We start from the raw sequence: 112,173 nt of genomic DNA, 5'->3' as shown, positions 1-112,173 counted from the left end.
GAGCTGACCTATGGCCTGCCGCCCGGCCTCACCGCCGCGACCGGCATGGATGCGATCAGCCACTGTGTCGAGACCTTCCTGTCGCCGAAGTTCAACCCGCCTGCCGACGCCATCGCGCTCGACGGTCTGGGACGCGCCGTCCGCCATCTGCGCCGCGCCGTCGCAGACGGCTCGGACAAGGAGGCGCGGCGCGAGATGATGATCGCTGCCCTGCATGGCGGCCTCACCTTCCAGAAGGGGCTTGGCGCGATTCACGCGATTTCCCATCCGCTCGGCGGGCTTGAGGAGCCCTCGCTCCACCATGGCACGCTGAACGCGGTGCTGCTGCCGCACGTGCTGCGCTTCAACGAGGCGGCTGCGGGCGCCAAGTACGAGGCGATGCGCGCGGCGATGGGGCTGGCCGCAGGCACCGATCTCGCCGCCTGGTTCGATGGCCTCAACCGCGAGATCGGCATGCCTCGATCGCTGTCGCAGATGGGGCTTCCGCGCCAGGCGATCCCGCCGGTGATCGATGGCGCGCTCGCCGACCATTCGGGGCCGACCAATCCGCGCCCGCTCGACCGGGCCGCTGTCACCGCGCTGATCGAGGCGGCCTACTGAGCCGGGCGAGCCGGCGGCGCGCTTCGGGCATTCCGGCATGGCAGCCTGCAGCGTCGGCTGCTAAACAGGCGCGGCTATGCACGGGCGGCGCACGCCGCACAGGCCGCGCCTGCTGCGGTCGGGCTCGGGGACGGACGGTCGAAATGACGGATGGTCGGGATGACGGGGATCGACACGGCAGGCGATCGGAGGGCGGACGGCCTTGCGCCATCGGTCGCGCGCCTGCTGGCACTGTTCGCCGAACAGGGGCTGGTGCGGGCCGAGCCGGCGATCCTGCAGCCGGCATCGATCTTCCTCGATTTGTCGGGCGAGGATATCCGGCGCCGGCTCTATCTGGTCCAGGATCCCGGCGGACGCGAGTTGTGCCTCAGGCCCGACTACACGATTCCGGTCAGTCTTGACCATCTGGCCGGTCCGCGGGCCGGCAGCCGGGCAGGCTACTGCTATTTCGGGCCGGTCTTCCGCCATCGTCCCCAGCAGCAGGCGCCCGGCGAATTCCTCCAGGCGGGAATCGAACTCTACGGCGATGCGGACAGGGACGCAGCCGACGCCGACATCGTCGCGTTGTCGCTGCGCAGCCTTGCCTGCTTCGGGCTCGCCGCGCCAGAGGTCCGGCTCGGTGATCCGGGCCTGTTCATGGCCTTCGTCGCTGCACTCGGTTTGCCCGAACCTTGGCCGCGCCGGCTGCGCGGATCATTCGGGCGTCCGGGCGGCCCGGCCGAGATGCTGCGTGGCCGTCCGCCGGCGGCGACCGCCGACCGTGGCTTCCTGACCGCGCTTGCGAAAGCGGATCCCGGGGCCGCCCGCGCCGCGGTCGAGGAGATGGTCGCGGTCGCCGGGATCGCGTCGATCGGCGGCCGCAGCGCCGCGGAGATCGCCGAGCGTCTGATGGAGCAGGCGCAGCTCGCCAGTGATGGCGGTCTGGAGCCTGCCGCGCGCGACCTGCTGCTCCAGGTTGCCTCCGTCCGGGGTGGCCCGGAAGAGGCGCTCAAGCGCTTCACCGAGATCGCCGACAGCGCCGGGTTGGATGTCGAGCAGGATCTCGTTGCCTTCGCCCGCCGCCTGCTGACCATGGCCGAGCGTGGCGTGCCGCTCGAATCGATCACCTTTGCAGCCGATTTCGGCCGGCGCCTCGACTACTATACCGGCTTCGTCTTCGAGGTGTTCGATCCGGCCCGCCGGTCAGCCGGTCAGCTCGTCGGCGGCGGCCGCTACGACCGGCTGCTGTCGCTGCTCGGAGCACCGGAGCCGGTGCCTGCCGTCGGCTGCGCCATCTGGATCGACCGCCTGACCGGGGGAGGGCGGGCATGAGCGCACCGTTGCTGATCGCCGTCCCCTCGAAGGGGCGGCTGCAGGAAAATGCCGATCGCTTCTTCGCCCGCGCCGGCCTCGATCTGGTGCGCAGCCGTGGCGCGCGCGACTACCGGGGCACCATCGCCGGGATCGACGGGGTCGAGGTGCTGTTCCTTTCCGCGTCCGAGATTACCCGTGAACTGGCGGCCGGCAATGTTCATCTCGGCATCACCGGCGAGGATCTGGTGCGCGAGATGATCGCCGATGCGGACAGTCGCGTCGAACTCGTCACGCCGCTCGGCTTCGGCGCGGCAAACGTCGTCGTCGCGGTGCCGCAGATGTGGATCGACGTGCGCAGCATGGCCGATCTCGACGATGTTGCGCAGGGCTTCCACGCCCGCCACGGCCGTCGGCTGCGGGTCGCGACGAAGTACGTCAATCTTACCCGCCGCTTCTTTGCGGAGCATTCGGTCGGCGACTACCTGATCGTCGAGAGCGCCGGCGCCACCGAGGGTGCCCCCGCCTCCGGCACCGCCGACCTGATCGTCGACATCACCACGACCGGCGCGACGCTCGCGGCGAATGCCCTCAAGGTGCTCGACGACGGCGTGATCCTGGAGAGCCAGGCCAATCTCGTCGCTGCGCTGGGCGCCGCCTGGCACGACTCCACGCTGGTCGCACTGCGCACGCTGCTCGACCGGATTGCTGCCGAGGAACGGGCACGGACCATGCGCGAGGTGCGGGCGGCGGTCGAAGGCGATGCACGCAAGGTGTTCGAGGAGCTGCGCAGCCGCTTCGACTGCGTCGCGCCGTTCGGGGTTGAGAAGTCCGCGCCGCTGGTGCTGCATGTGTCGGTCGACCGTCTCTATGGACTTGTCGACCGGTTGCGCGACAGCGGCGCCCGAACCGTGACCGTCTCAGTCCTCGACTACGTGTTTCTGGCCGACAATCCCCTCTACGATCGGGTCATCGGGCGGCTGCGAGCCGCGTCGGGCAGTCGCCGCGCCCGAACCGAGTGATCCTGCATGGTCGCAAGACGGGTGGATCACCGCCAGATCTTCATCTCCACGGTGGCGTACGAGCCGTCCTCGTCGGAATCGGTGCGCCAGCCGCCGCCGGCGCGCAGTCGCCAGCGCTCGGAGAGACGAAATTCGACGATCAGTCCGGCCCGCCGGGCGTCATGGCCGGGTTCGCCGAAGGCGGCGACTTCCGGCTCCAGTGCCCAGCGCGCGGCGATCTCCAAGGTCGGCGCGAAGCGGATGGCATAGGTTTGCGCCGCGCTGGCATACTGACCGGACAGGTTGAAATAGACGCCGTCCGCCGGCCGGTACCATCCTTCGAGCTTCAGTTTGGCGCCGAAACGGGTTCCCTGCCGGGGTCTGTCCGGATCGCGCGGATCGGAGCTGGCGTCCTGCACGACTGGCCCTGCATAGACGGCGAAGCCGGAAACGGGGGTGAGCCACTGAAATCCGCCAAGCAGTTCGAGCGTGTAGAGCTCGCCCGTGAATCGGCGGCCTGCCGACCGGTAGGTGTGAACGCCGGCGCTGCTGCCTGCCCTGAGCCGCCAGCCCGTCTCGTGCAGGTGTCCGGCTGGTGCCCACACCAGTCCGTCGTGGCCGAACAGCGATTCCTCAGCGCCGTCGAAGCCGAAGAACAGGTGCCAGCGAGGAGGTTTGGCCAGCAGCGGCGCAGCCGGGTCGGCAGAATCGACCTGGATCGGAACCATCGCCGCGACGACCGCTCCGGCCGCAACGTTCATGCATCGACGCGGCCTCGCCGACGCCACAAGCCATCCCCATGCCGAGCATGCCCCAACGGCATACAACCAGTGTTGGCGATCGCGCGCAAGTGGCAGCGGGCGGCGGCTACACGGCGACGACCGGATCGGTTCCCGCCAGCCGGGAGTTGCGTAGCCCATCGAACGTCGGGGTGCCACCGATGATGCCGGCCGGATGCAGGCGAGGAGGCTGGAGCGGCTGCCGGGCGCGCCTCCCATGGTCAGGAAGACAAGGGGATCGGGTGGCATCGGACGGCAGTTGCCGTCAGCGAAACGAAAGAGGCCCGGGATTGCTCCCGGGCCTCGAACATGACGTCGGGTCGGACGTTCTCAGAAGTCCATGCCGCCCATGCCGCCGCCGCCCGGCATCGCGTGACCGTGCTCCTTCTTCGGCAGCTCGGCCACCATCGCCTCGGTGGTGATCAGCAGGCCGGCCACCGACGAGGCATCCTGCAGCGCGGTGCGCACGACCTTGGTCGGGTCGATGATGCCCTGCTGGACAAGATCGCCGTACTCCTCGGTCTGGGCGTTGAAGCCGAAGGTGTCCGACTTGCTCTCGCTGACCTTGCCGACCACGATCGAACCCTCGACGCCGGCATTCTCGGCGATCTGACGGATCGGAGCCTCGAGCGCCTTGAGGATGATGTTGATGCCGGCCTGAACGTCGGGGTTGTCCGACTTCAGCTTGGCGACAGCGTTCTTGGCCCGCAGCAGCGCGGTGCCGCCGCCGGGAACGATGCCTTCCTCGACCGCCGCACGGGTGGCGTTGAGGGCATCGTCGACGCGGTCCTTCTTCTCCTTCACCTCGACCTCGGTGGCGCCTCCGACGCGGATCACCGCGACGCCGCCGGCGAGCTTCGCCAGCCGCTCCTGCAGCTTCTCGCGATCATAGTCGGAGGTGGTCTCCTCGATCTGCATCTTGATCTGGGCGACGCGGCCCTCGATGTCCTTCTTCTTGCCGGCGCCGTCGACGATGGTGGTCTCTTCCTTGGTGATCGAGACCTTCTTCGCCTTGCCGAGCATGTCGAGGGTGACGTTCTCGAGCTTGATGCCGAGATCCTCGGAGATCACCTGGCCACCGGTCAGGGTAGCGATGTCCTCGAGCATGGCCTTGCGGCGATCACCGAAGCCCGGCGCCTTGACCGCCGCGACCTTGAGGCCGCCGCGCAGCTTGTTGACCACCAGGGTGGCCAGCGCCTCGCCCTCGACGTCCTCGGCGATGATCAGCAGCGGACGGCCCGACTGCACGACCGCCTCGAGCACCGGCAGCATCGACTGCAGGTTCGAGAGCTTCTTCTCGTGCAGGAGGATGTAGGGCTCCTCGAGCTCGGCGACCATCTTCTCGGCGTTGGTGATGAAGTAGGGCGAGAGGTAGCCGCGATCGAACTGCATGCCCTCGACGACCTCGAGTTCGGTCTCGAGCGACTTGGCTTCCTCGACCGTGATGACGCCCTCGTTGCCGACGCGCTGCATGGCCTCGGCAATCATGTTGCCGATCTCGCGATCACCGTTCGAGGAGATGGTGCCGACCTGGGCGACTTCCTCGGACGACTTGATCTTCTTCGAGCGCTTCTGCAGGTCCTTCACCGCCTCGGCGACGGCCAGATCGACGCCGCGCTTCAGATCCATCGGATTCATGCCGGCGGCAACATACTTGGCGCCCTCGCGCACGATCGCCTGAGCCAGAACGGTCGCGGTGGTGGTGCCGTCACCGGCGACGTCGTTGGTCTTCGAGGCCACCTCGCGCACCATCTGGGCGCCCATGTTCTCGAACTTGTCCTCGAGCTCGATCTCCTTGGCGACGGTGACGCCGTCCTTGGTGATCCGCGGAGCGCCGAACGACTTGTCGAGCACCACGTTGCGGCCCTTCGGGCCAAGGGTGACCTTTACCGCATTGGCGAGGATGTCGACGCCGCGCAGCATCCGCTCGCGCGCATCGGCGGAAAACTTCACGTCTTTTGCTGCCATGGAATTCTATCCTTCGTTTGGGGCCAGAAAAGAAAAACCGCGCCGATCCGAAAGGATCACGCAGCCTTCTTCTTGGTCTCCTTCTGGTCGATCACACCCATGATGTCGGATTCCTTCATGATCAGGTACTCCTGACCATCGATCTTCACCTCGGTGCCCGACCACTTGCCGAACAGGATGCGGTCGCCGACCTTGATGTCCATCTCGATCCGCTTGCCGTCTTCGTCACGGGCACCGGGGCCCACGGCGATGACTTCGCCCTGGCTCGGCTTCTCCTTGGCGGTGTCCGGGATGATGATCCCGCCCGCGGTCTTCTCTTCCTCATCGAGGCGCTTCACGAGCACGCGGTCGTGCAGGGGACGGAAGTGCATGGAACTAGGCTCCTCCAGTTGAAGGCCCATCGCGGGGCTTTATCGGTTCAGAGGGAACTCCGGGGTCTGTTAGCACTCTCATGCGATGAGTGCTAACAGTCGCGGACGAGATAGGGACCCGCTCGGGCCTTGTCAAGAAGCCGGAATGTGACGGCCGACGGTCGGGTTGGCTGCGAACCGGCTATGGCGATGCATCGGTCAGCCGTCGCGGCAGGCGGTTGCGCCGGCTCGCCGTGAAGCAGGCGATTACGATCAGCGCGGCCCCGGCATAGGTCGTCAGCGCCGGGGTCTCGTGGAAGAAGACGAGCCCGAACAGGCTCGCCCACAGGAGATTGGTGTATTCGATCGGTGCCAGTTCGCCGGCCGGCGCCCGCGAGAAGCCCCACGCCATCAGCAGGTGACCGACCGTCCCGAGGAAGCCGATGACGACATATTTCATCCAGTCGTCGAGCGGCACCGGCGTCCAGGTGGCGATGCCGACCGGCGTCATGACGAGGACCGACAGCGCCGCCTGGAGGAACACCAGAACGGGAATCGCGTCGTGGGCGGAATGCTTGCGCAGCAGGATGATGCCGAAGGCATAGGCCAGCGCCGAGAGAAGTGCCGCAGCCGTACCGTCCGGTGTCAGGCCGCTGTCGGTGCTGCCGCCGCCCCAGACCACGACGATGACGCCGGCAAAGCCGATCGCGACCGCCAGGAGTGCGCGTCGCGTGATCGGCTCGCCGAGCACGAGACGGGCAATCAGCACCATGAAGATCGGCGCGGTGAAGCTCAGCGTCACCGCCTCGACCAGCGGCATCCGGGTGATGGCGTAGAAGAACGAGCCTGCCGCCACCAGCATCACCAGCGCCCGCAGTCCGTTCGCCGTCAGCGACCGCCGGGTGATCCGGTGCGGGCCGGTGGCGAGATAGATGACGAGTCCGAACGCCGCGCCGGCCGCATAGCGCAGCCAGACCAGCTGCAGGATCGCGACCTGCGGCCCGAAGCTCTTGATCAGCGCGTCCATCGACGACAGCACGGCGATGGACAGCGCCACGACCAGCGCCGGGCGCGCGAACGTCTCCACTACGGCGCTGCGTCCCGCCGCGTCGGCCATGGGCATGTCCTCACATCGTCGGACGGCCATAGCACGCCCGCCGATGCGCTCCTATGGCGGCGGCGCATGGGTGCCCGCGGCCGCCTGCGGACGTGGGGAGTCGATCATCAGTCGATCGGGAACTCGCGGACCGTGCCGGCCTCGTTGTCGATCAGCATGAAGACGTCGAAATAGCTGAAGCTCGGCACGGTGCCCGTGCGCGCCTGGAATCGGGCGATCCAGTCGGCATCATGCGCGCGCTGCGCCGCCTCGCGGGACGGCCAGATATAGATGCCGGCATGCGAGCCGTCCTCGGCGCGCGCGAAGTGCTTGCGGATCAGATCCGGGTCGGACTGCCACTGCGCCACGACCGCACGGGCATCGGCGAGCACATCCTCCTGAGTCGTTCCCTCCGGCAGGCGGAAGCTGACGATTTCGATGATCATGAACACATCGCGTCCTCTGCGGCCCGCATTGCGGAAGGTGTGTCATCGGACTCTCCGGCTGCCGATCCGGGCCGCAGCGGCAGCCATGCTTGCCGATTGCACGATCGGCGGTGCCGGCGTATCGCGGGTCCGCACGACACCACGGCCAGAATCGCCGACAACCAGCTGCCATGCAACCCGCCCGATCCGCACCGGTCACGGAGCTTCGCCATCTCGATCTCGCCGCGGTGCTGGCGGTGATCGGCGCCTTCGCGCTGTCGATGGGTTATGCCTATCCCGCCATCGCGCTGACCATGCAGGCGCGTGGGCTGTCGGAGACCGTAATCGGCGTGCTCGCGGCGGTACAGGGGTTCGGCGTGCTGGCCAGCGCGCTGCTGCTGCCGGCGATGACACACCGGTTCGGTGCCTGGCGGCTGGTCACGGTCTCGCTCACTGCGACCGCCGCGACGATCGCGCTGCTTGGCGTCACTGACCGGCTGGAGGCCTGGTTCGTGCTGCGCTTCCTGCTCGGGTGCGGCGCCAACGTGCTGTTCGTCACCTGCGAGGTCTGGATCAACGTGCTCGCCCCCGATGCGGTGCGCGGCCGCATCATCGGAATCTACACGACGGTGATCTCCGCGATGTTCGCGATCGGCCCGCTGCTGGTGCCGCTCATCGGCTACGAAGGTCTGCGCGGCTTCGGCACGGTAGCGGTCCTGTTCCTGCTGCTCGGTCTGCCGGTCCTGCGCCTGAAGGCGGCGCAGGCGCCGACGGAGAAGGCGCCGTTCTCCGAATATCCCCGCGTCGTGGCGGCAATCCCGGTGCTGCTGATGGCGGTCGCCACCTTCTCCTTCTTCGATGGGGCGGTCTTGGCGCTTTGGGTGGTGTACGGAGTCGGGCGCGAGCTGACCGGCTCGGGCGCGGCGCTGTCGCTTGCCGTGCTGGTGGCCGGCAACATCGTCCTTCAGTTTCCGATCGGCTGGCTCGCCGACCGCATGAGCCGACGGCTGCTGCTGGGGCTGCTGTCGGCGCTCGCCTGCGCCGGCGCTCTGCTGCTGCCGCAGTTCAGCCTGTCGCACCCGCTCACCCACGTGTTCCTGTTCTTCTGGGGCGCGATCGGCTTCGGCGTCTACACCATCGCCGTCACCCTGATCGGCCAGTACCTGACTGGCAGCCGCCTGGTTGCCGCCAATTCCGCCTTCGGCATCATGTGGGGGATCGGCTCGATGCTCGGACCGGTCGCTGCCGGCGCGGCGATGGAGCGTTTCGGCGGTACCGGCCTGCCGCTGTCCATCGCGGTCGCGTACGCCCTGCTGACCCTGCTCGCGGCAGCGATGCCGCCGATCCGCGACTCGCTGCGCCGGCTTGAGCGGCAACGCCCCTGAAACCGCCACTTGCGGGATTTGTGCGGCGCACGGCGCGCCTGTATCCTCTGGATCCTCTGGCGCTGTCGGGCTGTCGCCGCAACCGGGCAGGGGGTCTCGAACGACAGGGAGGCCACGCAACGTGCATATCCCCGATCGCAACCATCCGATCACGATTGCGCCGGCCGGTATCCGCGTCACCGTCGTCCTCGCCGGCGAGGCGGTTGCCAGTTCCGATCGAGCCCTGGTGCTGGACGAGGCCGGTTGCGTGCCGGTCTATTATCTGCCGCGCGAGGACGTCGCGATGCATCTGCTGGAGGCGTCGGGCCGGACCACCAGCTGCCCATACAAGGGCCTGGCCAGCCACTATTCGATACCGCTGGTCGGCGAACTTGGGGCGGATGCTGCGTGGAGCTATGTCGAGCCCCAGCCGGTCGTCGCGGTCATCGCCGGACATCTCGCCTTCGATCCCGACCGCGCCACGATCATGCTGGGCGAGGTCTGATCAGCCGGTGGTATCAGCGGATGCCGATCGACGTCGGGAAGGCGACCGCATCGCCCTTGATACGGTCGTGCAACGTGGTCGTGACGACGTAGTCGCCCGGTCCGAGCCCTCCGAACACATAGGTCATGGCGAGGAACACCTCGCGCGTCGGCTGCGGCGATGCGATCCGGAACTCGGCGAACGACTTGTGCGCGGCGATGATCCGGCCGCTGGTGTCGGCGATGCGCACGTCTGCGACGAAATCGGTTTCCCAGCCCTGCGCCGTCTGCTTCCAGCCGAAGGCGACCGGCTCGACATAGAGATGGATCTCCTCGTCCATCCTGAAGAGATTGTCGGAGCGCGGGGTGTCCGCGCCAAAGGCCGCTGGTTCGCTGTCGACGAGAACCGCCTTGCGCACCGCCAGCGGGCTTGCATCCCATACCGCTGCGGCGAAGCGATCGCCCAGCGCGACCGCGTCGAGGGTCCGGCCCTCGGCAACCGCCGCTTCGGCCGCCGCGGCGATGTCCGACAGACTGTCGGCGCGAAGCTCGGACGTCATCAGTACGGCCGTCATCAGTGATGATGCCGCCAGTCCGGCAGCAAGGCTCCGCGCAACACCCGCCATTCAGTTGTCCCCCAGGGCGCACCGGCCGCACGTGCGCCGCATCCGCTCGTCATATTGGAGCATCGGCGCCCGCCGCGGCAAGCATCGCAGCGCGCGGTCCGGTGCAGTCACCCCCGGCCTCAGGCGGCCGCGCCGGCGGTCGGCCAGCTCTGCTTCTTGCGGTAGATCGTCGACGGGCTGATGCCGAGTGCAGCCGCAGCCTGGCCGACATTGCCCTGGAAGGCCTCGAGCGCCGCCTCGATGATGCGCCGCTCCTGGACCCACAGCGGCTCGATCGTCGCCGGCCGATGAGCCGTTGCAGCCGCAGTGGCCGCGGAATGCGCGCCAGCCCGAGCCTGGTGGCCACCATGCGTGGCGAGTGCCAGGGCCAGCATTGCCGCCGTGATTTTCTCGCCATCGTTCATGACGACCACACGACGAATCACGTTTTCGAGCTGGCGGACATTGCCGGGCCAGTCATAGCTCATCAGCAATGCCCGTGCGGCTGGCTCGTAGCCGGTGAATGCCCGACCTTCCTCGGCCGAGAACATGGCCAGGAAGGCGTCCGCGAGCGGCAGCACATCCTCGCTGCGCTCGCGCAGCGGCGGCAGCGTCACCGGAAGGACATTGAGCCGGTAATACAGATCGGCCCGGAACCGGCCCGCCTCCACCTCCCGTGCCGGGTCTCGGTTCGTGGCGCAGACAAATCGGACATCGACGTGGCGGGTGCGCGTATCGCCGATGCGACGGATCGTTCCGGTCTGGATGAAGCGTAGCAGCTTCGTCTGCAGGCCGGGATCCATCTCGCAGATCTCGTCGAGGAACAGCGTCCCGCCATGGGCCAGTTCCGCCGCGCCGGCGCGGTCGTCCTGCGCTCCGGTGAAGGCGCCACGCACATGGCCGAAGATTTCGCTTTCGATCAGATCGCGCGGGATCGCTGCACAGTTGATCGCGACGAAGGCGCCGGTCCGGCCAGATCGGGCATGGATCGCCTCTGCGGTGAGCTCCTTGCCGGTGCCGCTCTCCCCGGTAATGAACACCGGCGCGCGCGACGGCGCCATGCGGCTGATCAGCTCGAAGACATCGCGCATCACCGCCGAGCGGCCGATGAAGCGGTCGAAATCGGGGGCGATTGCACTCTTGCGCGCGCGGGCTTTCACGTTGCGGCGGCGGACGCGGGCAATCGCATCGCGCAGATTGTCCCAGCGGACCGGCTTCAGGAGGAAGTCGCTCGCGCCTCCCCGCATCGCGGCGACGGCGAGGTTGAGCGAACCGGCCGCGCTGACCGCGATCACCGGAGCGACAGCGGCTGCCTCGGCGATGTCGGGCAGGCCCGATCCGTCCGCATCGATCGCCAGCAGGATGGCATCCGGCGCCTCTGATGCGTCGTGTCGCCGCACATCCCGCCAAGTCTCGGCCTCGACGACCTCGGCGTCGAGGCCGGCATGGCCGTTCGCCTGCGCGCGGACGAAGCGTCGGAAGGCCCCGTCCCGGTCGACCACGAGTATCCTGGCACTGCAATGAGCGACATCGGCCGACGCCATTCCAGCTCGAACCCCCTTCTCTGCCCGCTGTCCGGGATGCCTTCGTCTGGCCACATTCATGATCGGGTAGGGTAAAGAAACGGTTGCGCGCGCCGCTCCCCCGGGTGGTTCCGCCGGCTGTCCGCCTCTGCTAGCATCCGCGCGCCGGCCGCCCGGACACCAAGCACCAGAAGGAGACCAATCATGTCCGTCGCGCACCAGATCGATCCTGTGGACGAACTGTCGCCGAACGATCTCGCGGCATTCTGGCTGCCCTTCACGCCCAACCGGGCCTTCAAGAAGCGCCCGCGGATGATCGCCCGGGCGAAGGACCTCCACTATTTCACGCCGGATGGCCGCGCCGTGCTGGACGCGACCGCCGGACTGTGGTGCTGCAACGCCGGCCATGCACGCAAGCCGATCGTCGAGGCGATCCAGAAGCAGGCGGCCGAGCTTGACTACGCTCCCTCCTTCCAGTTCGCCCACCCCAAGGCGTTCAAGCTGTCGAACCGGCTGGCAATGATGGCCCCGGCCGACCTCGACCATGTGTTCTTCGCCAATTCGGGGTCCGAAGCGGTCGATTCGGCGCTCAAGATCGCGCTTGCCTACTGGAACGTGAAGGGCAAGGGCTCCAAGACTCGGCTGATCGGCCGCGAGCGCGGCTATCACGGCGTCGGCTTCGGCGGCATTTCGGTCGGCGGCATCGTCAACAACCGCAAGTTCTTCGGCGGCCTGCTGACCGGTGTCGATCATCTGCCCCATACCTACAATCGCGCCGAGCAGGCGTTCAGCCGCGGCGAGCCGGAGTGGGGCGGCCATCTTGCCGACGAGCTCGAACGGATCGTCGCCCTGCACGACGCCTCGACCATCGCCGCCGTCATCGTCGAGCCGATGGCCGGCTCGACCGGCGTGCTGCCGCCGCCGAAGGGCTATCTGAAGAGGCTGCGCGAAATCTGCGACAAGCACGACATCCTTCTGGTCTTCGACGAGGTGATCACCGCCTTCGGCCGGCTCGGCTTCGGTACGGCGGCCGAGCGTTACGGCGTCGTGCCGGACATGATCACCTTTGCCAAGGGCGTCACCAGCGGCACCGTGCCGATGGGCGGCGTCATCGTCCGCAAGCATATCTATGACGCCTTCATGAACGGGCCCGAGCACGTCATCGAGCTGTTCCACGGCTACACCTATTCGGCCCACCCGATCGCCGTCGCCGCCGGGCTGGCAACGCTCGACCTCTACCGCGACGAGGGCCTGTTCGAACGGGCGAGGGCGATGGAGGGGGAATGGGCGGATGCTGCGATGAGCCTGAAGGGCCGGCGCAACGTTGCCGATATCCGCACCATCGGACTGGTGGCGGCGATCGACCTCGATCCCCGTCCCGGCTCCCCCGGTGCGCGCGCCTACGACGCGATGGACCGGGCTTTCCACGACCATGACGTGATGATCCGCATCACCGGCGACACCATTGCACTGTCGCCGCCCTTGACCATCGGAACGGCCGAGATCGGCAGTCTGTTCGACAGGCTCGGCAAGCTCCTCGACGGGCTCGACTGATGCAGGCTCTGGTCGAGGCCGTGAGCCGCCGTCGATGAGGCGCGCGTTGACGGTGCTGCTGGCCGTCGCCTTCGCGGCGTCGGTCGCCTATCTCTGGGTGATGCCGGAGACGCTCGAGGAGCTCGAGATCGAGATGCCTCAGGTGCTGGCGCCAGCCGACCCGCAGCCGGTTAAGGACACCTCCCGCGTCGGCGGTGAGCCGCCGGCGCCTGCGGTGGGGGCAGCGCCCGCCGCGACCGGCCAGGCCGGCGAACATCCGACGGTGGGCATCCTCGATCCGGATGCCCTGCCGTTTCCGACCGGCTGCGGCATGTGGCTGTCGCGCGAGGGCGAATATGGTGCCGTGTTCATCGACGCCGGACCCGAAGGCGGCGGGACCATGGCCGCAGCGATGGTCATCGACGGGGCGCTTGTCGAGTTCGACCGCAGTCAGGCCGATGGCGATCCCATGGAATTCGGGCAGTATCCGCGCCAGGTATTCGTCTCGACGGATCAGACGGTGACGGTCGCTGTCGAGGCGAGCTACGGCGAGCAGGTCTCGCCCGGCGAGATTCCGGTTCGTTCGAGTACCATCACCGTCATGAAGGCAGGTCGGCTCACCCTCCAGTTCCGGGCGACCGGCCGGGCCGGCTGCTGATGCGAAACTCCCTTTCGGTTGCGAGAATCACCTAGTATCGCCCGCATGGCTACTCCATCCGCAGCAGATTCGAGGCCCGTTCGCGGGGTGACGGCGGTGAGGTCGGTGCTTCCCTCCGCCTCGCCATGGTTCGTCGCCGCCTGCATGGTACTGATCTCGGTGTCGCTCGCCGGCCTGCTCTATCTGCGGGCCGGACTGACGATTGCCGAGGCTGGCTGGCTCGGCTTCGGCGCGCTGCTGCTCATGGTGCTCGCCGAGTTCTTCTCCGCACGGGCGCGCGAGCGCAGCGCGGTCGAGGCAGAGCTTCAGGAAATGGCACGCCTCGCCCTCTCGCTCGAGCGCGAGGTGATTCGCCTGCGCGAGCGGGTCGGTGCGTTCGAGGCCGACGTCCAGCAGCGTGTCGAGGAGGCGGTGGATGTCCGCCTGACGGGGCTGTCGGCCGATGTCGTCGTGCTCGAGTCGCTGGTTCGCGACCTGGGCGATACCGTCGCCGCGCTGGAACGGCCGGCGCCCCCCGTCCGCGCCCCGGTTCACGAGGCGGCACCGCAGTCAGCGACGGAGATGGCTGCGCGAGTCGCAGCGGAGCCGCCCCTGGTGGCGCCAGACGGCCCGTTCGCAGGCATGTCCGAGACCGATGCCATGGCGCTCGTCCGAAAGGCGGTGGACCAGGACGGCGTCGAGGTATTCCTGCAGCCCATCGTCACCCTTCCGCAGCGCCGTATCGCCTTCTATGAGGCGCTGGGTCGCCTGCGTTTGGAAACCGGCGGCCTGGCCGACGGCGCCGACTTCGTTCCGCTTGCCAGACAGGCCGGCGTGATGCCGGTGGTCGACAGCATCATGCTGTTCCGTTGCGTCCGGATCATCCGGCGCATGGCGCTGAAGAGCAAGGATGTCGGGATCTTCTGCAACATCTCGGCGCAGACGCTCGCCGATGCCGAGTTCTTCCAGCAATTCGTCGACTTCATCGGCGACAATCGCGGTCTCGCCGAATCGGTCATCTTCGAATTGTCTCAGGCCGAGTTCGACGGGCTCGGTCCGATCGAGCAGGCCAATCTGGAGGCCCTGGTCGATCTCGGCTTCCGGCTGTCGGTGGACAATGTGCGGCGGCTCGACCTCGACTGCGCCCGGCTTGCCGACCGCAAGGTCAGTTTCGTCAAGGTCGACGCCGATCTCCTGATCAACCCGCCGCCGGCTTCCGGCGCCAACATCCATGCTGCCGATCTGGCCCGGCTGTTGCAGCGCTATGGCATCCAGCTGATCGTCACCCGGGTCGAATCGGAGGCGCAGGTCGTGGACCTGCTCGACTACGATGCCGCCTACGGCCAGGGGCGCCTGTTCTCGCCGCCGCGCCCGATCAGGTCGGACGTCATCCGCGCCGATGCGCCCGAACAGGCGCGTCCTGCGCGCGAGCCGCGCGAGGCGGCTGTCAGGTCGGCGCAGACGGGGACCGCGGCGCTCGCCGTCCGCCGCGACGCAACCGTCAGGCCCGCCCCGCGTCCGGCCCCCATCGAATGACCGGAATCGCTGTCCCTGACGGAGCGGCAGCGCGGCCGCTGCTTCTCGCACGATTCGGCGACATTGCCGGCGACTATGATGGCGTGCTGTGCGACATCTGGGGCGTTGTCCACAACGGAGTCCGTGCCACGCCCGAGGCCTGCGACGCGCTGGTGCGGTTCCGGCGGAACGGCGGCCGCGTGGTGCTGATCACCAATGCTCCGCGGCCCGGCCGGTCGGTGGTACCGATGCTCGATGCGCTGGGGGTGTCGCGCGAGGCCTATGACGGCATCCTGTCCTCCGGCGACCTTACCCGGGACATTCTGGTGAGGCATGCTGCGCGACTGGTGTTCCATCTCGGGCCGGACCGCGACCGGGCGATCTTCGACGGCCTCGACGTGGCGCTGGTCGGACCCGATCAGGCAGACATCCTCGTCAACACTGGTCTCTTGGACGACGAGGTCGAGACACCGGAGGATTATGCCGGGCTGCTCGCAGAGCTCGCCGCGCGCGACATCGAGATGATCTGCGCCAATCCGGACATCGTCGTCGAACGCGGCGATCGCCTGCTCTACTGCGCCGGCGCCCTCGGCGAGGCCTACAGCCGGATCGGCGGACGGGTGACATGGGCCGGCAAACCGCATCCGCCGATCTACGAGAGCTCGATCGCCATGCTGGAAACGGCGGCGGGACGGCCCGTCGACCGGCGCCGGATCCTTGCCATCGGCGACAGTCTGCGAACCGATCTGGCCGGCGCCGCCGCGATGGGACTCGATGCGCTGTTCATCGCCTCCGGCATCCACGCTGGCGAGTATGGCGGCGGTGAGGCGCCCGATATGGATCGGCTCGGCGCCTCTCTGCGCGCAGCCGGTCTGGCGCCGCGCGCGGTGATGTCCAGGCTGGCCTGGTGAGGCGCCTCACGAGAACAGCGAGTCGACCTCGTCCTGGTTGATGCCCTCGCCGGGGGCCGACGGCCCGTCCAGCAACAGGCGCTTCTTGCGCTCGGCGCGGCTGGCTTCCTCTTCCGTCAGCGGACCCTCCAGGTCCTCGATCCGCATCTTCTGCGCGAACCGGCTGACCCGCTCGTCGATCATGTTCAGCGTCTCGACGACCTTGCTGATCCGCTGGCCGGTGATGTCCTGGAAGGAGCAGGCCTCGAAGATCTTCAGCACCTGCTCGTTGACGAAATCCCGGTAGGCGGCCGGATCGCTGCTGTCGGCGTTCATGATCGCCTCGGCGCATTCCATGATCGTGTTGGTCGCCTCCTCGGTCGCCGTGACCACCGCGTCGAGCTCGCGGCCGGCGGTCGGAAGGTGCAGCTGCTTGAGATCGTTGGCCTGCAGGCCCGCAATGTCGTTCTTCATCGTCTCGATGTAGGAGGCGATCTCGGTGAATTCCCTGTAGACCGTCTTGTCGATTGCCCGGTAGACGCTCGACAGCGAGCGCGACATCACCTGCGCCAGCGACAGGATCTCGCGGAACGAGAGGTCGCCATCGGCGCCCGTACGCACTTCCTCCAGGACGCGCGAGATCTGGTTCGCGCGCGATGGTTTCCTGGGCATCGGATTTTCCCCCGTTGGCAGGCAGCGCATTGGCGGGACCGCAAGTCCCGTCGTCGTCTGGCCGATATCGGTCCTACTGACCAAAGACCGCGTCGATCTTGCTCTTCAGCGTGGCCGCGTTGAACGGCTTGACGATGTAGTTGTTCACGCCCGCCTTCTTGGCCGCGATCACGTTCTCGGTCTTCGATTCGGCGGTGACCATGATGAACGGCGTCTGGCACAGACGCTCGTCGCTGCGCACGTGCCGCAACAGCTCGTAGCCGGTCATCGGCTCCATGTTCCAGTCGGAGATGATGAGACCGTATTTCTTTGCGCGCAGCTTCTGCAGCGCCTCGGTGCCGTCCGTCGCCTCGTCCACCTCGTTGAAGCCGAGCTGCTTGAGCAGGTTCCGGATGATCCGGATCATCGTCTTGTAGTCGTCGACGACGAGGATCGGCATGCTCGTATCGATCGCCATTCTAGCGCTCCAATCTTCTCGACCTGACCTGTCAGGCGGGTTCGATCCCCCGGATTCGCCGCAGGTCTTCCCGTCCATTGATGCTGTGGCACGCTACCCTTGCCGGCTGAAGAGACGGTTAAACCGGAGGCGGAGTCGGCCGCGTGGTTAACCGATCGTCGCTCTGGCGGGGTCGAGCGACATCGGATAGGCAATCGGCCAGGCGCGGATGTCTGACAGGGGAAGGTGCATGCGGCCACCGCAGACCGGCTTCGGCTACCATTTCGAGGATCTGTCCGTCGGCATGAGCGAGACACTCATGCGGACCGTGATGGCCGACGATGTCGTCGGCTTCGCCAAGCTGTCGGGCGACAACAATCCGGTCCATCTCAGCGACCACTTTGCCGCGCGCACGCCGTTTCGCGAGCGCATCGCGCATGGGCTCTATACGGCAAGCCTGATCTCCGCGGTGCTCGGCACCCGGCTGCCCGGACCCGGCGCCATCTACGTCTCGCAGACCATCAATTTCCGCGCGCCGGTGCGCATCGGCGACGTCGTCGTCGCCCGCGTCGAGGTCGCCGAACTCGACCCGCAGAAGCGGCGCGCGCGCCTCAATTGTGAATGCAGCGTCGATGCCAAGACCGTCCTTGACGGCGAGGCGGTGGTGCTGGTTCCCTCACGCGCCGGCTGAACCCGGCGCCGCGACGAAATCGGCAGCAGATGACCGAGAGCCAGTTCGCCCACATCACCGACGCCCAGGAGTTTCCTGAAAGGCTGCGCCGCGGGGTCGTGGCGATCGGCAATTTCGACGGCGTCCACCGCGGCCACCGCGCCGTTCTCGGCCAGGCGCTGCAAATCGCCCGCGCGCGCGGTGCGCCAGCACTGGCCGTGACGTTCGAGCCGCATCCGCGCAGCTTCTTCCGCCCGGACGAGCCGCTGTTCCGCCTGACGCCCGCCGATGCCAAGGCCGAGCTGATCGCGGCGCTCGGTCTCGATGCGATGGTGGAGATCACCTTCGACGCGGCGCTCGCCGCCACCTCGCCGGAGGCGTTCGTCGACGATATCCTGGTCGCCCGGCTCGATGCGGCGGTGGTCGTGGTCGGCTTCGACTTCCACTTCGGCAAGGGCCGCGCGGGCTCGCCGCAGATGCTGGTCGCGCTCGGCCGCAAGCGCGGGTTCGACGTGGTGGTCGTCGAGAAGGCCGGCGATGGTGAGGCCGGGTTCTCGTCCAGCGCCGCGCGAGCGGCGCTGGCGGAGGGCCGGGTCGAGGAGGCGGCGGCAATCCTGGGCTATCGCTGGTTCGTGCGCGGCGAGATCGTGCACGGCGAGAAGCGCGGCCGCGAGCTCGGCTTCCCGACGGCGAACATGCGCCTGCCGGCCGACTGCGGCCTTCGGCACGGCATCTACGCGGTCCGCATGCGTGTCGGCGGCGCCACCCATGACGGCGTCGCGAGCTATGGCCGGCGGCCGCAGTTCGACAACGGCGCGGCACTGCTCGAGACCTTCCTGTTCGATGTTGCGACCGATCTCTACGGGAAGACGGTCGAGGTCGAGTTCGTCGGCTTCATCCGACCGGAGGCCCGCTTCGCCAGCGTCGAAGACCTGATCGCGCGGATGCACGAGGATGCCCGTATCGCGCGGCGGATGCTGGCCGAAGCCGACGCCGCCGCTGGCGAGGTAGCGGTTTCCGCGGCGGCCCGGGTCTCCGGCTGAGCGATGGCATTGCGCTCGGCCACGGCTGCGGCAGCCAGCGAACGCGACATCGTCTCCGGCATGCTGATCATGGCCTCGGCGACCATGCTGCTGCCGGTGATGGATGCCTTCTCGAAGGAGCTCGGCGCAAGCCTCAACCCGCTCCAGATCGCCTGGGGACGATTCGCCTTCCAGGCTCTCTACACGCTGCCGGTCGTCGTCTTCTGGCTCGGCGCCGCGCATGTCCTGCCGCGGCCGCTCGGACTGCATGTCCTGCGCGGCATCCTGATCGGCGGCTCCAACGTCGCCTACGTGGCGGCGATCATCCGGATGCCGCTGGCGACGGCGCTCGCCACCGTCTTCGTCTGGCCGCTGATCGTCACCGCCATCTCGGCGCTCGTGCTCGGCGAGCATGTCGGTCCGCGCCGCTGGGTGGCGGTTGTCGTCGGGCTCATCGGCGCGCTCATCGTCATCCGCCCGGGCAGCGCGGAGTTCTCGCCGGCGGCGCTGTTGCCGGTGCTCTGCGCCATCATGTTCTCGGGCTATTTCATCGTCACCCGTCGCCTGGTCGGCAGCGCGCCGGCGATGTCGATGCACTTCTTCACCGGCCTGTCCGCCTCGCTGTTCCTCGGGCTGCTGATGGCGCTCGCCGCCTGGTTCGACGTGGCGCTGTTCGCGCCGGCCATGCCGGACGGCCGGCAATGGCTGTTCCTTGCCATCGTCGGCTTGATCTCGACGGCCGGACACCTGCTGATCATTCTCGCCTGCACGCGGGCACCGGCCTCGGTGCTGGCGCCGATCGGCTATCTGGAGATCGTCGGCTCGGCGACGATCGGCTATCTGGTGTTTGACGAGGTGCCCGGTGTCTGGACCTGGGTCGGCGTGGCGGTGATCATCGGCTCCGGCCTCTATCTGTGGATGCGCGAACGCCGCGTCGGCACGGTCGGCGCGATTTCCGGACGCACGACGCTGAAGCCGTGAGGCGCCGCCGCGCTTTATCGAACCCGCCATGCCTGCTAGAAGGCGCCCCATGCGACGCGTCCTCGACAGCCGTCCCGCTCGCGCGGGAGTGCCGCGGCGAATTACCGGCCCGGTTCCGGCCTGAGGCGGAACTGCGGTTCCGCGAAGGCCCGGGGCCGGGACTGCCGATCCTTGCCGCCAGCATGCTCAAACCGCCTGGAAGCCCATGACACACGGTTCCGATTCCGCTCAGAAGCGCGACTATTCCGAGACGCTTTTCCTGCCGAAGACCGATTTCCCGATGCGCGCCGGCCTGCCGCAGCGGGAGCCGGAGCTCATCGCCCGCTGGGACCGGCTCGGCATGTATGCCCGGCTGCGCGAGGCGGCGAAGGGGCGCGAGAAGTTCGTCCTGCATGACGGCCCGCCCTATGCCAACGGCAACATCCACATCGGCACCGGGCTGAACAAGATCCTGAAGGATGTCGTCACCCGCTCGATGCAGATGCTCGGCTACGATTCCAACTACGTGCCCGGCTGGGACTGCCACGGCCTGCCGATCGAATGGAAGATCGAGGAGCAGTACCGCGCCCGCGGCAAGAACAAGGACGACGTGCCGATCATCGAATTCCGCAAGGAATGCCGGCAGTTCGCCGAGCACTGGATCAACGTGCAGCGCGAGGAGTTCCGCCGGCTCGGGGTCGAGGGTGACTGGCAGAACCCCTATACCACGATGAACTTCGCCGCCGAGGCGCAGATCGCCCGCGAGCTGATGAAGTTCGCGATGAACGGCTCGCTCTACCGCGGCTCCAAGCCGGTGATGTGGTCGGTCGTCGAGAAGACCGCGCTGGCCGAGGCCGAGGTCGAGTATCAGGACCACACCTCCGACATGATCTGGGTGAAGTTCCCGATCGCCGCCGGCCCCGAAGCCGGGAAGGCGTTCGTGGTGATCTGGACCACCACACCTTGGACCATCCCCGGCAACCGCGCGATCTCGTTCCATCCGCGCGTCGAGTACGGACTCTACCGGATCACCGAGGCCCCCGCCGGCAACTGGGCCGCGGTCGGCGAATGCTACATCCTGGCCGATCGCCTGGCGGCCGAGGTGTTCGCGGCCGCCAAGGTCGAGCGCTACGAGCGTGTCCGCGACCTCGATTACGGTGAACTGCCGGAAATCGTCTGTGCCCACCCGCTGAAAGGGCTGGCGGGCGGCTACGGGTTTGATGTGCCGCTGTTGCCCGGCGAGCACGTCACCGACGAGACCGGCACCGGCTTCGTCCACACCGCGCCCGGCCATGGCGTCGAGGACTTCGAGGTCTGGACGGCACACAAGGCGCTGCTCGAGAGCCGCGGCATCGACCCGGCGATCCCCTACACCGTCGATGCCGACGGCTACTTTACCCGGGACGCGCCCGGTCTGGAGGGACGCCGCGTCATCACCGACAAGGGCGACAAGGGCGATGCCAATCAGGCCGTGATCGACGCGCTGGCAGCGGCCGGGATGATGGTGGCGCGCGGACGGCTGAAGCACCAGTACCCGCATTCCTGGCGCTCCAAGAAGCCGGTGATCTTCCGCAACACGCCGCAATGGTTCATCTCGATGGAGGACGACAGGGGCGAGGACGGCCTGCGCGCCAAGGCGCTGAGGGCCATCGCTGCGACCCGCTTCGTTCCGGAATCCGGCAAGAACCGCCTCAGCGGCATGATCGAGCAGCGCCCGGACTGGGTGATTTCGCGCCAGCGCGCGTGGGGTGTGCCGATCACCGTCTTCGTGCATCGTGACACGGGCGAGGTGATCCCGGGCGCCGGCTTCGCCCAGTCCGAGGCGCTGATCGAGCGCATCGGGGCGGCGTTCGAGGCGGAGGGCGCCGACGCCTGGTTCGCCGAGGGCGCCCGCGAGCGCTTCCTGTCCGGCCTGGTCGAGGATCCGGCCGAGTGGGAGCAGGTCGGCGACATCCTCGACGTGTGGTTCGATTCCGGCTCGACCCATGCCTTCGTGCTGGAGGTGCGTCCCGACCTGAAATGGCCGGCCGACGTCTATCTCGAGGGCTCCGACCAGCACCGCGGCTGGTTCCACTCCTCGCTGCTCGAATCCTGCGGCACCCGCGGCCGCGCCCCCTATGACGCCGTCATCACCCATGGCTTCGTCATGGACGAGGAGGGGCGCAAGATGTCGAAGTCGCTCGGCAACGTCGTCACGCCCCAGGACGTCATCAAGCAGTCGGGCGCCGACATCCTGAGGCTGTGGGTGGTCTCCTCCGACTATGCCGAGGACCTCCGGATCGGGCCCGAGATCCTCAAGACCAACGTCGAATCCTACCGCAAGCTCCGCAACACCATCCGCTGGCTGCTCGGCTCGCTCGCCCACTATGACGGCGTTGACGTCGCGGAGGCCGAGATGCCGGAGCTGGAACGCTACATCCTGCACCGGCTCGCCGAGCTTGACCGGCTGGTCAGGCGCGCCTATCGCGACTACGACTACAAGCGCATCACCCACGCGCTGCTGAACTTCGCGGCGGTTGACCTGTCCGCCTTCTATTTCGACATCCGCAAGGATGCGCTCTACTGCGATCCGGCTTCCAGCGTCCGGCGACGGGCCTGCCTGACCGTTCTCGACCGCGTGTTCCGGCGGCTGATCGTCTGGTTCGCGCCGATGCTGCCCTTCACAATGGAGGAGGCGTGGCTGTCGCGCTTCCCTTCGGAGACGGGTTCGGTTCACTTCGAGACCGCGCCGGACACGCCTGATGGCTGGTATGATGAGGCCCTCGCCGACAAGTGGCGCCGGATCCGGCGGGTCCGCCGTGTCATCACCGGCGCACTCGAGGTGGAACGGGCGGCAAAGCGGATCGGCGCGAGCCTGGAGGCTGCGCCCGACGTGTACGTCGATGACGACGCGCTGTTCACGGCGGTCGCCGACGTGGATCTGGCGGAGATCTCGATCACCAGCCAGGCGACGTTGAGGCGAGGAGCCGGACCCGTCGAGGCCTACCGGCTCGACGAGGTGCCCGGGGTCGCCGTGGTGCCGCGACGCGCCGAGGGCCGCAAGTGTGCCCGGTCCTGGCGCATCCTGCCCGAGGTCGGTACCGATCCTGACTGGCCCGATCTCTCGCTGCGCGATGCCGCTGCCATGCGCGAGTTCGAGGCCGCCCGTGCCGCGGCGGAGTAGGGCGGTGACGGTTGCCGTCCGGCGCACGGGCGGGGCGTCCGTGTCGGTCCGGCAACGCCGATGACGGTCGCTTCGCACCTTTGGGGGCGGTTCAGCCTGTTCGGCGGCCTCATCGCGCTTGCCGTCTTCCTCGTCGATCGGGCGAGCAAGTGGTATCTGCTCGATGTTTTCGCCATCGGCTTGCGTGGCCGCGTCGAGGTGACGCCGTTCTTCGACCTCGTGATGGTGTGGAACCGGGGGGTGAGCTACGGCCTGTTCCAGCAGGACACCGCGTTCGGTCTCGTCCTGCTCGCCGGGATCAACTTCGTCGCGGCGATCCTGCTGTGGCTATGGCTCGCCCGCGTGCACTACCGTCTGACCGCTGTGTCGATCGCGCTGGTGATCGGTGGCGCGATCGGCAACGGCGTCGATCGCGTGATCTACGGAGCGGTCGCGGATTTCTTCCACCTGCATGCGTTCGGCTGGTCATGGTACGTCTTCAACATCGCCGACATGGCGATTGTTGCGGGAGTCGTCGGGCTTCTGTATGACTCCCTCACCAACAGCCACAAAAGAGCCCCAAAGCCCGACTAGCGGCTGAGTGGAAGCTGGGTTGGGATCTTTGTGGAAGCGCTAGAGGACGTGTCGTTATTGCGCTGGCGTCGGGCCGCCAGTCGGGACACGGGGACAGGACGCTGATGCGTTACGAGCGGGGGATGGTTGCGACGGTGCGGACCGCGGTTGCGGCCTGTGCCCTGGGCGGTCTGGTCGCTGCCTGTTCGAGCGGCAACAGCGGCTTCTCCGATCCTGTCGAGGACATGCTCGGCGATCCGATGGTGATGCTCGGCTTGCGCACCGACCCCAACGAAGAGGAAATCGAGTATGGCCCGCGCTCGCCGCTGGTGATGCCGCCGAGCGCCGAGGCGCAATTCCTGCCGACGCCACAGGAGCCGTCAGCCGATTTCGGTGCGGACTGGCCCGACGATCCGGACGTCCGCGCACGGCGCGAGATGGCCGAGCTCCGCCGGGCAGCGCAGAAGGAGAAGCCATCCGACGTGCAGTGGGCCTCCAAGCCAATGTCGCCCGAGGATCTGGATGCCTGGGGCCGCCAGTATGGTCGGCAGAACGGCGCGGGCCTGGGCACGCCCGAGCGGGTACGGCGCGAGGAAGACAAGGTGGTGAGCTCGCGCGAGCTTCTGGACCGTCGCAGCGATCCCACCGCGCTGCGTTCCGAGCCGCCCCGTACCTCGCTGACCGAGCCGCCGCCGGGGTACCGGACGCCGGCGCCGCCAGTCGAAGGTGCCGCACCGGTCGAGGAGAAGAAGGGCTTCTTCTCGCGCCTGTTCGGTAGGAGTTGACGACGTACGGGTCGAGTGTCGAGCTGGTGATCACGTCCCGGACAGGGGTGTGGCACCGGGCGGGGCGCCCATCTATATCGTGACTCATGCCGCCGGTGCGGCCGCACCAGGGCTGCGCCACGAGTGCCGACTGCCAAGAGGGACCCCATGCAACTGTCAGCGCCCCGGCGCCTCGTTCTGCCGGTTCTGGTCGCCGGCCTGCTTCATCTTCCCGCACTCACCCCGGCCGCAGCGGGCAGCGAGGATGCCGTGACGACGTTTACCCTCGACAACGGACTGGAAGTCGTGGTGATCGAGGATCATCGCGTACCCGTCGTGACCCACATGGTCTGGTACAAGGTCGGGTCCGCCGACGAGCCGCCTGGCAAGTCCGGGATCGCCCATTTCCTCGAGCATCTGATGTTCAAGGGCACAGAGGCGCATCCGGCTGGCGAGTTCTCCAGGGTCGTTGCCGATATCGGCGGTCAGGAGAACGCCTTCACCGCGTCCGACTATACCGCCTATTTCCAGCGTGTCGCCCGAGAGCATCTGGGCACCGTGATGCGCTACGAGGCGGACCGCATGACGGGCCTCGTGCTTGCCCCGGAGGACGTCGAGTCCGAGCGTCTGGTGATTCTCGAGGAGCGCAGCAGCCGCGTCGAGAACAGCCCGTCGGCACAGCTTGGCGAGGCGATGGACGCGGCGCTCTTCACCAACAGCCCCTATGGCCGGCCGATCATCGGATGGCGCCACGAGGTCGAGGGGCTGACGCGTGAGGATGCGCTGGCCCATTACGCGCGATTCTACACCCCCAACAACGCGGTGCTGATCGTGGCCGGCGACGTCTCCCCTCAGGAGGTCCGCGCTCTGGCCGAGGAGACCTACGGGACGATCGCCCCGCGCGCCGAGGTCGGCGAGCGGGTGCGGCCGCGCGAGCCGGAACCGCTCGCCCCGCGCGAGGTCAGCCTGTCGAGCCCCCGCGTCGACCAGGAGCAGTTTCGGCGCGCCTGGCTGGTCCCCAGCTACAACACCGCCGCGCCCGGCGAGGCCGAGGCACTCGACGTGCTGTCCGCCATCCTCGGCAACGGCGCCAACAGCCGCCTCTACCGTGCGCTGGTCGTCGCCAACGGCGCTGCCGCCTCGGCCGGGGGCTGGTATCAGGGCTCGGCGCTCGACGATACCCGGCTGATGGTCTACGCCGTGCCCAATCCCGACACCTCGCTTGAGGATCTGGGACGGGCGGTCGACGCCACCATTGCTGAACTGGTCGCCGGCACGATCCCCGACTCCGAACTGACCCGCGTCAAGAACGCACTGATCGCCGAAGCGGTCTACGCTCAGGACAGCCAGTCGACGCTGGCGCGCATCTACGGCACGGCGCTGACCACCGGTGGCACCGTGGAGGATGTTGCCGGATGGCCGGACCGCATACGCGCCGTCACCGCCGACGACGTTCTGGCGGTGGCCCGCAAGTACCTGGTCCCGGAGCGTTCGGTCACGGGCTATCTGCGCGCCGCGCCGCGCGAGGAGGCAAAGGCTCCCGCCGACCGGTCCTGATCACCGGCCCGCCAGAGGAGATCGACAGATGACCCTGTTCACCGGACACCTGTCCGCAACCCCGGTACTCGCCGCACTTGCCATGGCCGTCTCCCTGAACACAGCAGCCCTTGCCCCTGCCGGCGCCGTCGACATCCAGCGGGTCGTCTCGCCCGGTGGCATCGAGGCCTGGCTCGTCTCCGAGCCGGCAGTACCGCTGGTCAGCATGCAGTTTGCCTTCGACGGGGGCGCCGCCCAGGATCCCGCCGACAAGCCCGGTCTCGCCAACCTGCTGAGCAGCCTGCTCGACGAGGGCGCCGGCGAGATCCGTGCCGCCGAATTCCAGGAGCGGCTGGAGACCCTGGCGATCGAGATGTCCTTCGATGCGGACCGCGACGCCTTCTATGGGGAGTTGCGCACTCTCACCGAGAATCTCGACGCGGCGGTGGATCTGCTCAGGCTGGCCATCAACGAGCCGCGTTTCGACGAGGATGCCGTGACCCGCATGCGCGCCCAGGTGCTGGCGAGCCTGCGCCGCGAGTTGCAGGATCCCGATGCGGTTGCCGGGCGGCGCTGGTCGCAGCTGGTGTTCGGGGAGTATCATCCCTACGGCCGGCCGGTCAAGGGGACGCTCGACTCGGTGGCGCGTATTACCGCCGACGACCTGCGCGCCTATCGCGAGCGGGTGTTCGCGCGCGACACGCTGAAGATCGCCGTGGTCGGCGACATCGACGCCGAGCGACTGGCGCCGCTGCTCGACGAGGTGTTCGGCGCGCTGACGCAACAGGCACGCCTCGATCCGGTACCGGAGGCGGCGCTGCCCGATGGCGATCTCACCGAGATCGTCGAGATGGAGATCCCGCAGACCATTATCCGTTTCGGCGGGCCGGGCCTGAAGCGGGACGATGCGGACTTCATGGCGGCCTTCGTCGTCAACCACATCCTCGGCGGCGGCGCCTTCTCCTCGCGCCTCTACCAGGAGGTGCGCGAGAAGCGCGGCCTGTCCTATTCGGTCTACAGCTATCTCTACCCGCTGAAGCATTCCGCCCTGTTCGTTGGCGGCGCAGCGACCCGCAACGACCGCGCCGCCGAATCGCTCGACATCATTCGTGCCGAGCTCGCGCGGATGGCGACGGAGGGACCGAGCGAGGAGGAGCTCGACAAGGCCAAGCGCTATCTGAAGGGCTCCTATCCGCTGCGCTTCGACACTTCCTCGAAGATCGCGCGCCAGCTCGTCGAGATCCAGCGCGACGGTCTCGGCATCGACTACATCAACATCCGCAACGATCTGATCGACGCGGTCGGTATTGAGGATGCCCGCCGGGCGGCACGCCGTCTGCTCGGCGAGGGCGGCCTGTATGTCACCCTGGTCGGGCGCCCGGACGGTCTGGCGGCGCCGGCCGGCGGCGGCTGAACCAGGCAGGCCCGTCTGCCCCCGGGGAGCCTAGCCGCGGTGCCGCCCATGCCCTAAAGGTGATCTGCGCCGCAACGGCATCGGCGCGTCGCGATCGGTCCAGAGGATGGGGACATGCCGCTGAAACAGATCATCGACACCTGCTTCGATACCGAGGTCGGCGCCAACGGCCTGGATCGGGCCGAGTTCGACACTGTTCTCAAACGCACCGAGCCGGGCCTCGTCTGGTTGCGTGAGGCGTATGATACCGGCGCCCTGCCGCTGCTGGCGCTGCCGGGCCGCGACGACGATCTGCCGGAAATCACCGAGGCGGCCGCGTGGCTGGCCGACGGCGCGACCGACGTGCTGGTGCTCGGCACCGGCGGATCGAGTCTCGGCGGCCAGGCGCTGGCCCAGGTTGCCGGCTGGCGGCTGCCGGTGCTCGGTGACCTGTCCGGCCGGCCGCGCCTGCATTTCCTCGACAATCTCGACCCGCTCAGCCTGCAGTCCGGTCTCGCCGCGCTGCCGCTGGAGACGACCCGGGTGATCGCCATCTCCAAGTCGGGCAGCACCGGCGAGACGCTGATGCAGGCAATGGCGGTGATCTCGGCATTCGAGGAGCGCGGGCTAGCCGACCGGATCGGCGCCCATATGCTCGGGCTCAGCGAGCCGCTGGTCTCCGGCCGCCTCAACAAGCTGCGCAAGCTGCTCGAACCCTATGGCATCCGCTTCCTCGATCACGACCCGGGCGTCGGCGGCCGCTTCGCCGCGCTGACCAATGTCGGGCTGATCCCCGCGGCGATCCGCGGCCTCGACATCGCCGCGGTGCGCCGCGGCGCGCAGCGGGTGCTGCAGCCGGTTCTCGACCACGCGGCAGCCGCCGAGGTACCCGCTGCCGTCGGTGCGGCACTGTCGGTCGCCTTTGCCGAACGCCGCCTGCCGATCGACGTGATGTTCGCCTATGGCGACCGGCTCGAGCGGTTTACCCGCTGGTGGGTGCAGCTTTGGTCGGAGAGCCTCGGCAAGCAGGGGCGCGGCATGACCCCGGTCGCCGCGATCGGTCCGGTCGATCAGCACAGCCAGCTGCAGCTCTATCTCGACGGTCCGGTCGACAAGCTGTTCACGGTGATCACCACCGAGTGCGCCGATGCCGGCCCGCGCATCGACGCGGCGCTCGCCGCCGAGGCTGGTCAGCCCGAATTCGCTGGCCGCACCGTCGGCGATCTGGTGGCGAGCCAGCAGCGCGCTACCGTCGAGACGCTCGCCCGCAATGGCCGCCCTGTTCGGGTGATCAACGCCGGCACCATTGATGCCGAGACGATCGGCGCGCTGATGATGCAGTTCATGCTCGAGACGATCATCGCGGCCCATCTGCTCGGGGTTGACGCCTTCGACCAGCCTGCCGTCGAGGAAGGCAAGGTGCTGGCCAGGACCTATCTCGAGGAGATGTGACGCAGCGCCATTCCCCGCGCGTCATCCCGGCCCGAGCGCCGGGAACGGGATGTGTGGTCCGGCAAGGTCCGGCCCGTCCGAGGCTGTAGCGGCCTTGCGGCCGTCCGGGGTGACGCGGCGGGGCAGATGCGGGACACTATGGACCTGCCGAGCCGGCCGAATCGCCAGACGAAATCGCTCCGCCCATGCCCGTCCGCCGCCTTCCCGATGCCATCGTCGACCGCATTGCCGCCGGCGAGGTGGTGGAGCGGCCGGCGAGCGTGGTCAAGGAGCTGGTCGAGAACGCCATCGATGCCGGCGCATCGCGCATCGACGTGGTTGTCGAGGGCGGCGGCCGCCGGCTGATCCGGGTGGTGGACGACGGCTGCGGCATGTCGCCCGAGGATCTGATGCTGGCGGTCGAGCGCCATGCAACCTCGAAACTGCCCGACGGCGATCTCGTCGACATCCGTACGCTCGGCTTTCGCGGCGAGGCCCTGCCCTCGATCGGCGCGGTGGCGCGCCTGTCGATCGTCAGCCGTTCGGCTGCCGATCCCCATGCGAGCCGCGTGGCGGTTGAGGGCGGGGTCCGCAGCGGGCCGATGCCCGCCGCGCTTGGGCGCGGCACCCGGGTCGAGGTCGCCGACCTGTTCTACGCGACGCCGGCCCGGCTGCGTTTCGTCAAGTCGGAGACGGCGGAGATCCAGGCGGTCGTCGATGTCGTGCGCCGCCTGGCGCTGGCACATCCGGGGATCGGCTTCTCGCTGACCGCCGGCGAACGCAACGTGCTGTCGCTTCCACCCGTTGACGGGGCGGACGGCCTGACCCGACGCATCGCCGATGTGCTGGGCGACGAGTTCCGCGCCAATGCCACGCCGCTGGCGGCGGAGCGGGGCGGCGCCCGCATCGAAGGGCTTGCCGGCCATCCGAACTGGACCCGGCCGACATCCCGCCATCTCTACCTGTTCGTCAACGGCCGCCCGGTGAAGGACCGGGCGCTGATCGGTGCGGTGAGGGCGGGCTACGGCGACCTAATGGCACGCGACCGCTGGCCGGCGGCGGCGCTGTTCCTCGTGCTCGATCCGCGTGACGTCGATGTCAACGTTCACCCGGCCAAGGCCGAGGTGCGCTTCCGCGATGCTGGCCTGGTGCGCTCGCTGGTGATCGGCGCGCTGCGCGCCGCGCTCGCCGGCGCCGGTCCGGTCGCCGCGCCGGCCCGCGCCGCCGTCGCCCTGTCGAGCCTGCGCGGCGGATCCGTCGCGCGCCCCGCTGCGCTGCACGGTGCGTCCGCCCATGCTGTCTCGACCGCGCTTGCCGCCGGCTTTGCCGAACCCGCCGCCGCTTTCGACCGCCGCGCCGCGCCTGCAGCCGAGGCGCTCGGCGCGGCCGCGCCGGCCGAGGAGGCCGTCGCGCATCCGCTCGGCGCTGCGCGCGCGCAGCTGCACGAGACCTACATCGTTGCCCAGACCAACGACGGAATCGTCATCGTCGATCAGCACGCCGCCCATGAGCGGCTGGTCTACGAACGTCTGAAGCGGGCGATCGCCGAAGCCGGGGTGGCGCGCCAGGGCCTGCTGATCCCGGAGGTGATCGACCTGCCGCCGGCTGACGCTGCCCGCCTTGTCGAGCGTGCCGGTGAACTCGCCGAACTCGGTCTCGAACTCGAAGCCTTTGGCCCGGGGGCGGTCGCGGTCACCGCGACGCCGGCGATACTCGGCGATTTCGATGTCCGCGGTCTCGTTGCCGACCTTGCCGACGATCTCGCCGAGATCGGTGCGTCGACGAGGCTCGCGGACCGGCTGGAGGCGATCGCCGCCACCATGGCCTGCCACGGCAGCGTGCGTGCGGGGAGGCGCCTCAAGCCCGAGGAGATGAACGCGCTCCTGCGCGAGATGGAGGCGACGCCGGGTTCCGGCCAGTGCAACCATGGCCGCCCGACCTTCGTTGAGCTGAAGCTCGCAGACATCGAGCGACTGTTCGGGCGGAGATGACAGGAGAGGCGCGATGCCGAAGCCGGAGCCCTACACCGAATACCACAAGGACGGCAGCGTCTGGGCGAAGGGCCAGAAGCTCGACGGCGTTGCGACCGGTTACTGGGAATGGTTCCGCAAGGACGGCACCATCATGCGCTCCGGCACCTTCGAAAACGGCGAGCAGGTCGGCGAGTGGACGACCTACGACAAGGCCGGCAAGGTCTACAAGGTGACTCGCATGAAGCGGTACAAGGCTGACCGGGGGTAGGGACAGGCTCGGCTGTCCGTGTCATCCCTCTGACGTCATGCCCGGGCCTGCGGCGCCGTTTCCCGCCTTGCCCTATTCCATTGCCAGGCGCACCCAGCGTCGGGCAAGCTCCCGCCCCAGCGCGTCGGCGGCAGACGCATGGGCGGCGACTTCGGCGGCAACCCGCTGTGGCCAGTCCGGCGTGTGGGCGGCGATGTGACCGGCGAAGCTGACCGACCAGTCCGAGACGATCCGACCGGACGCCTCGAAGTGGAACTGCACCGCGTAGACCTTCCTGCCGATCCGAAAAGCCTGGATCGGCGTCATCTCGCTTTCCGCGAGGCGCACCGCGCCGGGGGGCAGTGTGACGGTATCCTGGTGCCAGTGAAAGGTGGGCGTTGGCTCGGCGAGGGCGGACAGCACCGGATCGGCAGCCGCCTCGGGCAGCGGCGAGACCGGCCGGTAGCCGAACTCGACCGGCCGCGACAGGATGTTCTCGCCGCCATAGGCGCGCGCGATGATCTGCGCGCCAAGGCAGATGCCGAGGACTGCCTTGCCGGCATCGCCGAACACACGGGTGAGGCGCACGAGACCGGGCAGATGCGGATAGTCGTCGTCGTCGAGCGCGCTCTGCGCCCCGCCCAGCATCACCATGCCGGCGAAGCCGTCCGGATGCTCCGGCAGCGGTTCGCCGGCGTGGGCGACAACATGCGAGGTTTCGGCGCCGGCCTCCGCCAGCGCCTCGCCGACGATGCCGATCGGCGTGCCCGGATAGTTTTCGACGATCAGGATCTTCATGATTGTCCGTAACGCAGGAAGTGAACCTCGGTGTCGCCATAGCTGCGGCGGTCGATGACGCGATAGCCGGCGGGCGGCTCGGCGAATGCGCCGGCCGCCTCCTCGACGACGACCAGCGCCCCCTCCGCCAGCCAGCCGCCTCGGATCAGGCCGGCGAGGGCCTTTGTCGCAATGCCCTTGCCGTAGGGCGGATCGAGGAAGACCAGGGTGAAGCCGCCCTGTGCGCCGGCCGGGCCGAGATGCGTGGCGTCGCGCTTGGAAATGCGGGCAAGCCCCATGATGCCGGCCGCTTCGAGATTGCGGCGGATCAGCGCGCGTGCCTCCGCCGACAGATCGACGAACAGCGCCGAGCGGGCGCCACGTGACAGCGCCTCGATGCCCATGGCCCCGGTCCCCGCACACAGGTCGAGCACCCGGGCGCCCTCAAGCACCTCCGCCTCGCCATGCGCGAGGATGTTGAATACGGCCTCGCGCAGCCGGTCCGAGGTCGGCCGGATCGTCTCGCCCTTCGGCCCGGCGAGGCCGAGGCCCCTAAACCGGCCGCCGATGACGCGCATCTGGCTTGCGGGACGGTCTTGCCGGGGCGGAGGACTGCGGCGGCCGGCCGGTCCGTGCCGTCGCTTCGGCCGATGCCCTCCGCTTCTTCCCTGGGGCAGCAACGGCCGGCTTGCCGGCCGCGCCCGGTTGCGGTGATTTCGCAGGCTTCGACGGCCTTGGCGGCTTGGCCGGCTTGTCCGCCTTGGCAGGTCTTGCAGGGTCGGCACCGGGCTTCGGGCCGCCCGCCGCCCTCACCGGCCGGGTCGCCGGATCGGGACGGCGGGCGCCGCGTTTCGGCGCGGCCTCCCTGGTGGGCTCGGGCAGCCGCACCCTGGCTTCGGCGGCGAGCTTGCGGCCAAGCTGGTCGCGCAGCACGCGCGGCTTCACCTCCTCCACTCCGCCGGGCGGGATGTCGCGCAGCATGAACGGTCCGAACGAGATGCGGATCAGCCGGTTCACGACGAGGCCCAGCGATTCGAGGATCTTCTTGACCTCACGGTTCTTCCCCTCGCGCAGCGCCACCGTCAGCCACGTGTTTTCCCCTTGCTTGCGGTCGAGCAGCGCCTCGACGGGGCCGTAATGGATGCCGTCGATGGTGACGCCTTCCTTCAGCCCGTCGAGCCTGTCCTGATCGACCGTGCCCCAGGCGCGCACGCGGTAGCGCCGCAGCCAGCCGGTGGCCGGCAGCTCCAGGACGCGTGCCAGCCCGCCGTCATTGGTCAGCAGCAGCAGGCCCTCCGTGTTGATGTCGAGCCGCCCGACGGTGACGACCCGCGGCAGATCCGGCGGTAGCCTGTCGAAGATGGTCGGTCGTCCCTGCGGGTCGCGGTTGGTCGTCACCAGCCCCTTCGGCTTGTGGTAGAGCCACAGCCGGGTCGGTTCGGCCTCGGGCAACGGCTTGCCGTCGACGGTGATCGCATCCCCTTCGCCGACATCGACGGCGGGGGTGGCGAGACGCCTGCCGTTGACGGCAACGCGGCCATCGGCGATCAGCCTCTCGGCGTCGCGGCGCGAGCAGAGGCCGGAACGGGCGATACGCTTGGCGATGCGCTCGCGGCCGTCATCTGCGGGTGAGGGTGTGCGGGAGCTGGCAGACATGGCGCCGTGATAGCAGAGTGCCGGGCGGAGGATAAGATGGGGATCGGCGTCAGCTTCATGGCCGAGGCGCTCGCGCAGGCCCGCGCGGCGGCGGCGCGCGGCGAGGTGCCTGTCGGAGCGGTGATCGTGTCGGCTGGACGGATCGTTGCCCGGGCGGGCAACCGGACGCTGGAATTGAAGGACCCGACTGCGCATGCCGAACTGCTGGTGATCCGCGATGCAGCGGCGGCGCTCGGCAGCGAGCGGCTGACCGGCTGCGACCTGTGGGTGACTCTGGAACCCTGCGCGATGTGCGCGGCGGCGATCTCGTTTGCCCGGCTCCGCCGCCTCTACTATGGCGCGGCCGACCCGAAGATGGGCGGCGTCGAGCATGGCCCGCAATTCTTCCGGCAGCCGACCTGCCACCATCGGCCGGAGGTCTATCCCGGTATCGCCGAGCGCGAGTCGGCGGAATTGCTGAGGGACTTCTTCGCCGCGCGGCGGTAATCCGCAGTCGTCAGCGACCGCGCCTATCATCCCGGCCGTCGGCATCGCCGAACAGCCGGGATCGTGGCACTTCCAGGCTCAGGGCCAGCCCCCGATCCCGGGGCGCCGCTGTTGCGACGTGCGGAACGCCGAGGGGCCTGCCCCGCGCCTATGCCACCATGCCGTAGACGAGACCGGTGATCAGCGCGCCGGCCAGCGCGAAGCCGACATAGGCGAGGAACACCGGCAGCCGGGCGAGCGCGAAGACGGCGATCGCCGCCGGGATCGAGGTGACGCCACCGGCGACCAGAAAGGCCATGCCGACGCCCGGCGCCATGCCCTGCCCGATCAGGCCGGACACCAGCGGCAGCGCGGCATAGCCGTTGAGATAGGCCGGCACACCGACCAGCGTCGCCATCAGCACCGTCAGCACTCCGTCACTGCCGAGCACGCGGGCGACCGTCTCGGCCGGAATATAGGCGATCATCAGCGCCTCGAGCAGGAAGGCGAGCGCCAGCCACTTGCCGAGGAACAGCGTCGTCTGCAGGGCGGTCCGGACGAACTTCTCCCTGCGGGCCGGATCATGCCAGAACCGCCAGACGACCGGCTTCGGCGACCTGATGCGCGATCCCGCGCAGCCGCCGTCGCCGATTCCCGCCCGAAGCGGAGTGCCGAAGGCCGGCAGGCGGGAGAGCGCCCACATGCCGAAGCCGCCGAACAGCCCGATACCGAAGGCGGCGATCGTCTTGGCGACGGCGAACTGCATGCCGAGCGTTCCCGCCGTCAGCGCGAACATCGAGGGATCCATGATCGGCGAGGCGAGCCAGAATGCCATCACCGGGGCGAGCGGCACGCCCATGGTCAGCAAGGCCGCGATCAGCGGGATCACGCCACAGGAGCAGAACGGCGACACCGCGCCGATCAGCGCGGCCATCACCACCATCGTCATGGTGCGGCCCGCGAAGACCCTTGCGATCAGATTGTCGGCGCCGGACGCCGAGGCATAGGCGGCGAGCCCGATCGACACGGCGAGATAGGGAAGGATCGCAACGAGATTGCCGAGCGCGAAGTCGACCGACGGCAGGAGCCGATGCGGCGCGATCAGGGCAAGGGCGATGAGGATTGCGACGATCGCGGCAACCGCCGGATCGATCCTCACCGCGCCATTGCGGATCAGGGCGAGGGCAGTGGACATCAGCAAATCTCCATATTTCCGGAAATATCGAATTATTTGACCCGCGACATCAACCCTCCTGCGACGCCGAATCCACCGCGACGCAGCCGTCCGGGCCGCAGCAGCCGCCCTCGCCGCAGGTATCCTCGCCGGTCGCCGCGGCGATCGTCTCTTCCGAGCAGCATTCCGCGATCAGGTAGTCGGCCGTGTCCTTCAGGGTGTCGAACTCCGCTCTGCAGATCAGCGTGGTGCCCTGTCGCTCCTGGCTGACCAGCCCGACGGTGACGAGCTTGGCCAGATGGTGCGACAGGGTGGAGGCCGCAATGTCGAGCCGGGTTCGCAACTGGCCGACCGGCAGGCCCCGATGTCCGGTGCGCACGAGCACACGGACGATTTCGAGCCGAGTCGGGTTGCCCAGAGCCTCAAGGCGGGCGGCGACATCGTGAACCTTCATGCGGGCGATGATTGCGCTACCGAGACATGTCTGTCAACCATATTTCCAGAATAATCGAAATAATGATCCTGCATCCTCTGCCTGCCACTCCCGCGCGACAGGCCGCGTTCCTGCCACAGACGCGGTGTAGGCGAATGGCTGCCGATCATCGCCAACCGGGGCGGCGAGTGGCGGCGTCGATCGAGGGTGAGAGCGATGCTCCTGAAACTGACTGTCCGAAGGTTGGCGGTTCCGGGCGTTCTGGCTGCAGTTCTGGCGACCGGCGCGATGATGCTTGCGGCCGCCTCGGCCGAGGCGGGATGGCGTGGCCGCGGCTACCACGGTGGCTGGTACGCAGGCTATTACCCCGGCTACTATGGCTATCGCAGCTACCATCCCGGAGCGGCCGTTGCGGCCGGTGTGGCGGGGCTGGCAGCCGGCGCCATCATCGCCAGCGCGCTGTCGCGGCCGACCTACTATGCACCGCCGCCAGTCTATTACGCTCCGCCGCCGGTCGTGGTCTATGCGCCGGCGCCGGTCCATGCGGCGCCGCCCTATGACCCGTCGCTGCCAGCGCCGTCGGGAATCGCCTACACGAGCGTGGGGCTGGTGCCCGGTTCGCCGGACTGGAACGCCTATTGCGCATCCAAGTACCGATCCTTCGATCCGGCGACCGGCACCTTCATGGGCTATGAAGGCAGGCGTCACTACTGCCGGTAGGATCCGGGGCGGGGGTCTGCCGCCGCCTGCGTTCCGATGTTCCGGGCGCCGCACTTGCGGCCGCCCGCAATCGCACGGGGATCGGGGAGCGGCTCCCGCGTCCTGATACCGCTCGCGCAGCTCGCTCGGCCGGGATGCTGACGGGTGACGGCGAACGGCGTCTGGCCGACGTCTCCTCAGAACCGCTTCAGCGCCTGTTCCAGCGCCCGCTTCATCTCGTCCTTGGCCGGTTCGGCGGCGCGGATGATGGCGCGCGCCTTGAGGAAGTCGAGCACGCGGAACACGTTGATGTTCGGCCGGATCAGCACGTCCGGCTGTCCGTGCGCCAGTCGTTCGGCGATCACCGCCTGCATCAGGATCTGCGTGGCGCCGAAGATCGCCTCGTAGGGAGACGGAACCGTGGGTGCCGCGCCCTTGGGTCGGTTGATGACGTCCACCGCCACCACCACATCGACGTTCCTGCGCACATGGCCGAACGGCAGCGGATCGGTCACGCCGCCGTCGATCAGCACCTTGTCACCGATCACCACCGGGCGGAACATCATCGGGATCGCCATCGAGGCCGCGACCGCGGGACGCAGCGGACCGCTGGTGATCCCGACGGCCTTGCCGGCATAGAAGTCGGTCGCTACCGCTGTGAACGGGATCTCGAGCATGGCGAAGTCGCGGGCAACACCCTCGGGCAGGAACGCCTCGAGCAGGCTCTCGGCCTTGAGTTGCGCCGGATTGCCGATGCTCGGCGCGAGGATGTCGCGGAACCGCTCGTAGCGCAGCTTCCACAGTCGCGCGAGCACCTCGCCGCGATGGCGGAAGGCGGCGAGAACATGGTCCCGCAGTGCCGCGGCCGGAATGCCGGAGGCATAGGCCGCCCCGACGATCGCCCCGATCGAGGTGCCGGCGATTGCGGCCGGCTTCACCCCCAGTTCGTCGAATGCCTCCAGGATCGGGATGTGGGCGAGCCCGCGCGCGCCACCGCCACCCAGCGCCACGCCGACACGCGGCCCGTCGTGGCGGACGGGGTGGCGCGGATGACGCGTCATCGCGCGCCCGCCCGCTCGGCGAACCGCCAGGCGGTCTCCGCCAGCGGCCGGACCTGGCTCACCATCGCCGCCGCGTTCGCATTGCTGGCGGTTCCATCGCGCACCCGCCCGACGATCCCCTGCAGGATCGCCGCCAGCCGGAAGAAGTTGTAGGCGAAGTAGAAGTCGATATCGGGAATGCCGGTCCGGCCGGTCCGCTCGCAGTAGCGGGCGATGTACTGCTCCAGGGTCGGGATGCCGAGCGCCTCGAGATCGAAATCGACCAGAGTGCCGGTTCCTGCGCCATCGCGGTTGCGCGGCATGATCCACTGCATCAGATGATAGGTGAAGTCGCCGACCGGATCGCCGATCGTGGCAAGCTCCCAGTCGAGCACGGCCAGCACCTTCGGTGCGACGGGATCGAGGATCATGTTGTCGAGCCGGAAATCGCCATGGACGATCGAGGCGCCGGCGTCCGGCGGTGCCGCGCCCGGCAGCCACGCCATCAGCCGGTCCATCTCGGCGATGTCGCTCGTCTGCGAGGCGAGATACTGCTGCGACCATCGCTTGATCTGCCGGGCGATGTAGCCGGCGGGTTTGCCGAAGTCGGCCAGTCCTGCCGCCTGGTAGTCGATCGTGTGCAGCCGCGCGATGGTGTCGTTCATCGCGTCATAGATCGCCGCCCGCTCGGCCCGGTCGCAGTCGGGCAGGTCGGGCATCCAGTAGACGCGTCCCTCGACGAAGTCCATGAGATAGAACATGGTACCGGCGACACTGTCGTCGTCGCACAGCACAAGCGGCCTGGCGACCGGAAAGCCGGCATCGTGGAGTGCCGAGATCACCCGGAACTCCCGATCCACCGCATGTGCCGACGGCAGCAGTCGGCCCGGCGGCTTGCGGCGCAGGACGTATTTCCCCGACGCTGCCTCGATCAGGTAGGTCGGGTTCGACTGGCCGCCCTTGAACTGGTGCGCTGTCAGCGGGCCTCGGAAGCCGGGCACCGCCTCCTCCAGCCATCTGGCCAGCCGTGCCTCGTCGAACCGCAGCGCGTCGGGGACTTCCTTGGTGCCGGAAAAGGCGGCTTGGCGGTCGAGCGGGGCATCCGTCATCGAGGTCACGTCCTGAGGAAGTCGAGAAGCGCGGCAGCGGCCGCCTGCGGGTTTTCCTCGCAGACGAAGTGACCCGAGTCGATCGCCATGCCGGTCACATCGGTGCCCCAGCGGCGCCAGATGTCGAGTGGCCCGTCGGTCTCGCCGGGAATGCCGGCGCCGCCCCACAGCGCCAGCAGCGGCGAGCGGATGCGCCGTCCGGCGGTCGCGTCGGCCTCGTCGGCGGCAAGATCCGCCGTCTGGCCGGCGCGGTAATCCTCGCAACAGGCGTGAATCCGCTCGGGGACCTGGAAGAACGCCCGGTAGTGGGCGAGCGCGCGCGGGTCGAACGCGGCGAGCGACTTCGCCTTGGTCCAGCTTGCCAGCGTGTAGTCGAGATACTCAACCGGCGCCTTCGCGATCAGCATTTCCGGCAGCGGTTCGGGCTGGGCCAGGAACAGCCAGTGATAGACCTTCATCGCGAGCTTCACCGTGAAGCCGTGCCACATCTCGTAGGTCGGAACGATGTCGAGCACGGCGATCCGCCCGACGCGGCCGGGATGGTCCAGCGCAAGCCGGTAGGCGACCCGTCCGCCCCGGTCATGCCCGGCGATGTCGAAACGGACATGGCCGAGCCGCTCCATCACCTCGATCAGGTCGGTGGCCATCGTACGCTTGGAATAGGCGCTGTGCTCCGGGTCGGAGCGCGGCACCGAGCTCCAGCCGTAGCCGCGCAGATCGGGGATCACTAGCGTGAAGTGCGCCGCGAGGGCGGGCGCGACCTTGTGCCACATGACATGCGTCTGCGGATAGCCATGCACCAGCAGCAGCGGCGGCCCGCTGCCGCCGGTCCTGAGGAATATGTCCGCACCCGATGTTGCAACCGTGCGGGCCTCGAAGCCGGGGAACAGGTCGGCAAGATCGGCCATGTCCTTCTCCCTGGTCATGCCTTCTCCCGGGCGATCGCCCGCCAGCCGATGTCGCGCCGGCAGAAGCCCTCCGGCCAGTCGATCAGGTCGACCGCCGCGTAGGCCCGCGCCTTCGCCTCCTGCACGTCGCGGCCGAGCGCGGTCACGTTCAGCACCCGTCCGCCATTGGCCTTCAGCAGGCCGCCTTCGCGCAGCGTGCCGGCGTGGAACACCTGGACGTCGGGCAGCGCGGCGGCCGCCTCGACGCCGCGGATCACCGAGCCCCTGTGATAGGCGCCGGGATAGCCCTTCGCGGCCATCACGACGGTCAGCGCCGACTCGGGGCGCCAGCGCACACTCATCGTGGCGAGCACACCGTCGAGCGCGCCCAGGATCAAGAGCATCAGGTCGTCCTTGAGGCGCATCATCAGCACCTGCGCCTCCGGGTCGCCGAAGCGGACATTGTATTCGACGAGGCGCGGCCCTCGCGCCGTGATCATCAGTCCCGCGTAGAGGATGCCGGTGAACGGCGAGCCCTCGGCCCGCATCGCCCTCAGCGTCGGGCGGATGATCTCGTCCATCGTCCGGCGGATCAGCTCCTCGCTCATCACCGGGGCCGGCGAATAGGCGCCCATGCCGCCGGTGTTCGGTCCGGTATCGCCGTCATGGACGCGCTTGTGGTCCTGGGCGGTTGCGAGCGGCAGGGCGGTGCGTCCGTCGCACAGCGCGAAGAAGCTCGCCTCCTCCCCCTCCATGAACTCCTCGACGACGATACGGGCGCCGGCCGCCCCGAATCCGCCGCCGAGCATGTCGTCGATGGCAGCATCCGCCTCGGCGACCGTCTGTGCAACGACCACGCCCTTGCCGGCGGCGAGTCCGTCGGCCTTCACGACGATCGGCGCCCCCTGGGTGCGCACGAAGGCCTTTGCCGTTTCGGAGTCCGTGAAGACGCCAAAGGCGGCGGTGGGGATGCCGTGGCGGGCGCACAGATCCTTGGTGAAGGCCTTGGAGCCCTCCAGCCGTGCCGCCGCCGCCGTCGGACCGAAGGTGCGGATGCCGGCGGCCAGGAGATCGTCGACGATGCCCGCGACCAGTGGCCCCTCCGGCCCGACCACCACGAGGCGGATGTCGTTGGCCTTGCAGAAGCGTGCCACGGCTGCATGGTCGGCCACGTCGAGCGCGACGCACTCGGCGATCTCGGCGATTCCGGCATTGCCGGGCGCCACGAACAGGCGCGTCAGCATCGGGCTTGCCGACAGTGCCCAGGCGAGGGCGTGCTCGCGCCCGCCCGATCCGATCAGAAGGACGTTCATCCGGCCTCGTGCCACCTCATTGCGGGAGCGTTCCGACTAGCACGCGTCGCAGCCATCGTCACCCTTTGTGGAAAGACGCGGGCAGATCATACTCCGCCCTCGCGCCGTTGCCGCCGGTAGCGTACACAGGAGCATGGCCGACACCGCCGCACAGCATGCCGCCGCGCAGGGCAATCTGCAGGAGCTGACGGTCTCCGAACTGTCGTTTGCCGTGAAGCGCACGATGGAGGACGCGTTCCCCTATGTGCGGGTGCGCGGCGAGGTGTCGGGCTACCGGGGGCCGCATTCCTCCGGCCATTGCTACTTCGCCCTCAAGGATGAGGGCGCCAGGATCGACGCCATCATCTGGAAGGGCGTGTTCTCCCGCCTGCGCTTCAAGCCCGAGGAGGGAATGGAGGTCGTCGCCACCGGCAAGGTGACCACCTATCCGGGGCGGTCGAGCTACCAGCTCGTCATCGAGCAGCTCGAGCCGGCCGGCGTCGGCGCGCTGATGGCACTGCTCGAGGAACGTCGCCGCAAGCTTGCCGCCGAGGGACTGTTCGATCCCGCCCGCAAGCAGCGCCTGCCCCATCTGCCGCGCGTCGTCGGCGTCGTGACGTCGCCCACCGGGGCGGTGATCCGCGACATCCTGCACCGGATCGCCGACCGCTTCCCGGTGCACGTGCTGGTCTGGCCGGTGAGGGTCCAGGGCGAGGGCGCGGCCGAGGAGATCGCCGCCGGCATCCGTGGCTTCAACGCCCTCACGGGTGACGGCGACATACCGCGACCGGACGTGCTGATCGTCGCGCGCGGCGGTGGAAGCCTCGAGGACCTGTGGTGCTTCAACGAGGAGATCGTCGTGCGCGCCGCCGCCGAGAGCGCGATCCCGCTCGTCTCCGCCGTCGGACACGAGACCGACTGGACGCTCATCGACCATGCCGCCGACGTCCGCGCGCCGACCCCCACAGCGGCGGCCGAGATGGCGTTGCCGGTGCGCGCCGAGCTTGCGGCCGCGGTCGCCGACCGGGCCGGCCGGCTGGTCAACGGGCTGATGCGGCTGTTGCAGGAACGGCGCAGCCAGTTGCGCGCTGCCGTCCGCGGCCTGCCGCGCGCCGCGGATCTTCTGGCGTTGCCGCGACAGCGTTTCGACGAGGCGGCGGGGCGGCTCGGCCGCGCCCTGATCGCCAACACCCGGGCGCATGGCATGCGGCTGGCGCGTGCCTCGGCGCGGTTGTCGCCAGGCCGGCTTGCCGATCGGATGTCGCGCTGTCGCGAGCGGCTGACGGTCCTCGACGGGCGCGCCGCACGGGCGATCGGCGTGCGGCTGGAGAGGGCGCGGCACGAACTCGAGCGTGCGGCGCGGCTGCTGCAAACGCTCGGCTACAAGGCGACGCTCGAGCGCGGTTTTGCGCTGGTCCATGACGCGGCGGGCACGCTGGTGCGCTCCGCCGCCGGACGCTCGCCGGGAGAGCGTCTGGAGATCGAGTTCGCCGACGGCAGCATCCCGGTCACCATCGAGGGGCTGCGTCCCCGGCCGCCGCGGGCGTCGGCCGCGCCGGTTCGGCAGGGGAGGCTGTTCGAGGATTAGAGCCGTCCGCGGGCACGCGGAAACCGGTTCTCCGTCATCAATCGTGACGAGACCGAGGGGCGGGGCGGATCATCGATTCCCTGCGGCTATCAGCCAATCGAGCGACGCTCAACTGGGGGCGGATCTACTGACCACGACCCCGGTTGAGCGAGCGGAGTCTGTCGGAGGGGTCGATCCAGAACGGCGCCGCAAGCGCGGTTTCGAGCTGGCCGCGGGTGAGGCCGATGTCGGCGAGCAGATATTCGTTGGCGTCGCGCAGGGATTCGAGATCGCGGCGCGCGCGCCGGGCGGCGGCGATGCGCGCGATCAGCCGCGACAGGCGGGTGACGGGCGTCGGGGTCGCGCGGGAGGGGGCATCGTTGCCGGCATAGGTGGCGGTGCTCATGATCGTGTCTTTCAAGAAGGGTCGCCTTCGACGACAAACGTCGCCCCGGCGTGACCGGGACGACGTTTGTTATGCGACGCAATATCTCCTAGCCGATTGCGCCGGAAATGAGTCATGCCGGGCATGAAAAGCTGCCATGCATCAAACGTTTGGCGCGACCTGCCGTGACGCCTTCGAGGGGGCTTGCCCATCGCTTGGGTGCCGGACAGCGTGCGCTACATGCCGATCCGCTGACGCGCCCTGTAGCCCAGCCGCTCCTGCCGTGCGCGGACCAGATGGGCGGACGGATCCTCCGATACCGGCAAGGACAGGGCGGCGTTGAGATCGCTGCGCCTCAGCCCGATGTCGGCGAGCATCCGATCGTCGGCCGCCACCAGCATCAGCAGCTCGCGGCGGTGCCGCCACGCCGTCCAGAGGCGCGACGCGGAGCGGACGGCGGCGGCGGCGAGGGCGCTCAGGGTCGCGGCGCGGATCGCGGTCGGTGTCGTGTGCATGGCGGTCTCCGGTTCAGAGGCGGCGCGTCGATGGCCGTCGGCCGTGTCGGCCCGTCGCCGGTTGCGATGCGAGGAAGATGGCGCTGCATCCTTGATTTATCCAACGAATGTTTCTAATCTGAGCCATAACAAACAATGATGGATTTGCGATGGCCGCCCTGATCGACATTGACCTTCTCAGGACCTTCCTGGCGATTGCCGGCACCGGCAGCTTCACCCGCGCCGCCGAGGAGGTGCACAAGACCCAGTCGGCGGTCTCCATGCAGGTCAAGAAGCTGGAGGACCAGGTCGGCCGGCCGCTGTTCGATCGGGGCGCGCGCCAGGTCCGCCTCACGCCCGATGGACTGCGCCTGCTCGACTACGCGCAGCGCATTGTCAGACTCAGCGAGGAGGCGGCCGCCGTGTTCACCGAGCCCGCCCTGCAGGGCACCGTGACGCTTGGCGTTCCGGACGACTATGCCGATCGGTTGCTGCCGCGTGTGCTGTCGGCCTTTGCGCGCAGCCATCCGCATGTCGAACTCGTAGTGCACTGCGACCAGTCGAGCGGGCTCTACCGGTCGATCGAGAAGGGCGAGCTCGATCTGGCCATCGTCACCAACTGCGCCGATCTGCGCAGCGAGGTCATCCGGCGGGAGGCGTTGAACTTCGTCGGCAGCCAGGAACATGCAACGCATCTGGCCGATCCGCTGCCGCTCGCCGTCGGGCCGCGCACCTGCGCCTGGCGCGGCATCGCCCAGGCGGCGCTCGATTCGATCGGCCGCCGCTATCGCATCGCCTACACCAGCCCGGCCGCCGCTGCCCTGTCGAGTGCGGTTCTGGCTGGCCTCGCGGTCAGCATCCTGCCGGAAAGCGCGATCCGGCCGGACATGCGCATCCTGACCGAGCGCGACGGCTTTCCGGCGCTGCCGCCCTGCGACATCGGCTTCGTCAGGGCGCGTCAGGCCCGCTCGCCGATTCACGACGCGCTGGCCGAGCACATCGTGACGCGGATCGGCAACCTGCCGTCGAAACTGCCGGACGCTGCCGAATAGCAGCCTGCGGCGGGCCGCACCGCGCCGCTCGATCCGGCACGGCTCGATCCGGATCGGTCGCCCCGCCATGCGCGGCAGCGACACACGGTCGCCGCACGATCAGGATGAGATCCGCAGCATCCGGTCCGGCAGCGACGTCTTCATCAGGATCGGCGAGCGGGAACCGTACGGGTCGGGCGATCGCAGCTTCGACGAGGCGGGCATCGGGCACCGCCTTGTCGACGTCACAGAGGATTTCCAGATCCAGCTGGTCCGGTTGTCTCGATCCCTGAGGCGGCGAACCGGCCTGAGCGTCAGCCGCAATGACGCGCGACATTCTCGATCGCGCGGGCCGAGCCGGTGAGACGGAAGCTGACGGCCTCTGCCGCCAGCCCCGCGACCGCAGCGCCCTCGAGGCGCGCCAGCGCGCCGGCCTTCAGCGCCGCAAGCACCGCCGCCGAAAGGTCCGGTCCGCCATCGGCCGCGTCCGCGTCCGACAGCACGATCCGGTCGCCCGATCCGTACATCCGCATCGGGTAGGCGGTTCCGTCGACGACGAGGTCGAGCCGCTCCTCGTGATCGAACGGCAGGGCAACGTTGTAGAGGCCGACCACGATGCCCTGGCCGAGACATTCGACCGAAAGAGCCGCCGTTCCGGACCGCGCTTCGTCAACCGCGATGCCCGGTCCGACCACCCGCCAGGCGGCGTCAGCGGTTCCGGCAGCAAGCAGTGTCGCCAGACATGCCGGCAGCGCGGTCTTCCGGAACATCGCATCAACCCCCGGCCCTATGCCCTCACACCGGGCGCCGCATGCGCCCGAGCACGAACAGATTGCCGACGATCGCCAGGCCCAGCCCTGCGATCGCCATCCAGTTCCATTCGTATCCCTCGAAAAGCCACGAAATGACAAGCGCTCCGATCGGGAACATGACCGTCGCGTAGCCCGCCCGGCCCGGCCCGATGCGTCGCATCAGCGTCAGGTAACTCCACATCGGCACGACGGTCGCCACCGTCGCCAGCCAGACGAGCGAGACGACATAGCTGGTGCTGGTGTCGAATACCGGTGGATCGCCGACCGCGGCGACGACCGCCGCCAGCACGCCGACGCCGTAGATCATGCCCCAGGCGTTGGAGGAAATGACCGGGTGGCCTTCGCGGTGGACGGTGGTCGCGACGATGTTGCCGAGCGAGAAGCAGATGGTGCCGGCGGCCGCGCAGGCGAGGCCGGCGAGCGCCGCAAGACCGGTCTGCGGGCGCGCCACCTCGGGACCGAAGATAAGGGCGATGCCCGAAATTCCGATCAGCGCGCCCAGCAGCACCCGCGGTTCGATCCGCTCCTTGAGGAACAGCGCGGCGCTGATCGGGTTGAGCACCGTCACCAAGGAGAACACCACGGCCAGCAGGCCGGAGGTGAGCCACTGCGCCGCCACGTAGAACAGCGCGAAGTTGGTCGAGAACATCAGCGCGCCCATCAGCGCGAAACGGATGTGCAGACGTGCCGGAAAGCGCACCCTGCGGCCCGACAGCACCACCCAGGCAAGCATCGCCGCCGCAGCAATGACGAACCGGTACAGTACCGAGTCGAGCACCGGTACCGGCCCGATCTGCATCTTGATCGCGAACCAGCTGGTCGACCACGAGAACACGGTCAGCGCGTAGAGCGTGAACCCGGTCCAGCCGAAGTCCGGCGCTGGCGCCTGCCGGTCGCTGGCGGCGGTCAATAGGCGTGCTCGCGGAAGACGCGGTCGATGTCGCCCTGCCAGGGTCCGGCATAGGCCGCGAGCAGCCGGTCGGCCGGCGTCACGCCGGTTTCGGCGATCTCGCGCAGGTCCTCGATGAAGCGGGCCTCGTTGGCCTCGCCGCCATGTCCCCGGCCGCGACGCACGAGACCCTGATAGGCGATCTCGACGACCTCGCGGGCGATGTCCTGGACGGTGCGGTTGCGGAACCGCGTCTTCAGCGCGGTGCGCGGCACCTGATCGCGCAGCGCCTGCCGCTCCTCGGCGGTCCAGTCCCGGACCAGCTGCCAGGCCGCGTCCTGGGCGGTCCTGTCGTAGAGAAGCCCGACCCAGAGTGCCGGCAGTGCGCACAGGCTGCGCCACGGTCCGGCATCGGCACCGCGCATCTCGATGTAGCGCTTCAGCCGCACCTCGGGAAAGATCGTCGTCAGGTGATTCACCCAGTCCGACCGCGTGGCGCGCACGCCGGGCAGCTGCGGCAGCCGTCCCGCCATCAGGTCGCGGAACGAGGCCCCCGCCACGTCATGATAGACGTCGCCGCGCTTGACGAAGTACATCGGCACGTCGAGCGCATAGTCGACATAGGCCTCGTAACCGAACCCCTGGTCGAAGACGAAAGGCAGCATTCCGGTACGGTCGGGATCGGTATCCCGCCAGATCTCGCTGCGGTAGGACTGGAAGCCGTTCGGCCTGCCCTCGGTGAAGGGCGAATTGGCGAACAGGGCGGTGGCGATCGGCTGCAGCGCGAGCCCGATCCGCATCTTCTCGACCATGTCCGATTCGGACTCGAAATCGAGATTCACCTGCACCGTACAGGTTCGGTACATCATGTCGAGGCCGAGGCTGCCGACCTTCGGCATGTAGGCGGTCATGATGTCGTAACGCTGCTTGGGCATGCGCGGCGTCTCGGCGAGCGTCCATTTCGGCGAGAAGCCGAGGCCGAGGAAGCCGATCCCGAGCGGCTCGGCCACCTCGCGCAGCTGGGCGAGGTGGGAATTCACCTCACGGCAGGTCTGGTGGATCGTCTCCAGCGGAGCGCCCGAAAGCTCGAACTGGCCGCCCGGCTCGAGCGAGATCGCGCCGCCCTTGGTCGGATCGAGCAGGCCGATGATCCTGCCGCCATCCGTCACCGGCTCCCAGCCGAGCAGCAGCTGCATGTTCTCAAGCAGCTTCTCGATGCCCCGGTCGCCGCCATAGGGAACCGGGGAGCAATCTGCGGTGTAGAAGCCGAACTTCTCGTGCTCCGTCCCGATCCTGAACCGGGAGCGCGGCTTGGCGCCGGCGGCGATGTAGTCGATCAGCTCGTCGCGGGTTTCGAGCGGCGTCGTGTCGGTCTGGTCTCGGGCCATTGGGTACTCGGAGGAACCGTGGCAGGTCGCGCACCATACATAGAGCAGCGGTTCAAGCAATCATCGGATGCTGATCGGAACCATCAGCGGCCTTGATGACCGCGCCAATCGCCCAGCACGGCCTGCACCAGCGCCATCGCGGCGATGCCGGCGGTGTCGGCGCGCATGATCCTCGGCCCCAGCGAAATCGCCGTGACGTTGGGCGCAGCCAGCAGCGCGGTCCGCTCCTCGTCCGCAAAGCCGCCTTCCGGGCCGATCAGCACCGCAAGCGGCCCGAACGGCACCCGCGCCAGGGCGGCGATGGGATCGGCGACCGCAGCCGCCTCGTCGCAGAAGACCAGCGCGCGGGTCGGATCGCGATCCGCGAGGAAGCGCTCGAAGGTGATCGGTTCCGCCACCTGGGGCACCCACAGGACCCCGCATTGCTCCGCCGCCTCGATCGCATTGGCGGTAAGCCGCTCGACATTGACCCGCTCGGCCACGGTATGTCGTGTCAGCACCGGTTGCAGTCGCGACGCGCCCATCTCGGTCGCCTTCTGGGCGATGAAGTCGAGTCTCGCGCGCTTGATCGGCGCAAAGCAGTAATGGATGTCGGGTGGGCTGGCCTGGTCACGCTCCTGCCTCGCGAGCGCCACCTCTACCACCTTGCGGCCACGCCGCCGGATTGTGCCGAGCCATTCGCCGTCGCGACCGTTGAACAGCATGACCGGATCGCCCTCCTGCCGGCGCATGACATTGGTCAGGTAATGCGCCTGCTCGGCCGCAAGCGTGATCGTGCCCTCGGTGGCGAGCGGCGCGTCGATGAACAGGCGAGGCGGCTTGGTCATGGCGGCTCCTGCCGGTGCAGCCCGGTCTCGATTTTTCCCGGGGCCTCGTCTACCGTCCACCGCGATCCGATTGAAGCCCCGAACAGGACCGATGGCGCAGCCAGACATCACGCCGAGGACAGACGACGATCCCGCCAACGGTCAGCCGCTCGCGGGCCACGGCGTTGCGTCGGGGGCTCTGGGCCCGCTGGCCGAGGCGACCCCGGCGCACGGTATGCGCGCCCGGCCTTGGCAGGGGATGGACGGTGCCGACCGCGCCGCAGGGGGCAACGGAAGACAGCGATCGGTCGCGCGTCCATCGCGCCCGATGATGCTCAGTCGGGGATTGGCGGGATGAGCGATCCCACCGCCACCATCGACGCCGTGCGGGACCATTGGGTGGCGCGCATCGCGCCGGTCTGGGCGAAGCCCTATCTGCGCATGGCCCGCCTCGACCGGCCGATCGGCTGGTGGCTGCTGCTGTGGCCGTGCTGGTGGTCGGCGGCGCTCGCGGCAATCGCCGGCGGCCTGCCATGGCCGAACCCTTGGCACCTCCTGCTGTTCCTGATCGGAGCGGTCGCCATGCGCGGCGCCGGTTGCGTCTGGAACGACATCGTCGACCGCGACATCGACGCCAGGGTCGAGCGGACGCGGCTCAGGCCGATCCCCTCTGGTCAGGTCGGCGTCCGTGAGGCCGCCGCGTTCATGGCCGGGCTCTGCCTGATCGGTCTGCTGGTGCTCTTGCAATTCAACGCGTTTGCGGTCGCCGTCGGCTTCGGCTCGGTGGCAATCGTGCTCGTCTATCCGCTGATGAAGCGGGTGACGTGGTGGCCGCAGCTCGTGCTCGGCCTCGCCTTCAACTGGGGCGCCTTCATGGGCTGGGCGGCGGCCTTCGGCTCGCTCGATCTCGCCCCGGTGTTGCTCTATCTCAGCGGCATCGCCTGGACCATCGGCTACGACACGATCTACGCCCATCAGGACATCGAGGATGACGTCCTCGTCGGCGTCCACTCGACAGCCCGGCTGTTCGGATCGCGGACGCGCGAGATGCTGGCGCTGTTCTATGCGGTGGCGACGATCCTGTTCGGCCTTGCCATCGCGGCGGCAGATGGCGGCTTGCCGGCCTTCCTCGGCCTCGCGCTCGGCGCCGTCCACCTCGCCTGGCAGGTCGCGACCTTCCGCTACGACGATCCGGCCCGCTGTCTGACGCTGTTCCGCGCCAACCGCGACTACGGCTGGATCGTGTTCGCCGGCCTGGTCGCGGATGCGGCGCTGCGGGTGTTCTAGCTGCGGGTGTTCTAGCAGATCCGTCCTATGCCGGCAGGATGACGACTTCGGTGTCGACCGGCGTGCGCGCGTAGAGGTGTATCATGTCTTGGGTGAGGAGGCCGACGCAACCGCTGGAGACGCCCTGTCCGATCGTATGCGGATAGATCGTGCTGTAGATCGTGCAGAGCGTGTACCTGCCGTCCTGATACAGGTAGAGGACGCGCGCACCGAGCGGGTTGTCGAGGCCGGGCGGCATCCCGCCGGCATACTTCTTGAGCTCGGGATCGCGTCCGATCTGGTCGCGGGTCGGCGTCCAGACAGGCCACTCCGCCTTGCGACCGACATAGGCGGTTCCGTGCCACAGGAATTCGGGGCGAGGAACATTTGCGCCATAGCGGGTCGCGAAGCCGCCTTCCTCGACGAAGTAGAGGTAGTAGTTGCCCGGGTCGATGACGATCGTGCCGGGTGCCGCATCGGTCTCGAACTTGACCCTGCGGCGATAGAATTTCGGGTCGAGCCGATCGAGATCGACGGCCGGAACGGGAAACGGCTCGTCGGGCAACGGCCCGTAGGCGAGCGCCGCCTCGGCACGGGTCATGCCACCGGAGGTCGCGCAACCGGCGAGCCCCGGCGCGCAGAGTGCGGCAGCGGCTCCGGCCAGGAACGACCGGCGACTGAGGCGCTCCAAGCGTGGCTGATGCGCAGCCAACAGATCGACATGTCCTTGCGACATCGGCATACCCCACCACGTCCAGAACCACGCGAACCGTGATCCCGTTCCTGCTCCCCGACGCGCTCTCGCCGCGGCGCCGGGCGCCAGCAGAGAACTATTACCGCTGGTTTCGCCGATCAAGCCGTTCTCCGGTCTCACCGCCTACTCGACTTCGGGTCTTGCCCGCCGGTTCTTGATCGCCGAGCGCGCGCTCTTCGCCTCGAGCCGGCGCTTCTTGGAGGCGAGCGTGGGCCGGGTCGGGCGGCGGGGAGCGGGGCGCTCGGCGGCGCGCCGGATCAGCGCGATGAGCCGCTGTCGCGCGTCCTGGCGGTTGCGCTCCTGGGTGCGGTGGCGGCGGGCGTCGATGACGAGGACGCCGTCCCGCGTCAGCCGGCGACCGGCGAGCGACTTCAGCCGTGTGCGCACATCCTCGGGCAGCGACCTGGAGCCCGCGACGTCGAAGCGAAGTTGGACGGCCGATGCGACCTTGTTGACGTTCTGTCCGCCCGGACCCGACGCCTGGACGAAGCGCTCCTCCAGTTCGCTCTCCTCGATCGAGATCGAGGCGGTGATTCGGATCGGTTCCATTGTCGTCGCCACGGTCGCGGCCGCGCCGGTTGCTGCGAGCCTCGCCGGGCGAGTATAGGCAACGCCGCGCCCGGCGTAAGCGCGGACGCGGCGGCAAGGCGGAATTGGACGTGCGCGTGAGGCGCAGTTCAGGACTTCAGGTGCGCCAGGCAGGCTCCGGCGGCTTCCGCCGCCCCCTTCGCCGACGAGCGGCTGACCTTGCCGGCCATCACCAGAGACTTGGTGGCATCGGTGATGGCGGCCCGCAGATCGGGCGCCGAGGCTGCGGTCGGTGCGACAGCGTCGTAGATCGTCTTCGAATCGCCGCTGAGTCCGGCAGCGCACTGGTCGGCCTGCTGCTGGCCGGCGACGGCGGCGCTGGCGGCAAGGCAGCCGGCAACGAGAATCATGGTGCGGAGCATGTACAAGTCCTCCTTGGCTTTGGACGCGGTTTGGAGTGTGATGGGAGGCAATGACCAGCAGGACGCGAGAATCCGCCCGATCGCCCTCGCGGCGTTCAACGTCGTCCGGCGCGATTGACGGGACCGCCGAGATTGACGGGCGCTGCACCCGGCGCGCCGACGCCGACGCCGCGCGTCAGCCCGACGCCGGCCGCTCCCGCGCCCGCGCCCGGCAGGACGCCCACGCCCGACGCCGGCCCGCCGACCCCGCCCGGGTTGACGACGACCGGATCGACGACGACGGTGTTCGGCGCGACCACGCAGCCGACCGGGATGCCGGGCGCGGTGCAGTAGACGACGGCAGCTTCGGCGCTGGAGAGCGTGGCGGCGGCGAGCACCAGCGTGGCGGCAACTGTCCTGGGCATGGATCGGATCTCCTGTGCCTCGAATCGATCCGCGGCCGCCCGGAAGCTGGGCGTCCGCCGGGACGAACTTTGGCGCGATGAGCCGGCTCCGGCCAATGTCAAAGATTGATCTCGTCGGCCGTCGTCCAGCCGGCGTCGGTAGTGTGCGGCCGCCGACGATCGCCGAGATCGAAGCGCTGCGCCATGTGGCGGGATTCGCCGAGGCCTGTTCCCGGCTGATGGCCGGACTGACCGCGCACTACGGCGGCAACCGGATCCTCAACCGCATTCTCAACGACCGTGGCCGGGCGCTGATCGGACTGCTGATCCTCGATTTGCACCACAACGGCGCGGACACGGGAGGATTGACGGCGACGCGGCTCAAGCAGGTGTGCGTCGAGACCGGCGTCTGCAGCCCCGGTCGCGTCACCGCGATGCTCGGCGCGCTCAGGCTGTTCGGCTTTCTTTCCGTCGTGCCGGGCAGGGATCGGCGCGTCCGCCGACTCGTCCCCACCAAGAAACTGCTCGCGACGCACGCCGATCGCTGGCGCCATTTCATCGAGGCCATCGCGCTGCTCGATCCGAGCGCGCGCCGCGCGCTCGACCGCCTGGCCGATCCGGCTTTCGTCGCGGCCCAGGTCGGTGTCATGGCGTCGATGTACTGGCAGGGCATGCGCATGATCGACTATGCGCCGGAATTGCGCGCAGCCGCGGCACGGGATGCCGGCCTCATCATCCTGATCTCGGTCGCCGCCGAGGCACAGACGGCGGCGGGTCCGTGCGGTGCTCCGATCCGTCTGACGATCAGCGAGCTGGCCAGGCGATTCCACGTCTCGCGCGGTCACGTGCTGTCGGTGCTGCGTGATGCCGAGCGTGAGGGGCTGATCCGACGGGGCGGACCGCGCGGCGCCGCGATCGTCGTGATGCCGGCGCTGCACGATGCCGTGGAGCGCTTCCTCGGGGCCGGCCTGCTGGTCCACATGGCCGGCCTGAGCGTCGGGCTCGCGTCTGACCGGGCTGCCGGATGACCGGTCCCTACCGGAGCCGGGACGTCCCGGCGATGTTTCCGCGGGGCACCGATGCGCCCCGCGCGACCTTCGACGGCATCAGCGTTTGCGGCGGCCAAGCCGGCGCGATGGCCTCAATCGGCAACGTCGCGTGCGATGATCTCGTCCTCGCGATGGATGACCCCGGAGGGGCGGCCGCCGACCTGCCGCCTGCACAGCATCATCGGTCGGCGTTCGGCGAAGAACTTGTTGACGCGCCGCGCCTTGACCGGTCGCAGGATGACACCGCCCAAGCGCTCGTAGGGTTCGCGGATGCAGCCATCGGCGTCCTCGAACAGCAGCGGGCGTCGCAGCATCCGGCCCCATGCGCTCCAGTCGACGACGGCATCGTCCGTGTCGCCCCCGGCCCGCAGGGGCACCACCAGATCGTTGTTGCGGTGCAACAGCCTCAGCATGATCGACGGCATCCCGCCGTCGTCCCCTGTACTGAGCAGGATTCCGCGGTATGAAGAGACCGGCACGCTGATGGTCAGCGGGATCCGCCCCTCGCCGACACGGTGGATCATCACGGTCTCCCGACCAAGCACCACCGTATGCACCGCGGAGCCGTTGCGGGCGACGCTGGTGAACGTCACCCGTGCCGGCAGCGCGAAGGGATCGAGCCGGATGGACCGGCCCGACCCCCGGGGCACCTCGCAGGTGCCCGCGGTTTGACGCCTCATCGAAATTCTCCCTGCGGGCCCTGTTGATTTGTCTGGTGCCCGTCTTCGGGTTCGCAGGATGGCAGGGAAATCTTCGAATCCGCTTAAACGGTTGAGTTAAATCCCAGTGACCGTGAGACTGCCGCTTGATAGCCGTCATGCGCGACACTAAACACGCCCGGTAGTTCTCCGGACCCCCGGCGGGCCTCCGGACCCCCGGCGGGCCTCCGGACCAAGGTCCGGCCGCCGGCAGGCCGCACCGCAAGGACATGCACTTGGCCTCCCAGGATATCGACGATCTCGAGCTCCTCACCGAGGCGGCCCGTGCGGCCGGCGCGCTGGCGCTCGCCCATTTCCGGGGCGCACCGCGTCAGTGGACCAAACCGGACAGCACGTCGGTGACCGAAGCCGATATCGCCGTCGATGCGTTCCTGCGCGAGCGGCTCATGGCGGCGCGGCCGGCCTATGGCTGGCTCTCGGAGGAACACCCCGATGACGGATCGCGGCTGCGGCCGGGCCGGCGGTTCATCGTCGATCCGATCGACGGCACCCGTGCCTTCATCGATCGCGGCGACGAGTGGGTGGTGTCGATCGCCGTCGCCGAAGGCCCGGCCGCAGTCGTCGGCGTCCTCTACAACCCGGTGCGCGACGAACTGTGGAGCGCGCGCACCGGCGGCGGGGCCTACCGCAATGGCGTTCCCCTGGCGGTCTCCCATCCCGCCGAGGCGGCCCGCGCCCGGGTTGTCGCAAGCCGCAAGGCGCTGCGTCAGACGGGACTGTCGGCACCCGGCTTCACGCCGGTGCAGGTGTTCATGAAGTCGCTCGCCAACCGCTTCGCCAACGTCGCCGCGGGGACCGTCGACGGCGCCCTGGCGACATCCGGCAGCGCCGACTGGGACATCGCGGCCGCCCTCGTCCTGATCGAGGAGGCAGGCGGCCGCGTCACGGACGCGAGCGGCGCGCCGGTCCGGCTCAACGCAGGGACGCTGCGGCATCCGCCGCTGGTGGCGGCCGGCGAGCCGCTGCATGCGAGCATCGTTTCGGCGGTCGGCCTGTCGCCGGCCCGTCTGCAGGGGAAACCGCAATGAGCGAAGACACCAACTCCAGACAGCTTCTGCATCTGGTCTTCGGCGGCGAGCTGAAGGATGTATCCGATATCGAGTTCAAGGATCTGGGCAAGCTCGACATCGTGGGCATCTTTCCGAACTACCGGACGGCCTACGATGCCTGGAAGGAGGCGGCGCAGCGGACTGTCGACAACGCCGAGATGCGCTATTTCATCGTCCATTTGCATCGCCTGCTGGACCCTGATGCAGCCTCGGGGAGCTGACGCAGGAACCATGTGCTGAGGCGGGGCGGGGTGCGAGGTCGCCGCAGGGGGCAGCCGCAGCGTCGCGGATGCAGCGTCGCGGATGACGGGGCGGCGGTTACGCTATAGAACGCAGTTGCCGCCACCGGCAGCTGCAGGACGGGCAAGGCTCCGAGGAACACACGCGTGGTATCGAACGTCTTCAGCGACAGCAGCGCGGTCGACCGGATCGACGACAGCCTGCACGCCTCGAATCTGTCGACCTGGCAGGTCGTGCGGCGGCTGGTGCGCGATCACCTGCTGCCACGCAAGCGGCTGCTGATCGGCTGCTTCGCGGCAATGGGCATCTCGGCGGCAACGACGGGTTCGCTGCCGTTCCTGATGCAGATGGCTGCCGACGACGTCTTTCTCGGCAAGGACGAGCGGATGCTGTACGTCCTGCCGCTGCTCGTCGTCATCCTTGTCGGATTGAAGGCCGGCTCGGAGTACTTCGCCACCGTCGGTCAGGCTTATGTCGGCAACCGCATCGTCGCCGACCTGCGTGTCGAGATGTTCGAGCGCCTGACCCAGGCCGATCTCGGCTGGCTGCAGCGCACCCATTCCGGCCGTTTCGTCTCGAGCTTCATGAACGACGTGCTGGCGATCCGCGAGGCGGCAAGCCTCGCGATCGTGGCGCTCGGCCAGAACATCCTCAAGGTGGTCATGCTGACCGGCGCGATGGTCTACATGGACTGGCGCCTCTCGATCGTGGCGATGATAACCATTCCCTTCGCCATCCGCGTGCTCGGCCGCCAGCGTCGGCGGGTGCATGTCTCTGCCACCAAGACCTTCCAGGAGACCGGCGATCTCGGCATCCTGGTCTCGCAGACGCTGACCGGCATCCGCGTCGTCAAGGCCTACGACCGCGAGGAGCACGAGACGGAGCGGGCGCGCCGGATCATCGACCGCACGCTCGAGTTCATCATGCGCTCGGTGCGCACCAAGGCCTCGTCCGGACCGATCGTCGAGGCGCTGACTGGCGTCGGCTTTGCGCTCGCCATATTCTATGGCGGCTATCAGGGCATTCACGGCGCGCTGACCGCCGGCCACTTCATGGGTTTCGTCACCGCCGCGATGCTGATGTACCAGCCGATGAAGGCGGTCGCCGCGCTGCAGACGATGCTTCAGGAGGGGGTGGCCGCTGCCAACCGCGTCTTCGGAATCATCGATCTCGACAGCCGCGTCCGCGAGGTGCCCGGGGCGTTGCCGCTGAAGGTTACTTCCGGGGAGATTCGCTTCGAGCAGGTGTCGTTCGCCTACCGCGACGGCGAGCCGGTGCTGCGGGCGCTCGACCTGCTGGTCAGGCCGGGCCAGCGCGTGGCGCTGGTCGGGCCGTCGGGTGCGGGCAAGAGCACGGTTCTGAACCTGCTGCTGCGCTTCTACGACCCGCAGTCGGGCCGCATCCTGATCGACGGCCAGCCGATCGCCGACGCCACCATCTCCAGCGTGCGCCTTGCCAGCGCGCTCGTCACCCAGGAGCCGGTGCTGTTCGATGACACGATCCGCGCCAACATCATGTACGGCTCGGAGGGGGCGAGCGAAGAAGCGATGATCGCGGCCGCCAAGGCGGCCTATGCGCATGACTTCATCATGAACTTCCCCAAGGGGTACGACACGCCGGTCGGCGAGGCGGGCGGTCTGTTGTCCGGCGGCCAGCGCCAGCGCATCGCCTTCGCGCGCGCGATGTTGCGCGACGCCCCGATCCTGCTGCTCGACGAGCCGACCAGCTCGCTCGATTCCGAGGCCGAGGCGCAGATCCAGAAGGCGCTCGACGAGCTTCTGAAGGGCCGCACGGTGATCATGATCGCGCACCGGCTGTCGACTGTGAAGAAGGCCGATGTCATCCACGTCATGGAGGCCGGCCGGGTCATCGAGAGCGGCAGCCACGACGAGCTGGTCGCCCTCGGCGGCGCCTATGCGCGCCTGCATCGCACCCAGTTCGGCAGCAACGACGACACGCCGAAGCACGGCAAGCCTCGCCGCGCGGGCGCGGCCAGTGCCTGAGTCCGGCGCGGAGCGATGCTGAAGCGGATCACGTCCGCCCGGTCGGTCCAGGTTGCGGCGGGTGTGCTGATCGCCGCCTATCTGAAGCTGGTCTACCGGACCAGCCGATTCACCATCGAACCGCCCGACATCTACGAGCGGATCGATCGCGAACAGCCGGTGATCCTGGCATTCTGGCATGGACAGCATTTCCTGACGCCGTTCATCAAGCGGCCGTACCATCGCGCCAGGGTGCTGATCTCGCGTCACCGCGATGGAGAGATCAATGCCCAGGCGGCCGAGCGTCTTGGCATCGGCACAATCCGCGGCTCCGGCGACACCAAGGGCAAGTTCCACGTCAAGGGTGGCGCAACCGCCTTCCGCGCCATGCTGCAGTCGCTCGAGCAGGGCATCAACGTGGCGCTGACCGCCGACGTGCCGAAGATCTCGCGCCGCTGCGGGCTCGGTGTCGTCAAGCTGGCCCAGCAATCGGGACGGCCGATCGTCCCGGTCGCCATCGCCACCCGCTATCGCAAGGTTATGCGCAGCTGGGACAGGGCGGCGGTCAATCTGCCGTTCGGCCCCGGAGCCGCCGTCGCCGGAGATCCCATCTTCGTGGCCGCCGATGCCGACCGCGACGGGCTCGAAGCGGCCCGGCTGGCCGTCGAGCAGGCCCTCGAGGCCTGCACGGCCCGTGCCTACGAGATCGTCGATGGCCCCGCCCGTTGAAACCGGCCGCTCGCCCCTGCTGATCGTCTATCGCGCGGCGACCGCCCTCGCCGATCCGCTGGCCGGTCCGATTCTCGGTTGGCGGACCCGGCGCGGCAAGGAAGATCCGCGACGGCGCAGCGAACGCTACGGCATCGCGACCGTCGATCGTCCGCCCGGACCGCTCGTCTGGGTACATGCGGCGAGCGTCGGCGAGACCGTCTCCGTGCTGCCGCTGATCGACGCCATCATCGCCCGTCACGCCGTGTCGGTGGTGCTGACGACGGGGACGGTGACCTCCGCCCGCCTCGCTGCAGCCCGGCTCGGCGACCATGCCGTGCATCAGTACGCGCCGCTCGATGCCCGTCGCTTCGTCCGACGCTTTCTGGATCATTGGCGGCCTGGGCTGGCGGTGTTCGTCGAATCCGAGCTCTGGCCCAACATGATCCTTGAGACCGGGGCTTTCGGAGCTTCCCTGGCCCTGGTCAACGCGCGGATGTCCGACCGCTCGTTCCGGCGCTGGCAGGGGCGGGCGCCGGGCATGGCCCGGACGCTGCTCGGGCGCTTCGACTTGTGCCTGGCCCAATCAGAGCTCGACGCCGGGCGCCTGGTCGAGCTCGGCGCCGGGCCGGTCTGCTGGACGGGCAACCTCAAGTACGACGTGCCGCCGCCACGCGCCTCGGCGGTGGAGCTCGGCCGACTGAGGGCAGTCCTGCGCGACCGTCCGCGCTGGGCGGTGGCCAGCATCCACCCCGGCGAGGATGAGGCGGTGCTCGATGCCGAGCGGCTGCTGCGCGAGCGGCACCCGGGCATGCTGGCAATCGTCGCGCCCCGCCACCCCGAACGCGGCTCCGACATCGTCGCTGCTGCCGCTGCGCGTGGCCTGTCGGCCATGCTGCGGTCGTCGGGGGCACTGCCGGGGCCGGAAATCGACGTCTATGTCGTCGACACCATCGGCGAACTCGGTCTCGTCTATGCGCTCGCGCCGGTCGCATTCATGGGCGGCTCGCTGGTCCGCCACGGCGGGCAGAACCCGATCGAGCCTGCCAAGCTGTCCACCGCCATCCTGCATGGGCCGCATATCGGCAATTTTGCCGAGGTCTATGCGGCACTTCAGGCTGCCGGCGGCGCCGAGCTCGTTACCAGCGCGATCGACCTGGCCAGCAAGGTGCAACGGCTCATCGAGACACCGGCCTCGGCGGCGCTGCGGGCCGATGCGGCGCGCCGCGCCGTCGCCGCCTTCGCCGGTGCCCTCGACCGCGTGGTCACGGCTCTCGACCCGCTGCTCCTCGCCATGGCGCGGGAGTAGCGCAGTGCGGGCGCCCCGCTTCTGGAGCGGCCCGCGGCCGGACTGGCGCGCCGCCTGTCTGTGGCCGCTGTCGCTGCCCTATGCGGCGATCGCCGGCCGTCGGTTCGCCCGTCCGCCGACCGCACGAGCGCCGGTCCCGGTCGTCTGCGTCGGAAATCCGACGGTCGGCGGGTCGGGCAAGACCCCGGCCGCGATCCTGATCGCCCGGCTGCTCGCGGCGCTCGGCCGACGCCCGGTGTTCCTCAGCCGGGGATATGGCGCCAATGTCGCGCAGCCGACAGTCGTGGATGCCGCCGTCCATGGTGCCGCGGAGGTCGGCGACGAACCGCTGTTGCTCGCCCGGCACGCGCCGGTGGTCGTGTCGCCCGACCGGACGGCCGGGGCCGGTCTGGCGGCCACGCTGGGCGATGTCGTCGTCATGGACGACGGTTTCCAGAACCCGGGGCTCGCCAAGGATCTGTCGCTGCTGGTCATCGATGGTGGCTACGGGATCGGCAACGGCTGGTGCCTGCCGGCAGGTCCGCTGCGGCTGCCGCTCGGCCCGCAGCTGTCCCGTGCGCAGGCGGTGATCATCGTCGGTGCCGGCGAACCGGGCGAACAGGTCGCGGCGATGGCGCGTGCACGCGGTCTGACGGTGCTGCGCGGGGTGCTCCGGCCGGATGCGGCGATGGCCACCGCCCTTGCAGCTCGGCCGGTCGTCGCCTTTGCCGGTATCGGCCGGCCGGAGAAATTCTTCGCCACCCTGGGCGACATCGGCGCGAAGGTGCTGGAGGCGAGGGGCTTCCCGGACCATCATCGCTTCAGCGAGGCCGATGCGCGCGGCCTCCTCGCGATCCTCCGGCGCAGCGGCGCGATCCCGGTGACCACGGAAAAGGATCGTGTCCGGCTGGGCGCCCCGGTGTCCGGCGCCCTGAAGGCGCTTGCCGATGCTGCCGTGGCGGTTCCGGTCACGCTCGCCCTCGACGAGCCCTCGGCAATCGCGCTGCATGCCCTGCTGAACGCCCGCCTGACGTCGCCGCGAGCCATGTGACGGCCATGCGCTTGCTCGGATCGGCGGCGCTTCCGGGCGCCGGGCCGCGGTGGGTGACCCCGCTGCTGCCGGGCGGGGCGGGCGATCAGGATCCGGCCGGCCGGCGCCGCAGCTTCTCCTCGTAGACCTGTGCGGCGATCTCCGGCCCGGCATAGGCCTCCTGGCGCTCGACGCTCCAGTAGCGCAACTCGGCCAGCGGGATCTGCTTGCCGGTGACCGCGCAGCGCACATAGGCGCCGGGCTTCAGCAGGCGGTAGTCGCCGTCCAGATACTGGATCACGGCCTCACCCTGCGCGGTCGGTCGTTCGTAGCGGTTCATCATCCCGTGAGCCTGGCCCTTGCCGGCCGATGCCGGCAACTGCGCTAGATAATCCCGCGGAGCGCGGATTTCCACCGTCGCGGGTGCCGCGCAGCTCAGTACAGTTCGTTGCGGTAGAGCGCGGCGAGCTCGGCGTCATCGGGAACGGTGATCTCGCCGTTGACCTGATCCTTGATCATCTGGCCGAGGCTCGGCAGCCGCGACCGTTCGACGCGCCCCGCAGGATCCCACAGTCTGGAGCGGATGAACGCCTTGGCGCAGTGCAGGTAGGCCTCTCGCACATGCACCAGCATCACGGTCGCGGGCAGCTTGTCCGCAACAGCGAACCGCTGGCGGAGGTCCTCGTCGTCGCGGATCTCGGCGATGCCGTTGACGCGGAGCGTGTCGTCGAATCCCGGGATCAGGAACAGCAGGCCGACACCCGGATTCCCGAGGACGTTGGTGATCGTGTCGAGCCGTCGGTTACCTGGCCGGTCGGGCAGCGCCACGGTCCGCTCATCGAGCACTCCGACGAAGCCGGGCGCATCGCCGCGCGGTGTCGCATCGCCGAGGCCGTCCGGCCCTTGCGTGGCGACCACGCAGAACGGCGACAACGCGATGAAGGCGCGGCAATGGGCATCGAGCCGGTCGAGCTGCTTGCCGACGGCGACCGTGCTCGGCTCGCCGTAGATCGCCCGCAGCGCAGCCTCGTCGGCAATCCGTCCCATCACGAACCCTTTCCGTTGATTGGCCGTCAGGTCACGGCAGGGCTGCGTAGCCCTCGGTGAAGCCGCCGAGCGACATCGGGATGCCGATGCCTTCCTCCGGCGTCTGGAAGATGATGAAGGTCGCCAGATTGCCGCCCTCGAGCGTCCTGACCAGCTCCTCGTCGATGATCACCTCGGCGACGCAGCCATTCGGCAGGCAGCGGATGAACTGCGCCCGCCCGATATCCTTGTCGTCGATCTTCAGCCCGAGGCCGGTTGGCAGCAGCACGCCGAGCGGCGCCAACACCCTGAGGATGTGGTCGCGCCCGTCGGCCGTCTTCAGCACGATGACGGTCAGCCCGACATTCTGACGGTCCTCGGCGGTCACGCTCTGGATCAGGGCGCATTGCTGATTCTGCGCGCCGGGCGGCGTGTCGCAGCGAATCTGCCAGTCGCCGTACTGGGTCTTGAGTTCGCCCTGCGCCGCCGCGGGCGCGAGCATTCCCATCAATCCCGCCCCTGCCAGTCCGGCAGCCGCGATCAGCCTGCGGCGAAACGTCGCCGTCCGATCCGGCCCAGATCCGTGTGCCATGTTCGGTCGTCCTTCGCTGTTGCGCCTGCGCCTGCGCGCCGGGCATCTGGCGTGGTGCGTAGCAAACGCCCCGAACCTGTCAAGCGGCTCCCCGACAGTCGGGTACCGGGCAACGCGCCGTGCGGAAATTTGTCGCGCCGGAAGCTGGGCAAGGTCATTGCCGAGCATGGCGGAAGTGTGATTTTAAGGCAGGCCCGCTCCTGCCCCCCGCATCGTCGATCGCGCCATGTGCGGAAGGGGCAGTGACGGGCAGCCGGAAGCAAGGGCAAGGGAGCGACTCTAGATGGCTTCGACACGGCGTTTCGCCGCGGTTCTGGCAACCGCCTCGGCAATGGCGACGGCGGCGACGGCGGCGCTGGCGCAGCAGCCGCGCGACTGGCAGCTCGGTCTCCAGCCGGCGGGTTCGCCGGTGATGGAGTCGATCATCAGCTTCCACAACATGCTGCTGGTCATCATCACGCTGATCGTGCTGTTCGTCCTGGCGCTGCTGACATACTGCATCCTGCGCTTCAACGCGGCGCGCAATCCCGTACCCTCGCGCACCTCGCACAACACGCTGCTCGAGGTCGCCTGGACGGTCATCCCCGTGCTGATCCTGGTGATCATCGCCATCCCGTCGTTCCGGCTGCTCTACTTTCAGATGGAGACCCCGGAGCCCGACGTCACGATCAAGACCACCGGCTACCAGTGGTACTGGAGCTACGAATATCCCGACCACGGCATCAGCTTCGATTCGCTGATGCTGACCGACGACGAGCTGCAGCCCGGCCAGCCGCGACTGCTGGCGGTCGACAACGAGATGGTCGTGCCGGTCGGCAAGGTGGTGAAGCTTCTGGTGACCGCCGATCCGATGGGCGTCATCCACTCCTGGACGATTCCCTCGTTCGGCTCGAAGGTAGATGCCGTGCCGGGCCGGATGAACGAGACCTGGTTCCGCGCCGAGAAGACCGGCGTCTATTACGGGCAGTGCTCGGAACTGTGCGGCCGCGATCACGCCTTCATGCCGATCGCCGTCCGGGTGGTGACGCAGGAGGAGTACGAGGCCTGGATCCAGGAGCAGACGGCGTCGCTCGGCAAGGGCGGCAGCGCAGTCGCCAGCCTGCGGGTGACGGACTGAGCTTCGGGCGGAACACGGGACAACAGGGACTGAACGATCATGGCAATCTATGCGGCCGCCCATGACGGGCATGCGGACCATCCGACCGGCTGGCGCAGGTGGGTGCTCTCGACGAACCACAAGGATATCGGCACGCTCTATCTGATCCTCGCGATGATCGGCGGCCTCGTCGGCGGTTTCCTGTCGGTGATGATGCGCCTCGAGCTGATGGAGCCGGGTCTGCAGTTCTTCGGGTCCGGCCAGATGTTCAACGTGTTCGTCACCGGCCACGGGCTCATCATGGTGTTCTTCATGGTGATGCCGGCGCTGATGGGCGGGTTCGGCAACTGGTTCGTGCCGCTGATGATCGGCGCGCCGGACATGGCCTTCCCGCGCATGAACAACATCTCGTTCTGGCTGCTGGCGGCGGCGTTCGTCCTGCTCGTCATCTCGATGTTCGTTCCAGGCACCGCCGACGGCCATGGCGTGGGGGCCGGCTGGACGATCTACGCGCCGCTGTCGACGACCGGCCACACCGGCCCGGCAATGGACTTCGCGATCTTCTCGCTGCATCTGGCCGGCGCCTCGTCGATCCTCGGCGCGATCAACTTCATCACCACGATCTTCAACATGCGCGCCCCGGGCATGACGCTGCACAAGATGCCGCTGTTCGTCTGGTCGTGCCTGGTGACCGCCTTCCTGTTGCTGCTGGCGCTGCCGGTCCTGGCCGGCGCCATCACCATGCTCCTGACCGACCGCAATTTCGGCACGACCTTCTTCTCGCCGGAGGGCGGCGGCGATCCGATCCTCTACCAGCACCTGTTCTGGTTTTTCGGCCATCCCGAGGTGTACATCATCATCCTGCCGGCCTTCGGCGTCATCAGCCAGGTGGTGGCGACCTTTTCGCGCAAGCCGGTATTCGGCTATCTCGGCATGGCCTACGCCATGGTCGCGATCGGCGTCGTCGGATTCGTCGTGTGGGCCCACCACATGTATACGGTCGGCCTCGATGTCGACACGCAGGCCTACTTCGTTGCCGCCACGATGATCATCGCGGTGCCGACCGGCATCAAGATCTTCTCCTGGATCGCGACGATGTGGGGTGGCTCGATCGAGTTCCGCGCCCCGATGCTGTGGTCGGTGGGGTTCATCTTCCTGTTCACCATCGGCGGCGTCACCGGCGTGGTGCTGTCGAACGCCGGCGTCGACCGCTCGCTGCACGACACCTACTATGTCGTCGCACACTTCCACTACGTGATGTCCCTCGGCGCGATGTTCGGCATCTTCGCGGCGTGGTACTACTGGTTCCCGAAGATGAGCGGCTACATGTATTCCGAGGGGATCGCCAAGCTCCACTTCTGGTTGACGTTCGTCGGCGTCAATCTGGTGTTCTTCCCGCAGCACTTCCTCGGCCTCGCCGGCATGCCGCGCCGCTATGTCGATTATCCTGACGCCTTTGCCGGGTGGAACTTCGTCTCGTCGATCGGCTCCTACATCTCCGCCGTGGCCGCGCTGGTGTTCTTCTTCGGTGTCGCCCAGGCGTTCATGAGGAAGGTCAAGGCCGCCGACAATCCGTGGGGCGCCGGTGCAACGACGCTGGAGTGGACGCTCTCGTCGCCACCGCCGTTCCACCAGTTCAACACGCTGCCGAGGATCAGCTGAGGCAGCCGCTGCCGCCGGCCCCGGGCCGGCGGCACCAGATGACCTCCGGACGGACCCCGACGCCCGATGAGCGATGCCAGACTGAACCTTGACGCGACCGCCTCCGAGCTCGTGGGGCGCGGCGGCGTCGGCGATTTCGTCGCGCTGCTGAAGCCGCGGGTGATGTCGCTGGTGGTGTTCACGGCGGTCGTCGGCCTCGCGCTCGCCCCCACCGTGCCGCACCCTGTGATCGCCTTCGCCACGATCCTCGCGATCGCGGTGGGCGCCGGCGCGGCCGGGGCGCTGAACATGTGGTACGACGCGGACATCGACCGGGTGATGGTTCGCACCCGCGAGCGGCCGATCCCGACGGGCGCGGTCGAGCCCAGCGAGGCGCTGTCGTTCGGTCTCGTCCTGTCCGCCGTCTCCGTTGTGGTGCTGGGTCTGGCGACCAACTGGCTGGCGGCGGGGCTGCTCGCCTTCACCATCTTCTTCTATGCCGTCGTCTACACGATGTGGCTGAAGCGTTCGACACCGCACAACATCGTCATCGGCGGCGCTGCCGGAGCCTTCCCGCCGGTCATCGCCTGGGCGGCGGCGACGGGCCAGATTTCACTCGAGCCGCTGGTGCTGTTCGCGATCATCTTCTTCTGGACGCCGCCGCATTTCTGGGCGCTGGCGCTGGTGCGCTCGGGCGACTACGCGCGCGTAGGCGTGCCGATGCTGCCGGTGGTGGCCGGTATCGACGAGACCCGTCGGCAGATCTTCGTCTACGCGCTGATCCTGGTGATGCTCGGTCTGGTGCCGGCCGGTCTCGGGTTCGCCGGCTGGCTGTATCTGGCCGTCGCCGCGGGCCTTGGCGCGATCTTTCTGCGCCTTGCCTGGAGACTGCGGTGGGGCGGTGGTCAGGTGGTCGGGCCGGTCGCCAGACGGCTGTTCGGGTTCTCGATCCTGTATCTGTTCGCCCTGTTTGCGGCACTGCTTGCCGAGCGGCTCGCGGGTCTTCCGGCGATCGGAGCGTGACGGATGACCGGCAACACGCCCGAAGACGGAATCGTCCTCACCGAGGAGCAGCAGCGCCGCCGCCGCCGCCGCTCCGTCGCCATCGGCCTGGCGCTCGCCGGCCTGGTGATCCTGTTCTATCTGGTCACGCTGGTCCGGCTCGGGCCGGGCGTGCTGCAGAGACCGATATGAGGACCTGGCGATGATGCACCCGTCCGCCGATCCCGGACGCCGCAACAGCCGCGCCAATGCGCGCGTCGCGCTGTCGCTTGCGATCCTCGTCGCCGGCATGGTCGCGATGGCCTACGCCGCGGTTCCGCTCTACCGGCTGTTCTGCCAGGTCACCGGCTATGGCGGCACGACGCAGCGCGCCGAGGCAGCCTCCGACACGGTTCTCGACCGCACCATCACCATCCGCTTCGATGCCAATGTGGCGGGCAGCCTGCCGTGGAGCTTCGGTCCCGAGCGCCGTACCATGACCCTGCGCATCGGCGAGACGGGTCAGGTCGCCTACCATGCGCGCAATCTCGGCGCGGCGCCGACGGTCGGCACCTCGACGTTCAACGTGTCACCGCCGGCGGCGGGCATCTACTTCAACAAGATCGAGTGCTTCTGCTTCACCGAGCAGCCACTGGCGCCTGGTGAGGATGTCGATATGCCCGTGGTGTTCTTTGTCGATCCGGCGATCGTCGAGGACAAGAACGCCCGCGGCATCGGCGAGATCACCCTGTCCTACACCTTCTATCCGGTGACGGACGGGTCGGCGGACAGGCCGTACGCGGCAGCGTCGGACGACCGGGCGGCGCCCGGAACGGGCCGGCTGTGAGGCTTGATAGTCAGAGCAGGCCGCGCTAATCGGAGGCGCGACCTGACGAGGGGACGAGGAACCATGGCGGACGCCCACGCTAAGAACCACGACTACCATCTTGTCGATCCGAGCCCCTGGCCGTTCGTCGGCGCCCTGTCGGGCCTCGTCGCGGCGACAGGCATGGTGATGTTCATGCACGACATGGGCCCCTGGGTGCTCATCGTCGGCATGCTCGGCATCTTCTACACGATGATCTCCTGGTGGCGGGACGTCATCAACGAGGCCGAGCACGGCGGCTACCACACGCCGGTCGTGCAGCTGCACCTGCGCTACGGGATGATCCTGTTCATCGCCTCCGAGGTGATGTTCTTCGTCGCCTGGTTCTGGGCCTATTTCGACGTGGCGCTGTGGCCGGATGCCGCCGCCCAGTATTCCCGCGTCGAGGTGACGGGCGGCGTCTGGCCGCCGGTCGGCATCGAGACATTCGATCCCTGGCACCTGCCGCTGCTCAATACGCTGATCCTGCTGACCTCGGGAACCACGGTCACCTGGGCGCACCATGCGCTGCTGCAGGGTGACCGCAACGGCGTCAAGTGGGGCCTGATCTGCACGATTGCCCTCGGCGTGCTGTTCACCATGGTGCAGATCTTCGAGTACACCCACGCCGAATTCGCCTTCAGCGGCCATATCTACGGCGCCACCTTCTTCATGGCGACCGGCTTCCATGGCGCACACGTGCTGATCGGGACGATCTTCCTGATCGTCTGCCTGCTGCGCGTCTATGCCGGCCACTTCAAGCCGAACCACCATTTCGGTTTCGAGGCGGCAGCGTGGTACTGGCATTTCGTCGACGTGGTCTGGCTGTTCCTGTTCGCGGCGATATATGTCTGGGGGGCGGGCACGCACGAGGTCTACTGAGACCTGCCGGCCCACCGCCACAGCTTCGGGGGGGGGCGGCCACGGGCCGCCCTTTTCGGCTTCGATGAACGAGTTCGACGCCTATTCGTCTCGATCCGCGCTGTCGACGGGTCTGGCAGGGCGGTGTCCGCGCTGCGGCCAGGGCCGTCTGTTCGATGGCTTTCTCGCCACCGCCCCGCGCTGCGAGACCTGCGGGCTCGACTACTCCTTCATCGACTCCGGTGACGGGCCGGCGGTCTTCGTGATCTTCATCGTCGGCATCGTCGTCGTCGCCGCGGCCTTCTTCGTCGAGTTCACCTGGCGCCCCGCCTACTGGGTCCACATCGTCCTGTGGGGGCCGGCGATCCTGCTCTTGTCGCTCGGCCTGCTGCGGCCGCTGAAGGGCCTGATGATCGCTGTCCAGTACCGGCGCAAGGCGGCCGAACACCGGTCGGGCGGCTGATGGCGATGGCGGTTGCGGCGCGCGCGGTTCCGCGGTCGGTGGTCGTCGCCGGCGCCCTGACGATCCTCGGCACGGTCGTCCTGTGCGGGCTCGGACTCTGGCAGCTGCAGCGGCTGGCCTGGAAGCAGAACCTCGTCGCGATGGTCGAGGCGCGCGCGCAGGCACCCGCCGTGCCCGTGCCTGCGGAGGCCGACTGGCCGGCGCTGACCCGGGACAGCGACGAATATCGCAAGGTGACGCTCGTCGGCCGCTTCGACCATGGCCATGAGGTGCAGGTCTTCACCTCGCTGCAGGATGACCGGTTCGAGGTATCCGGTCCCGGCTGGTGGGTGATGACGCCATTGAGACTGGACAGCGGAGCCATCGTCTTCGTCAACCGCGGCTTCGTGCCCCACGCGTTCCGGGATCCGGCGACGCGGGCGGCGGGGCAGCTGGCCGGCGAGGTCGAGATCACCGGCCTTCTGCGCCTGCCGGAAGCGGGGAACATCTTCACCCCTGACAATCAGCCCGGCACCCGCACCTGGTATGTCCGCGATCCGCAGGCGATCGCCGCCGCCGAACGGCTTGATCGGGTTGCGCCGTTCTTCGTCGATGCCGATTCAACGCCCAATCCCGGCGGCCTGCCGCTGGGAGGGGCGACGCGTGTGGCGTTCCGCAACGATCATCTGGGCTATGCGATCACCTGGTTCGGACTGGCTGTTGCCCTGGTCGGGGTCTATCTGGCGTGGGCGTGGAGCCAGATCCGCGGGGCGCGCATCCTTGCGGCAGGCTCGGCGCGGCAATAGGGTCCGCCCGGCAACAGGGTCCGGCGGACCGGCGCGGGCAGGGAGCCGGAAGCGAGCATCGGACGGACGACGTGAGATATGTGAGCACCCGCGGACAGGCATCCGCACCCGACTTCGCCGAAGCAATGCTGGCAGGCCTCGCTGCGGACGGAGGGCTTTACGTTCCCGAAAGCTGGCCGAGGCTTAGCCGCGAGGAGATCGCCGGGCTTGCGGGGCTCAGCTATGCGCAGGTCGCTGAACGGGTAATCGCGCCGTTTGTCGGCGCCGCCATCGACCGTGCGGCACTCCGCGACATGATTGGCGAGGCATATGCCCAGTTCCGCCATCCGGCCGTCGCGCCGCTCGTGCAGATCGCGCCGAACGATTTCGTGCTCGAGCTGTCGCACGGGCCGAGCCTTGCCTTCAAGGACGTCGCCATGTTGCTGCTGGCGCGGCTGATGGACCATGCCCTTGCCCGTCGCGGCAGCCGCGCCACCATCGTCGGCGCGACCTCCGGCGATACGGGTGGAGCGGCGATCGAGGCCTTCCGCGGCCGCGAGCGTGTCGATGTGTTCATTCTCTATCCGCATGGCCGGGTCAGCGACGTGCAGCGTCGCCAGATGACGACCCCGACCGAGGACAATGTCCACGCGATCGCCGTCGAGGGAACGTTCGACGACTGCCAGGCGATCGTGAAGAGCCTGTTCGCCGATGAGGCCTTCCGCCGCCGGGTGGCGCTGTCCGGGGTCAACTCGATCAACTGGGCGCGTATTGTCGCCCAGGTGGTCTACTACGTCACATCGGCCGTGGCGCTCGGCGCGCCGCACCGACCGGTCGGCTTCTGCGTGCCGACGGGCAACTTCGGCGACATCTTCGCCGGATGGGTGGCGCGCCGCATGGGCTTGCCCGTCGAGCGGCTGGTGATCGCGACCAATGTCAACGACATCCTCGCCCGCGCGCTCGCTCATGGCCGCTACGAGGTGCGCTCGGTGATTGCGACCATGAGCCCGAGCATGGACATCCAGGTCTCCAGCAACTTCGAGCGGCTGCTGTTCGAGGCGTCGGGCCGCGACGCGGCGGCGGTCGGGCGCTGGATGGACGGTCTCAGGCAATCGGGTGCATTCGCGATCGACCCGGCGACCCTGCGCGAGATCACCGGCGTCTTCTCGGCCGTCCGCGTCGACGAGGCATCATGTGCAGCGACGATGGGCGGGCTGCTGCGCGAGGCCGGCTACCTGGCCGACCCGCACACCGCCATCGGCATCGCCGCGGGGCGCCTCGCGCCCCGCGGCCCGGCGACCCCGATGATCGCGCTGTCGACGGCCCATCCGGCCAAGTTTCCGGATGCCGTTGCGGCGGCGACCGGCCTGCGTCCCGCCCTGCCGGACTGGCTTGCCGATCTCGGCGAGCGTCCCGAGCGCTACGACGTGCTGCCCGCCGATCGCGACGCGATCGCGCGCCATATCCTCAGGTCCACCCGCGTCACCGTCGACGCGATCTGAACCCGACCTTTCCGCGAGCACCGGATAGCAAGCATGACCGTGCGCACCACAAGCATCGGCAACGGAATCCGCGTCGTCACCGACACGATGAGCCACGTCGAGACCGCGGCGCTCGGCGTCTGGGTCGGAACCGGCGCGCGTCACGAGCGGCCGGAGGAGCATGGTCTCTCGCATCTGCTCGAGCACATGGCCTTCAAGGGCACCGGCCGACGCAGCGCCCGGCAGATCGCCGAGGAGATCGAATCCGTCGGCGGCGATCTGAATGCCGCGACCAGCCACGAGACCACCGCCTACTATGCCCGGGTGCTGAAGGAGGACGTGCCGCTCGGTCTCGACATTCTTGCCGACATCCTGCGCGACAGCCGGTTCGATCCGGCCGAGCTGCAGCGCGAGCAGCACGTCATCGTCCAGGAGATCGGCGCCGCGCTCGACGATCCGGAAGATCTCGTGCACGACCTCCTGCAGGAGGCCGCATTCGAGGGGCAGCCGATCGGCCGGCCGATCCTCGGCACCGTCGAGACGGTCCGCGCCCAGACGGCGGAGAGCCTGCGCGACTATCTGGCGACGCATTACCGCGCGCCCGGCATCGTCGTCGGCGCGGCTGGCGCGGTCGACCATGACAGGATTGTTGCCGATGTCGAGCGGCTGTTCGGCGACATGCCCGCCGATCCGATGCCGGCGACGGCCCGCGCCCGCTTCACCGGCGGGGAACGGCGTGCGGAACGGGATCTCTCCGAAGCCAACCTGCTGTTCGCCTTCCCGGCGCCGTCTTTCGCCGACGAGACCTTCTACGCTGCCCGGATCGCCGCGTCCGTCCTCGGCGGCGGCATGTCGTCACGGCTGTTCCAGCGCGTCCGCGAGGAACGCGGCCTGTGCTATTCGATCTATGCCTTCAACTGGGCCTTCTCCGATGTCGGGCTGTTCGGCATTTCCGCGGCGACGGGCGAAGCGGATATCGAGGAACTCATCGAGGTGACGACATCCGAGATCGTCCGGGCGATCGACGAGATCGACGAGGACGAGGTCTCCCGCGCTCGGGCACAGGCCAAGGCTGGACTGCTGATGAGCCTGGAGAGCTGCGCGGTCAGGGCCGAGCAGATCGCCCGCCAGATGCTGTTCCTCGGCCGGGTCGTGCCGATGGCCGAACTCGTCTCCCGTATCGACGCCGTCGATGCAGCCGCCGTGCGCGCCATGCTTGCCTCCATCATCTGGACAGACATGCCAGCCCTTGCCGCGGTCGGACCAGTCGCACGGCTTGAATCGGCGGCCGATATACGTGCAAGATTGAGGATGGCCGCGCGCCCGGCGGCTTGAACTCGGCGGTTCTTCACATGGTCTTCCTGCGTTCGGCAAGCGCGGATACGGGGCCGGCGATTCATGGCAACGGCGTCTTTCTGAGGACGCCGCAGATGTCCGACCATGCCGCCTGGGCGGCGCTCAGGGAGGAGAGCCGGCCGTTCCTGACGCCCTGGGAGCCGACCTGGCCGCTCGACGACCTGACCAGATCGGCCTTCCGGCGGCGGATCCGCCGCTATATGCAGGATATCCGCGACGATGCCGCCTATCCCTTCTTCGTCTTTCGCAGCAGCGACCACGTGCTGATCGGCGGCCTGACCCTCTCCAACGTGCGCCGTGGCGTCACCCAGTCCGCCTCGCTCGGCTACTGGATCGGCGAGCCGTTCGCGCGTCAGGGCCACATGACCGCAGCGGTGTCGGCCTGCCTCGGATTCGTCTTCGACCAGCTCCGGCTGCACCGGCTGGAAGCGGCTTGCCTTCCGACGAACACGGCGTCTATACGGCTCCTTGAAAAAGTCGGTTTTACGCGTGAAGGGTTCGCCCGGCGGTATCTGCGCATCAACGGCATGTGGCAGGACCACCTCCTCTACGCGATGCTGAGTGAAGATCTGCGTCCGATGGCGCGCTAGAGCGGTCTTGTGTGCTGTTCCGGACCGGTTGCGGCGAGGCGACGGGGGTGGCGGTCCGCAGCCGCATGGGATCGAACTCGACAGACGGATTCCGGATGAGTTCAACACGCGGGGGGCAGGTCGGACGCGGGATCGCAGGCGCGATTCAGGCGGTGCTGCTCGTCGTCGTGCTGCTCGCGGCCTCGAGTCCGGCCGCGCGCGCGCTCGAGGCCATATCCGTCCCGGTGGACGTACCGGCGATTGACCTCACCAGTGCGGTCGATCTCTACCTGCGCTACGGCGACCGCATCCAGATCTCGACCGCTCCCGACGCCGACGGTTTCGTGCGCCGCATCGAGGTACGCGCCCGCGAGCCGGGCCGCTCGGCGTCCTGGGCGGTTTTCGCGCTCAAGAACGAGTCCGACGAGCAGATCGACCGGCTGCTGGTGGCTCCGAATTTCCGCATGCCGGGATCAGGCATCCTGCGCCCCGATCTCGGCCACCAGCGCATGAGTGCGATCACGCCGAGCCAAGGCTTTCGTCCGGAGCGTGAGGACAGCGACGATTCCGACATCTATCTGATCACGCTCGATCCCGGCGCCGTCGTCACCTACGTCGTCGAACTCGAAGGCGACACACTGCCGCAGCTGCGGCTCTGGCAACCCGACGCCTACAAGGAACATGTGAACAGCTATACGCTGTATCAGGGCATGGTGATCGGGATCGCCGGGCTGCTGGCGCTGTTCCTGACGGTGCTGTTCGTGGTCAAGGGCACACTGATCTTCCCGGCGGCCGCAAGCCTCGCCTGGGCCGTGCTGCTCTACCTGTCCATCGATTTCAACTTCCTGAACCGCATCATCGACGTGCCCGCCGCCGGCGACCAGGTGTTCAGGGCCGGCGCCGAGGCGATCCTGGCGGCGACGCTGCTGATCTTCCTCACTTCCTATCTGAGCCTGATGCGCTGGCATGTGCGCCTGCTGCTCGTCGTCGCGGTCTGGCTGCTGGCGCTCGTCGGTGTCGTCGGCATAGCCGTGATCGATGCCTCGCTTGCCGCCGGCATCGCCCGGCTGTCGCTCGGCCTGATCGGTATCGTCGGTCTGATGCTCATCGTGTTCCTGGCGGTGCGCGGGTTCGACCGGGCGATCCTGCTGATCCCGACCTGGCTGCTGCTGCTCGCATGGCTGTTCGCCGCGGGCATGGTGGTCACCGGGCGGCTCGACAACGATCTCGTGGCGCCGGCACTGAACGGCGGCCTGGTGGTGCTGGTCCTGCTCGTCGGGTTCACCGTCATGCAGCATGCCTTCGCTGGCGGGCCGATCGCCCACGGGCTGCTCAACGATTTCCACCGCAAGGCGCTGGCGCTGATCGGCGCCGGCGATCTCGTCTGGGACTGGGAAGTGCCGCGCGACCGGGTCTATGTCGCGCCGGAATTCGAGGAGAAGCTCGGTCTCAAACCCGGGTCCCTGGAAGGCAGCATCCGCCGTTGGATCGACATCCTGCACGCCGGCGACCGCGACCGCTTCCGCGCCATGATCGACGCCGTGGTCGAACAGCGACGCGGACGCATCGCTCAGGATTTCCGAGTGCGCGCTGCCGACGGCCACTATTTCTGGTTCCGCATGCGCGCCCGTCCGATCCTTGGCGATGACGGCGAGGTGGCGCGGCTGGTCGGCACGCTGGTCGACGTCACCGAGATCAAGAACGCCGAGGAGCGGCTGCTGCACGACGCCGTGCACGACAACCTGACCGGTCTGCCCAACCGCCAACTGTTTCTCGATCGGCTCGAGGCGGCGATCCTGCGCGCCCGCGCCGGCGAGGGCAACCGGCCGACGATCTTCATCATCGACATCGACCGCTTTCGCCAGGTCAATGACGGGTTCGGCATCGCTGTCGGCGACTCGCTGCTGCTGACCGTGGCCCGGCGCCTGCAGCGCCAGTTGAAGCCGGGCGATACGCTCGCGCGGATGGCGGGTGACCAGTTCGGCATCATACTGGTGTCCGAGCGCGAGCCGCAGCGTCTTGCCGCCTTCGCCGAGGCCATCCGCCGCACCGTGCGCACGCCCATCACCTTCTCCGACCGGGAGGTGTTCCTGACCGCCTGTGTCGGCATCGCCGTCCATGACGGGGCAGACAAGCGCAAGGAAGAGCTGCTCGAGGATGCCGAGATCGCGATGTACCATGCCAAGCGCTTCGGTCCGGATCGCGCCGAGGCATTCAAGCCCGTGATGCGCTCGATGGGCGGTGACCGCGTCTCGCTGGAATCCGACCTGCGTCGGGCGCTGGAGCGCGAAGAGATCAAGCTGGTGTTCCAGCCGATCATGCGGCTCGAGGACAAGCGGATCGCCGGTTTCGAGGCACTGGTGCGCTGGGATCATCCGCGCCATGGTCGGCTGAGCCCGAAGGAATTCCTCACGATCGCCGAGGAGACCGGCCTGATCGTCGAGATCGGCCTGTTCGTTCTTGAGCGCGCCGCACGCCAGCTCGGCGCCTGGCAACGGGCGATGGGCGGCCACCTGCCGATCTTCGCCTCGGTCAATGTGTCGAGCCGGCAGCTGCTGCGCCACGATCTGATCAACGACATCCGCGCCGTGCTGGCGCGCAACGACGTCCTGCCGGGCACGCTCAAGCTCGAGGTCACCGAGTCGCTGGTGATGGAGAACCCGGAATACGCCGCCCAGGTGCTCGAGAAGGTGCGCGAGCTCGGCGCGGGCCTGGCGCTCGACGATTTCGGCACCGGCTACTCCTCGCTTGCCTATCTGCAGCGATTTCCCTTCGACACGATCAAGGTCGACCGCAGCTTCGTGCGCCAGAACGGAAACGGCGCCCGGCCGGTGATCCTTCGCTCGATCGTCGGGCTTGCCCATGATCTCGGCATGGAGGTGGTTGCCGAGGGTGCCGAGACGGACGAGGATGCGATCGAACTCTACGCGCTCGGCTGCGAGTATGCGCAGGGCTTCCTGTTTGGCGAGCCGATGTCCGCCGACGAGTGCCGGCATCTGCTGGCCCGTCAGTCGGCGATGATGCGGCACTGAGCCGGCCGCACGACATCCGCCGTGCAGCCCTGTTGCCGGCGGTCCCTCGAGAGCTCGGGCTTCAGATGTGATTCAGATGTGAGGTGTCAGGCGTGTCCGGCCTCGCTGGCCAGGAAGCCCGGATCGATCCCGATCTTGCGCAGCGCGAGATCGTACTTCGAGGCAAGATCGCCCCCGAACACGATCCGGGGATCGGCACTGCAATGCAGCCAGCCGTTCGCCTGGATCTCCCGCTCGAGCTGGCCCGGCGCCCATCCCGAATAGCCGAGTGCCAGAAGCGAGTTCGACGGACCCTGGCCACGGGCAATCGCCTTGAGGATGTCGAGCGTCGCGGTCAGGCAGATGCCGTCGTCGATCGGCAGCGTCGAATTCTCCACGAACCAGTCCGCGGTGTGGAGCACGAAGCCGCGGCCTGTTTCCACCGGCCCGCCGACATGCACCCTCATGGCATTGACCGCCGGCGGCAGGCGGATCTCCTCACCGGCACCGATGACGTCGAGCTGGCGCAACAGCTCCGTGAAGCCGATATGCTCGGCTGCCTGGTTGACGATGATCCCCATCGCCCCGTCCTCGGAGTGGGCGCATACATAGATGACGCTCCGCTCGAAGCGCGGATCGCTCATCGACGGCATGGCGACGAGGAGCTGGCCGTCGAGGTAGCTCCGACCGCCTGCACCGATCCTGCCAGTTGCCGCTCCGATCATGGTCGAATGCTAACCCTGCTGATGCGATTTGGAAATGCCGACTGTTGGCGGATCTCACTGAGCCGTGAAACCGGTTGATGCGCCGCGACGCGTCTTTGAACTAAAAGTAGGGTCCCAAGGCCGCTGCGCCAACCGATCCTGCGGCCGAACGGTCTGCCGCGCATCGGTCGATGGAGACGATCGGGATGCTGTCCCAACGCTTGGCCTCGCTCGTCGGTCTACTCGTCGTTTCGGCGGGCAGTTGCCTTGCCGTCGGCATGGCGTTGGCCGGCGCCTGGGACGAACCGGTAGAGGTTCGGGTCCTCGACGGCGGGGCCGTGCAGGGCAGTGCAGACCGGCTCGCCGGGCTCGAGATCACGCTGGCCCCGGGCTGGAAGACCTACTGGCGCCAACCCGGCGAGTCCGGCATCCCGCCGCGTTTCGATTTCTCGGGCTCGCAGAACGTTGCCGGCGTCGCGGTGGAGTGGCCTGCGCCGGAGCTGTTCAACGACGGTTACGGCTGGATCGTCGGCTATGCCGACACGGTGGTGCTGCCGTTGCGGGTCACGCCCGTCGATCCCGGCAAGCCGGTGGGTCTGCGGCTCGCCATGCATTTCGGCGTGTGCAAGGACATCTGTGTTCCCGCCGACGCCGATCTTTCTGCCCGGCTCGGCGAGGGGACGCCGCAGGCGTCGGCCATCGAGCTGTTCCGGCGGCGCGTGCCGGTGCCGGTGTCCGGCGACGATCCGCGCGGTGGCGTCGTCTCGGTGGCCAGGATCGGCGAGGGCGAGGATGCAAGGCTCGAGATCGAGCTCCGCTTCCCGCCGCAGACCGACGACCCCTTCCTGCTCGTCGAGGGACCGGCCGGATGGCCGACTCCGGTTGCGGAACGTCTCGGCGGAGACGGAAACGGCCGCTACCGATTCGCGCTGCCGCTGCCCGCCGGGTCGGGCGTCGATCTCAGGCTGACCGGCGTTTCCGACGGCTTTTCCTTTGAGCGCACGCTGCGTATCGACTAGACAGGCGTCGGCCCTATCTTGCGGCTGACTGCCTCGTCGCGGTCCCATGGCGCACCTCAACCAGGAGACGGGAATGATCAAAGTCGGCGACAAGCTTCCGGACGCAACCTTCGCGGTGATGACCGACTCCGGTCCGGTCGAACGGCGGACTGCAGAGGTGTTCGGCGGGCGCAAGGTGGCGCTGTTCGCGGTTCCTGGCGCGTTCACGCCGACCTGCCACAACGCCCATCTGCCGGGCTTTCTCGCCAATGTCGATGCATTCAAGGCGAAGGGAGTCGATGCGGTGGTGTGCGTGTCCGTGAACGATGTCTTCGTGATGGGGGCCTGGGCGAAGGCCACTGGCGGAGAAGGGACGATCGAGTTCCTCGCCGACGGCAGCGCCGAATTCGCCAAGGCGACGGGGCTTGAGCTCGACGCCACGGCCCGCGGTCTCGGCATCCGCTCGAAGCGTTACGCGATGCTGGTCGACGATGGCGTGGTCAAGGCGCTGCTGGTCGAGGACATGCCCGGCAAGGCGGAAATTTCCAGCGCCGAGGCGCTGCTGGCCGCAATCTGACGACGACCGGCCGCCCCGCGGCTCACGCGGGGCGGTAGACCGCCGACAGCCCGCAGCCATCCGCCGCGACCACGGCGCCGCGCTCCATCAGATCCTCGATATGGGCAAGAACCGACAGGCCGGCCGCGCTCGTCAGGCGTGGGTCGAGCCCCTTGTAGATTGCCGCGACGATCTCGGGGATGCGCCGGTCGCCTTCCTCCAGGCGCTTCAGGATCGACGCCTCGCGCTGGCGACGGTGCAGGGCGAGCAGCCGGACGAAACGGCGTGGATCCGGGATCGGAGCGCCGTGGCCCGGCAGGTACAGGGTCTCGTCGCGATCGGCCAGTCGGTCGAGCGAGGCCATGAAATCGGCCATGCGGCCGTCCGGGGGCGCGACGATGGTGGTGGACCAGCCCATGACATGGTCGCCGCTGAACAAGAGCCCGGTTCCGTCGAGCGCAAGCGAGATGTGGTTCGAAGTGTGGCCCGGCGTGTGTACTGCGGTCAGCTGCCAGCCTTCGCCCTCGATGCCGGCGCCGTCCGCCAGCGCAACATCTGGCCGGAATGCGCTGTCGTTGGAGGCATCGAGCCGCGCCTCCTCGCCGGGCAGCGGCTGGCGTGCGGGCCGGTGCGGGCCGAAGCCGTAGGTCGTGGCGCCGTGGGCCGATGCCAGCGGACCGGCGAGCGGCGAGTGGTCGCGATGGGTGTGGGTCACGATGACAGCCGTCACCCGCTCACCTGCGACCGCCCGCTCGATCGCGGCAAGATGGTCCGGATCATCGGGTCCCGGGTCGATCACCGCCACCTCGCCGTGACCCACCAGATAGGTGTTGGTGCCGCGGAAGGTGAAGGGCGATGGATTGGGCGCCAGGATGCGGCGCACTCCTGCCGCCACCTCCTGAACCGCGCCGGGCCTGGGGTCGAAGTCGCGATTGAAGGGAATATCGTCACTCATCGTTGGGACATCTGCATCTGGCGGGCCGAGCCCTAGGCCGCCGCGCGGCAGGTTGCAAGGCCTGGAGCGCATTTCTTCCGGCCACCGCTTGCCGCCAGCCCCCGGCCGACGATATAGGAACGCACCCTCACCGGCACATCCGGCGTGCATTGGGGCGTGGCCAAGCGGTAAGGCAACGGGTTTTGGTCCCGTGATCCCAGGTTCGAATCCTGGCGCCCCAGCCATCCTGCAGAGGGTACGACCCGGGGACATGGGTGACGGTTCTTTCCGGGCGCATGGGTAACACCCAGGCGGCGTTCTGTCATTGACGACAGGGCGCAAGGCCGCTTGCTCGCAGGGGCCGCTACCTGATCTGCGCCGGTATGTTCTCGCGGAAGATGATCTCCATGCTCAGCGGGACGCTGTGCCCGTCGCCATGCGTCCGCGAATGCGGTGGTCGTCTGAACCGCGCCAGCGTGAGCGCGATGATCTGGTCGGGATCGGAGTTGATGACCGCGTCCATTATGCCGTCGATCAGTAGGCGCCGCGTGTCCCTGGTCATTCCATGGCCGATGAACACCACCTTGCCGGCCTTCTGACGTTCGCGCAGCGCCCTGCCGATGCCATCGGAGGAGCCGCCGACATTGTAGATGCCGACCAGATCGGGGTTCTGGTCGAGCAATGACAGCGTATGCAGGTAATTCTCGTTTCGGTCGTCGTGGCCCTCGCGCATGCCAACGACACGCAGGCCCGGATGCGCCTCGTCGAGCAGGCTGTGGAATCCCATCTCGCGCTCGGAATGGGCCCGGTAGCTGCGGCTGCCTGCCACCACGGCCACGCTGCCCTCCCGCACATGGCAGAAGCGCGCCAGGAGGTAGGCGGCCGTTCGCCCGGCCGCCTGGTTATCAAGCCCGATATAGGCCTCGCGGGCCGAATGGGGCAGGTCCGACACGATGGTGACCAGGCGCGTCCCGCCGGCGCCGACCTCCTCGACCGCTTCACGCACCAGAGGGTGGTCGATCGCCATGAAGGCAATGCCATCCGCCCAACGGGCATGGTGGTGCAGCGCCGAGGCGAGCGCCCCGGCGTCGAAGCTCTCGATGAAGAAGCAGCGGACCGGCGAGTCGTCGCGGGAGCCTGTCGCGGCGGTGGCGCGGACCTTCTCGCCGAGAAGCCTGAGATAGGGGTTCGTGCCCTTGGGCAACAGGAACGCGATATTGGGCAAACGCGGGCCGGACAGCTTCCTGCACTCCTCGCGATCCAGGTAGCCGAGCTCCACCGCGGCCTTGAGAACCCGGTCGACCGTGCGCGCCCTCACGCCCTTGCGCCGGTTGAGCACGCGATCGACCGTGGCCAGCGAGACTCCGGCCAATTGCGCCACGTCGGCCATGGAGGGAAGGGTCGAGGGTCTCGGATGCACCTCAAAACACCTCAGAAACTATTCTTTGACCTGAAGGATCACGCCACCTAACCTTCTGTCAAGGCCGATAAATGGGCGCGATACACGGACGCCACCCATCAAAAGACATCACGGGAGGTTCGCATGGCCAAGCAACTGCAATCGATCACGCGGCGCGGTGCCTTGGGGCTCGGGCTGGGCGCCGGAGCATTCGTCCTGTCGCCGTATCGGGCATCGGCGCAATCGCTGACGCTGCGCTACGGGCACAACAACGAGCCGGCCAGTGTCGCCGGCGCCCAGGCCGACTGGTTCGCGGAAGCCGTCAACAGGCATTCGGGCGGCGACATCCAGGTGCAGGTCTTCCCGTCATCCCAGCTGGGGAAGCTTCAGGAGCTGGCCGAGGCGGTCTCGCTTGGCACCATCGCCTTCTCGCACAATACCGCCGGCGGGATCGGCTCTCTGTACGAGCCGTTCGGCGCCCTCGACACGCCCTATCTCTATCGTGATGTCGATCACCTCATGAAGGTGATGGACGTCAACTCGCCGGTCATGCAGGAGCTGAACAGGGGGCTGATCGAGGCGGCGAATGTCCGCGTCATCTATGCGCACTATTTCGGCCGCCGGAACCTGACAGCGAACAAGGCCGTCTATTCGCCCGCCGATCTTGCCGGGGTGAAGATCCGCGCCGTGCCGTTCCCCATCTACCAGACCGCCGTCGAGGGCATGGGGGCCGCGCCCGTGCCTGTGGACTGGTCCGAGGTGCCGACGGCGCTTGCCACCGGCATCGTCGCCGGGCAGGAAAACCCGGTGAATGTCATCCTCAATGTCAAGCTCTACGAGGTCCAGTCGCATCTGATGCTGACCGGGCACATGTCGAATGCGGAAGTCGTCGTGATGAACGAGGATGCCTGGCAGGCCCTCACGCCCGCCCAGAAGGTGGCTGTCGAAACCGCCGCTCAGGAGATCCGCGAGCGCGCCACAAGGGCCATCCAGGACAACGAGGAACGCGAGACCGAGGAGCTGCGCAAGCTCGGAATGACGGTGATCGGTCCCGAGGACGGGCTCGATCTCGAGGCCTTCCGGGCCTCGGTATCGAAGCTGGTGGACCAGCGCTTCGGCGAGAAGTTCGGATCGCTCTACGACAAGATTCGGGCGATCAGCTGAGCCCCGAACGGCTAGGGAGGCTGCGGTGATGCAGGGCGGGGTCTCGGTTCCGGCGGGTGGCCGGCTGCTGCAGATTGCTGCCGTCGCCTGCCGCAGCCTGGCTTCGCTGCTGCTCGCGCTGATCTGCGTCCTGATCGCAGCTCAGGTTGCCGGCCGCAACCTGTTCAATACGGGAATGCCCTGGGCCGACGAGCTCGCGCGCTTCTGCGGCGTGGCAATCGTCTTCCTGTGCGTGCCGCTGCTGGCGTTGCGCGGCCAGCACGTCGCGATGGACCTCGCATCGCTGGTGCTGCGGGGGCGGCTGCGGCGGCCGGTCGCGCTGGTGATCGAACTGACCGTGCTCGCCTTCGCCTGCCTGGGGCTCTGGTCGCTCCATGCCTTTCTCGGCCGGGCATGGAAGTTCGCGACGCCGACACTGGGGATTCCCAACTGGGTGTTCTATGCGCCCGCGCTAGTCGGCCTCGCCCTGCTGGCCCTTGTCGCTGTGGCCCGGATCCGGGCGATCGTCGCCGGCCGCCTTCCGGATGGTAACGGCAGCCCGGTGCCATGAGTCTGGTCCTTGTCGCCGTCTTTGTCGCCGCGCTTCTCCTTGGAGCGCCGATCGCCGTGGCACTCGGACTTGCTTCCGCCGTAACCGTGGTTGCCTTCGGCCTGCCGGTGCATGTGCTGGTCCAGCGCTGCGTCAATGCGCTCGATTCGACGCCATTGCTGGCGGTGCCCTTGTTCATCCTCGCCGCCAGCCTTCTGAATGCGATGGGCGTGACCGGGCACATCTTCGATCTCGTGCGGCTGCTGGTCGGGCGCATCCGCGGCGCCGTCGCCCAGGTGTCGATCCTGGTCAGCCTCATCTTCTCGGGAATGTCGGGTGCAGCGCTCGCCGACATCGGTGCGCTCGGCAAGATCCAGATCGACCAGATGGTGGCGCAGGGCTACAGGCGCCGGTTCGGCGCCGGCATCACCATCGCCGCCGCCACCATCGGTCCGATATTCCCGCCGTCGATACCGATCATCATCTACGCGAGTGTCACCAATGTCTCGGCGGTGCAGCTGCTGATTGCCGGGATTGTGCCGGCGCTGGTCATCACGGTCCTGCTGATGGCGCAGGTCGCGGTGATGGCGCGGCTGTTCGACCTGCCGCGCGACACCATCAGCCCGTCAGTGCGTGCCATCGCCGCCAAGGCGGTCGTTTCGCTGCCGGCGCTCGCAGCGCCAGTCCTGCTGATCGGCGGTCTGCTGAGCGGCTATTTCGGTCCGACCGAGGTTGCCGGGGTCACCGTCGCCTATGCGCTGGTGATCGGGTTCCTGGTCTATCGCACCCTTACCGTTCGCGCGGTCTGGGCTTGCCTTCGCGAGACGACCGAGGCGACGGCCGGCATCCTGTTCATCGTCGCGACGGCGGCGCTGTTCGCCTGGGTCCTGACGCTCGACCAGGTACCAGCCATCGCCGGCAGGTGGCTGCTCGGCATATCCGACAATCCGCTGGTGCTGCTGCTGCTGGTCAACCTGCTCCTGCTCGTCGTCGGCATGGTGCTCGAATCGATCGCCGCGATTCTCATCATCGCACCGATCGTCGCGCCGGCGCTTCACGCCGCGGGCGTCGATCCGCTCCAGCTCGGCATCGTGTTCGTCCTCAATCTGATGATCGGCCTGCTGACGCCACCGGTCGGGATGAGTCTCTACATGGTGGCGATCGTTGCCAGAATGCCGGTGCACGAGGTGATCCGCGGCGTCCTGCCGTTCTTCATGCCGCTGCTGCTGTCGCTGCTGGTCGTCTCGATGGTTCCCGCCATCTCGACCTGGCTACCCCAGTTCCTCGCGCAATAGGACAGTTCATGAGCAGGTTTCTCGGCGCAATCCGCCAACTCGGCTATGTCGTGGACGACATCGAGGCAGGCATGGCGCATTGGCACGCGGTAATGGGTGTCGGGCCATGGTTCTACAACCCAAGGGTGCCGATCGAGGATTACCTCTATGACGGCGTCGCCTATCAGCCTCACAACTCGGTTGCGCTCGCCAACAGTGGCTTCATCCAGGTCGAGCTGATCCAGTGCCGCAACGACGTTCCGTCGATGTATCGCGACTTCCTCGAGGCGGGCAACCGTGGCCTCCAGCATGTCGCCTACTGGACGCAAGACTTCGATCGCGATCTGGCCCGCATGGTGGCTGAGGGATTCCGCCCCAGGATGAGTGGCAGGGTGGGCGCAAACGGCCGCTTCGTCTATTTCGATCGCGAGGCGCATCCCGGCACGGTGATCGAACTGTCGGAGGTGATCGGTCCGAAAGGGCGGATGTTCGACATGATCCGGGCCGCGTCGCAGGATTGGGACGGTACCGATCCGATCCGGCCCTTTCCCGATCTGTCGACCCTCTGAAGCGCCGATGCGTGTCGATACGATCGAAGCGATCTATCTCATCGAGACTCCGCTGGATCCGGCGAGGGTTGCCGACATCTTGGCCGGCGAGCAGTCGAGCGGCACCTTTGTCCGCGTCGCCGGAGAAACCGACGCGCTGCGGGCCCGCGCTGCCGCCGAGGTATTGGAGCTTGAGGAACTCGAGAGCGCAACCGGACCCAGCCTTGCGAGTTCCTGGCTCGATCGCAGGGGAGTTGCAGGTCCGTGGCGGCGCGCGAGGGTTCGCATCGCCTTCCCGCTCGCCAATATCGGCACCAACCTACCGACGCTTGCCGCGACCGTTGCCGGTAATCTCTTCGACCTGGGCGAGGTCACCGGACTGCGGCTGCTCGACCTGCGTCTGCCACAGATCGTGCGCTGCCGGTTCGATCTGCCCGGCGTCGGCGTGCGCGGCACGCGCGAGCGCGTCGGGGTATTCGGCCGGCCGTTGTTCGGCACGATCATCAAGCCCAATGTCGGCCTGCGGGCCGACGAGATAGCGGATCTGGTCGATCTCCTGTGCAGGGCAGGCGTCGACTTCATCAAGGACGACGAGGTCTGCGCCAACCCCGACCATGCGCCGCTCGCCGAGCGCGTTCCCGCCGTCATGGCGCGGGTGCGCGCCCATCGCGACCGCACCGGCCGTAATGTGATGGTCGCCTTCAATGTCACCGACGAGACCGATGCGATGCGCCGCCATGCCGATCTGGTCGAGCGCGAGGGCGGATCCTGTGTGATGGTGAGTCTCAACTGGTGCGGGCTATCGGCGATCCAGTCGCTGCGCCGATCGACGCCACTCGCCATTCACGGACACCGTAACGGTTTCGGCGCCCTGTCGCGCCACCCGTTGCTTGGGATCGGCTTCGATGCCTATCAGGCGCTGTACCGGCTGGCCGGCATCGACCATCTGCATGTGCATGGCATCGGCGGCAAGTTCTGTGACCGGCCGGAAGACGTCGAGCAGGCGGCACGGCGTTGTCTGAAGCCGCTTGCGGTCGATGCGCCGGATGCGACGGACGCGGTCATGCCCGCCTTTTCCTCCGGCCAATGGGCAGGCACGCTGCCGCTGGCAGCGCGCGCCGCCGACTCGGCCGACTTCCTGTTCATGGCAGGCGGCGGCATTCTCGCCCATCCCGACGGGCCGGCCGCCGGCGTGACGAGCCTTCGCCAGGCATGGGATGCGGTCGCGAGCGGGGAGGAGATCGAGGCTGCGGCCGCGACGCGGCCAGAACTTGCCGCGGCGTTGCGCGTCTTCGGTGGCTGACTTGGCCAGGATCGTTTTCCTCGGCGACGACTTCACCGGCGCATCGGACACCCTCGCCACCTTCGCCGAGCGAGGTGCGGCGGTCCGGCTGTTTCTGGATGTGCCGGATCCGGCCGAAGCGGACGGGCTCGACGTCATCGGTATTGCCACCGACCTGCGCCCCCTTTCGCCGGACATCATCGTCCGGCGGCTCGAAGAGCTTGCACCGGGCCTGCGAAGGCTGTCGCCGCGCATCCTGCACTACAAGATCTGTTCGACGTTCGACTCCGCGCGGCATGTCGGCAGCATCGGCGCGGCGGTTCTGACACTCGAGCGCCTGCTCGCGACCGGCCGCACCGTCGTCGTTGGCGGTCAGCCTAGCCTCGGCCGCTATTGCATCTTCGGAACGCTCTTCGCACGGGCGGCTGACGGCAGGGTCTGCCGGATCGACCGACATCCGGTGATGAGCCGGCATCCCACGACGCCGATGGGCGAAGCCGACATTCGGGCTCATCTCGCGCTGCAGGGGCTCGACGATCTCGCCTTGATCGACTGCCTCGAACTGAACAGAACGGAAGAGCTGCCGCCAGCGATGCGCAACGGGGCGGGCCGCGCTCTCATCGATGCCCTGTCGCCGTCCGACGTGGACAGGATAGGACGCATTCTGACGACCCTGGAAGCTGCAACCGCACCGTTGCTGGTGGTCGGTGCCAGCAGTGTCGCCGAAGCGTTGTGTCCGCGGCTCGCCCAGTCCCGCTCACGGGCCGTCACCGGCGTCGGGCCGCGGCTGGCAGTTGCCGGCAGCCGGTCCGCCGTGACGGCCGATCAGGTGGAGGCGGCGGCCAGCTATGTTCGTTTGCCGATCGAGCCCTGCGATCTCGACGCGGGGGCGGACCGGCTGGTTCGGCACTGCGCGGATCTGCTCGCCACCGGGCGGGACGTGCTCATCCACCTGAGGCGGGACCATGACTACGGGATGCCGCCGGCCAGTCTCTCGGGACGACTTGCCAAACTGACGGCAGCCATCGCGGGTCGCTGCCCGGTGGGCGCCATCGCCGTCGCCGGCGGCGATACCGCCAGCGCCGTGGTCAAGCGTCTCGGCTTCAGAAGCCTCTCCTTCGTGCGACGTGCAGCGCCCGGAGTCGCCGTCTGCAGCGGTCATATGCCGGGTCATGCCCTCGAGGGGGCATTCCTGCTGCTCAAGGGCGGGCAAGTCGGTGACCGGGACATCCTGGAACGGTTTGGCCGACCCTTCTGAGGCGGGAAGTCGGGTCGCCGTCGCTGTCGCCATGCCCTGGCCGATGGCAATGCCCGCGATTCCGCAACGGGTGGCGTACAACATGACCGGCGGCTGCGGCTCGATGCAGGCCACCGGCCGGTCCCGGCCGAGTTTGCGCCCGCTGCGCAATGCGCGTTGCGTATCCTTGCAAACGGCCGGAACGGTTTTCCGGACATGTGTCGCATTTTGCAATTGACAATCCCGACCGAATAGATCGTGATTATAGGCATTAACGATCCATCCGGGAGATGTCCGATGCGTGCCGCGTCCCCTTCGCCGCAGACCGTCCGCGCCGCCGGGCGCGGCAGCCGCCTCCGGAACGGGCTCGCCACCGCGACTTTCACGGCGGCCATCATGCTCGTTCTCTCGGTCGTTGCGTTTGCGCAGACGACGCTTCTGAACGTCAGCTACGACCCGACACGGGAACTCTACCGGGACTTCAACGCGGCCTTTGCCGCCCACTGGAAAGCGACCACCGGCGACGACGTGACGGTGCGCCAGTCGCATGGCGGCTCCGGCGCACAGGCGCGTGCGGTGATCGACGGGCTCGATGCCGACGTTGTGACGCTGGCGATGCAGTCGGATGTCGACGCGATCGTGCAAAACTCCGGCAAGATCGCGGAAGACTGGCGGGCAAGGCTGCCGAACAACGCGGCGCCCTACACCTCGACAATCGTGTTTCTGGTCAGGAGGGGCAACCCGAAGGGCCTGAAGGACTGGGACGATCTGGTGAAGGAGGGCGTCGAGGTCGTCGCGCCCAATCCGAAGACGTCGGGGGCGGCGCGCTGGGCCTATCTGGCGGCCTGGGCCTTCGCCAGCGAAGCGTTTGGCGGCGACACGGCGAAGGTGCGCGATTTCCTCGCCAGGCTCTACCGCAACGTGCCGGTTCTCGACACGGCGGCGCGTGGCTCGACCACGACCTTCGTGCAGCGCGGCATCGGCGACGTGCTGCTCGCCTGGGAGAACGAGGCGTTGCTCGCGATCGAGGAACTCGGCCCCGACCAGTTCGAGATCGTCATGCCATCCATGTCGATGCTGGCCGAGCCGGTCGTCGCCGTGGTCGATGCGAACGTCGACCGCAAGGGCACCCGCGCGGTCGCCGAGGCCTATCTGAACTATCTCTACGCGCCCGAGGGCCAGGCGATCGCCGCCAGGCACTTCTACCGGCCATACCGGATGCAGGATGCCGCGCCCGAGGATGCTGCCCGCTTTCCCCAGCTGAAGCTGGTGAGGATCGACGACCCGATCTTCGGCGGCTGGGCGAAGGTGCAGCCGGAGCATTTCGGCGACGGCGGCGTGTTCGACCAGATCTACCGGCGCTGAGCGGAGGTGAGGCGCCATGGCAGCTGTCGCGGCGGCGGCGCCCGGGCGGTGGCGCAGACCGGGCATCCTGCCGGGCTTCGGCCTGACGCTCGGCTTCGCGCTGACATATCTCGGCCTGATCGTGCTGATTCCGATCGCGGCGCTGATCCTCAGGACGACGACGCTGACCTGGGCCGAGTTTGCGGCGATTGCCGCGAGCGAACGCGTGGTCGCTGCCCTCAGGTTGTCCTTCGGCGCCTCGCTGACGGCAGCCGCGGTGAACCTGGTGTTCGGGACGGTGGTGGCCTGGGTGCTGGTGCGCTACCGGTTTCCCGGCCGCCGGGTGCTCGATGCGATGGTCGACCTGCCCTTCGCGCTGCCGACCGCCGTTGCCGGCATCGCGCTGACCGCGCTGCTGTCGCGCAACGGCTGGATCGGCGGGATCCTCGAGCCGATGGGTCTCAAGGTCGCCTACACGCCGGCGGGTATCGTCGTCGCGCTGGTCTTCATCGGCCTGCCCTTCGTGGTCAGGACCGTGCAGCCGGTGATCGAGGAGATCGACCGCGAGGTCGAGGAGGCTTCCGCGAGCCTCGGGGCGAACCGCTTCCAGACGGTGTTCCGGGTGCTGCTGCCCTCGCTGACGCCGGCGCTGATGACTGGCTTCGTGCTGGCCCTGGCGCGCGCCGTCGGGGAGTACGGTTCGGTTATCTTCATCGCCGGCAACATTCCCTACCGGACCGAGATCGCGCCGCTGCTGATCGTCATCCGGCTGGAGGAGTTCGACTATGCGGGTGCGACCGCGATCGCGACGCTGATGCTTCTGATCTCGTTCGTGATGTTCCTTGTCATCAACCTGATCCAGGCCTGGGCGCGGCGGAGGTTCGGCGATGTCTGATCGGATGCGCCATCCCGCCTCTGCACAGCTTGGCTCGCCGGTGAGCGAGGCACGCGGCGTCAGGGCGCTGCTGATCGCGGTCTCGCTCGGTTTCCTGGTGCTGTTCCTCGCCTTTCCGCTGACGGTGGTGTTCTCGGAGGCGTTCAGGGGCGGCGTCGGCACGTTTCTTGCGGCGCTCGCCGATCCTGAGGCGCAGGCCGCCATCCGGCTCACCCTGATGGTGGCGGCCATCGCGGTGCCGGCCAACCTGGTGTTCGGGGTCGCAGCGGCCTGGGCGATCGCCAAGTTCGAGTTCCGCGGCAAGGCCATCCTGATCACGCTGATCGATCTGCCGTTCTCGGTTTCACCGGTGATCGCCGGGTTGACCTATGTGATCCTGTTCGGAACGCAGGGTTATCTGGGCACCTGGTTGCAGTCGCACGGGCTGCAGATCGTCTTCGCGGTGCCCGGCATCGTGCTGGCGACGGTGTTCGTCACCTTTCCCTTCGTCGCGCGCGAACTGGTCCCGCTGATGCAGGAGCAGGGCACGAAGGACGAGGAGGCGGCGCTGTCGCTGGGTGCGACAGGATGGCAGACCTTCCTGCGGGTGACGCTGCCCAACATCAAGTGGGGGCTGATGTACGGGGTACTGCTGTGCAATGCCCGGGCGATGGGCGAGTTCGGGGCGGTGTCGGTGGTCTCCGGCCACATCCGCGGCCAGACCAACACCATGCCGCTGCAGATCGAGATCCTCTACAACGAATACAACTGGATTGCCGCCTTTGCGGTTGCCTCGCTGCTGGCGCTGCTGGCGCTCTTCACCTTGGTCATCAAGTCGCTGCTGGAATGGCAATTCGGCGAGCATCTCGCCGCCGGCGGACGCCGGCATTGAAGCATCTCCGGCGGACGCCGGCATTGAAGCACCTCCGGCGGACGTCGGCATGGAACGCGACGCCGAACTTGGCGTGGGACAGGATGGACACCGATATGCAGACTGGGCTCAGCTTCCGCGCCGGGACGGCGGCTTCGTTTCCGGGCGGCATTCCTGCGGGCCGCCGCCAGGGGACGCCGGTCGAGGTCGGTGTTCGCAACCTGACCAAGGACTTCGGCGAGACGCCGGCGCTGCACGGGGTGTCGCTCGACATCGCCGGTGGCGAGCTGATCGCGCTCCTCGGTCCGTCCGGCTCCGGCAAGACGACGCTGTTGCGCCTGGTCGCCGGTCTCGATGTTCCGACATCCGGCGCGATCTTCTTCGATGGCGAGGATGCCTCGGCCAGGCGCGTGCAGGAGCGCAATGTCGGCTTCGTGTTCCAGCACTACGCGCTGTTCCGGCACATGCGGGTGTTCGACAATATCGCCTTCGGCCTCAGGGTGCGCCCGCGCGGGCAGCGGCCTTCGGCCGCGGCGATTCGCGAGCGGGTGATGAGGCTCATCGAGCTCGTACAGCTTTCCGGACTCGAGCGACGCTTCCCCGCGCAGCTGTCGGGCGGCCAGCGCCAGCGTGTCGCGCTCGCCCGCGCGCTCGCCATCGAGCCGCGCATCCTGCTCCTCGACGAGCCGTTCGGCGCGCTCGACGCGAAGGTGCGCAAGGATCTCCGGCGGTGGCTGAGGGAAATCCACGACCACACCGGCCACACCACCGTGTTCGTCACCCACGACCAGGAGGAGGCGCTCGAACTGGCCGACCGCGTCGTGGTGATGCGCCAGGGCCGCATCGAGCAGGTCGGCACGGCGGACGACATCTACGACCGCCCGGCCACGCCCTTCGTGTTCGACTTCATCGGCGAGTCCTCGATGATCCCTGTCACCGTCGAATCCGGACGCGTTCTGATGGATGACCGTCCCCTCGACATCGGCGCGCCGGGCAAGCCGGACGGGCGCTATACGCTTGCCTTCCGGCCACACCACGCGGAGGTCGCCCGCGATCCGGATGGTGTCGGCGCCATCCCCGCCATCGTCGTCGCCCGCCGCCGCCACGGCGGCACCCGCCGCCTCGAGCTCGAGATCGGGCTGGCCCGCCATCGCGCCGAAATCGACATCCCGGTCGACGACGCCATCCCCGGACATGGACGGCTCGCCATCCGCCCGACGCGGTTCATCCTCTACCCGGCCGGGATCCGCTGAGATCCGTCCCGCGGGGCGAACCGCGACGGCCAGCGAAACCGTTCACGATTACGCGGATTTGCGCGTGGTCGGTCTTCCCTTTCCGGGCAGGCCGACGTATATCGCGGCGCATCCCGATCGGGACTGGTCTCGGACGCGGCACCGGGCCGCGACCGTACTATTGCATTTTCAAGGCTCTTCCTTCGATGATTTCACAGAAGGCGAAGTACGCGCTGCGAGCCCTGGTGGCGCTGGCGCGCGCGCCGCGTGGCGAGCCGGTGCTGATCTCCGACATCGCCGAGGACCAGTCGATCCCCAAGAAGTTTCTCGAACAGATCCTGCTCGACCTGAAGCATCACGGCATCGTCGTGAGCCGGCGCGGGCGCGCGGGCGGCTACCAGTTGCTCAAGGATCCCGCCGAGATCACCTTCGGGCAGGTGCTTCGCATCATCGACGGGCCGATTGCGCCGCTCCCATGCCTGTCCAAGATCGCCTACCGGCGCTGCGAGGACTGTGTCAGCGAGACCGAGTGCGAGGTGCGTCGTGTCTTCGCCGAGGTCACCGACGCAACGCGGCGGGTGCTCGACACAGCCACGCTCGCCGACGCGATCGCCGAGCCAGGCGCGCGCCCCGCGCGGATGCGCGATCTCGCCGGCGTCGAGTAGACGACGGGCGAATGGACGACTCGCAGCCGGCCGGTCGACGCGGTCAGCGGGCCGATTGCGGAGCCTGTCCGATGCGCCTATCTTCACGGACAGCGCAGGTAGGCGATGGCGCCAGCAGGGTGCGCGCCGGGGATCATCCGGGTGTCGATCCGCAGTATTGCCCGTCCCAGGTTCGCGTGGGGTGACCCGCGCCGCTGGCTTGCGGCTGCGCTGTCGCTGCTGCTTCTCGCCGCAGCTTTCGATTTCGGCACCGCGATGGCCGGTCCGGTCCGGGCCATCGTCACGCATGAGACGGGATTGCAACCGTCCGGCGAGGACACCGTTCTGCCCGGCCGACCGCAGGCGGAAGTGCGGACCGGCGCCCCGGTGCAGCCGGCCTCCGCCGACGACGACCGATCGCCGCCGGCCCTCGCGCGTTCTTTCGGCCGGCAGGATCGCCTTGCCGTCGTTCGCCTGCGGACGATCCTTGGCCTCGACCCTGACGCCGCACTGCCCGATGGCGTCTGCCCGCCCGATCATCCGGTCCGGGCGCCCCCCGTCTGAAGCATCCCCGACGACTGAACCGGGCGCGACCGCTCCGGACCGAGGGTCCGCCGTGTCCGTGCCCGAGCGAGGAATGCTGAAGCGGGTCGTGCGTCCCTGGGCGCCGACACGCGGGACATGCCGAACATGAAACCCAACTGGCTCAATATCTGGACCGGCTGCTCCGCCGTCATACTCGTCGGCTCGGAGGTCCTGGCGGCCTTCGCCGCAACCGCATGGGCCATCTCCGGCCTGCTCAATCTCGCCCCCATCGCCGAAATGGTGCTGATGGCAATCGCCTTGGTCGGCGGTCTTGCCGTCAGTGCGGTCTTTGCTCGCGGTGTGTTCGAGGTCGAACCGGCCTTCGACGAGACGGCCGGGCACCTTTCGGAAGGGGGGGTGGTGCTGTGAACGTCATCATCGGACTTGCCCTGCTGGTCGGTTCGATCTGGCTGTTGCAGCGGATACGCCCGCGCGACGGCCGCCCCGGCGCCGCTTTCCTGCAGCATGACGCGGTGGCCACCGCGTTCGCGCTCGGCTTCACGACCGCGCTCGTTTTCGGCGCGGCGCTCGCCGTGCTCGGAGCGGTGCAGCTGTGGAACGGCGGGCTCGCCCTTTGGGTGGCGGGCTGACCGGCCGCCGCCCCGCGCCGGTTCCCTGAACCGGCGTTCCGACGGCCAGCGGATCATCGTGTCACGACATCGGTGATCCGCTCCGACTCCTTGTTCCGTCGCCCTTGCGGACGGAGATCCGGTTTCCCATGCTCTGGGAATTGCCTTAGCCTGCCTCGTACCGGTCCCTTAACGAGGGGCCTCCCGAGGGAGGACAGTGATGACGCAGGAGGCTCGCCGGCGCCACCGCGACGATCTCGATCGCGCCCGTACGACGCTGTACGTGTCGGTGATTTCCGATGTGCTCGATGGCTACGGCATCCGGGACCGCGCGTTGCCGTCCCGCATCCGTCCGCTCGACGATGAGACGGTGCTGGTCGGCTATGCCCGCACCGGTCTTTACCGGGACGTCTATCACGTCGCTGAAGGCGAGAATCCGTACGAGCTCGAGATCGCGCTGATCGACGATCTGAAGCCCGACGAGGTGGCGGTGCTCGCATGCGGGACGAGCGGACGCATCGCGCCGTGGGGGGAGCTGCTGACGACCGCCGCCCGCGCCCGCAAGGCGGCCGGATGTGTCACAGACGGCTGCGTGCGCGACGTCCGGGCGATCCGCAGGATGGGCTTCCCGGTCTTCCATGGCGGCATTGCCCCGCTCGATTCCAGGGGCAGGGGCGTCGTGGCAGCCATCGACGTTCCGGTCGAGGTCGCCGGCGTGCCGGTATGCACGGGCGACCTCGTGTTCGGCGATGCCGACGGCGTGGTCTTCATCCCGCGCGACATGATCGGCAAGGTGCTTGCCGCAGCCTACGAGAAGGTTGCCGGCGAGGACCACACCCGCGCCGAACTCGCGCAGGGTCGGCCGTTGCGCGAGGTGTTCGCGAAATACGGCATCCTTTGAGCATGTGCGCGGCGCGATGAGCCGCTGAAGCCGTTCCCGGGGGGCGACGCAGGGATCGAAAAAGAGACCTGAGGGTATGGCGTGAAACGCCCGGAGATCGTCCCGAAATGTCCTTGCAGCGTAAGATGTGGTCTCGCTGAACAAGGTCCCGACCGCTGACTTTAGTCGCGGCCCACCCCGGACCGGGGGCCGATGGCGGGGCTCACCTAGGGAGGAAACGGCATGAAACGACTGCTGGTGGCGACCGTCTCGATGGCCGCCTTGATGTTGCCGGGCGCTGCGCTGGCTCAGAACGACACGATCAAGGTCGGCATTCTCGTCGCGCTCGAAGGTGCCTTCGCGACCGGCGGTGCCGACGGCGTCCGCAATGTCGAACTTGCGTTGAAGCAGGTCAACCACATGGCCGGCGGCAAGAAGATCGAGACGATCGTCGCGCCGACCGACACCACGCCCGACACCACGATCCGTCAGGCGCGCAAGCTGATCGAGCAGGACGGCGTCGACTTCATCATCGGCCCGCTGTCCGGGTCCGAGGGCATCGCCATGCGCGACTATGCCAAGACGATTCCGGACAAGACCGTGATCAACGGCATTTCCGGTGCGCTCGAGACCACCTGGGTCGACCCGGCGCCGAACTTCTTCCGGTTCAACCTGGACGGCGCGCAATGGGGTGCCGGCCTCGGTACCTACGTGTTCAACGAGAAGGGCTGGAAGACCGTTGCCTCGATCGCGGCCGACTATTCGTTCGGCTACACCAATTTCCTCGGCTTTGCGGTCGACTTCTGCCGCGCCGGCGGCGATATCGTCGAGCGCTTCTGGATACCGCTCGGTTCGTCCGACTTCTCCGGCGTGATCGCCCAGCTTCCCGACGATGTCGATGCGATCTATCTCGGCATGGGCGGCACGGACGCAATTAACTTCCTGAACCAGTACGAGCAGGCCGGAGCCGACACCAACCTGATCGGCGGCACGATCATGGCCGACTCGACGGTGCTGGCTTCGAAGGGGCGCGCCAAGGAGGCGCTGATCGGCACTCCGACCTCGGGCGCCTTCGCCGTCGATAATCCGGATCCGGCCTGGCAGAACTACGTCAAGGCCTATCAGGAGGCCTTCCCCGAGAACGAGCGCCTGCCGACGCCCTCGCTGTTCGGCGTCGGTTACTACGTCGCCACGCTCGCGGCAATCAACGCCCTCAATGCCGTTGACGGTGATCTGAGCAATGGTCAGGCGAAGTTCAAGGAGGCTCTTGCGACGCTGCCGCTGGAGACTCCGCTCGGCACCATCACGCTCAACGAGAACCGCCAGGCGACCGGCACGGTGTACATCACCGAGATCGTCGAGGGGGAGGATGGGAATCTGACGAGCAAGATGGTCGCGAAGGTTGAGGGTGTGACGCAGACCCTCGGCATGACCCCTGAAGAGTTCCGCGCCATGGGTCTGCCCTCGCGCGACACGCCGGACTGCGACAAGCTCGCCGGACGCTGATCCGACGCGCACTGCTGGCCCGGCGTCCCCCCGGCACGCCGGGCCAGTGTCTGGAACGATCGCATCGCATCCACGGGCGTGGATGCGCAGCGGTGCGGTGCGGGCCGGCCGATGTCGCTGATCACCTACCTGACGCGGATCCACTTCGCCGACCGGGTGCTCGAGGACGCGCTGCCCGAGGAGATCGACCGGCTGAAGCTCGATCGCCTCCTCGTCGTGCATGACGCCGAGGCGGGAGCCGGTGAGGCACTCGACCGCGTGCTGTATGTGTTGCCACCTCATTGCGAGGCCTCGGTAGTGGCGGCGGACACCCTTGGTTCCGGCGGCAGCGCGACCCAGGATCGGGTCGATGGTTCGGGCCGCGCCGGCGTGCTCGGGCTCGGCGGATCCCGCGCCCTCGGTCTCGCTCGGCAGACTGCGGAAGCCCTCGGCGAAGCCGTCCCGATACTGGCTGTGCCAACCACCACCGCCTGTGTCGGCATCGCGTCGATGACGCCGGGCTCGTCGGGCGCCGCCGGCACACGCCGCACCGCCCGGCTGCCGTCGGTCGTGCTCTGTGATCCGACCCTGACGCTGCATGCTGGCCCGGCGGCCACGGCGGCAGCCGGCATGGATGCGCTGGTGCACTGCATCGAAACCTACCTCGCGACCGCCTGGAACCCGCCCGCCGACGGCATCGCCCTCGAGGGGGTCCGGCGTGCCGCCGCCTGGCTGCAGCGCGCGGTGGACGATGGTCGCGACATCGAGGCCCGACGCGAGATCCTCGCGGTTGCGCTGAACGGTGCCCTTGCCGGTCAGAAGGGCCTCGGCGGAGTACATGCGCTCGCCCACGCCATCGAGGCCGAGCTGGCCGCTCGCGGCGACCCGCCCGGCAGGGTGCCGGCGCACGGCGCGCTGCATGCAGCCTTGCTGCCCCCTGTGCTGGCCTTCAATGCGCCGGCGGTGGGCGACCGCTACCAGTCGCTTGCAGAAGCGATGCGATTGCCGCCCGGAACCGATCTCGGCGAGGCCCTGGCGCGCATGGGTGCCCGGATCGGCCTGCCGAATCGTCTCGCAGCGCTCGGACTCGACGCCGCGATCATGGATCGCATCGCTGGACTGGCTGCTGAGGACGTCGCCAACCATACCAACCCCCGACACGCGACGACGGCCGACTATCGCGTGCTGCTGCAGGAGGCGTTGTGATGCAGCGGCGGGTAGTCCGTTCACCGAACGTCAGGTGCCGCCTTGCGGATGGCGGAAATCGGTTTACTGTCTTGACCAAAGCATCGGAAGAATGCGGGGAGGAAACACATGAGTTCAGCTTTTGCCGTGTTCCACGGCGCCTTCGGGCGTGTCTGCCTCTACGCGATGGACCGGCAGATGGCGCCCCATGCCCATCGCGAAGGTCATCTGATCTTTCACGTCGATGGTCCGGCCGCGACCGTGATGGCCGACGACCGGTATTATCCGCTGTCCGCCGGGCAGGCGGTGGCGATCAGCCCGTGGCAGACCCATTACTACCGACCGCTCGACCTGCAGAACCCGACGCTGGTCCTGGTTCTCTACATCCGGCCGGGATGGTTCCTGGAAGCCAGCCGCCGGGCCTCGTCGTCGCTGCGGTTCGGCAGGGTCGGTATCGAAGTGACCGATCCGCTTGCCAGGAACGTCTATGCGACGGCCCATGCGATGATGGATCCGGAGCACGAGGATCCGCTGCTCGAGGAGCGGATCTGGTCGCTCACTCAGGGGGCGTTCGACCAGTCCTGGCAATGGACCGCGCGCGGCCTCGGCTTCACCGGGCCCGCCTTGCCGGCGCGCGACTTCCGCATCCGCAAGGCGATCCGGCTGTTGCAGGACCGGCTGGGCGAACCGCTGCAACTGGACATGGTGGCGCGCGAGGCGGGACTGTCGCGGCCGCACTTCTACAAGTTGTTCCGCAGTCAGGTCGGCGTGACGCCGAACGTCTACCTCAATGCCCTGCGCATGGAGCAGGCGATCGATCGGCTGACCGCTTCGCACGAGGCAGTCTCGGACATCGGGCTCGATCTGGGTTTCTCCAGTCAGGCGAGCTTCTCCCGCTTCTTTATCGCCAACGGAGTTGTGGCGCCGAGTGCCTACAGGCGCAGCGTGCAGCAGCTCCAGCTTCATTGAGGCGGTTTTCCCGACCGCCCGCGCAACGGCGAGACTGTCGGGTATGTATCGTTCGCCCCGGCCGGATAGGCTCTGCGGCGCGACGCAACCCGTGCGCCGGGCGCACGGGCCGGGTCGGCTGAGGAGAGGAACGCGGCGGCGATGCAGGACTATGTCAGGCGCCACCCGATCTGGTCGGTCATCATCGCGCTCGTCGCGGCGGTGATCCTGTGGCTGATCCTTGCCCCGTGGCCGCCGGGTCTGGAGGAGGCGATGGGGCGCAAGCGCATCTTCCTCAACGCAATCTTCTCCGGCATCACGCTCGGTGCCCTGTACTTCCTGATCGCGACCGGATTCACGCTGATCTTCGGCCTGATGCGCAATGTCAACCTGGCGCATGGCTCGCTGTATCTGCTCGGCGGCTATCTGGGCTTCGAGATTTCCGAGGCGACGGGCTGGTGGCTGCTGGCCTTTCCGCTGGTGTTCCTGATCGTCGCATTGATCGGCGTCGTCCTCCAGCATCAGGTCTTCCGGCGGATGGAAGGCGAGGAACTGCGCCAGACCATGGTCACGATCGGCCTGTCGGTCGTGCTGGCCGACATCATGCTGTGGATCTGGGGCGGCCAGTCCTACACCATCCTGGCGCCGCAATGGCTGTCGGGTCCGATGGAGCTACCGATTATCTCGGGTGTCGACCGGTCGGGCGAATATTCCTATCTGCGCTACCCGCAGGTGCGCATCGTGATCCTCATCGCGGCGATCGTCATGGGCATCGCCATGTGGGTGGTGCTCAACCGCACGAAGCTCGGCATGCTGATCCGCGCCGGCGTCGATGACCGCGAGATGCTGACCGCCTCGGGCATCCGCATTCAGTACGTCTTTCTTGCCGTGTTTGCCTTCGGCGCGGGCCTGGCCGGCATCGGCGGCATCGTCGGCGGCACCTTCCAGAGCCTGAGCCCCGGCGAGGATACCCGCTTCCTGCTGGCCTCGCTGGTCGTGGTAATCGTCGGCGGCATGGGGTCGATCCCCGGCGCGGCGCTCGGCGCGCTGATCATCGGTCTCGCCGAGCAGATCGGCCTCGTCTATGCGCCGACCTATTCGGTCGTGTTCACGTTCCTGATCATGGCGGCGGTGCTGGCCTTCCGGCCGCAGGGCCTCCTGGGCAGCCGGCGATGAGCGGGAGGCTGACATGGCGGTGATCGAGCACGCGGCGCGCGGCGGACTGGCTCCGGCCTGGTTCGAGCGCATCCCTCCGGCCTGGTGGGTTGTCGGCTTCGTGATGTTGCTGATGCCGGCCTTCGCCAACAGTTTCTGGCTGTTTCAGGTGTTCGGCTGGACGTTCATCCTTGGCATCATCGCGCTCAGCCTGATGTTCCTGGCCGGCTACGGCGGCATGGTCAGCCTGGTGCAGATGACGGTCGCCGGCGTCGGCGGCTACATGGTCGCGATTCTGGGACCGTCGGGCGTCGAGACGATCAGCCTCGGGCTTGCCTGGTGGCTCTACATCCCGCTCGCGATCATCATCGCGGCAGTGTTCGGCACCGTCGTCGGTGCCCTCGCGGTGCGCACCGAGGGCATCTACACGATCATGATCACGCTGGCGATCGCCGCGGCCTTCTTCTACTTCGCCCGCCAGAACTACGTGATCTTCAACGGATATACCGGCTTCAACCTGATCCTGCCGCCGCAACTGTTCGGCATCGACTGGCGCCAGCCGGTCCCGTTCTACTATCTTTCGCTCGGCTGCGCGGTGCTCGCCTATGCGGCGGTGGTCTATGTGTCGCGCTCGCCGTTCGGGCTTGCGCTGCAGGGGGTGCGCGACAATCCGCGGCGCATGGCGGCGCTTGGCTTCAACGTCACCGCCCATCGCATCGCGGCCTATGCCTTCGCCAGTGTGCTGGCGTCGATCGGCGGCATCCTGCTGGTCTGGCAGAATGCGCAGATCTCGCCCGGCACCGTGGGCATTCCGGCGGTGATCGACATCCTCGTGATCGCCGTCGTCGGAGGACTGCGCCGGCCAATCGGCCCGTTCATCGGCGCGCTGATCTACATTCTGCTGCGCACGTTCACGCCCGACATCCTGTCCAGTTTCGGACTGTCCACCGAGCGGTTCAAGCTGTTGATCGGCCTTGGCTTCCTGGCGGTGGTGTTCTTCTCGCCGGATGGCGTCCTGGGCCTGTGGGACCGCTGGCGGGCGCGGATGCGCCGGCGTGACCCGCTGACCGGCAGGGAGGCCGAGTGATGGCGATCGTCGCTGCCACCGCCGGTCGTCTCGGCTCGGTCAGCACCGACGCGGCGCTCGAATTGCGCGGCGTCACCAAGATGTTCGGCGCGCTCGCGGCGATCGGCGACGTGACGATGACCGTGCGCGCCGGCGAGCGGCGGGCGGTGCTGGGCTCGAACGGCGCTGGCAAGACCACGCTGTTCAACTGCATCACCGGCGATTTCCTTCCGACGTCCGGCACGATCCGGCTGTTCGGCGAGGATGTCACCCGCTTCCCGGCGCACGAGCGGATCAGGCGCGGCCTGCGCCGCACTTATCAGATCAGCCTGCTGTTAGGTGGCCTCACGGTCGCCGACAACGTCTATCTCGCCTGTCGTGGCGTCAGCCGCGGGCGGTTCTCGCTGCTGCGCCCGCGCCGCGGCGACGTCCTGGTGGCGCGTGCCGCCGAGCTGATCGAGGCGGTCCACCTCACCGCCTCCAGCCAGACGCTGGTCAGCGAGCTCAGCTACGGACAGCAGCGCCAGCTCGAGATCGCGCTGGCGCTGGCTGGTGCGCCGCGCCTCATCCTGTTCGACGAGCCGGCTGCCGGCCTGTCGCCGACCGAACGGGCCGAGCTGGTCGCGATCCTTACCGGCCTGCCGCCGCACATCGGCTTCATCATCATCGAGCACGACATGGACGTGGCGCTGCGTGTCGCGGAGAGCGTCACGATGATGCACAACGGTCGGATCTTCAAGGAAGGAACGCCGGCCGAGATCGAGAACGATCCGGAGGTCCAGGAACTCTATCTGGGAGGCGGCCATGGCTGAGCGTGTCGGTCCGCCCGCCCTGGAGATCCGCGGTCTCAATGTCTTCTACGGCGCGTCGCACGCGCTGCAGGGGGTCGATCTGCGGCTCGACTCCGGCGTGCTGTCGGTGGTCGGCCGGAACGGCATGGGCAAGACCACGCTGTGCAAGGCAATCATGGGCCTCGTCCCCGTCGCGTCGGGCACCATCTCCTTCCGCGGCCAGCCGCTGGTTGGCCGCTCGCCGGCGGAGATTGCCAGGCTCGGCATCGGCTATGTCCCGCAGGGACGGCGGCTGTGGCGCTCGCTGACGGTGGACGAGCACCTGCGCGTCGTCGCCGGGCGCAAGGGCGCATGGACCATCGAGCGCATCTACGCGACCTTCCCGAGGCTGGCCGAGCGGCGCAACAATGGCGGCGCCCAGCTGTCGGGCGGTGAGCAGCAGATGCTGGCGATCTCGCGCGCGCTGCTGCAGAATCCGCAGCTGCTGGTCATGGACGAGCCGACCGAGGGCCTTGCCCCGGTGATCGTCGCCCAGGTCGAGGAGATGATGATCCGCCTCGCCGAGGACGGCGAGATCGACGTCCTGGTGATCGAGCAGAACATCGGCGTGGCCTGCGAGGTGGCGCAGCAGGTCGCGATCATGGTCAACGGCCGGATCAACCGCACGGCCCCGGCGCGCGAACTGGCCGCTGACCGCGATCTGCAGCAACGCCTGCTCGGGGTCGGGCGCCACGGCCACGACGACACGCCGATGCCCGCCGCGCCCGAGGCTTCGCCCGCACGCCAGCAGGAGCCGGCCGGCGGACCGGTCCGCATCTACCTGTCGAACCCGCATCCGCCGACCCGCTGGTCGCAGCCGGTACCGGTGGCGACCATCGAGCGGACCGCCCGGATCGTGACGACCGCGCCGGTGGCCCCACTCGCCTCGGCACAGACCGAACTGCGCCCGCTTGCCGCGCCCGGCGCGGAGGTCGTGCTGGTGGCGGGCACGCTCGATACCAAGGGCGCCGAACTGCGCTACATCCGCGACCTGATCCGTGCCGCCGGTCTGCCGGTGCGGCTGGTCGACCTGTCGACGACCGGCGGCCACTCCGGCGCCGAGATTCCCGCCCATCAGATCGCGGCCTTCCATCCGCGCGGCGCGTCCGGCGTCTTCACCGGCGATCGCGGCCAGGCCGTCGCCGGCATGACCGAGGCGTTCGCCCGCTGGATCGTCCGCCAGCAGGGCATCGCCGGCATCATCAGTGCAGGCGGATCGGGCGGCACGGCAATCGTTGCGCCGGCGATGCGGGCGCTGCCGGTCGGGGTGCCCAAGCTCATCGTCTCGACCGTCGCCTCGGGCGATGTGCGCCGCTATGTCGGTCCGGCCGACATCACCATGATGCATTCGGTCGCGGACGTTCAGGGGCTGAACGCGATCACCGAGGAGGTGCTCGCCAACGCCGCGCACGCCATGGTCGGCATGGTCCAGGCGCGCCGCGCCGCCCGTCCGCGCGGCGCCGCCAGGCCGGCGATCGGACTGACGATGTTCGGCGTCACCACGCGCTGCGTCCAGCAGGTCGTCGAGGCGCTGCATGGCGAGTGGGACTGTCTGGTGTTCCACGCCACCGGCATTGGCGGCCAGGCGATGGAGAAGCTGATCGACGGCGGCAAGATGACCGGCGTCATCGACCTCACCACCACCGAGGTCTGCGACATGATGATGGGCGGGGTGTTCCCCTGCACCGATGACCGTTTCGGTGCCGTGATCCGCACCCGCATCCCCTATATCGGATCCGTGGGCGCGCTCGACATGGTCAATTTCGGTCCGCCGGACACCGTGCCGGCCAAGTATGCCGGCCGGGTCTTCTACCAGCACAATCCCCAGGTGACGCTGATGCGCACCACGGCGGAGGAATGCGCCGCGATGGGCCGGTGGATCGGCGAACGGCTCAACCGGATGGAAGGGCCGGTGCGCTTCTTCCTGCCCGAGGGCGGTGTCTCGGCGCTGGATGCGCCCGGCCAGCCCTTCCATGATCCGGCGGCGCGCGAAGCCCTGTTCCAGGCGCTCGAGGCAACGGTCCGCCAGACCCCTGCGCGCCAGCTGCTGCGCGTGCCGCACAACATCAACGATCCGCAGTTCGCCGCCGCCATCGTCGCGGCCTTCCGCAGCCTGCATCAGGGGCCGCGCCCGGCCCGCAGAAGGGACAGTCACCGATGATGGATCGCGCCGGTATCCTGGAAAAATTCCGTGCCATGATCGCGCGCGGCGAACCGATCGTCGGCGGCGGCGCCGGCACCGGCCTGTCGGCCAAGTGCGAGGAAGCCGGCGGCATCGACCTGATCGTGATCTACAACTCGGGCCGCTTTCGCATGGCCGGGCGCGGCAGCCTCGCCGGGCTGATGCCCTATGGCGATGCCAACGCCATCGTCGTCGAGATGGCCCGCGAGGTGCTGACGGTGGTCAGGCACACCCCGGTACTGGCCGGGGTGTGCGCCACCGACCCGTTCCGCAACATGGACGTGTTTCTCGACGAGATCGCCCGGCTCGGCTTTGCCGGCGTCCAGAATTTTCCGACGGTCGGGCTGATCGACGGCGTCTTCCGCGCCAATCTCGAGGAGACCGGCATGGGCTACGGTCTCGAGGTCGACATGATCGCCAAGGCCCGCGCCAAGGGTCTGCTCACCACGCCGTATGTCTTCTGCGAGGATACCGCCGCGGCGATGGCCGGCGCCGGCGCCGACATCATCGTCGTGCATCTGGGGCTGACGACCGGCGGCAGCATCGGCGCGGAGACCGCCCTGAAGCTCGCCGACTGCCCGGAGATCGTCGATCGCTGGGCTGAGGCGGCGCTGAAGGTCAAGCGCGACACCATCATCCTGGTGCATGGCGGGCCGGTGGCGATGCCGGAAGACGCGGAATTCATCCTGAAGAACACCACCACCTGCCACGGCTTCTACGGTGCCTCCTCGATGGAGCGGCTGCCGGCGGAAGTGGCACTGACCAATCAGACGCGCGCCTTCAAGCGCATTTCGAGGCGCTGACCAGCGGGCCAAGACGGGGAAGATACGACCAATGACCGGGCAACTCATCGGACAGCTCATCCTCTGGCTGATCGTGGCGGTGGTGGTCATCGCCATCGTCTACTGGGTGATGCAATGGCTCTATCGCCGCTCGACCAAGGAGGTCGCCTTCGTGCGGACCGGCTTCCTGGGCGAGAAGGTCGTCATCGACGGCGGCGCCTTCGTCTGGCCGATCATCCACGACATCACGCCGGTCAACATGAACGTGCTGCCGTTGAAGGTCAGCCGCACCGGCACCGACGCGCTGATCACCAAGGACCGCATGCGCGTCGACGTGGAGGCGGAATTCTATGTCCGCGTCCGGCCCGAGCGGCGCGCGGTCGCCATCGCCGCCTCCACCCTCGGTCGTCGCACGCTGGAGCCGGAGCGGCTCCATGCGCTGCTGTCCGGCAAGTTCGAGAGCGCCCTGCGCGCGATTGCCGCCGAGATGGACATGAGCGGCATCCACGAGAACCGCGCGGCCTATGTCGCCCGCGTCCGCGAGCTCGCCCAGGAGGATCTGGAGAAGAACGGTCTCGAGCTCGAATCCGTCGCCATCCTCGACATCGACCAGACCGGCCTCGAATTCTTCAATCCGTCGAACCGCTTCGACGCCGAAGGTCTGACCGAGCTGATCCGCGACATCGAGGCCAAGCGCAAGCTGCGCAACGACATCGAGCAGGACTCGATGATCCAGATCCGCACGCGCAACCTGGAGGCCGAGAAGCAGGCTCTGGAGATCGAGCGCGAGAGCGAGACGGCGCGCCTCGAACAGGAGCGTGAGATCGAGTTCCGCCGTGCCCAGCAGCGCGCCGAGCTCGCCCGCGAGCGCGCGCAGCGCGAGACCGAGGCGCAGGAGGCCGAGATCACTGCGCGCGAGGTGATCGAGCGCAAGCGGATTCTCAACGAGAAGGCGATCGCCGAGGAGCGGATCGCCTCCGAACGCGAGATCCGCGCCCGCGAGATCGCGCGCCAGCGTGCCATCGAGGCCGAGGAGATCGCCGCCCGCGAGGAGATCGAGAAGGCGCGCATCCTGCAGGAGCGTGCCATCCGCGAGGCCCGTATCGAGCACGAACGCGAGACCCAGGCGCGCGAGATCGAAAAGCAGAGGGCGCTGGAGGAGGCCGAGATCCTCGCTCGCGAGGCGACCGAACGCGCCCGCATTGCCCAGGAAAAGGCGATCACCGAGGCCCGTATCGCCAAGGAGCGCGAGACCCAGGCTGCCGAGATCGCCCGCCAGCGCGAGATCGAACAGGCCGAGATCGAGGCCAGGGAAGCCACCGAGAAGCGCCGCATGGCGCAGACCCTGCTGCTCAACCAGACCCGCATCTCCGGCGAGGAGAAGGTCCGACTGCAGGAGATCGCGCGGCAGAAGGCGCTCGACGAGGCCGAGATCGCCGCCCGCGAGGCCGTCGAGAGGGCCCGCATTGCCCAGGCCGCCGAGGTCAACGAGGCGCGTATCGCCGAGGACCGGCGCATCCGGGAACTCGAGATCGAGCGGCAGAAGGCCGTCGAGGCCGCCGAGATCGCCGCCGGCAAGGCGACCGAAGCCGCGCGTATCGCCCGCGAGAAGGAGCTTGCCGCCGAGCGCATTGCCGCCGAGGCCGAGACCCGCGAGCAGGAGATCGCCCGCGATCGCGCGCTCGAGGAGGCCCGTGTGGCCGCGGACGAGGCGGTCGAGGCAGCGCGGATCGCCCAGCGCAAGAAGCTCGACGCCGAGCGCATTGCCGCCGAACAGGAGACCCGGGCGCTGGAGATTGCCCGCGCCGAGGCCCTCGAGGCCGCCGAGATCGCCATGCAGCGGGCAATCGAGGCACAGCGGATCGCCCGCGAGAAGGCGCTGGCAGTGGAGCGCATCGAGGCCGAGGAGGAGACCCGCGAGCGCGAGATCAGCCGCAACCAGGCGATCGACGAGGCCCGCGTCGCCGCCGAAGAGGCGGTCGAGGCGGCACGCATCGCCCAGCGCAAGAAGCTCGATGCCGAGCGGATTGCCGCCGAGCAGGCGACCCGCACCCTCGAGATCGAGCGCCAGAAGGCGCTCGAGGCGGCCCGCATCGAGGCCGAGGAGGCAATCCGCGCCCGCGACATCGCCCGCGAGAAGCAGGTCGAAGCGGCCGAGATCGCCCGCCGCGAGGCCGTGGAAGTCGCACGCATCGCCACCGAGCTCAAGCTCGAGCAGGAGCGGATCGCGAGCCAGCGCAGCCGCGAGGTGATCGACATCGAGCGCCGCCGCGTGGTCGAGGCCGCCGAGCAGGCGCGCGTCGTGGCGCTGGCCGAGGAACGCGCCAAGGCCGCGGCTGCCGAGGCCAGTGTCAAGCGGGCCCAGATCGCCGCACAGCGCGACGTCGAGGCCGCGGAGGTGCAGCGCACACAGGCGATCGAGGCCGCCCAGCTCGAGCGTCGCCGCGCCATCGAGCAACTCGAGATCGCGCGCGTCCAGGCGTTGCGCGAGGCCGAGATCGAGAGCCGCGAGGACATCGAGCGGGCCCGCATCGCCTCCGAACGTCAGCTCGACGAGATCCGCATCGACCACGAGACGATGCGGCGCCGGCTCGAGGTCGAGCGCGAGCGCAATGTCGAGACCGCGCAGATGGAGAAGGCGATCGCGCTGTATCAGAAGTCGCTCGAGGAGAGTGCCGCCCGCGCCGAGGCCGAGGCCGCCAGGGCCCGCGCCGCGCAGGCGGAGGAACGGGTCAAGACCGTGCGCGAGACCGAGGCGGCCGAGCGCCGCAAGTCCGTCGATGTGCTCATGGCCGAGAAGGCGGCCGCCGAAGCCCGCCACATGGCCGAGGCCGCCAGGCTGCGCGCCGTCGTCGAGGCCGAGGCGCAGCGGCTCATCAACGAGGCCGAGAACATCCTCACCGACGAGGCACGCCATTCGCTGTTCCGCCGCAAGATGCTCGAGCATGTCGAGGGCATCGTGGCGGCGAGCGTCAAGCCGCTCGAGAAGATCCAGGACATCCGGATCATGCAGCTCGACGGCGTCACCGGCGGCGGCGGCGGGCGCGACAGCTCGCCGACCGACGAGGTCATCAACTCGGCGCTGCGCTACCGCGTGCAGGCGCCGTTGATCGACTCGCTGCTGTCCGACATCGGCATCGAGGGCGGCAGTCTGGCCAAGCAGGGCGGTCTGATCCGCGAGGCGAGCGACATGCAGCGCATCGCGGACGCCGTCAAGAAGGCGCCGAAGTCCGAGGGCGGCGGCGCCGAGCCGGCCAAGACCGCTTCGGGCAAGGGTGCTGGGGAGAAGAAGTAAATGGCTCGCGTCTATGTCTCTTCGGTGATCGACGCGCCCGTCGCCAGGGTCTGGGAACGGGTGCGCGACTTCAACGCCCTGCCGCGCTGGCATCCGGGCATCCGCGACAGCCGCATCGAGAATGGCGAGCCCGCCGACCGCGTCGGCTGCGTCCGCGACTTCCACCTGCAGAACGGCGAGCGCATCCGCGAGCGGCTGCTCGGCCTGTCCGACTACGACTACTTCTGCACCTATTCGATCCTCGAGAGCCCGATGCCGCTCACCGACTATGTGGCGACCTTGCGGCTCACCCCAGTGACCGATGGCGACCGCACCTTCGCCGAGTGGTCGGCAGAGTTCGAGTGCGCCCCGGAGGTCGCCGAGGATCTCGTCAACGGCATCGGCCAGAACGTCTTCCAGGCCGGCTTCAATGCGCTCAAGCGGCTGATGGCGGGCTGATGGTCAAGGTCATCAAGAGCACCGTCCTCGATGCGCCCGTGGACGCGGTGTGGGCGGTACTGCGCGACTTCAACGGCCACGACCGGTGGCATCCGGCGGTTGCCGACAGCCATATCGAGCGCGGCCAGCCGTCGGACCGCGTCGGCTGCGTGCGCCGCTTCCACCTGCAGGACGGCTCGGAACTGCGCGAGCTGCTGCTGACCCTGTCGGATCCCGACATGGCGTTCAGCTACTGCCTTCTGGAGACGCCGGTGCCACTGCTCAACTACGTGGCGCATGTCCGGCTTGCCCCGGTGACCGACGGTGACCGGACGTTCTGGCACTGGGAGAGCCGGTTCGACACACCCGCGGGCCGCGAGGAGGAGCTGCGCCTGATGGTGGCGGAGAACATCTATCAGGGCGGGTTCGACGCGATCCGCCGGCACATGGGCCTGGAGGCGTAGCGATGGCGGTGACGGTAGAGACCCATGCGACACTCATCGATGCGGCGCGCGCGCTCGGCTCGAGTGGCGCGACCTATCTCGGCGGTGGAACGGTCGTGATGCGCGGCATCAACGCCGGCGAGGTGCAGGGCCGGATCGTTCGCAGCGCCGATCCCGCCCTGCGCCAGGTCGGCCTGTCGGGCGACACCATCCGCATCGGCGCCGGCGTGACCATGGCGCAGATCGCCGCCCATCGCGAGCTCGCGTTCCTGCACCCGGTCGCCCGCGCGGTCGGCGGTCCGCAGGTTCGCGAGATGGCGACGGTGGGCGGCAATCTGTTTGCGCCGCATCCCTATGGCGATTTCGCCGTCGCCCTGCTCGCACTGGGCGCCCGCGCGGTGCCGGCGACCGGGGGTGGCGCGCTGCCTCTCGAGGATCTGCTGCGCGACCGGCGGCGCGGCGGCCTCGTCGCCGCGGTGGAGGTGCCGCGGCCGCGCGATCCCCGTGCCTTCGGCTGGCTGAAGGTCAGCCGCGTCAAGCCGAAGGGCGTCTCCGTCCTGTCGATCGCCGCCTGCCTGCCGCGCGAGACCGGCCGCATCCGCGGGGCCCGTGTCGCCTTTGGCGCGATGGGACCTTCGCCGATGCGCTCGGCCGCGGTCGAGCGCGTGCTGGAGGGTCAGTCGCTCGACGCTGCGACGATCGCGCGGGCAGCCCAGGTGGCGGCCGAGGGGCTGGAGCCGCCGACCGATTCGATCGCCAGCAGCTGGTATCGGCGCGAAGTCGCCGGCGTCCATCTCAGGCGCCTGCTGGAGGGGATGGCCTGATGCGCCGCACATCCCTGGCATCCACCCGATCAGACGGGACGTCCCGCACATGACCATGAAACCCGTGACCTTCACCCTGAACGGCGCCACCAAGGCCGCCTTCACCACCGACGGACAGAACCTGCTCGATTTCCTGCGCCGCGGCGTCGGCGACCTGTCGCCGAAATACGGCTGCGGCCAGGGCACCTGCGGTTCCTGCACCGTGCTCGTCGACGGCGCGCCGCAGCTCGCCTGCCTGGTGCTTGCCGAGACCGTCGAGGGCAAGCGGGTCGAGACGGCCGCAGGGCTTGCCGCCGGCGCCAGGCTGCATCCGCTGCAGGAAGCCTTCATGGATCGCTTCGCCGCCCAGTGCGGCTATTGCACGCCGGGCATGCTGATGGCCGCCAAGGCGCTGCTCGAGCGCAATCCGCGCCCGACCCGCGACGAGGTGATCGAGGCGATCGGCGGCAATATCTGCCGCTGCACCGGCTATGAGCCGATCATTGCGGCCATTCTCGACGTCAGCCAGGGAAGGGTGCGGGCATGACCGACGTACCGTTGACCGAACGTTCGATGGTGGAGTTCCGCAAGGAATTCTTCGCCGACGAGCGCGATGAGAACCTGAACGAGATCGGCAAGCCGACCCGCCGGCAGGACATTGTCGGCCACGTCACCGGACGCTCGCCGTTCTACGACGATCATCTGTTCGACGGCCTCCTGCACATCCGCTGCGTGCGCTCGCCACATCATGCGGCCCGCATCCGCCGCATCGACACCTCCGAGGCATCGCGCATGCCGGGCGTGGTGCGCATCCTGACCGGCGCCGACGTCCCGGTGAATCTCAACACGCTTCTCTCGCTGCTCGATTTCGGCATCGACGACGAGCCGATCCTGTCGACCGATCGCGTCCGCTACAAGGGCGAGCCGGTCGCGGCCGTGATCGCCGAGACCGAGGCCCAGGCGCGCGATGCCGTCAATGCGGTCCGCGTCGACTGGGAGCCGGTGCCGCATGTCCTCGACGTCGAGGAGGCGATCAAGCCGGGCGCGCCGGTGGTGCTCGACATCTACCCGACCAACCGCTTCATCTATCACGGCAAGTACGATCACCAGAAGCTGCGCTACGGCGATGTGGAAGCCGCGTTCCGCACGGCCGACCACATCGTCGAGGGGCGCTATCAGATGTCGCCCATCGAGCAGGCGCCGATCGAGACCTGCGGCGCCATCGCCGCGCCGGAACAGAACGGCCGGTTCGTCTGCTACACCTCCACCCAGGCGCTGTTCTTCTCGCTCGGCACCTCGGCCAAGGTGCTGAACATGCCCTCCTCGCGGCTGCACTTCATCGGCGGCACCGTTGGCGGCGGCTTCGGCGGCAAGGTCGACTCGGTGCACGAGCCGATCGCGATACTCGGGGCGATGCTGACCGGTCGCCCATGCAAGTTCATGTGGGACCGCGCCGAGGAGATGCAGGTCGGCGCGCCGCGCGGCGCCGAGCGCTGGTACATCAAGGACGGTGTGATGCGCGACGGTCGCATCGTCGCCCGCAAGTTCACCGGCTACTTCGACTGCGGCGCCTACACCCGCCTGTCGTCCTACGCCATCATCAAGAGCGTCGGCCATCTGCCCGGGCCCTACACGATCCCGAACGTCTATGCCGACGTCTACTGCGTCTACACCAACCGCACCCCGGCGACCGCGATGCGCGGCTTCGGCATCACTGGCGTCGATTTCGCCATCGAGGCGCATATGGACAAGGTGGCGGAGACGGTCGGGATGAACCCGATCGAGCTGCGCATCCTCAACGCCTACCGCGACGGCGACATGAAGGCGCATCGCCGCCTGGCCAAGAACTGCGCGCTGATCGAATGCTGTCAGGTCGTCGCCGAGAAGGCGGGGGTGAAGATCTCGCCCGAGGCGCGTGCGGCCGCCTCCACCAGGGGCGGCGGTGGCGACCGTGCCCGCCTGCCGAGCTTCACCGCAACCGACGAGAAGGGCCGGGTCGAGGGCTATGCTGCCCAGGGCTATGCCCGCAAGGGCGGGTCGCGCCCGTCCGCGCCGGCTCGGTCGCATCCGGCCACGCCGGCTGCCCAGCCGCCGCGGCCGGCTGCCACCCCGAGCCAGCCGGCCTACCAATACCAGCCGGCGCAGCCGCCTGCCCAACCGCCCGCACCACCACCTGCACCGCCCGCCACCCCCGCGCGGAGGGGGGCGATGCGGTTCTCCTCCCTGTCCGGCTTCCGGAGGCGCTGACCATGGCCCTGCACCGCGGCCGCGGCTTCGCGGCGATCAACTATCCGATCGGCATGAATCTGGGCGGGGATCCCTCCCAGGCGCTGGTCCATTCCAATCCCGACGGCAAGTTCACTGTCGCGCTGTCGGCCATCGACCTCGGCCAGGGCATGAAGAGCGTCTGCCGGCAGATCGCCGCGGAGACGCTCGGTGTGCCGGTGGAGGATGTCTATGTCGATACCGCCGACAGCGATACCGGCCCGCACGACATGGGCAGCTTCGCCAGCCGAGGCACCCACCGCATGGGCAATGCCGTGATCCGCGCCTCGCTGGAGGCGCGCGCGGTGATGCTGGAGGCTGCCGCCGAGGAGCTCGAGGTCGATCCGGCCGATCTCGTCACCGACGGGCGCGGCAACATTCACGTGCGCGGCGCCCCCTCGCGCTCGATCACCACCATGGCCGCCGCCCAGGCCGCGCAGTTCCGTCAGGGCCGCACCATCGCCGGGCGCGGCATCTTCCTGATCCCGCTGTCGGACGTGGACCCCGAGACCGGCGAGATGACGCCCGTCTCGACCTTCGCCCATGCCGCGATGCTGGTCGAGGTCGAGGTGGACGACGAGACCGGCGAGGTCACGATCACCGACATGCAGTCGGCCTACGAGGTCGGCCGGGCACTGAACCCCAAGCTCGTCGAGCAGCAGCTTCGCGGCGGCGCCTGGATGGGCGCTAGCCATGCCGCCTGGGAAACGACAGAGCCCTATTATCCCGATCGCGACCACGGGCCGGTCGATTTCAACGGCTATCTGATGCCCGGCCCAGGCGACCTCGCCCCGCACCATATCAGCGTGCTGGAGCGGCCTGCCGAGGACGGTCCCTATGGTGGCAAGGGCCCGGGCGAGATGTGCGCCAATCCGGTGCTGCCGGCCGTCGTCAACGCGGTCTACGATGCCGTCGGCGTGAGGATCGACGAGCTGCCGGTGACGCCCGAGAAGGTGCTGCGCGGCCTGCGCGCCCAGGGCGGGGCCAGACCGCGCCGCAGGCTCTGACATGGCGGTCCGCAGGTCCATCCTCGGCATAGACGGGCCGGAGCCGCTGGCCCGTGCGATGCGCGATGCGCAGTACATCGCCGACGAGGGGCTGTCGACCGCCGCCTATCTCGCGCTCGCACTCGGCAAGCCGCTGCTGCTCGAAGGCGCGCCCGGCGTCGGCAAGACCGAGGCCGCCAAGGCGCTCGCCTCGGTGCTGGGGCGCGAGCTCGTCCGTCTGCAATGCTACGAGGGCATCGATTCCGCCGCTGCCCTCTACGAGTGGAACTTTCCGCGTCAGATGCTGGCGATCCGCCAGGCCGGCGAGGAATATGTCAACCTCTACGCCGACACGTTTCTTGTCGCCCGCCCGCTGCTGCTCGCCTTGCAGGCGCCGCGCGACCGCGTTCTCCTCATCGACGAGATCGACCGCGCCGACCACGAATTCGAGGCCTTCCTGCTCGAGTTCCTGTCGGATTTCACCATCTCGATTCCGGAGCGGGGCACGATCCGCGCCGAAGAACCGCCGGTGGTGATCCTCACCTCCAACCGTACGCGCGAATTGCACGAGGCGCTGCGGCGTCGCTGTGTCTATCACTGGATCGGCTACCCGGCTCCCGCGCTCGAAGCCGAGATCGTGATGATGCGGGCGGCAAGCGTGGCGCGTGACACCGCCGATCGCGTCGTTGCCGCGGTGAACGGGCTCAGGGCCGAGCCGCTCGCCAAGCCGCCGGGCGTCGCCGAGACGGTCGAATGGGCCGAAGCCGCGACGCTGCTCCATTCGCAGGGTGTTGCCTGGCCGCGCGCCTTCCTGCGCTCGATCGGCGTCGCGCTGAAGGACCAGGACGACCTCGAATGGGTCGCCCCGCGGCTTGAGGCGCTTCTGGGAGGACAGGCGGCATGACACCGGCCGCACTGTCGCCGTTCCTGTCCTTTCCGCAGGCGCTTCGGGCCGCAGGCCTGCCAGCCTCGCCCGAGCAGACGGTCAGCTTCCTCGCCGCGGTCGGCCTGCTGGGACCGCGCGGCATTGCCGATATCCGTCGCGCCGCCCATGCCGTGTACGGCCCGGGACCCGACCGGCGCGAGACATTCGACGCGGTGTTCGATCTCGTCTTCATGGGCCGCAGCCTTGCCGCCCCCGCCGAAGGAACGCCGGAGGACATGCCGCAGGCGCGCGATGCCGAAGGCTTCGATCTGATGCCCGAGGCCGAAGAGGAGGAACCCTCCGGCGCCGAGGCAACGGCCGCCGAGCGCCTGTTCCAGCGCCGCTTCGATGCGGGCGACGAGGACGCGATGCTGCGCACCTTTGCCCGCGCGCTGCCCGCCGCCCTGCCGCGCCGCCGCGCCCGCCGTATGGCCCCCGGCAAGGGCCGGCTGCCGGATGCGCGCCGCGCCTTCCGCCACATGATGCGCCGCGACGGCGAGATCACCCGGCTGCCGACCCGCCGCCGCCGCATGCGCCAGCGGCGGGTACTGTTCCTGATCGACGTCTCCGGCAGCATGAAGACCGGCACCGAGGGCGCCCTCAAGCTCGCCCATGCGCTGGTGCAGGGCGGCGAACGGGTCGAGGCCTTCACGCTCGGCACGCGGCTGACGCGCGTCACCCGGGCGCTGCGCCATCGCGACCGCACCCAGGCGCTGGCGCTCGCTTCCGGACTCGTCGCCGACTGGGACGGCGGAACGCGGCTCGGCGAGGCGCTGGCGGTGTTCCTCTCGGTGCCGCGTTTCGCCAGTTTCGCCCGCGGGGCGCTCGTCGTCGTCGTGTCGGACGGCCTTGAACGCGGCGGCCCGGAGGCCCTGGTCTCCGCGATGGTCCGCCTGCGCGGGCTGGCCTGGTCGGTGCTCTGGCTGTCGCCGCTCGCCGCCGATCCGGCGTACCGGCCCGAGACGGGTGCCATGCAGGCGATCCTGCCGCTGCTCGACCGGCTCGGCGACGGCAGCGAGCCGCCGGCGATCGCCCGCGAGATTCTTCATTTTGCCAAGGGGGCTCGGGCATGAGGGTGATCGACAGCCATTTCCACGTCTGGCGCCAGGCCGATCTGCCGTGGCTGACGGGGCCGATGCAGCCGCGCATCTTCGGCCCCTACGAGCCGATCCGCCGCGACTATCCGATGTCGGAATATCTCGCCGACATCGCCGGGCTGGGGGTGGAGAAATCGGTCTATGTGCAGGCCAACTGGGCGCCGGATGCCGGCGAGGCAGAAGCCGCCTGGATCGAACAGACGGCGCTCGAGACCGGCTGGCCGCACGCCACCGTCGCCTATGCCGACATGACCGTCGCCGACGTGCGTCCGGCGCTCGACCGGTTGGCGCGGTTTCCGCGGGTGCGCGGCATCCGCCAGCAGTTCCATTGGCACGAGACGCCGCTCTACCGGTTCGCGAGCCGGCCCGACCTGCCAGCCGATCCGACCGTGCAGAAGAACGTCGCCCGGCTTGCCGACTACGGCTGGAGCTTCGACCTGCAGGTGTTCGCCGGTCAGATGGCCCATGCCTGCGCCCTCGTCGACGCCTGCCCGAAGGTGACGTTCGTCCTGCAGCACGCCGGCATGCTGGAAGATCTGTCGGATGCCGGACGTGCGGCGTGGCGCCGGGCGATGGCCGATCTCGCCCGCCGTCCGAACGCCTATGTCAAGCTGTCCGGCTTCGGTACCTTCGTGCACCGGGTCGATACGCAGCTGATCCGCTGGCTGTGGTCGGAAACGATCGCGCTGTTCGGCGCCGACCGCTGCCTGTGGGGTTCCAACTTCCCGATCGAGAAGCTCTGGACCGATTACGCAAGCCTCTTTGCCGCCCATCGCGAG

At 68.3% G+C, this 112,173-nt stretch carries 113 protein-coding genes, 1 tRNA gene and 1 pseudogene (2 of these 115 running past the window's edge); 80 read left to right on the top strand and 35 right to left on the bottom strand.

Annotated features, from left to right (window positions below; translation table 11 throughout):
* The 3 genes from EDC22_RS11695 to hisG all read left to right on the top strand — a co-directional run.
* Positions 1-600: the 3' portion of an iron-containing alcohol dehydrogenase gene (locus tag EDC22_RS11695; RefSeq protein WP_132806838.1), read on the top strand. It extends 534 nt beyond the left edge of the window; the window shows 600 of its 1,134 coding nt (coding positions 535-1,134); its start codon lies off the left edge, out of view; its stop codon occupies positions 598-600.
* A gap of 159 nt (positions 601-759) precedes the next feature.
* Positions 760-1,911: an ATP phosphoribosyltransferase regulatory subunit gene (locus EDC22_RS11690; protein WP_132806837.1), complete on the top strand. Its 1,152-nt coding sequence runs from the start codon at positions 760-762 to the stop codon at positions 1,909-1,911.
* Positions 1,908-2,912, top strand: coding sequence for an ATP phosphoribosyltransferase (hisG, locus tag EDC22_RS11685; RefSeq protein WP_132806836.1), 1,005 nt, complete (start codon positions 1,908-1,910; stop codon positions 2,910-2,912). Before EDC22_RS11690 ends, hisG begins: the two co-directional genes overlap by 4 nt.
* A gap of 26 nt (positions 2,913-2,938) precedes the next feature.
* On the opposite strand, the gene bcsS is transcribed toward hisG, so the two are convergent.
* From bcsS to EDC22_RS11660, 5 genes are all read right to left on the bottom strand, one after another.
* Positions 2,939-3,652 (bottom strand): cellulose biosynthesis protein BcsS, encoded by a 714-nt coding sequence (gene bcsS, locus EDC22_RS11680; RefSeq protein WP_165926882.1) that lies wholly within the window; start codon positions 3,650-3,652, stop codon positions 2,939-2,941.
* Positions 3,653-4,000: 348 nt separating this feature from the next.
* The gene (gene groL / locus EDC22_RS11675; RefSeq protein ID WP_132806834.1) at positions 4,001-5,638 is read right to left on the bottom strand and encodes a chaperonin GroEL; all 1,638 of its coding nucleotides are present in this window, start codon (positions 5,636-5,638) and stop codon (positions 4,001-4,003) included.
* A 56-nt stretch (positions 5,639-5,694) separates the two neighbouring features.
* Entirely contained in the window at positions 5,695-6,009 is a 315-nt protein-coding gene (groES, locus tag EDC22_RS11670; RefSeq protein WP_132806833.1) for a co-chaperone GroES, read from the bottom strand.
* A gap of 181 nt (positions 6,010-6,190) precedes the next feature.
* Complete coding sequence (locus EDC22_RS11665) at positions 6,191-7,105, bottom strand: DMT family transporter (protein WP_165926881.1); 915 nt, start codon at positions 7,103-7,105, stop codon at positions 6,191-6,193.
* 107 nt (positions 7,106-7,212) lie between these two features.
* A complete protein-coding gene (locus EDC22_RS11660; protein ID WP_132806831.1) occupies positions 7,213-7,530 on the bottom strand; it encodes a hypothetical protein in 318 nt (105 codons plus the stop codon).
* Between the two features lie 170 nt (positions 7,531-7,700).
* Between EDC22_RS11660 and EDC22_RS11655 the strand changes: the two genes are divergently transcribed.
* Both EDC22_RS11655 and EDC22_RS11650 read left to right on the top strand, forming a co-directional pair.
* Positions 7,701-8,894, top strand: coding sequence for an MFS transporter (locus EDC22_RS11655; RefSeq protein WP_132806830.1), 1,194 nt, complete (start codon positions 7,701-7,703; stop codon positions 8,892-8,894).
* A gap of 121 nt (positions 8,895-9,015) precedes the next feature.
* Positions 9,016-9,378, top strand: coding sequence for a DUF427 domain-containing protein (locus EDC22_RS11650; RefSeq protein WP_132806829.1), 363 nt, complete (start codon positions 9,016-9,018; stop codon positions 9,376-9,378).
* Positions 9,379-9,391: 13 nt separating this feature from the next.
* Here EDC22_RS11650 and EDC22_RS11645 read toward each other — a convergent pair whose 3' ends face one another.
* Both EDC22_RS11645 and EDC22_RS11640 read right to left on the bottom strand, forming a co-directional pair.
* Positions 9,392-9,931: a hypothetical protein gene (locus EDC22_RS11645; protein WP_132806828.1), complete on the bottom strand. Its 540-nt coding sequence runs from the start codon at positions 9,929-9,931 to the stop codon at positions 9,392-9,394.
* Positions 9,932-10,101: 170 nt separating this feature from the next.
* On the bottom strand, positions 10,102-11,463 hold the full coding sequence (locus EDC22_RS11640) for a sigma-54-dependent transcriptional regulator (RefSeq protein ID WP_207903762.1): 1,362 nt from the start codon (positions 11,461-11,463) through the stop codon (positions 10,102-10,104).
* A 225-nt stretch (positions 11,464-11,688) separates the two neighbouring features.
* Between EDC22_RS11640 and aptA the strand changes: the two genes are divergently transcribed.
* The 4 genes from aptA to EDC22_RS11620 all read left to right on the top strand — a co-directional run bounded on the left by aptA (position 11,689) and on the right by EDC22_RS11620 (position 16,080).
* Entirely contained in the window at positions 11,689-13,038 is a 1,350-nt protein-coding gene (aptA, locus tag EDC22_RS11635; protein ID WP_132806826.1) for an omega-aminotransferase AptA, read from the top strand.
* A gap of 34 nt (positions 13,039-13,072) precedes the next feature.
* Positions 13,073-13,675: a hypothetical protein gene (locus EDC22_RS11630; RefSeq protein ID WP_132806825.1), complete on the top strand. Its 603-nt coding sequence runs from the start codon at positions 13,073-13,075 to the stop codon at positions 13,673-13,675.
* 96 nt (positions 13,676-13,771) lie between these two features.
* Positions 13,772-15,190 (top strand): EAL domain-containing protein, encoded by a 1,419-nt coding sequence (locus EDC22_RS11625; RefSeq protein ID WP_165926880.1) that lies wholly within the window; start codon positions 13,772-13,774, stop codon positions 15,188-15,190.
* Positions 15,187-16,080 (top strand): TIGR01459 family HAD-type hydrolase, encoded by an 894-nt coding sequence (locus tag EDC22_RS11620; RefSeq protein WP_132806823.1) that lies wholly within the window; start codon positions 15,187-15,189, stop codon positions 16,078-16,080. Before EDC22_RS11625 ends, EDC22_RS11620 begins: the two co-directional genes overlap by 4 nt.
* Before the next feature lie 6 nt (positions 16,081-16,086).
* Here the strand turns inward: EDC22_RS11620 and EDC22_RS11615 are convergent, their stop codons facing one another.
* Both EDC22_RS11615 and EDC22_RS11610 read right to left on the bottom strand, forming a co-directional pair.
* The gene (locus tag EDC22_RS11615; protein ID WP_132806822.1) at positions 16,087-16,731 is read right to left on the bottom strand and encodes a chemotaxis protein; all 645 of its coding nucleotides are present in this window, start codon (positions 16,729-16,731) and stop codon (positions 16,087-16,089) included.
* Between the two features lie 73 nt (positions 16,732-16,804).
* Positions 16,805-17,188, bottom strand: coding sequence for a chemotaxis response regulator CheY (locus EDC22_RS11610; RefSeq protein ID WP_132806821.1), 384 nt, complete (start codon positions 17,186-17,188; stop codon positions 16,805-16,807).
* A 229-nt stretch (positions 17,189-17,417) separates the two neighbouring features.
* On the opposite strand from EDC22_RS11610, the gene EDC22_RS11605 reads away from it, so the two are divergent.
* The 11 genes from EDC22_RS11605 (at position 17,418) to EDC22_RS11555 (ending at position 30,899) form a co-directional block, all read left to right on the top strand.
* The gene (locus tag EDC22_RS11605; RefSeq protein ID WP_132806820.1) at positions 17,418-17,858 is read left to right on the top strand and encodes a MaoC family dehydratase; all 441 of its coding nucleotides are present in this window, start codon (positions 17,418-17,420) and stop codon (positions 17,856-17,858) included.
* Between the two features lie 29 nt (positions 17,859-17,887).
* On the top strand, positions 17,888-18,880 hold the full coding sequence (locus tag EDC22_RS11600) for a bifunctional riboflavin kinase/FAD synthetase (RefSeq protein ID WP_132806819.1): 993 nt from the start codon (positions 17,888-17,890) through the stop codon (positions 18,878-18,880).
* Positions 18,881-18,883: 3 nt separating this feature from the next.
* Positions 18,884-19,840, top strand: a complete 957-nt coding sequence (locus tag EDC22_RS11595; RefSeq protein WP_132806818.1) for a DMT family transporter — start codon at positions 18,884-18,886, stop codon at positions 19,838-19,840.
* Positions 19,841-20,045: 205 nt separating this feature from the next.
* Entirely contained in the window at positions 20,046-22,982 is a 2,937-nt protein-coding gene (gene ileS / locus EDC22_RS11590; RefSeq protein ID WP_132806817.1) for an isoleucine--tRNA ligase, read from the top strand.
* 60 nt (positions 22,983-23,042) lie between these two features.
* Positions 23,043-23,555, top strand: coding sequence for a signal peptidase II (lspA, locus tag EDC22_RS11585; RefSeq protein WP_132806816.1), 513 nt, complete (start codon positions 23,043-23,045; stop codon positions 23,553-23,555).
* 104 nt (positions 23,556-23,659) lie between these two features.
* The gene (locus tag EDC22_RS11580) at positions 23,660-24,319 is read left to right on the top strand and encodes a hypothetical protein (protein WP_132806815.1); all 660 of its coding nucleotides are present in this window, start codon (positions 23,660-23,662) and stop codon (positions 24,317-24,319) included.
* A gap of 147 nt (positions 24,320-24,466) precedes the next feature.
* Positions 24,467-25,855 (top strand): M16 family metallopeptidase, encoded by a 1,389-nt coding sequence (locus tag EDC22_RS11575; protein ID WP_132806814.1) that lies wholly within the window; start codon positions 24,467-24,469, stop codon positions 25,853-25,855.
* 28 nt (positions 25,856-25,883) lie between these two features.
* On the top strand, positions 25,884-27,248 hold the full coding sequence (locus EDC22_RS11570) for a M16 family metallopeptidase (protein WP_132806813.1): 1,365 nt from the start codon (positions 25,884-25,886) through the stop codon (positions 27,246-27,248).
* Positions 27,249-27,362: 114 nt separating this feature from the next.
* Positions 27,363-28,679 carry a glucose-6-phosphate isomerase gene (locus EDC22_RS11565; RefSeq protein ID WP_132806812.1) on the top strand — a complete coding sequence of 439 codons (1,317 nt, stop codon included), beginning with the start codon at positions 27,363-27,365 and terminating at the stop codon, positions 28,677-28,679.
* Positions 28,680-28,864: 185 nt separating this feature from the next.
* Complete coding sequence (gene mutL, locus EDC22_RS11560) at positions 28,865-30,649, top strand: DNA mismatch repair endonuclease MutL (protein WP_132806811.1); 1,785 nt, start codon at positions 28,865-28,867, stop codon at positions 30,647-30,649.
* A 13-nt stretch (positions 30,650-30,662) separates the two neighbouring features.
* Positions 30,663-30,899 carry a toxin-antitoxin system YwqK family antitoxin gene (locus tag EDC22_RS11555; protein WP_132806810.1) on the top strand — a complete coding sequence of 79 codons (237 nt, stop codon included), beginning with the start codon at positions 30,663-30,665 and terminating at the stop codon, positions 30,897-30,899.
* Between the two features lie 72 nt (positions 30,900-30,971).
* On the opposite strand, the gene EDC22_RS11550 is transcribed toward EDC22_RS11555, so the two are convergent.
* The 3 genes from EDC22_RS11550 to EDC22_RS11540 are packed head-to-tail and all read right to left on the bottom strand — an operon-like array spanning position 30,972 to position 33,311.
* Positions 30,972-31,676, bottom strand: a complete 705-nt coding sequence (locus EDC22_RS11550) for a type 1 glutamine amidotransferase (protein ID WP_132806809.1) — start codon at positions 31,674-31,676, stop codon at positions 30,972-30,974.
* Positions 31,673-32,233: a 16S rRNA (guanine(966)-N(2))-methyltransferase RsmD gene (gene rsmD, locus EDC22_RS11545; RefSeq protein ID WP_132806808.1), complete on the bottom strand. Its 561-nt coding sequence runs from the start codon at positions 32,231-32,233 to the stop codon at positions 31,673-31,675. Before rsmD ends, EDC22_RS11550 begins: the two co-directional genes overlap by 4 nt.
* Positions 32,208-33,311, bottom strand: coding sequence for a pseudouridine synthase (locus EDC22_RS11540; protein ID WP_132806807.1), 1,104 nt, complete (start codon positions 33,309-33,311; stop codon positions 32,208-32,210). The genes rsmD and EDC22_RS11540 overlap by 26 nt, the downstream gene beginning before the upstream one ends.
* Positions 33,312-33,347: 36 nt before the next feature.
* Between EDC22_RS11540 and EDC22_RS11535 the strand changes: the two genes are divergently transcribed.
* Entirely contained in the window at positions 33,348-33,797 is a 450-nt protein-coding gene (locus tag EDC22_RS11535) for a nucleoside deaminase (RefSeq protein ID WP_132806806.1), read from the top strand.
* 148 nt (positions 33,798-33,945) lie between these two features.
* Here the strand turns inward: EDC22_RS11535 and EDC22_RS11530 are convergent, their stop codons facing one another.
* Entirely contained in the window at positions 33,946-34,971 is a 1,026-nt protein-coding gene (locus EDC22_RS11530) for a permease (RefSeq protein WP_132806805.1), read from the bottom strand.
* Positions 34,972-35,119: 148 nt separating this feature from the next.
* A pseudogene (locus tag EDC22_RS11525) lies at positions 35,120-35,404 on the bottom strand (ArsR/SmtB family transcription factor); the annotation flags it as partial.
* Between the two features lie 195 nt (positions 35,405-35,599).
* Here EDC22_RS11525 and EDC22_RS11520 point away from each other — a divergent pair.
* Positions 35,600-36,103 carry a BA14K family protein gene (locus tag EDC22_RS11520; protein WP_132806803.1) on the top strand — a complete coding sequence of 168 codons (504 nt, stop codon included), beginning with the start codon at positions 35,600-35,602 and terminating at the stop codon, positions 36,101-36,103.
* A 176-nt stretch (positions 36,104-36,279) separates the two neighbouring features.
* On the opposite strand, the gene EDC22_RS11515 is transcribed toward EDC22_RS11520, so the two are convergent.
* Genes EDC22_RS11515 through purD form a run of 4 tightly spaced genes read right to left on the bottom strand, consistent with a single transcriptional unit; the run spans position 36,280 to position 40,431 of the window.
* The gene (locus EDC22_RS11515) at positions 36,280-37,143 is read right to left on the bottom strand and encodes a patatin-like phospholipase family protein (protein ID WP_132806802.1); all 864 of its coding nucleotides are present in this window, start codon (positions 37,141-37,143) and stop codon (positions 36,280-36,282) included.
* Positions 37,140-38,231, bottom strand: a complete 1,092-nt coding sequence (locus EDC22_RS11510; protein ID WP_132806801.1) for a phosphotransferase family protein — start codon at positions 38,229-38,231, stop codon at positions 37,140-37,142. The genes EDC22_RS11515 and EDC22_RS11510 overlap by 4 nt, the downstream gene beginning before the upstream one ends.
* 5 nt (positions 38,232-38,236) lie before the next feature.
* Positions 38,237-39,139, bottom strand: coding sequence for an alpha/beta hydrolase (locus tag EDC22_RS11505; RefSeq protein WP_132806870.1), 903 nt, complete (start codon positions 39,137-39,139; stop codon positions 38,237-38,239).
* 14 nt (positions 39,140-39,153) lie between these two features.
* Positions 39,154-40,431, bottom strand: a complete 1,278-nt coding sequence (gene purD / locus EDC22_RS11500; RefSeq protein ID WP_132806800.1) for a phosphoribosylamine--glycine ligase — start codon at positions 40,429-40,431, stop codon at positions 39,154-39,156.
* Between the two features lie 133 nt (positions 40,432-40,564).
* Between purD and xseA the strand changes: the two genes are divergently transcribed.
* A complete protein-coding gene (gene xseA / locus EDC22_RS11495) occupies positions 40,565-41,998 on the top strand; it encodes an exodeoxyribonuclease VII large subunit (RefSeq protein WP_132806799.1) in 1,434 nt (477 codons plus the stop codon).
* 124 nt (positions 41,999-42,122) lie between these two features.
* Here the strand turns inward: xseA and EDC22_RS11490 are convergent, their stop codons facing one another.
* A complete protein-coding gene (locus EDC22_RS11490; RefSeq protein WP_132806798.1) occupies positions 42,123-42,383 on the bottom strand; it encodes a YjiS-like domain-containing protein in 261 nt (86 codons plus the stop codon).
* 215 nt (positions 42,384-42,598) lie between these two features.
* Positions 42,599-42,877: a hypothetical protein gene (locus tag EDC22_RS11485; RefSeq protein WP_132806797.1), complete on the bottom strand. Its 279-nt coding sequence runs from the start codon at positions 42,875-42,877 to the stop codon at positions 42,599-42,601.
* 149 nt (positions 42,878-43,026) lie between these two features.
* On the opposite strand from EDC22_RS11485, the gene EDC22_RS11480 reads away from it, so the two are divergent.
* Positions 43,027-43,908, top strand: coding sequence for a LysR family transcriptional regulator (locus EDC22_RS11480; RefSeq protein ID WP_132806796.1), 882 nt, complete (start codon positions 43,027-43,029; stop codon positions 43,906-43,908).
* Positions 43,909-44,201: 293 nt separating this feature from the next.
* On the opposite strand, the gene EDC22_RS11475 is transcribed toward EDC22_RS11480, so the two are convergent.
* From EDC22_RS11475 to EDC22_RS11460, 4 genes are all read right to left on the bottom strand, one after another.
* Positions 44,202-44,657 (bottom strand): hypothetical protein, encoded by a 456-nt coding sequence (locus EDC22_RS11475; protein WP_132806795.1) that lies wholly within the window; start codon positions 44,655-44,657, stop codon positions 44,202-44,204.
* Between the two features lie 25 nt (positions 44,658-44,682).
* Positions 44,683-45,609 (bottom strand): DMT family transporter, encoded by a 927-nt coding sequence (locus EDC22_RS11470; RefSeq protein ID WP_245499729.1) that lies wholly within the window; start codon positions 45,607-45,609, stop codon positions 44,683-44,685.
* Positions 45,606-46,976: a glutamate--cysteine ligase gene (locus EDC22_RS11465; protein WP_132806794.1), complete on the bottom strand. Its 1,371-nt coding sequence runs from the start codon at positions 46,974-46,976 to the stop codon at positions 45,606-45,608. Before EDC22_RS11465 ends, EDC22_RS11470 begins: the two co-directional genes overlap by 4 nt.
* Positions 46,977-47,059: 83 nt before the next feature.
* Positions 47,060-47,803, bottom strand: a complete 744-nt coding sequence (locus EDC22_RS11460; protein WP_132806793.1) for a 16S rRNA (uracil(1498)-N(3))-methyltransferase — start codon at positions 47,801-47,803, stop codon at positions 47,060-47,062.
* Between the two features lie 333 nt (positions 47,804-48,136).
* On the opposite strand from EDC22_RS11460, the gene ubiA reads away from it, so the two are divergent.
* Positions 48,137-49,069, top strand: coding sequence for a 4-hydroxybenzoate octaprenyltransferase (gene ubiA / locus EDC22_RS11455; protein WP_132806792.1), 933 nt, complete (start codon positions 48,137-48,139; stop codon positions 49,067-49,069).
* Positions 49,070-49,094: 25 nt separating this feature from the next.
* Here the strand turns inward: ubiA and EDC22_RS11450 are convergent, their stop codons facing one another.
* The 4 genes from EDC22_RS11450 to EDC22_RS11435 all read right to left on the bottom strand — a co-directional run bounded on the left by EDC22_RS11450 (position 49,095) and on the right by EDC22_RS11435 (position 51,156).
* Complete coding sequence (locus tag EDC22_RS11450) at positions 49,095-49,790, bottom strand: L,D-transpeptidase (RefSeq protein ID WP_483754797.1); 696 nt, start codon at positions 49,788-49,790, stop codon at positions 49,095-49,097.
* 135 nt (positions 49,791-49,925) lie between these two features.
* Positions 49,926-50,351, bottom strand: a complete 426-nt coding sequence (gene arfB / locus EDC22_RS11445) for an alternative ribosome rescue aminoacyl-tRNA hydrolase ArfB (protein ID WP_132806790.1) — start codon at positions 50,349-50,351, stop codon at positions 49,926-49,928.
* A gap of 128 nt (positions 50,352-50,479) precedes the next feature.
* Entirely contained in the window at positions 50,480-50,752 is a 273-nt protein-coding gene (locus EDC22_RS11440; protein ID WP_132806789.1) for a hypothetical protein, read from the bottom strand.
* Between the two features lie 95 nt (positions 50,753-50,847).
* Entirely contained in the window at positions 50,848-51,156 is a 309-nt protein-coding gene (locus EDC22_RS11435) for a hypothetical protein (protein WP_207903761.1), read from the bottom strand.
* 95 nt (positions 51,157-51,251) lie between these two features.
* Between EDC22_RS11435 and EDC22_RS11430 the strand changes: the two genes are divergently transcribed.
* Positions 51,252-52,163 (top strand): hypothetical protein, encoded by a 912-nt coding sequence (locus EDC22_RS11430; RefSeq protein ID WP_132806788.1) that lies wholly within the window; start codon positions 51,252-51,254, stop codon positions 52,161-52,163.
* 113 nt (positions 52,164-52,276) lie between these two features.
* On the opposite strand, the gene EDC22_RS11425 is transcribed toward EDC22_RS11430, so the two are convergent.
* Positions 52,277-52,864 carry a DUF6101 family protein gene (locus EDC22_RS11425; protein WP_132806787.1) on the bottom strand — a complete coding sequence of 196 codons (588 nt, stop codon included), beginning with the start codon at positions 52,862-52,864 and terminating at the stop codon, positions 52,277-52,279.
* Between the two features lie 254 nt (positions 52,865-53,118).
* Between EDC22_RS11425 and EDC22_RS11420 the strand changes: the two genes are divergently transcribed.
* From EDC22_RS11420 to lpxK, 6 genes are all read left to right on the top strand, one after another.
* The gene (locus tag EDC22_RS11420) at positions 53,119-53,931 is read left to right on the top strand and encodes a 3'(2'),5'-bisphosphate nucleotidase CysQ (RefSeq protein WP_207903760.1); all 813 of its coding nucleotides are present in this window, start codon (positions 53,119-53,121) and stop codon (positions 53,929-53,931) included.
* Positions 53,928-54,173, top strand: coding sequence for a DUF4170 domain-containing protein (locus EDC22_RS11415; RefSeq protein WP_132806785.1), 246 nt, complete (start codon positions 53,928-53,930; stop codon positions 54,171-54,173). Before EDC22_RS11420 ends, EDC22_RS11415 begins: the two co-directional genes overlap by 4 nt.
* A 165-nt stretch (positions 54,174-54,338) precedes the next feature.
* Complete coding sequence (locus EDC22_RS11410; protein ID WP_132806784.1) at positions 54,339-56,195, top strand: ABC transporter ATP-binding protein; 1,857 nt, start codon at positions 54,339-54,341, stop codon at positions 56,193-56,195.
* A 15-nt stretch (positions 56,196-56,210) separates the two neighbouring features.
* Positions 56,211-56,903, top strand: coding sequence for a lysophospholipid acyltransferase family protein (locus EDC22_RS11405; protein ID WP_132806783.1), 693 nt, complete (start codon positions 56,211-56,213; stop codon positions 56,901-56,903).
* Entirely contained in the window at positions 56,887-58,191 is a 1,305-nt protein-coding gene (locus EDC22_RS11400; protein ID WP_132806782.1) for a 3-deoxy-D-manno-octulosonic acid transferase, read from the top strand. Before EDC22_RS11405 ends, EDC22_RS11400 begins: the two co-directional genes overlap by 17 nt.
* A 4-nt stretch (positions 58,192-58,195) precedes the next feature.
* Positions 58,196-59,221, top strand: a complete 1,026-nt coding sequence (gene lpxK / locus EDC22_RS11395; protein ID WP_245499728.1) for a tetraacyldisaccharide 4'-kinase — start codon at positions 58,196-58,198, stop codon at positions 59,219-59,221.
* An 85-nt stretch (positions 59,222-59,306) separates the two neighbouring features.
* Here lpxK and EDC22_RS11390 read toward each other — a convergent pair whose 3' ends face one another.
* From EDC22_RS11390 to EDC22_RS11380, 3 genes are all read right to left on the bottom strand, one after another.
* Positions 59,307-59,540: a DUF2093 domain-containing protein gene (locus tag EDC22_RS11390; RefSeq protein WP_207903759.1), complete on the bottom strand. Its 234-nt coding sequence runs from the start codon at positions 59,538-59,540 to the stop codon at positions 59,307-59,309.
* A 95-nt stretch (positions 59,541-59,635) separates the two neighbouring features.
* Positions 59,636-60,247, bottom strand: a complete 612-nt coding sequence (locus EDC22_RS11385) for a pyridoxamine 5'-phosphate oxidase family protein (protein WP_132806779.1) — start codon at positions 60,245-60,247, stop codon at positions 59,636-59,638.
* A 31-nt stretch (positions 60,248-60,278) separates the two neighbouring features.
* Positions 60,279-60,818 (bottom strand): invasion associated locus B family protein, encoded by a 540-nt coding sequence (locus EDC22_RS11380; protein WP_132806778.1) that lies wholly within the window; start codon positions 60,816-60,818, stop codon positions 60,279-60,281.
* Positions 60,819-61,101: 283 nt separating this feature from the next.
* Here EDC22_RS11380 and coxB point away from each other — a divergent pair, with 283 nt between their 5' ends.
* From coxB to EDC22_RS11325, 12 genes are all read left to right on the top strand, one after another.
* The gene (gene coxB, locus EDC22_RS11375; RefSeq protein WP_132806777.1) at positions 61,102-61,935 is read left to right on the top strand and encodes a cytochrome c oxidase subunit II; all 834 of its coding nucleotides are present in this window, start codon (positions 61,102-61,104) and stop codon (positions 61,933-61,935) included.
* A 39-nt stretch (positions 61,936-61,974) separates the two neighbouring features.
* Positions 61,975-63,576: a cytochrome c oxidase subunit I gene (gene ctaD, locus EDC22_RS11370; protein WP_132806776.1), complete on the top strand. Its 1,602-nt coding sequence runs from the start codon at positions 61,975-61,977 to the stop codon at positions 63,574-63,576.
* 66 nt (positions 63,577-63,642) lie between these two features.
* Positions 63,643-64,578 carry a heme o synthase gene (locus EDC22_RS11365; RefSeq protein WP_132806775.1) on the top strand — a complete coding sequence of 312 codons (936 nt, stop codon included), beginning with the start codon at positions 63,643-63,645 and terminating at the stop codon, positions 64,576-64,578.
* Positions 64,579-64,581: 3 nt separating this feature from the next.
* A complete protein-coding gene (locus EDC22_RS17935; RefSeq protein ID WP_165926879.1) occupies positions 64,582-64,749 on the top strand; it encodes a hypothetical protein in 168 nt (55 codons plus the stop codon).
* A 13-nt stretch (positions 64,750-64,762) separates the two neighbouring features.
* Positions 64,763-65,383, top strand: a complete 621-nt coding sequence (locus EDC22_RS11360) for a cytochrome c oxidase assembly protein (protein WP_132806868.1) — start codon at positions 64,763-64,765, stop codon at positions 65,381-65,383.
* Between the two features lie 63 nt (positions 65,384-65,446).
* The gene (locus tag EDC22_RS11355; RefSeq protein ID WP_132806774.1) at positions 65,447-66,283 is read left to right on the top strand and encodes a cytochrome c oxidase subunit 3; all 837 of its coding nucleotides are present in this window, start codon (positions 65,447-65,449) and stop codon (positions 66,281-66,283) included.
* Positions 66,284-66,347: 64 nt separating this feature from the next.
* Complete coding sequence (locus EDC22_RS11350; protein ID WP_132806773.1) at positions 66,348-66,725, top strand: DUF983 domain-containing protein; 378 nt, start codon at positions 66,348-66,350, stop codon at positions 66,723-66,725.
* Positions 66,725-67,510: an SURF1 family protein gene (locus tag EDC22_RS11345; protein WP_342635143.1), complete on the top strand. Its 786-nt coding sequence runs from the start codon at positions 66,725-66,727 to the stop codon at positions 67,508-67,510. Before EDC22_RS11350 ends, EDC22_RS11345 begins: the two co-directional genes overlap by 1 nt.
* A 71-nt stretch (positions 67,511-67,581) precedes the next feature.
* Positions 67,582-68,991, top strand: coding sequence for a threonine synthase (gene thrC, locus EDC22_RS11340; protein WP_132806772.1), 1,410 nt, complete (start codon positions 67,582-67,584; stop codon positions 68,989-68,991).
* Between the two features lie 33 nt (positions 68,992-69,024).
* Positions 69,025-70,305: a M16 family metallopeptidase gene (locus EDC22_RS11335; protein WP_132806771.1), complete on the top strand. Its 1,281-nt coding sequence runs from the start codon at positions 69,025-69,027 to the stop codon at positions 70,303-70,305.
* 17 nt (positions 70,306-70,322) lie between these two features.
* Positions 70,323-70,916, top strand: coding sequence for a GNAT family N-acetyltransferase (locus EDC22_RS11330; RefSeq protein WP_132806770.1), 594 nt, complete (start codon positions 70,323-70,325; stop codon positions 70,914-70,916).
* 95 nt (positions 70,917-71,011) lie between these two features.
* The gene (locus EDC22_RS11325; protein WP_132806769.1) at positions 71,012-73,927 is read left to right on the top strand and encodes an EAL domain-containing protein; all 2,916 of its coding nucleotides are present in this window, start codon (positions 71,012-71,014) and stop codon (positions 73,925-73,927) included.
* Positions 73,928-74,013: 86 nt separating this feature from the next.
* On the opposite strand, the gene EDC22_RS11320 is transcribed toward EDC22_RS11325, so the two are convergent.
* Positions 74,014-74,631: a YqgE/AlgH family protein gene (locus EDC22_RS11320; protein WP_132806768.1), complete on the bottom strand. Its 618-nt coding sequence runs from the start codon at positions 74,629-74,631 to the stop codon at positions 74,014-74,016.
* A gap of 185 nt (positions 74,632-74,816) precedes the next feature.
* Between EDC22_RS11320 and EDC22_RS11315 the strand changes: the two genes are divergently transcribed.
* Both EDC22_RS11315 and EDC22_RS11310 read left to right on the top strand, forming a co-directional pair.
* Positions 74,817-75,629: a protein-disulfide reductase DsbD domain-containing protein gene (locus tag EDC22_RS11315; protein ID WP_165926878.1), complete on the top strand. Its 813-nt coding sequence runs from the start codon at positions 74,817-74,819 to the stop codon at positions 75,627-75,629.
* A 73-nt stretch (positions 75,630-75,702) separates the two neighbouring features.
* Positions 75,703-76,185: a peroxiredoxin gene (locus EDC22_RS11310; RefSeq protein WP_132806766.1), complete on the top strand. Its 483-nt coding sequence runs from the start codon at positions 75,703-75,705 to the stop codon at positions 76,183-76,185.
* Positions 76,186-76,207: 22 nt separating this feature from the next.
* Here the strand turns inward: EDC22_RS11310 and EDC22_RS11305 are convergent, their stop codons facing one another.
* Complete coding sequence (locus EDC22_RS11305; protein ID WP_132806765.1) at positions 76,208-77,119, bottom strand: MBL fold metallo-hydrolase; 912 nt, start codon at positions 77,117-77,119, stop codon at positions 76,208-76,210.
* Positions 77,120-77,269: 150 nt separating this feature from the next.
* Here EDC22_RS11305 and EDC22_RS11300 point away from each other — a divergent pair.
* Positions 77,270-77,343, top strand: a tRNA-Gln gene (locus EDC22_RS11300).
* 119 nt (positions 77,344-77,462) lie between these two features.
* Here EDC22_RS11300 and EDC22_RS11295 read toward each other — a convergent pair.
* Complete coding sequence (locus EDC22_RS11295; protein WP_245499726.1) at positions 77,463-78,518, bottom strand: LacI family DNA-binding transcriptional regulator; 1,056 nt, start codon at positions 78,516-78,518, stop codon at positions 77,463-77,465.
* Positions 78,519-78,641: 123 nt separating this feature from the next.
* On the opposite strand from EDC22_RS11295, the gene EDC22_RS11290 reads away from it, so the two are divergent.
* The 33 genes from EDC22_RS11290 to EDC22_RS11130 all read left to right on the top strand — a co-directional run.
* Positions 78,642-79,661, top strand: coding sequence for a TRAP transporter substrate-binding protein (locus EDC22_RS11290; RefSeq protein ID WP_132806764.1), 1,020 nt, complete (start codon positions 78,642-78,644; stop codon positions 79,659-79,661).
* 28 nt (positions 79,662-79,689) lie between these two features.
* On the top strand, positions 79,690-80,211 hold the full coding sequence (locus EDC22_RS11285) for a TRAP transporter small permease (protein ID WP_132806763.1): 522 nt from the start codon (positions 79,690-79,692) through the stop codon (positions 80,209-80,211).
* Positions 80,208-81,485: a TRAP transporter large permease gene (locus tag EDC22_RS11280; protein WP_132806762.1), complete on the top strand. Its 1,278-nt coding sequence runs from the start codon at positions 80,208-80,210 to the stop codon at positions 81,483-81,485. The genes EDC22_RS11285 and EDC22_RS11280 overlap by 4 nt, the downstream gene beginning before the upstream one ends.
* Before the next feature lie 8 nt (positions 81,486-81,493).
* On the top strand, positions 81,494-82,033 hold the full coding sequence (locus tag EDC22_RS11275; RefSeq protein ID WP_132806761.1) for a VOC family protein: 540 nt from the start codon (positions 81,494-81,496) through the stop codon (positions 82,031-82,033).
* A 7-nt stretch (positions 82,034-82,040) separates the two neighbouring features.
* Positions 82,041-83,315 (top strand): RuBisCO large subunit C-terminal-like domain-containing protein, encoded by a 1,275-nt coding sequence (locus tag EDC22_RS11270; RefSeq protein ID WP_132806760.1) that lies wholly within the window; start codon positions 82,041-82,043, stop codon positions 83,313-83,315.
* Between the two features lies 1 nt (position 83,316).
* Positions 83,317-84,552: a four-carbon acid sugar kinase family protein gene (locus EDC22_RS11265; protein ID WP_165926877.1), complete on the top strand. Its 1,236-nt coding sequence runs from the start codon at positions 83,317-83,319 to the stop codon at positions 84,550-84,552.
* 276 nt (positions 84,553-84,828) lie between these two features.
* Complete coding sequence (locus EDC22_RS11260; protein ID WP_132806758.1) at positions 84,829-85,896, top strand: sulfate ABC transporter substrate-binding protein; 1,068 nt, start codon at positions 84,829-84,831, stop codon at positions 85,894-85,896.
* Positions 85,897-85,912: 16 nt separating this feature from the next.
* Complete coding sequence (gene cysT, locus EDC22_RS11255) at positions 85,913-86,770, top strand: sulfate ABC transporter permease subunit CysT (RefSeq protein WP_132806757.1); 858 nt, start codon at positions 85,913-85,915, stop codon at positions 86,768-86,770.
* 4 nt (positions 86,771-86,774) lie between these two features.
* Positions 86,775-87,641 carry a sulfate ABC transporter permease subunit CysW gene (cysW, locus tag EDC22_RS11250; protein ID WP_132806865.1) on the top strand — a complete coding sequence of 289 codons (867 nt, stop codon included), beginning with the start codon at positions 86,775-86,777 and terminating at the stop codon, positions 87,639-87,641.
* 95 nt (positions 87,642-87,736) lie between these two features.
* Complete coding sequence (locus EDC22_RS11245; protein WP_425385529.1) at positions 87,737-88,873, top strand: sulfate/molybdate ABC transporter ATP-binding protein; 1,137 nt, start codon at positions 87,737-87,739, stop codon at positions 88,871-88,873.
* A 185-nt stretch (positions 88,874-89,058) separates the two neighbouring features.
* Positions 89,059-89,517, top strand: a complete 459-nt coding sequence (locus tag EDC22_RS11240) for an RrF2 family transcriptional regulator (RefSeq protein WP_132806755.1) — start codon at positions 89,059-89,061, stop codon at positions 89,515-89,517.
* Between the two features lie 141 nt (positions 89,518-89,658).
* Entirely contained in the window at positions 89,659-90,060 is a 402-nt protein-coding gene (locus EDC22_RS11235; RefSeq protein WP_132806754.1) for a hypothetical protein, read from the top strand.
* A 126-nt stretch (positions 90,061-90,186) separates the two neighbouring features.
* Positions 90,187-90,450: a hypothetical protein gene (locus EDC22_RS11230; RefSeq protein ID WP_132806753.1), complete on the top strand. Its 264-nt coding sequence runs from the start codon at positions 90,187-90,189 to the stop codon at positions 90,448-90,450.
* Entirely contained in the window at positions 90,447-90,671 is a 225-nt protein-coding gene (locus EDC22_RS11225; RefSeq protein ID WP_132806752.1) for a hypothetical protein, read from the top strand. The genes EDC22_RS11230 and EDC22_RS11225 overlap by 4 nt, the downstream gene beginning before the upstream one ends.
* Positions 90,672-90,870: 199 nt before the next feature.
* Positions 90,871-91,551 carry an RraA family protein gene (locus EDC22_RS11220; protein WP_132806751.1) on the top strand — a complete coding sequence of 227 codons (681 nt, stop codon included), beginning with the start codon at positions 90,871-90,873 and terminating at the stop codon, positions 91,549-91,551.
* Positions 91,552-91,773: 222 nt separating this feature from the next.
* Entirely contained in the window at positions 91,774-93,036 is a 1,263-nt protein-coding gene (locus tag EDC22_RS11215; protein WP_132806750.1) for an ABC transporter substrate-binding protein, read from the top strand.
* Between the two features lie 111 nt (positions 93,037-93,147).
* Positions 93,148-94,221, top strand: a complete 1,074-nt coding sequence (locus EDC22_RS11210; protein WP_132806749.1) for a dehydroquinate synthase/iron-containing alcohol dehydrogenase family protein — start codon at positions 93,148-93,150, stop codon at positions 94,219-94,221.
* Between the two features lie 108 nt (positions 94,222-94,329).
* A complete protein-coding gene (locus tag EDC22_RS11205; protein ID WP_132806748.1) occupies positions 94,330-95,169 on the top strand; it encodes an AraC family transcriptional regulator in 840 nt (279 codons plus the stop codon).
* Between the two features lie 141 nt (positions 95,170-95,310).
* On the top strand, positions 95,311-96,324 hold the full coding sequence (locus tag EDC22_RS11200) for a branched-chain amino acid ABC transporter permease (protein WP_132806747.1): 1,014 nt from the start codon (positions 95,311-95,313) through the stop codon (positions 96,322-96,324).
* Between the two features lie 13 nt (positions 96,325-96,337).
* Entirely contained in the window at positions 96,338-97,390 is a 1,053-nt protein-coding gene (locus EDC22_RS11195) for a branched-chain amino acid ABC transporter permease (protein ID WP_132806746.1), read from the top strand.
* Positions 97,390-98,181, top strand: a complete 792-nt coding sequence (locus tag EDC22_RS11190; protein ID WP_132806745.1) for an ABC transporter ATP-binding protein — start codon at positions 97,390-97,392, stop codon at positions 98,179-98,181. Before EDC22_RS11195 ends, EDC22_RS11190 begins: the two co-directional genes overlap by 1 nt.
* Complete coding sequence (locus tag EDC22_RS11185) at positions 98,174-100,360, top strand: ABC transporter permease (protein WP_132806744.1); 2,187 nt, start codon at positions 98,174-98,176, stop codon at positions 100,358-100,360. Before EDC22_RS11190 ends, EDC22_RS11185 begins: the two co-directional genes overlap by 8 nt.
* On the top strand, positions 100,357-101,184 hold the full coding sequence (locus EDC22_RS11180) for a phosphoenolpyruvate hydrolase family protein (RefSeq protein ID WP_132806743.1): 828 nt from the start codon (positions 100,357-100,359) through the stop codon (positions 101,182-101,184). Before EDC22_RS11185 ends, EDC22_RS11180 begins: the two co-directional genes overlap by 4 nt.
* Before the next feature lie 31 nt (positions 101,185-101,215).
* Positions 101,216-104,458, top strand: a complete 3,243-nt coding sequence (locus tag EDC22_RS11175) for a flotillin family protein (RefSeq protein WP_132806742.1) — start codon at positions 101,216-101,218, stop codon at positions 104,456-104,458.
* Complete coding sequence (locus EDC22_RS11170; RefSeq protein WP_132806741.1) at positions 104,459-104,896, top strand: SRPBCC family protein; 438 nt, start codon at positions 104,459-104,461, stop codon at positions 104,894-104,896. It abuts the gene before it with no gap.
* The gene (locus EDC22_RS11165; protein ID WP_132806740.1) at positions 104,896-105,339 is read left to right on the top strand and encodes an SRPBCC family protein; all 444 of its coding nucleotides are present in this window, start codon (positions 104,896-104,898) and stop codon (positions 105,337-105,339) included. Before EDC22_RS11170 ends, EDC22_RS11165 begins: the two co-directional genes overlap by 1 nt.
* Positions 105,340-105,341: 2 nt before the next feature.
* Positions 105,342-106,142, top strand: a complete 801-nt coding sequence (locus EDC22_RS11160) for an FAD binding domain-containing protein (protein ID WP_132806739.1) — start codon at positions 105,342-105,344, stop codon at positions 106,140-106,142.
* Positions 106,143-106,191: 49 nt separating this feature from the next.
* Entirely contained in the window at positions 106,192-106,668 is a 477-nt protein-coding gene (locus EDC22_RS11155) for a (2Fe-2S)-binding protein (RefSeq protein ID WP_132806738.1), read from the top strand.
* 26 nt (positions 106,669-106,694) lie between these two features.
* Entirely contained in the window at positions 106,695-108,368 is a 1,674-nt protein-coding gene (locus EDC22_RS11150) for a xanthine dehydrogenase family protein molybdopterin-binding subunit (protein ID WP_132806864.1), read from the top strand.
* A 2-nt stretch (positions 108,369-108,370) separates the two neighbouring features.
* The gene (locus EDC22_RS11145) at positions 108,371-109,393 is read left to right on the top strand and encodes a xanthine dehydrogenase family protein molybdopterin-binding subunit (protein ID WP_132806737.1); all 1,023 of its coding nucleotides are present in this window, start codon (positions 108,371-108,373) and stop codon (positions 109,391-109,393) included.
* Position 109,394: 1 nt separating this feature from the next.
* On the top strand, positions 109,395-110,276 hold the full coding sequence (locus EDC22_RS11140) for an AAA family ATPase (RefSeq protein ID WP_132806736.1): 882 nt from the start codon (positions 109,395-109,397) through the stop codon (positions 110,274-110,276).
* A complete protein-coding gene (locus tag EDC22_RS11135; RefSeq protein WP_132806735.1) occupies positions 110,273-111,370 on the top strand; it encodes a vWA domain-containing protein in 1,098 nt (365 codons plus the stop codon). Before EDC22_RS11140 ends, EDC22_RS11135 begins: the two co-directional genes overlap by 4 nt.
* On the top strand, positions 111,367-112,173 hold the 5' portion of the coding sequence (locus tag EDC22_RS11130) for an amidohydrolase family protein (protein WP_132806734.1). 75 nt of this gene lie beyond the right edge of the window; only the first 807 of its 882 coding nucleotides appear in the window; the start codon lies at positions 111,367-111,369; its stop codon lies beyond the right edge, outside the window. Before EDC22_RS11135 ends, EDC22_RS11130 begins: the two co-directional genes overlap by 4 nt.

It is taken from the genome of Tepidamorphus gemmatus, assembly GCF_004346195.1.
GTDB lineage: Bacteria > Pseudomonadota > Alphaproteobacteria > Rhizobiales > Tepidamorphaceae > Tepidamorphus > Tepidamorphus gemmatus.
This window is presented reverse-complemented; position numbering and strand designations above follow the sequence as displayed.

Bases quoted from the DNA above. Each gene is read 5' to 3' on its own strand.
- EDC22_RS11690 (WP_132806837.1), top strand. From the start codon at position 760: ATGACGGGGATCGACACGGCAGGCGATCGGAGGGCGGACGGCCTTGCG.
- hisG (WP_132806836.1), top strand. From the start codon at position 1,908: ATGAGCGCACCGTTGCTGATCGCCGTCCCCTCGAAGGGGCGGCTGCAG.
- bcsS (WP_165926882.1), bottom strand. From the start codon at position 3,652: ATGAACGTTGCGGCCGGAGCGGTCGTCGCGGCGATGGTTCCGATCCAG.
- groL (WP_132806834.1), bottom strand. From the start codon at position 5,638: ATGGCAGCAAAAGACGTGAAGTTTTCCGCCGATGCGCGCGAGCGGATG.
- groES (WP_132806833.1), bottom strand. From the start codon at position 6,009: ATGCACTTCCGTCCCCTGCACGACCGCGTGCTCGTGAAGCGCCTCGAT.
- EDC22_RS11665 (WP_165926881.1), bottom strand. From the start codon at position 7,105: ATGGCCGACGCGGCGGGACGCAGCGCCGTAGTGGAGACGTTCGCGCGC.
- EDC22_RS11660 (WP_132806831.1), bottom strand. From the start codon at position 7,530: ATGATCATCGAAATCGTCAGCTTCCGCCTGCCGGAGGGAACGACTCAG.
- EDC22_RS11655 (WP_132806830.1), top strand. From the start codon at position 7,701: ATGCAACCCGCCCGATCCGCACCGGTCACGGAGCTTCGCCATCTCGAT.
- EDC22_RS11645 (WP_132806828.1), bottom strand. From the start codon at position 9,931: ATGACGGCCGTACTGATGACGTCCGAGCTTCGCGCCGACAGTCTGTCG.
- aptA (WP_132806826.1), top strand. From the start codon at position 11,689: ATGTCCGTCGCGCACCAGATCGATCCTGTGGACGAACTGTCGCCGAAC.
- EDC22_RS11630 (WP_132806825.1), top strand. From the start codon at position 13,073: ATGAGGCGCGCGTTGACGGTGCTGCTGGCCGTCGCCTTCGCGGCGTCG.
- EDC22_RS11620 (WP_132806823.1), top strand. From the start codon at position 15,187: ATGACCGGAATCGCTGTCCCTGACGGAGCGGCAGCGCGGCCGCTGCTT.
- EDC22_RS11615 (WP_132806822.1), bottom strand. From the start codon at position 16,731: ATGCCCAGGAAACCATCGCGCGCGAACCAGATCTCGCGCGTCCTGGAG.
- EDC22_RS11610 (WP_132806821.1), bottom strand. From the start codon at position 17,188: ATGGCGATCGATACGAGCATGCCGATCCTCGTCGTCGACGACTACAAG.
- EDC22_RS11605 (WP_132806820.1), top strand. From the start codon at position 17,418: ATGCGGCCACCGCAGACCGGCTTCGGCTACCATTTCGAGGATCTGTCC.
- EDC22_RS11600 (WP_132806819.1), top strand. From the start codon at position 17,888: ATGACCGAGAGCCAGTTCGCCCACATCACCGACGCCCAGGAGTTTCCT.
- EDC22_RS11595 (WP_132806818.1), top strand. From the start codon at position 18,884: ATGGCATTGCGCTCGGCCACGGCTGCGGCAGCCAGCGAACGCGACATC.
- ileS (WP_132806817.1), top strand. From the start codon at position 20,046: ATGACACACGGTTCCGATTCCGCTCAGAAGCGCGACTATTCCGAGACG.
- lspA (WP_132806816.1), top strand. From the start codon at position 23,043: ATGACGGTCGCTTCGCACCTTTGGGGGCGGTTCAGCCTGTTCGGCGGC.
- EDC22_RS11580 (WP_132806815.1), top strand. From the start codon at position 23,660: ATGCGTTACGAGCGGGGGATGGTTGCGACGGTGCGGACCGCGGTTGCG.
- EDC22_RS11575 (WP_132806814.1), top strand. From the start codon at position 24,467: ATGCAACTGTCAGCGCCCCGGCGCCTCGTTCTGCCGGTTCTGGTCGCC.
- EDC22_RS11570 (WP_132806813.1), top strand. From the start codon at position 25,884: ATGACCCTGTTCACCGGACACCTGTCCGCAACCCCGGTACTCGCCGCA.
- EDC22_RS11565 (WP_132806812.1), top strand. From the start codon at position 27,363: ATGCCGCTGAAACAGATCATCGACACCTGCTTCGATACCGAGGTCGGC.
- mutL (WP_132806811.1), top strand. From the start codon at position 28,865: ATGCCCGTCCGCCGCCTTCCCGATGCCATCGTCGACCGCATTGCCGCC.
- EDC22_RS11555 (WP_132806810.1), top strand. From the start codon at position 30,663: ATGCCGAAGCCGGAGCCCTACACCGAATACCACAAGGACGGCAGCGTC.
- EDC22_RS11550 (WP_132806809.1), bottom strand. From the start codon at position 31,676: ATGAAGATCCTGATCGTCGAAAACTATCCGGGCACGCCGATCGGCATC.
- rsmD (WP_132806808.1), bottom strand. From the start codon at position 32,233: ATGCGCGTCATCGGCGGCCGGTTTAGGGGCCTCGGCCTCGCCGGGCCG.
- EDC22_RS11540 (WP_132806807.1), bottom strand. From the start codon at position 33,311: ATGTCTGCCAGCTCCCGCACACCCTCACCCGCAGATGACGGCCGCGAG.
- EDC22_RS11535 (WP_132806806.1), top strand. From the start codon at position 33,348: ATGGGGATCGGCGTCAGCTTCATGGCCGAGGCGCTCGCGCAGGCCCGC.
- EDC22_RS11530 (WP_132806805.1), bottom strand. From the start codon at position 34,971: ATGTCCACTGCCCTCGCCCTGATCCGCAATGGCGCGGTGAGGATCGAT.
- EDC22_RS11520 (WP_132806803.1), top strand. From the start codon at position 35,600: ATGCTCCTGAAACTGACTGTCCGAAGGTTGGCGGTTCCGGGCGTTCTG.
- EDC22_RS11515 (WP_132806802.1), bottom strand. From the start codon at position 37,143: ATGACGCGTCATCCGCGCCACCCCGTCCGCCACGACGGGCCGCGTGTC.
- EDC22_RS11510 (WP_132806801.1), bottom strand. From the start codon at position 38,231: ATGACGGATGCCCCGCTCGACCGCCAAGCCGCCTTTTCCGGCACCAAG.
- EDC22_RS11505 (WP_132806870.1), bottom strand. From the start codon at position 39,139: ATGGCCGATCTTGCCGACCTGTTCCCCGGCTTCGAGGCCCGCACGGTT.
- purD (WP_132806800.1), bottom strand. From the start codon at position 40,431: ATGAACGTCCTTCTGATCGGATCGGGCGGGCGCGAGCACGCCCTCGCC.
- xseA (WP_132806799.1), top strand. From the start codon at position 40,565: ATGGCCGACACCGCCGCACAGCATGCCGCCGCGCAGGGCAATCTGCAG.
- EDC22_RS11490 (WP_132806798.1), bottom strand. From the start codon at position 42,383: ATGAGCACCGCCACCTATGCCGGCAACGATGCCCCCTCCCGCGCGACC.
- EDC22_RS11485 (WP_132806797.1), bottom strand. From the start codon at position 42,877: ATGCACACGACACCGACCGCGATCCGCGCCGCGACCCTGAGCGCCCTC.
- EDC22_RS11480 (WP_132806796.1), top strand. From the start codon at position 43,027: ATGGCCGCCCTGATCGACATTGACCTTCTCAGGACCTTCCTGGCGATT.
- EDC22_RS11475 (WP_132806795.1), bottom strand. From the start codon at position 44,657: ATGTTCCGGAAGACCGCGCTGCCGGCATGTCTGGCGACACTGCTTGCT.
- EDC22_RS11465 (WP_132806794.1), bottom strand. From the start codon at position 46,976: ATGGCCCGAGACCAGACCGACACGACGCCGCTCGAAACCCGCGACGAG.
- EDC22_RS11460 (WP_132806793.1), bottom strand. From the start codon at position 47,803: ATGACCAAGCCGCCTCGCCTGTTCATCGACGCGCCGCTCGCCACCGAG.
- ubiA (WP_132806792.1), top strand. From the start codon at position 48,137: ATGAGCGATCCCACCGCCACCATCGACGCCGTGCGGGACCATTGGGTG.
- EDC22_RS11450 (WP_483754797.1), bottom strand. From the start codon at position 49,790: ATGCCGATGTCGCAAGGACATGTCGATCTGTTGGCTGCGCATCAGCCA.
- arfB (WP_132806790.1), bottom strand. From the start codon at position 50,351: ATGGAACCGATCCGAATCACCGCCTCGATCTCGATCGAGGAGAGCGAA.
- EDC22_RS11440 (WP_132806789.1), bottom strand. From the start codon at position 50,752: ATGCTCCGCACCATGATTCTCGTTGCCGGCTGCCTTGCCGCCAGCGCC.
- EDC22_RS11435 (WP_207903761.1), bottom strand. From the start codon at position 51,156: ATGCCCAGGACAGTTGCCGCCACGCTGGTGCTCGCCGCCGCCACGCTC.
- EDC22_RS11430 (WP_132806788.1), top strand. From the start codon at position 51,252: ATGTCAAAGATTGATCTCGTCGGCCGTCGTCCAGCCGGCGTCGGTAGT.
- EDC22_RS11425 (WP_132806787.1), bottom strand. From the start codon at position 52,864: ATGAGGCGTCAAACCGCGGGCACCTGCGAGGTGCCCCGGGGGTCGGGC.
- EDC22_RS11415 (WP_132806785.1), top strand. From the start codon at position 53,928: ATGAGCGAAGACACCAACTCCAGACAGCTTCTGCATCTGGTCTTCGGC.
- EDC22_RS11405 (WP_132806783.1), top strand. From the start codon at position 56,211: ATGCTGAAGCGGATCACGTCCGCCCGGTCGGTCCAGGTTGCGGCGGGT.
- EDC22_RS11400 (WP_132806782.1), top strand. From the start codon at position 56,887: ATGGCCCCGCCCGTTGAAACCGGCCGCTCGCCCCTGCTGATCGTCTAT.
- EDC22_RS11390 (WP_207903759.1), bottom strand. From the start codon at position 59,540: ATGAACCGCTACGAACGACCGACCGCGCAGGGTGAGGCCGTGATCCAG.
- EDC22_RS11385 (WP_132806779.1), bottom strand. From the start codon at position 60,247: ATGGGACGGATTGCCGACGAGGCTGCGCTGCGGGCGATCTACGGCGAG.
- EDC22_RS11380 (WP_132806778.1), bottom strand. From the start codon at position 60,818: ATGGCACACGGATCTGGGCCGGATCGGACGGCGACGTTTCGCCGCAGG.
- coxB (WP_132806777.1), top strand. From the start codon at position 61,102: ATGGCTTCGACACGGCGTTTCGCCGCGGTTCTGGCAACCGCCTCGGCA.
- ctaD (WP_132806776.1), top strand. From the start codon at position 61,975: ATGGCAATCTATGCGGCCGCCCATGACGGGCATGCGGACCATCCGACC.
- EDC22_RS11365 (WP_132806775.1), top strand. From the start codon at position 63,643: ATGAGCGATGCCAGACTGAACCTTGACGCGACCGCCTCCGAGCTCGTG.
- EDC22_RS17935 (WP_165926879.1), top strand. From the start codon at position 64,582: ATGACCGGCAACACGCCCGAAGACGGAATCGTCCTCACCGAGGAGCAG.
- EDC22_RS11360 (WP_132806868.1), top strand. From the start codon at position 64,763: ATGCACCCGTCCGCCGATCCCGGACGCCGCAACAGCCGCGCCAATGCG.
- EDC22_RS11355 (WP_132806774.1), top strand. From the start codon at position 65,447: ATGGCGGACGCCCACGCTAAGAACCACGACTACCATCTTGTCGATCCG.
- EDC22_RS11350 (WP_132806773.1), top strand. From the start codon at position 66,348: ATGAACGAGTTCGACGCCTATTCGTCTCGATCCGCGCTGTCGACGGGT.
- EDC22_RS11345 (WP_342635143.1), top strand. From the start codon at position 66,725: ATGGCGATGGCGGTTGCGGCGCGCGCGGTTCCGCGGTCGGTGGTCGTC.
- EDC22_RS11335 (WP_132806771.1), top strand. From the start codon at position 69,025: ATGACCGTGCGCACCACAAGCATCGGCAACGGAATCCGCGTCGTCACC.
- EDC22_RS11330 (WP_132806770.1), top strand. From the start codon at position 70,323: ATGGTCTTCCTGCGTTCGGCAAGCGCGGATACGGGGCCGGCGATTCAT.
- EDC22_RS11325 (WP_132806769.1), top strand. From the start codon at position 71,012: ATGAGTTCAACACGCGGGGGGCAGGTCGGACGCGGGATCGCAGGCGCG.
- EDC22_RS11320 (WP_132806768.1), bottom strand. From the start codon at position 74,631: ATGATCGGAGCGGCAACTGGCAGGATCGGTGCAGGCGGTCGGAGCTAC.
- EDC22_RS11315 (WP_165926878.1), top strand. From the start codon at position 74,817: ATGCTGTCCCAACGCTTGGCCTCGCTCGTCGGTCTACTCGTCGTTTCG.
- EDC22_RS11310 (WP_132806766.1), top strand. From the start codon at position 75,703: ATGATCAAAGTCGGCGACAAGCTTCCGGACGCAACCTTCGCGGTGATG.
- EDC22_RS11305 (WP_132806765.1), bottom strand. From the start codon at position 77,119: ATGAGTGACGATATTCCCTTCAATCGCGACTTCGACCCCAGGCCCGGC.
- EDC22_RS11290 (WP_132806764.1), top strand. From the start codon at position 78,642: ATGGCCAAGCAACTGCAATCGATCACGCGGCGCGGTGCCTTGGGGCTC.
- EDC22_RS11285 (WP_132806763.1), top strand. From the start codon at position 79,690: ATGCAGGGCGGGGTCTCGGTTCCGGCGGGTGGCCGGCTGCTGCAGATT.
- EDC22_RS11280 (WP_132806762.1), top strand. From the start codon at position 80,208: ATGAGTCTGGTCCTTGTCGCCGTCTTTGTCGCCGCGCTTCTCCTTGGA.
- EDC22_RS11275 (WP_132806761.1), top strand. From the start codon at position 81,494: ATGAGCAGGTTTCTCGGCGCAATCCGCCAACTCGGCTATGTCGTGGAC.
- EDC22_RS11270 (WP_132806760.1), top strand. From the start codon at position 82,041: ATGCGTGTCGATACGATCGAAGCGATCTATCTCATCGAGACTCCGCTG.
- EDC22_RS11260 (WP_132806758.1), top strand. From the start codon at position 84,829: ATGCGTGCCGCGTCCCCTTCGCCGCAGACCGTCCGCGCCGCCGGGCGC.
- cysT (WP_132806757.1), top strand. From the start codon at position 85,913: ATGGCAGCTGTCGCGGCGGCGGCGCCCGGGCGGTGGCGCAGACCGGGC.
- cysW (WP_132806865.1), top strand. From the start codon at position 86,775: ATGCGCCATCCCGCCTCTGCACAGCTTGGCTCGCCGGTGAGCGAGGCA.
- EDC22_RS11245 (WP_425385529.1), top strand. From the start codon at position 87,737: ATGCAGACTGGGCTCAGCTTCCGCGCCGGGACGGCGGCTTCGTTTCCG.
- EDC22_RS11240 (WP_132806755.1), top strand. From the start codon at position 89,059: ATGATTTCACAGAAGGCGAAGTACGCGCTGCGAGCCCTGGTGGCGCTG.
- EDC22_RS11230 (WP_132806753.1), top strand. From the start codon at position 90,187: ATGAAACCCAACTGGCTCAATATCTGGACCGGCTGCTCCGCCGTCATA.
- EDC22_RS11220 (WP_132806751.1), top strand. From the start codon at position 90,871: ATGACGCAGGAGGCTCGCCGGCGCCACCGCGACGATCTCGATCGCGCC.
- EDC22_RS11215 (WP_132806750.1), top strand. From the start codon at position 91,774: ATGAAACGACTGCTGGTGGCGACCGTCTCGATGGCCGCCTTGATGTTG.
- EDC22_RS11210 (WP_132806749.1), top strand. From the start codon at position 93,148: ATGTCGCTGATCACCTACCTGACGCGGATCCACTTCGCCGACCGGGTG.
- EDC22_RS11205 (WP_132806748.1), top strand. From the start codon at position 94,330: ATGAGTTCAGCTTTTGCCGTGTTCCACGGCGCCTTCGGGCGTGTCTGC.
- EDC22_RS11200 (WP_132806747.1), top strand. From the start codon at position 95,311: ATGCAGGACTATGTCAGGCGCCACCCGATCTGGTCGGTCATCATCGCG.
- EDC22_RS11195 (WP_132806746.1), top strand. From the start codon at position 96,338: ATGGCGGTGATCGAGCACGCGGCGCGCGGCGGACTGGCTCCGGCCTGG.
- EDC22_RS11190 (WP_132806745.1), top strand. From the start codon at position 97,390: ATGGCGATCGTCGCTGCCACCGCCGGTCGTCTCGGCTCGGTCAGCACC.
- EDC22_RS11185 (WP_132806744.1), top strand. From the start codon at position 98,174: ATGGCTGAGCGTGTCGGTCCGCCCGCCCTGGAGATCCGCGGTCTCAAT.
- EDC22_RS11180 (WP_132806743.1), top strand. From the start codon at position 100,357: ATGATGGATCGCGCCGGTATCCTGGAAAAATTCCGTGCCATGATCGCG.
- EDC22_RS11175 (WP_132806742.1), top strand. From the start codon at position 101,216: ATGACCGGGCAACTCATCGGACAGCTCATCCTCTGGCTGATCGTGGCG.
- EDC22_RS11170 (WP_132806741.1), top strand. From the start codon at position 104,459: ATGGCTCGCGTCTATGTCTCTTCGGTGATCGACGCGCCCGTCGCCAGG.
- EDC22_RS11165 (WP_132806740.1), top strand. From the start codon at position 104,896: ATGGTCAAGGTCATCAAGAGCACCGTCCTCGATGCGCCCGTGGACGCG.
- EDC22_RS11160 (WP_132806739.1), top strand. From the start codon at position 105,342: ATGGCGGTGACGGTAGAGACCCATGCGACACTCATCGATGCGGCGCGC.
- EDC22_RS11155 (WP_132806738.1), top strand. From the start codon at position 106,192: ATGACCATGAAACCCGTGACCTTCACCCTGAACGGCGCCACCAAGGCC.
- EDC22_RS11150 (WP_132806864.1), top strand. From the start codon at position 106,695: ATGGTGGAGTTCCGCAAGGAATTCTTCGCCGACGAGCGCGATGAGAAC.
- EDC22_RS11145 (WP_132806737.1), top strand. From the start codon at position 108,371: ATGGCCCTGCACCGCGGCCGCGGCTTCGCGGCGATCAACTATCCGATC.
- EDC22_RS11140 (WP_132806736.1), top strand. From the start codon at position 109,395: ATGGCGGTCCGCAGGTCCATCCTCGGCATAGACGGGCCGGAGCCGCTG.
- EDC22_RS11135 (WP_132806735.1), top strand. From the start codon at position 110,273: ATGACACCGGCCGCACTGTCGCCGTTCCTGTCCTTTCCGCAGGCGCTT.